This is a genomic window from Solibacillus sp. FSL W7-1464, assembly GCF_038004425.1.
GTDB lineage: Bacteria > Bacillota > Bacilli > Bacillales_A > Planococcaceae > Solibacillus.
Genome location: NZ_JBBORC010000001.1, coordinates 513,357 through 628,699 on the forward strand (window position 1 = coordinate 513,357; position 115,343 = coordinate 628,699).

Here is a 115,343-nt window from a genome sequence, read left to right on the forward strand (position 1 = left end):
ATTTGTAGTGCTTTAAGTGAGTTTTTGACATCGTCGCTGCGCATTAACGCTTCGCCGACTAAAATTCCTTTTGCGCCAGCATTCGCCACAAACTGTGCATCTTCCGGACCTAAAATTCCGCTTTCACTAATAAATGCAATCGGTGATGGGGGAAGAAGCTGTGCAATTTCAAGTGTTGCCGACAGTGAAACATCGAATGTTTTCAAATTCCGGTTATTCACTCCGATAATATTTGCTCCAATGGCAAGGGCACGCTTTAATTCATCGGCATCATGTACTTCAACGAGCACTTCCAGCTGTTGTTCTGTTGCATAGGCGTAAAGTGATTTCAGCTGGTCATCTGTTAATGCTGCGACAATCAACAGGACAACCGATGCGCCGGCAGCCTTCGCATAGTCGATCTGCACTTCATGAATGATGAAGTCTTTACATAAAACCGGTATGTCCACAGCATTTGCGACTGCATTTAAATCCGCATAGCTTCCTTTGAAAAATGCGCGCTCTGTCAATACGGAAATACAGGCAGCACCCGCTTCTTCATATTGTAAAGCTTGCTCGACAGGGTCGACTTGTGTCGCAATATCGCCTTTGGAAGGGGAGGCACGTTTCATTTCCGAAATGACTTGCAATGAATTGGCTGATATCAGTGTTTCATATAGAGAAGGGCGAACCTTATCGATTGTTAAAAACACAGGCTTTGTCGAAAGCAATTGTGGCAGCTCAGTCTTTTTCTGGTCAATAATACGGTCTAAAATCGTCATTTTACGGGTTCCTCCTGCATCTGTTTTTCGCTGTAAGCAACAATATTCTCTAATTTTTCATAAGCGCGACCAGACATTATACTGTCCTTCGCCATGTCGATACCTTCTTTCATCGTTTCGGCAAGCCCGTATGCAAAGAAGCCAATGCCGGCATTTAAAAGAACTGTATCAAAATACACGCTTTGTTTTCCTTTTAATAAGTCACGCATAATATCCGCATTTTCTGCAGGAGTACCGCCGCGAATTGCAGAAAGTGGCTGTGCGGCTAAGCCGACATCTTCAGCACGCAGTTTAAATGGAATCATGTCTCCGCGGTCTAACAATACAAAAGTGTTTTCGCCATCCAGTGATGCTTCATCCATTCCTTGTGCACCCGATACGACGATTGCCCGTTCACGTCCCAGCATATGGAGAACTTCCGCATAATCGGTCGTGAAGCTCGGTCGGTTAATACCGACAAACTGTGTCTTTAACGGGACAGGGTTTGTCAGGGGACCAACTAAATTGAAAATCGTCGGTTTGCCGATTGCCTGTCGAACTTCACCAATCCGTTTTAACTTCGGATGCATGTTCGGAGCATGTAAAAAGGCGATACCGTGCTGTTTGAGCAATTCTGATGTTTGCTCGATATTCGGCAGCAGCGTAATGCCAAGTGCCTCCAATACATCCGAACTTCCTGAAGCACTCGATACTTTCCGGTTGCCATGCTTTGCTACTGAAATGCCGCCACCTGCCAATACAAATGCGGAAGTCGTACTTATATTGAAGCTTTGAAGTCCATCGCCGCCTGTGCCGCAGTTATCAATATAAATGCCTTCGGGTACGTCAACAGCAACTGCATGTGATTTCATAACAGAAGCTAAGCCTGCAACTTCATGTGCCGTTTCTCCTTTTGCGCTCATCGCTGTTAAAAATGAGGCGATCTGTTCTTTCGGTGTTTGTTCATTAAAAATAAGCTGTGCTGCCTGCTGCATTTCCTCAAAAACTAAGTGCTCTTTTCGCTCAATCTGTTCAATGTATGGAAGTAAAGACATGTTCATCATCCTTTCAGTAAAGAGTGGAATGGCGCTTCTTCGTCTGTTTCCGAGTGAAGCTGTGCGACATTTCCTTGAATTATTATCGTTTGTTCGGGTGTTGTGAAATCGACCTGGCCATTAAAGCCGATATAGCCGATCAAGCCTTGTGCTGGTAATAGCCCTTTCACGACATCGATGGCATGAAGGGTAGGGCTTAACGTACTTGTTGTAACATTGGCAAGCTGTTGCACCGAATTTTCCGTACTAAAGCGTTCAATTGACGGTGCGTCATTTGTAACGGAAATATTCCCGTTCCTTACTTGCACATAGTTTGATTTTGATGTACCGATTACTGTGCAATCATCAAATTCGACATAGTACATATATGGTGCCGCGTGCTCAACGCGCATTTTTCGATAAAGGGAAAGGGCCTCTCCGGTAAATTGTGCACGATAACGTCCATTTTCCTCTTTTTCGACACGTTGTAATGTATAGGATGACTGTTCAGGTGTCGGTGTTGTAAACAGCTGTTCAATCAATTGATCAATGTTTGGTTCTACTTGTTCTGCTTCAATATTTGTATGGAAAACAGCGATTTCATCTGTTAAATGATCAAAAATAACGAGTGTGTCGTAAACATGAAACTGCAGTTCAGGCAAGGGCTTTTGCAATGCGTGAATATAGCCGATTCCGCCACCTGTAAAGGGATATTCCGTATGGGATGAAACACGCGGCATCACTTGCTTCAACAGTTGGATCAGCTCGCCTTCATATGTGTAGGCTTTATTGGAATGATGCGTATGGTCTAAAAGCTGATCATCTGCCCCAATATACGTTTTGCGCGGATTGACACCGATGAACGAATAGCGTCCATTGCCATCATATTTAGAGGAACTTTCCAATAAAAATTTCCGTTCACCTTGCAGTCGCTGGAAAATAGAAATCGGTGTCAGTAAATCCCCATTTACTTTTTTCATTGATGTACGAAAATGTTGCTGAACTACCATTTGAAACACTCCTTTTTTGAAATAAACTACGCCTTTACGATTCAGATCATTTAGCATTCTTGTAATTAATTTAAGTTTTGCTGAATAAAAAAATCGCCCTCAGCAAAAGAATTAACTTTTGCGAAAGGACGATTTTCACCGCGTTGCCACCTCGTTTGAAGCAAACCAAAAAAGCTTGCTTCCACTTAAACCTGATAACGGCAGGGTACCGTCCGCCGACTAACGCCAGCAGCTTTCATAAGGCCCATTCACATTTACCTTTTGGCGTATTTTCACCAGCCATACGCTCTCTGGACAAAACGATAAATGCTACTCTTCTTATTCAACAATTTACTCAACTAAGCTCTACTAAAAGAAAACGGTGGTCACGCTCCCGTAACCTGCTACCGTAAATAACATTTGAATTATGCTTTATTCTAACACTGAAAAACGAAATGTCAAACAATTCTAAAATATTTTTGCTAAATAAAAAACCAGCTGATGTTTAAAAATCAGCTGGTGAAACAATCGAAATTAGATTAATTTTTTGAAATCCAATCGTTTATTTAAAGTGTACATAATCGGTGCTCCAACCGCCAATACAACAAATTCGCCAAATGCTACAAACAGCCAAGTTTCCCAGAACGGGAAGCCAAGCACGATGTTCAGCTGTGCTGCAATGATAAACATTGTAAACGTAAAGAGCGTTGTATTGATAATCAGACGAGCCCAAATATTTTTCACAAACTTACAAATGAATATGAAAATTCCCAGTGTAATAATCGTATGTCCGACACCGAATACTAAATCGATTGGACCGATCGAAGACATCAGGAAATTGGAAATAAATACACCTAAAACAACACCTAGCATATAGCGCGGGTTAAATGCGACTAAATGGTTAAAAATTTCGGCAATACGGAACTGTACTTGCCCAAAGCTAATTGGCGCAACAAGCATTGTGACAGCAATATATAATGCTGCAATAATGGCGCTCGCTGCAATAAACTTTACCTTCATATGAAATTCCTCCTAGTTTTTTAACGTGGGATGGTTACGAACCACGCAAAGCAACTGCAATCATAGCAATATTGAAAATAAAAGTAAAGATTTATAGGACTTTTTTTCAATAAATAATCAAAAAATTTACCAAGAGCTAAAACTTCATTAAACCGCGTTGCTTAGCGGTTTGAAGTGTATCAGCTAAACCCCAAAATGAGGCACATTACCTAGAATAAATTCAGAACATTCTAAATGTTATTGACTATCTAAATATGACGCGGTAATATTATTTAAACACTTCATCCAAATGAAGTTCGGCGCTTTAAACCGATAAAGTTAACTAGGGGGAAATAAGATGAGAAAAAATTTAATGAAGCTGTCCTTTTTATTATTCGGGCTTCTTTTATTATTAGCTGCGTGTGGCGGGGAAGAGAGCGAGACATCTTCGAACGAGACGTCAAATGGCGAGGCTGTAGATACAGCTAAAGCAGATAGCGAAAAAACTTTTAAAATCGGAACAACACAAATTGTTGAGCATCCATCATTAGATGCCGCAAAAGAAGGATTTAAAAAGGCAATTGAAGATGCAGGTATTAAAGCAGAATACGTAGACAAATCTGCAAACAATGATAACAGTGCGAACATGACAATCGCTCAGCAGTTAGTCGGGGAAAATGTAGATCTGATTTTCGCGAACTCAACACCTTCAGCACAGGCTGCAAAAAGCGCAACTTCTGATATTCCGGTTATCTTTACATCTGTAACGGATGCAGTAGGTGCGGAATTGATCGATTCAATGGCAACACCTGGCGCTAACGTAACAGGTACGATTGATTTACATCCGGAAACAATGCCGAAAACAGTTGCTTTCCTTAAAGAATTAGGGGCAACAAATGTAGGAATGGTATATAACGCTGGTGAGCAAAACTCTGTTGCACAAATCGCGGCAATAAAAGAAATTGCAGCAAAAGAAGGCGTAACAATCGTAGAAGCAGCAGTATCTGCTTCATCTGAAGTTCGTCAGGCAGCAGAATCATTAGTCGGTAAAGTAGATGCATTCTATATTATTACTGATAATACGGTCGTATCGGCACTTGAATCTGTAATCGAAGTAGCAGATGCAAACAAATTACCGCTTATTGTCGGTGAGCTTGATTCAGTAGAGCGCGGCGGTTTAGCGGCATACGGTTTCGAATACTACGATATCGGCTATGAAGCAGGGCAAATGGCAGCACAAATTTTATTGGAAGGCAAAACACCTTCAGAAGTTCCGGCTGCATATCCGGCTAATTTAAAACTAGTAATCAATAAAGCTACTGCAGAAAACTTAGGCTTGGAAATTAAGCCTGAATGGGAAGCAGAAGTACAATAATTCACTTTTATACAAAAAGCAAGTCAGCCTAAACAGGTATAAAATGTTTAGGCTGACTTGCTTAAAACTTTTAAAAAAGTCAGGAGATGATTCGAGATGTTTACAGCTATGTTTGGGTCAGTGGAGCAAGGGATCATCTATGCAATTATGGCACTTGGGGTTTATTTAACATTCCGTGTGCTGGATTTTCCGGATTTAACGGTTGATGGAAGCTTTGTAACGGGGGCAAGTACGGCAGCGATGATGATTGTGCTTGGCTATAACCCGATCCTTGCCACATTGGTCGCAACAGTTGCTGGATTTATTGCTGGATGTATGACAGGAATTTTACACACGAAAGGGAAGATCAATCCGCTGCTTGCAGGGATTTTAATGATGATCGCCCTCTATTCGATTAATCTACGAATTATGGGATTAAGCTCAGATACCGGTGTAACACGACCAAATATTCCACTATTAAATTCAGAAACAGTTTTTTCGACGTTCGGTTCTTTCTGGGGGAATTTAGGCATTGATTCAGCGATTACAAATGTACTGAAATCAATGGGCTTAGTTTCTGTTCCAACAACTTGGGGTGTTTTAATTTTAATGCTTGTTGTGACGACAATTATTAAACTAGTTGTAGACTGGTTCTTAAAAACAGAAATCGGTCTTGCAATCCGTGCAACAGGCGACAATAAACGAATGATTCGCAGCTTTTCGGCAAATACCGATTCACTGGTCATTTTAGGACTCGGAATTTCAAACGGTATGGTGGCATTATCAGGTGCACTAATTGCCCAGTATACAAAGTTTGCCGATGTCGGATTGGGTATTGGTATGATTGTTGTCGGTCTGGCATCTGTAATTATCGGTGAAGCCATTTTCGGAACAAAGTCGATTGTTCGTGTCACATTTGCAGTTATTGCCGGGGCAATAATTTACCGAATGATTTACGCATTGGCATTACGTGTAAAATGGCTGGACTCAGGGGATATGAAATTAATTACGGCTGTTATCGTTATTTTAGCGCTGGTAATCCCGCAAATCGTAGGGAAATATAAAGAGAAAAAGAGAAAAGCAAAACGTTTGGAAGAACGTCTCGCATTACAGCAGGCAAAAGTGGATATGGAGCAGGGAGGGAAGAGCCTTGCTTAAATTAGATGGCATTAACAAAGTATTTAACGAAGGAACACCCGATGAGAAAATTGCGCTGGACAATATTAACCTGCATTTGGCACCTGGTGATTTCGTTACAATTATCGGAAGTAATGGTGCCGGAAAATCGACAATGATGAATATGATTTCCGGAGCATTAACACCGGATTTCGGCTCTGTCGAAATTAACGGCAATGATTTAACCCGCTTGCCGGAATATAAGCGTGCAGTCCATATCGGCCGTGTTTTCCAAGATCCGATGGCAGGTACAGCACCAACAATGACAATTGAAGAAAACTTGGCGATTGCCTATTCACGTAACACGAAACGTTCATTGCGCTTCGGTGTCGATAAAAAGCGTCGCGAGTTTTTCAAAACGTCATTGGAAAAACTGCATTTGAATTTGGAAAACCGTCTATCGGCAAAAGTCGGATTATTATCGGGCGGGGAACGCCAGGCATTAAGTTTATTAATGGCGACATTTACGAAGCCTTCGATTTTACTGCTTGATGAACATACAGCTGCACTTGACCCATCACGTGCTGAACTTATTACAAAGCTGACAAAAGAGCTTGTTGAGGAAAGTCGGCTGACGACACTGATGGTCACGCATAATATGCAGCAGGCGCTTGATTTGGGGAACCGTCTCATTATGATGGATAAAGGGCAAATCATTCTGGAAGTCGGGGAAGACCGTAAACAGGACTTGACAATTCCGGATTTAATGCACGAGTTCGAACAAATCCGCGGCGAAAAAATGAATTCAGACCGCGCGCTGTTAGGGTAAATAAAGTTCCGGACAGATAAAAAAACTCGATTTTCTCTGAGAGAATCGAGTTTTTTTATTTTGGCTCTTCACCAAAAGTTGGGGATGATTAAAAATTTTCTTTGTAAGCCGTTCTGCTCCGTTTCGGCGGACGCTTTCCGCGGGCATGGCTCCAACTAAATGACCGGTGCCTAAACGGCGGCACCGGTCATTGGATTTTCCGCGCATGCTATTCCTGCAGGAGTCTGCCGCCTGCACTTCGCGCCACTACTGTCTTTTTAACCAAAATGGAGCCGTTTTGCCTTTCGTACAGTTCCTATGTCGACCTTTGAAAGCAATGCATAATGGCTAAATTATTTTACACAAGCAATGCAAACAGTGTACTGTCGTTATTCACTTCTTTATACTCAAAACCGTTTGCGCACATACGTTCAATTAATCCAGCGTGGTCTTCGCGATGTGCAAGCTCAATGCCGACCAGTGCCGGACCACTTTCCTTATTGTTCTTCTTCGTATATTCAAATGTTGTAATATCATCATTCGGACCAAGCACTTCCGTTAAAAATTGACGTAATGCTCCTGAACGCTGCGGGAAACTTACGATGAAGTAGTGCAGCAGCCCTTCATAAATCAGCGAACGCTCTTTAATTTCCTGCATGCGTCCGATATCGTTGTTTCCTCCCGAAATAATGATGACAACCGATTTCCCGCGAATCTGCTCAGCGTAAAAATCGAGTGCAGCAACCGACAATGCTCCAGCAGGCTCGGCGATAATCGCATGCTTATTATAAAGATCTAAAATAGTCGTACATACTTTACCTTCCGGAACAGCGATAATATCATCCAAATAGTGACGGCATACTTCATACGTATCATGCCCCACACATTTAACAGCAGCGCCATCAACAAATTTATCGATCGAATCCAGTGAAACCACTGCTCCGTTTTGGAAAGCTGACTTCATGCTAGCTGCACCTGCAGGCTCAACACCGATAACTTTACTCGAAGGAGATAAGTTTTTAATGTATGAAGAGACACCTGACATTAAGCCGCCACCGCCGATACTGCCAAATACATAATCGATCGGTTCTTCGATATCATTCATAATTTCGACCGCCACTGTACCTTGGCCAGCCATCACATCTGCATCATCGAACGGATGGATAAAAATGCGGTTTTCCTGTTCACAATAGGCAAGTGCGCTTTCCGCAGAGTCATCAAAAGTATCTCCTGCCAACACAATTTCCACAAAGCTTCTGCCGAACATCCGCACCTGATCGATCTTTTGTTTCGGTGTTGTTTTCGGCATAAAGATTGTCGCTTTAATTTCCAGCTTTGCGCACGCATAGGCAACACCTTGTGCATGGTTACCAGCACTTGCACAGACGACACCTGATGCACGGGCCTCTGTTTCGATTTTTTTGATTTTATAATAGGCACCACGTAATTTAAATGAACGAACATGCTGCAAATCTTCACGCTTAAAGTAAATTTTTGCCCCATACTTTTCTGATAAATAGTCGTTTAATTGCAGGGGTGTATGTACAACAACATCTTTTAAAAAATGATGTGCGATTAATACGTTTTCGACTGCAATCGTATTCGGTTGAGTAACTCCCATTTCCATGTAACCTCCGTCATCTGATTAAAGATTATATTATTCTATCATAAATTTATGTCGTAATGGCGTAAAAATTCTGTAAATTATGAAAATTCATCAATATGCCATAATGAAAGCGGTTTAATAGAGAAATTGAGCATTGATTCAGACAAGATTTCCTTTAAATTGAAACGCGGCTCTAAATCTCGTTGAAGTGCATATCCCTGATCGGAACAGGAAAAGCTTATGTATGAAACAAGTCTTAAATCACCTGCCAATGTTTATTTGAAAAACAAAGGGGAAAAATGAATTATTGCGGCAAGGCAATTTTTCGTATAAAGAAAAATTATCGGCAACATCCAAAAACTTATTTCAGGAGGTAACACGATGACTAAAACAGCGATTATTACAGGTGGAGGCAGCGGATTAGGACAGGCAACAGCTATCCGTATGGCTCAGGAAGGTATTAATATTGCGGTAGTGGATGTCAGTGAAAAAGGCGGAAATGAAACGGTTGAACAAGTAAAAGCACATGGTGTAGACGCTATTTTCATTAAAGCGGACGTATCAAAAGCGGAAGAAGTAAAAAACTATGTTGATGAAACAATGAAGCATTTCGGGTCGATTGATTACTTCTTTAACAATGCAGGGATTTCCGGCAGCGGTAAATTCTATTTAGATACTACGATTGAGGAAATCGAACAAATTGTTGGGATTAACTTGCTTGGGGCACTTTATGGTGTACGCTATGTGGCTGAAGTAATGCTGAAAAACGGTGGCGGTTCCATCGTGAATACGGCATCAAGTGCCGGTGTAATTGGACAGGATTCCGTTGTTACATATTCGGCAACGAAACACGGAATTGTCGGGTTAACAAGAAGTATGGTAGCAGAATACGCGAAAGACGGGCTGCGCGTGAATGCAATCGCTCCAGGTCCTACTGAAACACCAATGGTAAAAGCCTTTTATGAAGCAAACCCGCAAATGAAGGAAAATGCTACAGGCGGAATCCCGCAAAAACGTTTAGGTACACCAGAAGAAGTAGCAGAGCTTGTAACCTTCCTGCTGACTTCAAAAGCAGAGTATATAAACGGGGAAGTCATCCGTATTGACGGCGGCTTCACGAGCACGAAGTAAACAGTAAAAAGGGCTGCCCGGATAGTCAGAAGAAAATCTGACTTTCCGGCAGCCCTTTATTGTCTAATTAAAATAATAAATGTGCAATTGCTGCGATAATCGGAATCGAGATAATAGTACGAATTAAGAAAATCATGAACAGATCCCAAAGTTTTAATGGAAGCTTCGTACCTAAAATCAGTCCGCCGACTTCCGACATGTAGATTAACTGTGTAACCGATACTGTCGCGATAAAGAAGCGTGTCATTTCAGATTCGATGCCTGCACCTAAAACGGAAGGTAACAGCATATCCGCAAAACCGACAATCATCGTTTGTGCAGCTTCACCGGCTTCAGGAATTTGCAGAAGCGCTAAAATCGGCTCAAAAGGCATCCCTAAAATACGGAAGAAACTTGTAAACTCGGCTAACACTAATGCGATTGTTGCGAATGCCATAATAATTGGTGTAACCGCAAACCACATTTCCAGAACATTAATAAATCCGTTTTTGATCATTTTCCCTAAGTTACGGTTAGAATCGGCTTTCGATAAAGCATTGTGCAAACCAAAAGAAAATACATTATACCCATCTTGTACATCTTCACGGTTTGCAGGTACTTGTGAGCCATCAATTAATGTATCTGCTTTTTGTTTCAACGGATAAATACGAGGCATAATGAATGCTAAAATTAACCCGCAAATAATAACAGAAGCATAAAACTCGATGAAGTAATCACCAATGCCGATTGTTTCAACTACGACTAAACAGAAAGTAATCGATACGACCGAGAAAGTTGTTGCGATTGTTGCAGCTTCACGGCCTGTATAGTTTTTTTCTTCATATTGCTTGCTTGTAAGCAATACGCCGATTGTGCCATCACCAACCCAAGAAGCAAGACAGTCAATAGCAGAACGTCCTGGAATCTTGAATAGGGGACGCATAATTTTCACCATCATCGAACCGAAAAATTCAAGTAAACCGAAGTCTGTTAATAAAGGCAACAATAAACCGGCAAATAAAAACAGTACAAACATGAAAGTTACGAGACCGGATGCCGGATCAAGCAACACGCCAGTTGTAACGTCACTTGTTAAACTCTCAGGCCCGATTTGGAAAACATACATACTTGCAAATACAACTGCAAATACACGCATGATTGTCCAGAACCAGTTTACACGGAATAATGCATCAACGAGGGTACGTTGTTCTGTTTTCTTCGGAACAAACTGCATTACGACTGATCCTACAGCCGCAACAATAAACACAATGAATGCGAACCAATGAATGAATGGCTCCACTTTGCCTGCCAAAAAGTTTGCCAGGATTGCAATCGGTACTTTTATGCCGTCTTCTGTATTAATTGGTGTAATAAACAGAAATACACCAAGAGCAGAAAGGGCAATAAACAGGAACCAAGTATAGGAAGAAAATTTTGTTTTCATATATGATAACCTCTTTGATTGTTAGTTTGAATATTTATACACTATAAAACGTGAATATTCATTTGTCTACTGTTTTACATAAAGATTAATATTTCTGAAAACTATAGTGATTAAAAAATGAATATAATTAGGGTTTAGACGTAATAAACATCATATTTCCGAAGAAGTAAGCGAAAATTGAACCGAATAAAAATACAAGAGATGAATAAGAAAAAAAGGACGCCTGCAAATTTAAAAATATGCAAACATCCTCGGAATTATAAATATACATTAATCATTAAAAGTTACAGTATAAAACTGTTCGTGATTTAACCAGTTATCTAATGAGACATCACCGGTATCTACCCGTTTTTCTGCGTCTTGAATCATCCAGGCAGTTTGAGAAGCATGCGCTTTTAAAGCTTTTAACTTATCTGCTTTAACAGACTGGATGTCAATTGTAACATCAGGCTCACCGTTTTTCTCGACCGTGTCATTCGCAAATGCACAAGCTAAAATACGTGGGCGATACTGTTTATCGATACGACGTACCGCTTCGAGAACAGCGCGTCCGGTTGCTTCATGATCGGGGTGGACAGCGAAGCCAGGTAAAAAAGTGAAGATTAGGGATGGATTCAGCTCGACAATCAAATCGTTAACGAGCTTGATCATTTTTTCGTCATCTTCAAATTCAACTGTTTTATCACGTAAGCCCATCATACGCAAATCACCGATACCCATTGCTTCACATGCTTCCATCAGCTCTTTTCGGCGGATTTCCGGCAATGACTCGCGTGTTGCGAATGGAGGATTTCCTAAGTTTCGTCCCATCTCGCCCAACGTTAAACAAGCATATGTAACGGGAACTCCCATGTTGTTGAATAAGCGTAATGTACCTGCAACTGAAAAGGCTTCATCATCCGGGTGCGGGTAAACGACTAAAACGTGACGTTCTTCTTGTAATGTCATATAAGCGACCTCCTTAATAAGCAAATGGCGTTTCGCTAATTTCTAATGCAACCGCCAGCTTTCCAGTATTGTCCAGACCAGCCATTAATAATCGGCCCTGATCGTCCAGTTCAAAATGTGTAATTCCTTGTGCATAAACCCAGCCATGGGGCATTTTAAGCCCGACACGATGCGGTGCGTCTCCTACAACTTTTCCTAACTCATAGCGTATTTGTACATTTCGGATAAATGCGCCCGCATTGAAAAAGCTTTCATTGTAATGTGTTGCATAAGAGCCGTTTGTAGTTTCTAGATGAATAAAAACGTCTTTGTTCGCAAAAGAATTAATTAACTCCTGGAGCTCGTTAGTATTTACTTCCTTCATCACTCTTATTAACTCCTTTCGAATCTTTCTATTAATAGTATAGTCAAATATATTCGACTGGGAAACGAAAAAGTCACACAAGAATTGAGTTCTTGTGTGACGCAGCTATATCAAGTACGCCTCAGCGAAATTGCGTCCGGATTCGGCTTTGCGCTGACGCAAAGATCTTATTACCGAATCTGTGACATCCGCCGGAAGCAAAACTTCTATTTGTAGAAGTTTTTATGCATGTAGATAGTTTGGAATTGTCGTAACAGTAACTTCAGGTGCACCGAATCGTGGTTTTGCACCGTGCATTACTGGTCCAACATGTTCATTTAAAGCCCAACCGTGTTTAATCGCCGCTGAAACGAATTCTTTCGCTTCAATCACCGACTCCTCAACAGAAAGACCATTTGCTAAGTTTGCACAAATACTCGCTGCAAAAGTACAGCCTGCCCCATGATTATAAGTAGAAGAAACTTTTTCTGTCTCTAATAATTTAAATTCTACTCCATTATAGAACAAATCAACGGCTTTATCATGTACTAAGGCTTTTCCACCTTTAATTACAACATTTTTTGCGCCAAGCTCATGGATTTTCACAGCGGCAGCTTGCATTTGCTCAATTGTTTTCGGTGTTGTTGTGCCTGCCAGCTGTCCCGCTTCGAAAAGGTTAGGTGTGACAACAGTGGCATAGGGTAATAAATATTTAATCATTGCTGTTGTGTTGCCAGGGTTCAATACTTCATCTTCACCTTTGCAGACCATTACAGGATCGATGACAATTTTATCTGTACCGGAAGCCTGAATCGCTTTTGAAGCCATTTGAATAATTTCTTCAGTTGAAAGCATGCCTGTCTTAATGGCATCGACACCTGTTGAAAGGGCTGTATCAATTTGCTTTTGCAATAATTCTGTCGGTAGTGGTGTCACTGTGTGGCTCCAAGTTTTCGGATCCATTGTCACAACAACTGTCAATGCGACCATTCCGTATGTGCCATGTTCCTGAAAGGCTTTTAGATCGGCCTGCATTCCTGCACCTGCAGAAGTATCAGAACCGGCAATCGTTAAAGTTTTTTTTAGTGTCATATAGCATATCTCCTTAAAGTGAAAATTCGAATTATAATTAGGTTAAGTATAACGTCTGGCTGACTATATAAAAATAGTCAGAAAACGAAAAAACTATAATGCCAGAGAAACAGCTTGAATTTCAGCAGAAAATTCAATAGCGTAAAAAACGAGGTGGAAATTATGATGGAACAGTTGACGAATAGTTGGAAAGAATTATTGGCTCGTGAAAAAGAGCAGCCGTATTATAAGCTTCTTAAAACATTTCTAGAAAGACAATACATCGAAGAAACCGTGTATCCGAAGAAGGAGAATATTTTCAATGCACTTCAGTTAACGGATTACGATCATGTAAAAGTAGTCATATTAGGTCAAGATCCATATCATGGTCCGAATCAGGCACATGGCTTAAGTTTTTCGGTTGAAAAAGGGCAAAAATTACCCCCGAGTCTAAAAAATATGATGAAGGAACTACAGCAGGACATAGGCTGCGAAATTCCGGAGCATGGGGACTTAACACCGTGGGCAAAGCAGGGCGTATTATTACTGAACACCGTTTTAACTGTACAAGCAGGCAAGGCCAATTCCCACAAGGGGCAAGGTTGGGAACAGTTTACGAATGCTATTATTGAACAGCTCGCGAAACGTGAGCAGCCGATTGTATTTTTATTATGGGGAAAACCGGCCCAAAGTAAACGGATATTAATTGAACGAATTTCAAATAACCATATCATTCTGCAATCACCTCATCCGAGTCCGTTAAGCGCACACCGAGGCTTTTTCGGAAGCAGCCCGTATTCAAAAACAAACGAAGCACTATTGTCTGTAGGTCACCAGCCGATTGACTGGTGCTTAGCGAAGAAATAGGGGAACAAGCTAAACTTTTGCCCGAAAGCGTGGTAAAGTATTGTTAGAAAGAGAGGGAACGGCAAATGAAAGTAGATTGCTTTAAATGCCAGCATTTTCGTGTGACATGGGATCAGTATAATCCGCGGGGTTGCACAGCATATGGCTTTAAAACGAAACAGCTGCCATCTCTCGTTGTAAAACAGTCATCGGGAATGGATTGTTTAAAATTTGTACCGAAAAATAGAGAAGGTGGGCAAGCGCGATGATTACGTATGAAACGATTGTTAAGCAAATTGAAAAGTTGACAACAGAAGCAGCACATGCGGCAACAGAACAACAAGCCCGTGAAAAGCTTACGGCAATTCGTGCGTTATGTGATGTTGTTTTAGACGAAAAAGTCAGTTCGCCAACACCTGCTTCGATAAATAGCATGAGTACAATGACTTCATCCCCCGTATATACGCAACCGGTCGCAATTCCAGCACAAAAGCTCGAAGAAGACGATGCAAACGGCGATTCATTGTTTGATTTTTAACACAGAGGTACGCCTGGTTGGCAGGGATCAACCCCTTATCTGAGGGATTGTGTATAAGAAAAAGAAAGAGGTAAAGAGATGAAAGGTTCAATTATATCGGGCGCGATCCACGGCTTTTTAGCAGTTGCATTGGGCGCCTTTGCAGCACATGCACTTGAAGATTTGCTAGATGATTACAGTGCAGGCATTTGGGATACAGCCATCCAGTATCAAATGTTCCATGCGACAGCACTTATTTTGGTCGGTATTTTAATGTCGAAAGCCATTTTCGGTGAAGTGAGACAGTTGAAAATTGCAATGTACTGCTTTAATGCAGGGATTGTATTCTTTGCAGGGAGCTTAATGGTATTAGCATTAACAGGAATCGGTGTACTAGGGGCTATTACTCCTATTGGCGGCGTATTCTTTTTAGTGGGCTGGATTATGGTTATTATAACAGTAGTAAAAAAGACTCAGTAAAATTTATAGCATATACTTCATGAAATGGAAGTATATGCTTTTTTTATTATTTTCTTAGGAAAATCAAAACTTTTATCTAAATTATTTGAATTTATTGTATAGTTATAAAGTAGAGGACAAAGGGGTAAGGAAAATGGACCAATTATTATTGAAGTTAGAAGAAAATTTTGAAGAGATGGTAATTGTTCGACGCTATTTACATGAGCATCCCGAACTATCCCATCACGAAGTACATACACCTGCGTACATCGCCAATTTCTACCGTGAGTTAGGTTTGGAAGTTTGCGAATATGTTGGAGGGCGTGGGGTGGTAGCCACATTAAAAGGGGCAAAACGAGGAAAAACAGTAGCTTTACGTGCAGATTTCGATGCATTGGCCATTCAGGAACTAAATGATTTCCCATATAAATCAAAGAATGATGGAGTTATGCATGCGTGTGGACATGATGGTCATACGGCAACAATACTTATTTTGGCGAAAGTTTTGACAGAAATGCGGGAACAGCTATCCGGCAATGTTGTGTTTATCCATCAGCATGCAGAAGAGCTTGCTCCAGGTGGGGCAAAGGCGATGATTGAAGATGGCTGTTTGGAAGGTGTGGACGTAATTTTCGGGACACATTTATGGGCACCGACTCCTTTAGGAGAAGTGCTTGTACGAGAAGGAGCCATTATGGCAGCGGCAGACCGGTTTGAAATTGTGATCCAAGGAAAGGGCGGACACGGTGCAGAACCGCAGCACTCGGTTGATGCGATCGTTGTTGGTGCGCACTTTGTCACACAATTGCAGACGATAATCTCGCGTCGTATTGCACCACTTGAATCGGGTGTAGTGACGATCGGGCAGTTTGAAGCGATCAATCCGTTCAATGTCATTGCGGATACAGTGAAAATTCAAGGGACTGTACGTGCATTTGATGAACAAGTGCGAAGACAAATGAAAGAGGAAATCGAATTATTATTGAAAGCGACATGTTTAGGAATGCATGCTGACTACCAGTTTGAATATTTCGACGGGTACCCGCCTGTAATCAATCATATAGCCGAAACAAAATTTGTTGCACAAATAGCAAACGAAACAACAGGAGTAGAAAAGGTTTCGGTTTGTCCTCCGTTTATGATCGGAGAAGATTACGGCTACTATATGCAGCATGTTCCAGGAACCTTCTTCTTTACAGGAGCAAAGAATCCAGAGTGGGAAACAGTATATCCGCATCACCATGCCCGGTTTGATTTTGATGAACGGGCAATGCTCATCGCTGCAAAAGTTTTAGGACGGGCAACATTGGAATTTCTATTAAATGAACAACGAGAAGAGGAATCAACATGAGTGTAGGAAAAAGGTTAAATGCCGTACTAATTTTAATGATATTGTTAATTATGATCATAGTCACACTTAACTATAGTAGTCTAAAAAAAATACAGGGCCATATGGAAGAAGCGCTCGACTACCGTGTTGAGCAGATTCGTTCCGTAGATGAAATCCGATTCAATGTCGCGATGCAAGGAATGTATGTGCGTGCATTTGTTTTTGATGGAAAAGAGGAATCTGCCGAAAGTTTTAAGCAGTACAACGAACTACTGGATCAGGAGATTGATAATTTAAGTAAACTAATATCAAGCGGAACAATGAGAGAACTGATGGAACAAATCATTAAGTACCGGGATGACTTTAATTACGGTTATCTTGATATGATGGATGCTTACGAGCGTGGAGATCAAATACGCGCAAACGGGTTTATTAATACAAAGCTGCGCACGGCAAGTGACGGAATGTTCGAGGTAACAGCTCAAATGGTTGAGTACCAGGAAAATAAGCTCGATGAGATTAATAAGAAAACAGATGATTCGATCGCCTTGTCTGTTTTAATAGCCGGTATTGCTTTAGCTATCAGTGTTCTTATTGGCATACTTGTTATGTTGTATATTCGAAAAACAATCATTTCTCCATTAACAGGAATTGTACATGAAGCAAATACTATTGCAGCAGGGGATTTATCGCAGCAAGATATTCATGTGAAGTCAAAGGATGAAATTGGCCAGTTAGGCAATGCGTTCAATGCGATGAAAAATAATTTATCGAGCTTGATTAAAAATATTCAAGTCAATTCGGAGCAAGTAAGCGGGGCAGCACAGGAGCTTTCGGCAAGTACCGAAGAAATAACAGCTACGACAGAAGATGTAACGATGCGGGTAAATGATACGGCTGAAAGAGCACAAATTTCTGCACAAGCTTCAAATGAAAGTGCCCGAGCAATGGAAGAAACAGCAGCAGGCGTACAACGAATTGCGGAATCTACACAAAAATTGCTTGGAAATTCGGTTGATGCGACACAGACAGCAAGAAACGGTGGAGAAATTATCCAAGATGCCCAACAGCAAATGAACATTATCAGTTCATCGACAAACTCTGTAAATGCCTTAGTGCAAAAACTTGCACAACAGACAGAAGAAATTAACAACATTTCTCAATTGATCACATCGATTACGGATCAGACAAATCTATTGGCATTGAATGCGGCGATTGAAGCCGCGCGCGCCGGAGAACATGGGAAAGGGTTCGCTGTAGTAGCAGATGAAGTGCGGAAGCTGGCCGAGCAATCGAAATCATCCGCCAATTCTATCGTTAACTTAACACTTGAAATTAAAGCGGATACGGAAAACGTTGAACGTGCCGTATCGGAATCGTTAGTTTCTGTGGAAGATGGCGTGAAGATTATTTCGCACGCCGGTGAATCATTTACAACAATCGTAGATGCAGTAACGCAAATGTCGATGCAGATTCAGGAAATTTCAGCTACTTCCGAAGAGCTTTCTGCAAGCGCTGAGCAGGTGACAGCATCGGTAAATGAAATTGCCTATAGCTCAAATGAATCAAGCGGCAACTTGGAAATGATTGCGGCAGCAGTAGAGGAGCAAACCGCTACAATGCAGCAGGTAAATGCAGTAGCAGTAACATTAAGCGACAATGCGCAAACACTCCAACAGGAAATTCAGCAGTTTAAAGTATGATTCTTCAAAACGGTACCTTATACAGGTGCCGTTTTTCTTGTTACACGGTTTTCTGCAATGAAAAAAGGGATGGGGAGGGGGCGAATTGCCGGGGGGGTTCTAATAAAGGCTAGTGAAGGCTGTTTTGTTCTAATAATAGGGTATTTCTTCTAATAAAAATTTTTTTCTTCTAATATAAACTGATTTGTTCTAATAAAATTGCAATTTTCTAATATATCGTGCTGTTGTTCTAATATCACTTTGAGATGTTCGAATATCGGTGTTCAATCTTCTAATATCCCACCATCTTGTTCTAATAAGTTGTTCATTTGTTCTAATAAAATCCACGCAGGACTTATTCGCGCCTCAATTTTGGGCAATCCCTGCACCAGTTCAATGCCATTTCCGCCATCTTCTAATATCCGCTTCAGTTCTTCTAATAACACACTAATTTCTTCTAATATCACGCTCGAATATTCTAATAAACCAATCAATTGTTCCAATAAAATCAAGGCAAGAAATTTTACTCCACCATAGGGCAACCTCTTTTAGCAATAGGTCTCATCCGTTTTTCGACAACAAAAAAAGGCGCTGGAAAAATGCGCCTTACTCTTTTACGGTTGTTGTGTAAAATAGCTTAATTCCTCATCGAACTCCGCATAGTCGAAGTAAATCATCGGGAACAGGAAGCGGTGGTTATTTTTTAAATCACGTAAAATAACATGGTCACGACCGGCTGCTTCCACTACCCCACGAACCGCCCGTGTATTACTGCCAGCTACCGCATTATCAAATGAAAAATAAAACGTACCTGGTTTACCTCTGTTTAATCGTAAAATATTCTCGATATAGGATTCCTCACGTGGCATGCCTACTCCTTGCATACCTTGCATTGTTGTAGGCATCGGAACCGTTGCAGGATTCATCTGTTGCATTGGAGACGTCCAATAATAAGTCAATTTTGCATCCTTTCATAAAGAAATTTAATATACTGCAGTCATCGGCGCGAGAAACAGTGAACGAAGAAATGGCTGCTGTTTCTCTTTCTTACACTAAGCAGGACACTTGCATCACCTTCTGCCGCACTGTAACCGAGAAAGAAGGGCGGCATGTAAACCTTTTATTTGAAGTTTAGGCGTTCGATGTGACCTCCTTTTTCGATTTAGTATATGCATAAATAAAAAAAATGAACACCAAAACAGTGTTGTTTTTTGACCATGTGACATACTATAGAATAATAAGATCAGCTATATGTAATAAATTTCAAGGAAATGGGTAAAGATATAGTAAATAAACGAGAGATTGTTGCCGGTGTTGACGAAAAGCGCGGGAGTGGAACATCATGAAAATAGGGGTTTGGTTAGGCATAATAATTAGCGCATTATTGTCCTTTGCGGTTGCAATTTTTTACGAACAGCCGATTCATTGGTACTTATTAGTTCTTCTAATCGTCATCGGTTTATTCATTAACACAATTATTATCATTTTAAAATTACAGGATGATCAAACGTGAAAGATGAGTCGGGATGAATCGACTCATCTTTTTACGTTTTAGAAGAAAAAGAAACCCGTTCAGCACCTTGGCCGTTTGGATAATCCACTCAGCAAGGGGAACGGGTGTATAAGTGATTAAATCGCTAATAGTTTTTCCAGTTTTTCATTGTCCAGCAAGTTTCCTACAAGGAACTCGCCGAATTCGCCGTAACGTGCAGAAACTTCGTCAAAGCGCATTTCGTAAACGATTTTTTTGAATTGTAGCATATCGTCTGAGAATAATGTAACGCCCCACTCATGATCATCTAAACCGACAGAACCTGTAATGATCTGTTTGATCTTACCTGCATAGCTGCGGCCGATTAGCCCGTGGTCATACATCAACTTTTTACGATCTTCCATTGAAAGCATATACCAGTTGTCATTGCCTTCACGTTTCTTGTCCATTGGGTAGAAACATACGTACTTTGATTTTGGCAGCTCAGGATATAAACGCGCACGAACATGCGGGTTTTGATATGGATCTTCATCTGATTTACCTGCTAAATAGTTCGATAATTCCACTACAGAAACGTAAGAATACGTTGGAATTGTGAAATCGGCAATCGCTAATTTCGCAAATTTTGTTTCGATTTCATTAAGTTCTTCAGGTGTTTCACGTAAAGTCATTATCATGAAATCCGCTTTTTGACCAATAATTGAGTAAAAAGCATTCGAACCTGTATCTTTATTTAAGTCTTCTAAAAATGCGATAAATTCTTTTGTAGCGGCTTCGCGTTCTTCAGCCGAAACTAATTTCCATGATACCCAGTCCATTGAGCGGAAATCATGTAGGGCGTACCAGCCGTCTAATGTAATTGCTGCTTCATTCATCTGTTTAAACACTCCTTGTAAATGAAAATGATTCACAATTAGTGTAGCATAGTTTCAGGAAAAAATATCATTTCAACACCGTAAATTCCGTCAATTCACCAATTTGACATCACTTTAAAATACGGTATGCTAAAGTGAGGAAAAATTAGGCTAGGAGTATAAAACATGAATGATATTTTGCAGCAAACAAAGTGGCGTTTCATCGATCAGTCGATCAGCGCGAATAAACGTTCACCATTAGAGTCCTTTGCAATGGATGATACACTTTGTCATCTTGTCGGTCAAAAACTGACGAATTCGACAATACGTACATGGGTCCATCATGACGCTGTAGTTCTCGGAATCCAAGATCACCGACTGCCTTATATTGAGCAGGGGATGGAAACATTGAAGAACAGTGGCTATGATCCGATTGTCCGCAATTCTGGAGGATTAGCCGTCGTATTGGATGCAGGGGTTTTAAACATTTCGATTGTTATTAATGAGGATAAGCCGTTAAGTATTAATAATGCATTTGACATGATGGTTGCTTTGGTTCGCCAGCTCTTCCCTGAGATTGCAACGAAAATAGAAGCATATGAAATTGTCGGTTCCTATTGTCCAGGTTCATATGATTTGAGTATGGATGGTCGGAAGTTTGCCGGTATTTCACAGCGCCGCATGAAAAACGGGATTGCTGTTCAGATTTATTTATGTGTGGAAGGCAATGGCAGTGAGCGTGCGGAACTGATTAAGCGTTTTTATGAAAATGGTCTGCAAGGCGAGAAAACGAAATTCGAGTATCCGGATATCAAGCCGGAAGTCATGGTTTCACTTCAACAACTGACAGAACAAAAACTGACAGTATTCGAAGTAAATGAAAGACTTCGCAATCTATTGAAGCAATGGAACGGACAGCTGTTCGAGCTGCCATTGCAGCAAGAGGAAATGGAATTGTACGACTATTATCTAGATCGAGTTTTCAAGCGCAATGAATCGATGCTGAATAAATAAAATAAATAGAATAAAAAGAAGGCGAGGTGCTAATATAGCGCTTCGCCTGAATCATTTATCGATGATTGGGATATCAAGTTTCCGTTACGCTCCATTTTGAATGTTGGCGTAGCCTCGGTATCTGTTTCTAGTGCTACAAGTCGTCTTGCGCGGTTCATAATAGAAACAAACTGCTCGTAATCTTCTTTAATCGCTTTATTCTCTTTTTGCAGTGCTGCGAGCTGCTGCTCAAGCTGGTTTTTCTGTTCCGTTAAAAGTGATGTCAATTTACGCCATTTCAATAAATCCTGCTCATTTGAATTCGTATGCTGCAGTTGTACTAAGTATGCAATGACGATATCGAGTGATAATGCCGATAATGGAATCGATGTTGGCTGATTTTCATTTGACGGCAGTAAGTATACTGGTGTTGTTCTGCGTTTTGTAGCCGTATTCATCATGCGCATACGTTCTTTGCGTTCCTTTTTCGCTTGTGCCAGATCTTCTTCATAAATACGTCGGACTACAGCATTCCAGCGAAAACCGCAGGCTGCAGCTGTTCGGTTCAGTAGATCACCGGCTTCCTCAAATGCATTTAATTGTGTACTTCCTTCTTTGACATGGCGTAAAACAGCCTCTGCTAACAGCTCATCATTCTCTTTCACCCATGCATCTTGTCTTGTTTTTGTCATTTTAAAACTCCCCCTGAATTTATAATAGTTTTGTTGTTGTAAATCTATCATGTCCAATGGGGAAAACATTTATTCAATATATCGTAAATTGTTGCTAGAATGACGAGAAATATGTTCCTAGCAGAACTTTGAGCGGAATTGCTAGGATAATGCTTGAATGAAATAAGTAAAATAAGATACAATAACAAATAGGTTAAAACAGCGAAAATAGCTTAAAGAGAGGTGTTGGCACTATGGCAAACTTATTCCATGTTTGCGATGAATGTCAGGCCGTTAATTTAAAGACGTTAATTCCAAAATTAAAGGAAATTGATCCAGAAGCAACGATTGAAATTGGCTGTCATTCATACTGTGGCCCGGGCCGCAAAAAAACATTTACATTTGTAAATAACCGTCCAGTCGCCGCATTAACTGAAGAGGAGTTAATGGTAAAGGTACTCGACAAACTGAAAAAGTAACAGCGTAAAAAGGACGCGTTCTGAAATATATTCGGAACACGTCCTTTTTGCGTATTTGGCGGATTCATTTCTATTTCAATGACAACTCACTTATAATGATGGTAAGAGATAAGGAGGTGGGCTATGTGATGACATATGCAAAAACAAAACTGCAAGAGGAAAAAGTTTTTAAAGACCCTGTCCATCGCTATATTCACGTTCGGGATCAGGTCATCTGGGATTTGGTCAAAACAAGAGAATTTCAAAGACTGCGCCGTATCAAACAGCTTGGTACGACGTATTTAGTGTTCCACGGAGCTGAACATAGCCGGTTCAATCATTCATTAGGAGTTTATGAAATTGTCCGTCGTATTGTGGATGATGTATTTAAAGGAAGAAAAGAATGGGATGAATCCGAGCGTTTACTCGTATTATGTGCTGCATTACTGCATGATTTGGGGCACGGTCCGTTCTCCCATGCATTTGAAAATGTATTTGAAACAGATCATGAATATTTTACGCGTCAAATTCTGCTGGGGGATACAGAGGTAAATGCCGTGCTCCGTCGAGTGGCAGATGATTTTCCTGAAAAAGTGGCGCAAGTAATTGAAAAAACGTATCCAAATGAATTGGTTGTCAGCCTGATTTCCAGTCAGATCGATGCTGACCGTATGGATTACCTGCAGCGCGATGCGTATTATACAGGTGTCAGCTACGGCCATTTTGATATGGAGCGCATCATGCGGGTTATGCGTCCGCGCGATAATGGAGTTGTAATAAAAGAAAGCGGAATGCATGCGGTCGAGCACTATATCATGAGCCGCTACCAAATGTATCTGCAAATATATTTCCACCCTGTATCGAGAAGTGCGGAAGTTGTGCTGAACCATATTTTAAAACGGGTGAAAGTGCTGTGCACAAACAATTATCCATTTAAATATGAGCCGACGCCCTTTGTATCTTTTTTCAGAGGAAGTGTTACTTTGGAAGACTATATTGCCCTCGATGAAAATATTATGATGGCCTATTTCCAGTTTTGGATGGAAGAAGACGATGAGATATTACGGGATTTATGCAGAAGATTCGTCAACCGGAAACTGTTTCAGTATACGAACCTGAATCCGTACAAGCAACCGGAAGTATATGCACAGCTGCAACGGCTATTTATACAGGCAGGCATTGATCCGGATTATTATTTAGTGCACGATTCCACATCGGATTTACCGTATGATTTTTACCGCCCGGGTATTGAAGGGACGAAAAAGCCGATTTATCTGCTTATGCAGAATGGGAAACAGCGTGAACTATCGGAGGAAAGCCAGATCGTTGAAGCGATCGCCGGCCGCATCAAGGTCGATCATAAAGTGTATTATCCGGAAGAGCTTTTTACAGACGAACGGATCCCGGCCGCATTGCGTAACGAAATTAAGCAGCTCATTGAAGAAGTTTAATGGATGCAGGAGGCCCGACTTGGCGAATAGACGGGAAAATTCCGCTAAGTTACAGAGATAAATACCTGGCAAATAAAAAACACCTCAATTTTCTCTGGAGAAGATTGGGGTGTTTCATATTTATTAATTAACTGAAATTCAGCGCTATTCAACCATTACTGGTCGCTGTAGCGTACGCCGGCTTTTGCAAAGTGGTTTTTAGACATTTCTTCAATAATGATCGATACATTTTCTACTGGTGCGTCAACTGTTTTTGAAACAGCTTGTGTAACTTCTTCAACGAGCGCGCGTTTTTGTTCATCTGTACGGCCCTCAATCATTTTAATTGTAACGATTGGCATAAAGTCGCCTCCTAGTTAAAATATAGTGTATAGTATTTATATTAGCGTATTTGGAGGGATTTACAATGGCAAATGAAGAAAAATCGAAACCGAAAATGGGTTTTACGATAATAAAAAATGATCCAACCGATGGGCATAAAGGATTCGGGATTGGTTCACTTTCTTTGGAAAACGTTTCGCCCGTCATTGTCGATGTCGCAGAAGGAACAGCAATTGTTGACATTGGAGCAATGCATGCGAAAAGCGAAGTAGAGCGCGGCATTAAATTTACGGTGAACCGTGAGGACTCGGCAGGCGGAAAAGATTACTGGCTTGTATGGGTAACAATTGACCATAAAGAATCCGGTGCATATTTTGCCGGTGTAACGGCTTGTGAAATGGTCGTAAACCGCGAAAAACGCCGTGGCTACAAAATTTTGGCAGACCATGTGAACAAAATGGATAAATCGATGAAGCGCCACATTATTGTCGACCATATGGACGATCCTTCAAAGAAAATTCTGTCCGACTTCCTGAAGAGCCACAATGAAGAAATGTGGAATAACAGTGAAGAAAAATTAAGACAGGATTTAGCATAATACTGTATTCTTTAATGGAATCTATATTTTATAAGAAATATTACACAATTCAGTGAACAATATGTGACATTTCAAAAACTACAAAAATCCGTGGTTGAAACTGGTTCTAAAAGAAAGTAAACTGAATTTAAAGCTTGCGAAATAGTAGGCTAGGACATGTGGGAAATGAAACAGGTTGAGCAGTATGCGGCATTTGAACCTTCCCAAGCCGAATGCCCCATGATTCTCAACCTTTCATTAACCACAATAGAAAAGCTCTTTCGTGTCACGGACTAGAACCGGATACGAAAGAGCTTTTTTAATTATATTTATTCCCAAAAGTTGCGCAATGCTTCAAAAGGCAATGATTCAAAGAAATTACCCCATGAATCCTGATTGAACAGATCAAATGATGCACATGATTCTGTCGGAACATCTTCAGTCTTCATGTAAACAACGCGCTGGCTAGAGCATGACTCGTGCGCCAGTTTACCTGTACGAATATCGACCGTTACAGGCTCTACCCCACTTGGCATTGTAAATGTTTCATTTGCTCTTCCATCTAGCGCTGTTTCCATAAAATCAATCCATACTTGCTTGGATGCGGCCATATCTGCCTGGACAGATAATGTTTTTCCTTGGTCATAGCCATTCCATACACCTGCCGTTAAGCTTGGTGTAAAGCCAATCATCCATTGATCACTGTTTGTCGTTCCTGATTTGGCTGCATATGTGTGGTTCATACGTGAACGTAATGATAAACCGGTTGCCGGAGAATAATCACTGAATACAGGGTCGAACATACCTGTCATCATTTGAGTTAAAATAAATGCATCCTGTTTGGAAATTACTTGTTCTTTTTCGGGTTTTTTATATTTGTAAACGACTTTTCCTTTTGCATCGGTAATCGACAATACAGTAGTCGGTTGGCGTTTTTCTCCGCCCGCAGCAATGATATTATAGGCATTTGTTAAATCATACAGCGAATTTTCGGCAGTACCAAGTGCAATGGATGGTACGTCTTTTTCGGAATAGTTGAGCCCGAAACGTTTTTGAACATCGCGGAATGATCGGTAGCCGATGTTTTCCAGTGCTTTCACCGCATAAATATTGTCGGAAATTGCCAATGCCTGTGCCATGGAAAGCTCATGGTCAGCATACTTCTTATTGACGTTTTGCGGTGTATAAGTTGCTCGTCCGCTATCATACGTGAAGGTCGTTTCACTCACATCCATGAAAGACATCGGAGTGAAGTCCTTTTCGAGTGCAGCTGCATACAAAATCGGCTTAATGGCAGATCCCGGCTGACGGTTACCTAACGCAACGCGGTTAAATGAACTTACACTGTAATCCCGGCCGCCGACAAGAGCTGTTACAAATCCGGTATCTGCTTCCATGCTCACAAATCCAACCTGCAACTCGCTGTTTGGCATATTTGTTTTAATTGCATTTTCCGCAGCGCGTTGATGTGCCTGGTTGAGCGTTGTTTGAATCGTCCAGCCGCCTTCACTGATACTCAAATTTTTCTCTTCTAAAATATCGCTTGCTTCTTCCCATACAACATCTAAAAAGTAGGGAGCAATTGATTTTGTCGCTATCCACTCATCGCTTTTTAGTGCTACATGCTCAGATGTGGCACGAGTTTTTTCATCGTCTGTAATTTTCCCTTGATCATTCATCAACCGCAAAATTACTTGCTGACGATTTGTCGCTTTTTCCAAGTTATTAAGCGGTGAATAATACGTCGGTCCTTTTGGCACACCCGCAAGCATTGAAGCTTCGGCCAATGTCAGATCCTTTGCAGATTTGCCGTAGAAGTAACGGCTTGCAGCTTCAGCACCGTACATCCCATGTCCATAATATACCGTATTTAAATAGCCTTCTAAAATTTCTTCTTTTGAGTAAAATAACTCCAACCGATAAGCAAAGAGTGCTTCGTTTAATTTTCGGTTCCATGTTTTTTCATGGGTTAAATAAAGGTTTCGTGCATATTGCTGTGTCAGTGTACTGGCACCTTGCACTTTACTCCCGGCTTTTATATCCGCCAAAACGGCGCCTGCAATCCGGGAAAAGTCAAAACCGCTATGCTCGAAGAAATCTTTATCTTCTACCGCAACAGTGGCATCAATTAAATAAGGCGAAATTTCATCAAGGTCTGTCCAGTAGCGGCGCTCCTTCGTAAAATAATCACCAATCTGATTATGGTCGCTATCTAAAAAGATTGAAGCTTTCGGAACGGTAAGCGGCGGTGCTCCGGCAACTTGTGCATATATACGTAAGGAGAGGAACATAACAGCGAAAAAACATAAAAGGGCAATCATAAAGAGTCCGATTTTTTTTGCGAAACTTTTCCGCTTTTTTCGTTTTTTATATTGCTGTCTTTTCAAGTTTTTCCACCTCATTTCTTATTTAATATAGAGCAAAATAAATTTAGCCAATTACAAAAAGTAATGAAAATTCTATTGCACTTTTAATGAAAACAACTATACTTTTTCGTAGCGCATCTTACGGATTTAGTCGTATATGCAGCTATTACTAAAGCAATCCATAATGTCGAATTATGTCAGTTGCACTTAATTATACGAAAATAGCGAAACAAAAGTTTCATATGTTAGATTTAGTATGAGCAATTACTTCTATCGCTATGCATTCTAAATTAAGAAATCGATTTATAATACGGAATTTAAAATAGAGAAAGGTATAGGTGACTGTAAATGAGATTTGATGAAACTTACGCAGGAAATATGTTTATTAAAAGCCACCAAAATTATGAAGAAAGTAAAGCTGTTTTATACGGCATGCCAATGGACTGGACAGTAAGTTACCGTCCGGGCCAACGTTTTGGTCCTGCCCGAATCCGTGAAGTATCGGTTGGTCTGGAGGAATACAGTTTTTATTTGGACCGTGAGCTTGCAGATGTGCCGTTTTTTGATGCTGGGGATATTCCACTGCCATTCGGTAATCCTGAAAAATCGTTGGCAGAAATCAAAACATTTGTCCGTCAAGTACTGGCAGATGATAAAATTCCAGTAGGGATGGGCGGGGAGCATTTAGTATCACTGCCGGTTATGGAAGCTGTCTATGAAAAGTACGAAGATTTAGCAATCATCCATTTTGATGCACATACCGATCTACGTACGGATTACGAAGGGGAGCAATACTCACACGCAACACCGATCCGTAAAATTGCCGATACAATCGGACCGGAAAATGTGTATTCATTCGGAATTCGATCAGGCTTAAAAGAAGAGCTGCAATGGGCAAAAGAAAACGGCATGCACATTTCATTATTTGAAGTATTCGAGCCTTTAAAGCAAGTGCTGCCTACTTTAAAAGGGCGAAATGTTTATGTAACAATCGACATTGACGTATTGGACCCTGCACATGCACCTGGGACAGGCACTGTTGATGCGGGTGGTATTACACCGAAGGAACTATTAGCATCAATTCATGAAATCGCACGCTCTGAAGTAAATGTTGTCGGATTTGACCTAGTAGAAGTTGCACCAATTTATGACCACTCAGAAATTACAGTAAATACTGCTGCAAAACTGATCCGTGAAATGATTTTAGGCTGGGTGAAATAGCAGACAATAAAATATAGATATAGCAGGATATTGCGGTGTTAACTGCTAATATTAATTTGAAGGTACTCGAGCTTAATCGGGTACCTTTTTTCTTGAATTTCGGAGGGAGCTGATGTATGCAGCTTTGTTAAGTACCACAGTCAAGTTTGCTTAAAAGGAAGACGAACAATTGGCCAAATACTTAAGCATACACCATGTTACAGTTGCAATCTAACAGGGTAAAGAATGATATGCTGCTGCCATGATAATTGAAATCGGTTGATTCGAGTATGTGGGGGACACCCGCTTATAAGAAAGTAAATACCACTTCGGTAAGTCCCAGAATAATACATAGTGCATTATCATAATTCAGGAGTCAACTGCTTGAAAAATGGTCTGTGGGAAGTATGGGCAATGAGGCGTTCAAACAGTGCACGGCGAACGCCTTATTTTGTTCAATACTCAGGGGAAATAGCATCTCAGAAAGTTAGAAAATGGAGTGTTTATGTTGGAAAAGGGTTATATTATATTAATTATTTCATTGTTACTAAATATACTGTTGTTGGGAACAGGAAGTTATGTGGTGAAGAATATCGGTGGATTGGATTTTATTAAAACAAAAATGCAGTCAACACCTTCGCCCAAAAAGGATTCCGCCTATTACTTTACGAAAAAAAGCGTCTTTGGAAATTCGTCAATCAGTAATGTAGATAAAGTGTTCATCGGGGACAGTATTTCCGATTACGGAGAATTCCAGGAATACTTTCCCGGTGAAGTTGTGCTGAATCGTGGAATCCGGAATGATTGGACTGGAGGAGTATTAAACCGTATACAGGAAGTAGTGGACCGAAATCCGAAAGAGGCGTATTTAATGATCGGTGTAAATGATCTCCGTTACAAAACAGAAGGCGAAGTTTATAAACGTAATGTCGAAAAAATAGTGGATTCGTTTAGAGGGAAAGATACAAAACTCGCTATTCAATCAATCCTACCTGTGAATAACGGGTTATTCGGAAATGAAGTAACAAATGATCAAGTGAAGCGATTCAATGTTATTTTGCAACAGATTGCGAATGATAAGGGAATTGAGTATATTGATCTGTACACAAGCTTTATCGATAAAAACGGGCAACTCGACAAGCAATTCACAGTTGATGGGCTTCATTTAAATGGCAAAGGATATAAGGTTTGGGTCGATAGGCTTCATTCAAAATAAAATAAATTATTTAAAAAAGCTGGACCTCGGGAGATGAGGTTCAGCTTTTTTTACGTAGGTATAGGGGTCTTTTCTTTCTTGATTGAAAAACCGCCAAGTAGAATTGTCCCGTACGGCAGCCATGTTTTTATTGAAATTGAAACAATGATAGGAATGAATATCCCGATCAATGTGTAACCGATAAGCCCATATGTGAAATAATCATTTAATATAATATCCGCAAATATATGCAGATACATGATAGTAAGCGAGTGATTTTCTATTTTCAGCAGCCAGTTGAGCGACAGTTTTTCTGCGAGCAACTGGAAGGATCCTACTAATACGATTGTAAATGATATGGGAATGACCAAATCCAATATAATATGGTCATACCGTAAGAACTTCATGCTTAGTCGATAATCGATGATATTGAAGTTTTCGAGCATTATCGCCGTTGCACTCAGGAATATGGCCGTACCCATCCACCGTTTTGAAATATTCATCCATAATTCTTTAAAATAATACCCGACTGCAAAATAGACGATTGCCATCAGTGCCACATCGATGTTCCAAACCATTGGAATCGATTGTGCTGCTTCAGATGGCTTGCCGCTAAAGAAGTTCATAGCGATGATACTCTCAAAATGTGCGATAACATAAAAGAGTCCGAGAATGATAAATTGTTTCATCCGATTGAAGTAGGTCGTCAACCATATGAATAATAAGTATGTGAAGAATAAGGTTGTCACAAACCAGAAAACACCATATGCTCCGCGAATAAAACGTCCCCCTACGGCAAGTGTCCATAAGTCATTAAGATACCATTTTAAATCCAAATTGCCTGAAAACATCTCCATTCCATAACGGACGAATGTAATACTCGCAAGGAAAAATAGGTAAGGAAAGATTAATTGCATGAAACGCTTGTAAACCGTAAGCTTTATCTCCTTTTTATCTAAAATCGGCTTAAAGAACAAACCGCTTAATATGAAAAATGCAGGCATATGAAACCAGTAAATATATTTCGCGAGTGGAAATTCAAGCTCTCCTGGATAATGCCCGATGACGACAAGGATCATTAAGAAGCCCTTCGTAATATCCACCCACGTTATCCGTTTTTTGTTCATCAATAACACCTCTAAAAAAATATGCTGTTATTATATACCCTTTATTAGTGTGAATAGCGGAATGTAACAGTAAAGATATGTAATTGTTAAATAAACGGAAAATCACGGATATAAAGGATTCTTGTGGTGTCAAAAATCATAGCAGAAATTCAATTCATTCTATAAAGTGGAAATCATAGGAAGGGGTAAATAAGAAAAAAGGTGTGTTAAAGTTTCTTCGACTTTTAACACACCTTTTTAATATCGCTGTTTAATTTGGTTATAATGGCAGATCTGAATAGTTGCCTGTTGCTTTGCTTTTAACAAGGCTTCATTTGAAAAGCGGTAAAGCTCTTTGACAGTCTGTCCATTTTGCGGAAATGAGCAGATGCCAATTGCAAGAGTAAGCTCGCTGGACGGATAATTTTCAAAAGTAAGCTGCTGCACAGATTTATTAATTGAATAGGCTAAAGTTATCGCTTCTGCAGGTGCCATCTGTGGCAGCACAACATAAAACTCATCACTATCAATTCGTCCGATAAGCGCTTTTTCCGGAAGCTGGTCTTTTATTAGTTGTGAGATTTGTACAAGTATTTCATCGCCGGCTTTATAGTGATACATATAATTCAATTCGCGAAAATGGCGAATATCGATATGAAGCAGTTCAAAAGGTATTTTTGCATTCACATAAGACAATAACTTCTGTTCAATCGCTATATTATTCGGCAGCTGTGTAAGCAAATCCGTTTTCTTTAGCGCATAGATTTGTTTGATTTGTTTATTTTTATGTTCAAGCTGCATTAATATTTTTCTGACCGCGTAAAAAGTGAAGGTTGAAACAACAAAGTAAAGTATTAAATAGAACAGAGTATTTATTTCAAATCGGTCATAAATAAGCAGGATAATAATGTGTTCGATTGTTATGATGAAAAAATAGATTGGTAAATTTTGAAACGTAATGGGGCGTTTTAATGCGAAATAGCATGCAATGACGGTCACTACTAAAGTATTCAGCATGATAATGAAAGACAATATTGATGTGTACAATAAAACATACCGACTAATTACAATCATAAAACCTGTAATAAACATTGAAACAGGTCCCCCAAGCAAACCACTGAAAAGCACAAAAATAATCCGATTATTTATCAGCATCCCGTGAGCATAAGGAGTGGCCAATGCAGTCAATATAAATGCGGCACAACCGAAAGTCACACCGACGATGATGGACTTATATTTATGGATGAAAGGGTTATCTTCATATTGAATGAAGGGCCAGAAAATTAAAATTGTAAAGCAAAACAGAATTGAAAAGTTGATTGTCAGCTCAAAAAACATGGCATCACCCACCTTGGTAATATATCGTTACCCGTTATTTTAAATTATTTATATGGAAATAAGAAGATAGTTTTGTTTTTGCCTGCTGTTTTGCTACCACTAAATTTTCAAGTAGCTCCAAAGATGTTTGTCCATTATCAGGATAGGAACTAATTCCTACCGATACGGAAATATGAAAAGATAAATCTGCGGATATTTCGAACGGCTGTTGGGCAATCATATTAATTAGATTATTGGCCTCTACAACTGCAATAGCAGGAGGCACATCCCTTAAAATCAGAAGAAACTCCTCACCGCCCAATCGGCCGACATAAGCGCCATTTTTTTTGGCATATTCCATCAGTTGTTGGGCAAGTTCTTTAATAACAAGATCACCTGTGGAAAAACCATACTGCAAATTGAGCAATTTAAAATCTCGAATATCCACGAGCAATAAATTGAATGGGGATTTCTTTTTAAGCAGGTTTTGAATTTGTTTTTCATTTTCTTTATTGTTCGGTAATTGTGTTAAAAAATCGATCTTTTTCAGATGAGTCGTCTGTTTTACCGTATCATTGGCAAGTTTAATTTGGCGAATGACAATGTATATGAAATAAAATGAAAAAATCGTAAAAATGCCATAGAGCAGTAAGTATTCAAAGCTTTTAGTATGGAAGCAAAGCCCGAGAAATAATGCGATAAATGTTTCTATAAAGCAAACCCAAAAAAATAAAAAAATATTTTTAGTCGTCATTTTATATTTCCTTGTGACAAAGAATAACGTCACAACAAGAACGATAAAATTAATATTCAGGATCATCGGTACCAATGCCAAATATGGCAGGAAAAACAGTCCGGTTCCTATAATCAGACCACTGATCAGAATAGCAAATGGCCCGCCTAATAGCCCACTGTATAACACCGGAATATACTGAATGTTCATCATGAAATCATTCGTAAGGTGGACAGCCGAGAAAGTCAGAACAAGACCCGTTACACCAAATTTCACTCCTACTACATAGGGAAGCGTCCGGTTGATGAATGGCGTTTGTTTAAAATGGTTGATAAATGGCCAGTAAATTAAAAGTGTAAACGTAAATAATATACAGAAGTAAGATAATATTTCAATTAACATAATAAGCTCCTTTATACTTTAATCATTACAGTTTTGAACGAAAATTACTATAAAAATAGTGGAATTAAATAAAAACCGTTCAAATCAAGTTGATTGAAGGAGTAAGCGCAAAGTTAAGTTCATTGTTGCTTAAAGATAGATACTTATCCTATAATAAAAAGGTTATAGAAATATATGTATAGGAGCTGACTGCTATGGCGAACGAGAGCGGGAAAACAGTCAAAATCAAACTAGTTTCCTCCATCATTCCAACCGAGGGCGAGCTTGAACAATATGAAATGTGGCTTGAAGGCAGTTGTGTAGAAAAAGGCAACAGCCATTATCTGCGCTATGAGGAAGTTCAGGAGGATCTGCAGATTCAGACGACGATCAAACTAAATGAAACGAATTCGTTTATTATGCGAAAAGGCGGTGTGAACATGCGTTTGCCTTTAAATCCGGACTTACGCGAGAATGGTCATTATGAAAGTCCATTTGGTTCATTACCTCTTGTTACCGATACACATCAGTTAGCCATTGAAGTAGTACAAAACGAAAAAGTGTCAGGGCAATTTAAAACGCATTATGACCTTATCATAGGTGGCAATTCAGTTGGCCATTACAAATTAGACATTCAATTTACGGAGGTATAACTATGAACGCAGTAGAACAATTACAGCAATCGATTAAAGCGGCATTAAAAGCGGCAATCGATCAAGCAGGCCTGGTAGAAACGGGCACAGAAATCAACATTCATTTAGAAACACCAAAGGATAAAGCAAACGGTGACTTTGCAACAAATATTGCAATGCAATTAACTAAGCTTGCTAAAAAGCCGCCACGTGCAATTGCAGAAGCGATTTTAGAACATTTAACGACTGAAGGCACAGACATCGAGAAGGTCGAAATTGCCGGACCGGGTTTCATGAATATTACAGTTCGTAAAGACTTCCTGGCAAGTGTTGTGACAGCAGCATTTGAACAAGGCGAAAACTATGGCCGTTCAACTGCAGGCGCAGGAGAAAAAGTACAGGTCGAGTTCGTATCGGCTAACCCGACTGGCGACTTGCATTTAGGCCATGCGCGCGGTGCTTCTGTAGGGGATTCATTATGTAATGTATTGGATTTTGCCGGTTTTGACGTATCACGTGAATATTATATAAATGATGCAGGTAACCAAATTAATAACCTGGCGTATTCTTTGGAAGCACGTTATAAGCAAGCATTAGGAATGGATGCGGAAATGCCGGAAGACGGTTACCACGGTCCTGATATTATCGGAATTGCCGGTAAGCTTGCTGAAGAATTCGGTGCAACAATTCTGGACAAGTCTGATGAAGAACGCTTTAAATTTTTCCGTGAGCACGGCTTGAAACTGGAATTGGCGAAACTGCAAACCGACCTTAAAAACTTCCGTGTTGAATTTGATGTTTGGTATTCAGAAACATCTTTATATGAAAACGGAAAAATCGATGTAGCGTTAGACAAACTAAAAGCAAATGGCCATGTATTTGATGAAGAAGGCGCGACTTGGTTCCGTTCAACAACATTCGGTGATGACAAAGACCGTGTATTAATTAAAAACGATGGTTCTTACACATATTTAACACCGGATATTGCTTACCATGAAGATAAATTGCACCGCGGATTTAATAAGCTGATCAATATTTGGGGCGCTGACCACCACGGCTATATTCCACGTATGAAAGCGGCGATCGAAGCACTTGGCTATGACCGCGGTACATTGGAAGTAGATATTATCCAAATGGTTCAGCTGTACAAAAACGGCGAGAAATTCAAGATGAGTAAACGTACAGGGAATGCTGTAACGATGCGTGAATTAGTGGAAGAAGTAGGCTTGGATGCTGTACGTTATTTCTTCGTTAAAACAGCAGGGGATTCACATATGGACTTCGATTTGGACTTAGCGGTATCGCAGTCGAACGAAAATCCGGTATATTACGCACAGTATGCACATGCTCGTATCTCATCAATTTTACGTGCAGCAAACGAGCAAGGTTTCGAGGCATCATTGGAAAACCTGAACTTGCTAACAGCAGAAAAAGAAGAAGATGTGCTTAAAAAAGTCGGCGCATTCCCGCAAATCGTGGCAGATGCAGCGAAACACCGCACACCACACCGAATCGCAAACTATATTCAGGACTTGGCAGCTGCATTCCATAGTTTCTACAATGCAGAAAAAGTATTGAACCAAGATAACAAAGAGCTGACAGAAGCACGTTTAGCATTAATTACAGCAGTAAAAACTACATTGGCGAATGCACTGAAACTAATCGGCGTAAGCGCACCGGAAAAAATGTAATTCGTAATTTAAAAGGCATCCTATTTTCTAAATAAAAATGGGGTGTCTTTTTTAGTGTTTCGTTACAACCTATAATCCCTATAAAAAAACTTGGTAATGCCTATTGACTTCTTAAAATTCAGAAAGTATGATTAATTCCAATAGAGTAACTATGCATTAGGACACATATGAGGTGGTGCTTTTCATGAGCAAAGATTTATTTATTCAAACAGACGAGCAACGACAATGGTTGAAAAAGCTCGAAACAATAGCAGATAGTGTGAAAAAACATGCACAGCAGACAGATGAAGAAGCTGTCTTCCCGTTTGAAAATTTCAAAAAGCTGCGAGATATAGGTTACACGAAAATGACGTTGCCAAAAAAATATGGTGGTGATGGTTTTACAGTATACGATGCAGTGTTATTACACGAAACATTATCGAGCTATTGCGGCAGTACTGGTTTAGCCGCATCTTGGACGGTGCAAAACGTTGGTGAAATATTTGAAAACCGATACTGGGATGAACAAAAGCTGGTTTGGTTCGGGAAACAAATTGCAAAAGGTGCTACGGTCAATCGTGCAGTAAGTGAGTTTGCGATGGGTAGTCCCGTACGAGGCGGGCGACCAGGAACAACAGCAAAACGTGATGGTGATTCATACATTATAAACGGACGCAAAAATTACACGAGCGGTGCACCGGATTTAGACTATTTTTTAGTTTCAGCTTGGGTAGAGGAAGACAATCATTTAGGATTCTTTTTAATACCTAAAACGGCTGCTGGTGTATCGGTTGAAAACACATGGGATGTTGCATCAATGCGAGGTACAGGAAGCGATGATTTAGTTCTGGAAAATGTACGTGTAGATGTTTCTGATTTAGTTGAAATCCCTGGTTATTCTACAGGTTTTAAGTTAAATGGCTGGCTGTTATTAATTCCTGCTACTTATTTAGGAATCGCACAGGCAGCACGCGATTATGCAGTTGACTTTGCCAATAGCCACTCTCCGAACAGTATTCAAGGGACAATTGCTCAATTGCCGAATGTCCAGACGTTGATTGGAGAGATGGATTTAGCTCTGACAAAAGCTCGTTTTACGATTTACGGAGTGGCTCAACTTTATAATAATCCGGCGAAAAAGGCTGCCATCATCAATGAAGTGAATATCGCAAAACATGTCGTGACAAATACCGCCATTGAAGTTGTTGATAAGGCGATGCGACTGGTAGGGGCTAAAAGTTTGCAACGCTCGAATCCGTTACAGCGATATTACCGTGATGTGCGAGCTGGCCTGCACAATCCGCCAATGGATGATATTACGATTAAACGCTTGGCCGAAACGGCAATTGAAAATAATTTAAAAACGAAAGAGGTAAACTAATGAAAATCCAAAAATTTATTAAGCTGGCATCTTTAGGCGTTGCGGCTGTAACAATTTTAGCAGCTTGCGGAAATGAACCGGATTCAAGCTCAGCTACTACAACTTCGAATAAAGATGGCGTAACTGTTGTAAAAGTAGCGTACGACCAAGCAGGAAAACCGATGACGTTTTTAGATGAAAGCGGCAATGCGACAGGGTATGACGTGGAAGTAATGAAGCTTGTCGACGAAGCATTACCTGAGTATGAGTTCGAATTCGTTGGTACGACGAATGACGATTTATTGATCGGTGTCGAGCAAGGGAAATATCATGCAGGTGTAAAAAATGCATTCTGGACCGAAGAACGTACACAGAAATACATTTTCCCGCAAGAGTTTTTAGGATTAAGTAGTGCAGGATTAGTACTTAAAAAAGAAAACGAGAACATTAAAAATTTAAGTGATTTTGCTTCAGCCGGCTATACGTTAGCACCTATCGCAGCAAACAATGCCCAGTATACAGTTATTGCGGAATACAATGAAGCAAACCCAGACAACCCGGTAAAATTACAAGCGGGTGAAGAGTTCACGGTGGATGTTGTGCAATGGGTAAACGAAGGTCGTGTAGATGGTGGCGTTCAAATTGAAGGAGCATTCACTGGGCAAGTATTAACTGAAGGCGGACCATATTACCATTTAAAAGATGAAGTTGTATATAACGAATTTGCGGTTATTAAAACATGGCCGTTATTCAATAAAAAACAGCAGGACTTTGCAGATGCGTACGATAAGGCAATTGCAGAAATCAAAGAGACAGATGCTTTACGTGAGCTAAGCAAAGAGTTTTATGGCAAAGACTTATTTGAAGTACTAGAATCAGTAAATCGATAATCCCTTGAAGCTGCTTAAGTTGTTGCTTAAGTAGCTTTTCTTATCAATATTTTAAAAGAAAGGTCGGAGAAATGTGGAAAAATATTTTGATGTGTCGTACATTTGGTCTGCGTTGCCAAGTTTATTACCATATTTGTGGATTACACTTTATATTGCAGCATTTTCTGTTATTGGCGGGTCTATTTTTGGTCTATTACTAGCTGCGGCAAAATTGAGCTCCAATAAAATACTTAGGCTTTTAGCAAATGGCTATACGACCGTGATCCGTTGTACACCATCAATTGTTTTACTATTTCTAGTGTATTACGGCATTCCCGCCTTTGCAGAAGGGGTATTCGGTATTTACTTGCAAAATGTACCGACAGGCGTTTTTGTCGTTATTACGTTTAGTCTGCAATTTGCGGCAATGATGTCCGAAGTTATTCGATCTGCGTATTTGGCGATCGACCGCGGACAATTTGAAGCGGCCGTCAGTGTGGGGCTAACACCGTTTCAGGCTTATCGTCGTATTATTTTCCCGCAAGCGTTTGTGGTTGCGATTCCAAACTTCGGAAATGGCTTGATTTCGGTTTTACAAGAAGGTGCCCTTGCTTACACGATAGGCTTTATCGATATCGTAGGGAAGGCAAACTTAATTATTGCGAACAATTATGGAACACATACTCTTGAGATTTACATCGCATTAGCGGTCATTTACTGGGTTTTATCGATTTCAATTGAGAAAACCTTTGCCTTGCTAGAAAAAGCTTTCAGCAAAGGAAAACAATCTATTAAAACAACGTAGGAGGGGCTTACAATGGGATTAATCAACTGGCAATTTTTATTTGATACATTTTTTGTTGCATTAAGTGGTGTTCCAGTAGCGCTTCTCGTTACGGTTGTTTCACTTTTTGTAGCAGTACCATTAGGTTTTTTACTAGCACTTGCACGTGTTTATGAAATACCGGTCGTCAACTTTTTTGCGAAAATTTACATTTCTTTTGTCCGAGGCACACCCATTATTATTCAAATTTTTGTTCTGTATGCAACAATACCCTTACTGTTAAGTGGCCTGTTTGAGAAATACAATATCGACTATCCAATCTATAATGTGAATCCGTTATGGTATGCATTTATTATTTTCTCATTCAATACGGCAGCAATTTTAATTGAAGTGTTTCGATCCGCCATACAAACAGTTCCGAAAGGTCAGCTGGAAGCAGCACAATCGGTTGGACTCACGTCAGCACAGGCATACCGACGTATTATTATTCCACAAGCTTTAGTTTCTGCGATGCCGAACCTATGTACAGCGACGATCAACTTGATTAAAGCTACTTCGCTCGGTTATGCAATATCGTTACAGGAAATCACGCTCAAGGCTAAAGTAGAGGCGAATTTTGGATACAACTATTTAGAGGCATATATTGATATTTTCATTGTCTATTTAATTATCTGTATGACGGTTGAGTATTTATTTAAATGGTCTGAAAAGCGTTTAAGTCGCTATAAAGCGGTGACAGTTTAAGGAGGAATCGCAATGCTTGAAATTAAAAATGTGCATAAAACATTTGGGGAACTCAAAATATTAAAAGGCGTCGACTTGACGATTGATAAAGGTGATGTCGTAGTCATTTTAGGTCCAAGTGGTTCAGGAAAAACGACATTGCTGCGCTGCATTAACTTTTTAGAACGTGCAGATGAAGGGACAGCAAGCTTCGACAATATTTCAGTCGATCTAAACAAAGCATCGAAAAAGGATATTTTAGAGATTCGTAAAAAAACAGCATTTGTCTTTCAAAACTATAATCTATTTAATAATAAAACCGCGCTTGAAAATGTAGCTGAAGGACTTATCATCGGTCGTGGTATGAAAAAAGATGAAGCATATACAATTTCCAAAAAGGCCCTTGATAAGGTGGGCTTAACAGAGAAATATGATTCTTATCCAAGCCAATTGTCTGGTGGCCAACAACAGCGTGTTGGGATTGCACGTGCTGTAGCCTTAAATCCGGATATTATTTTATTTGATGAGCCAACTTCAGCACTCGATCCTGAACTCGTAGGGGAAGTATTAGGCGTGATGAAAGACATCGCAAAAGAAGGGACGACAATGTTAGTCGTTACACATGAAATGTCATTCGCGCGTGATGTGGCCAACCGTGTCATTTTCATGGACGGCGGAAATGTTATTGAAGAAGGCTCACCACATGAAATTTTCGTGCAGCCAAAAGAAGACCGAACAAAGCAATTCCTGCGTCGTGTACTTCCAGATGACTATACGTACCATATATAAGGGTAACGAGCAATAAATTCATAGCTTACGTCGAATTATCTGACACTTTAATAAATTTGCACACATTCCGTTAATCTTCCGCTATAATAAAGACATTAATTTAATATGGACGATAAAGGTTCTTACTCTATTGATAGAGTAAGGAGTAAAAGGGAAATCGGTTCAAATCCGATGCGGTCCCGCCACTGTAACTGCTAGTTGAGAGCAATATGCCACTGAAAAAAATTCGGGAAGGCGCTCTTCAACGTTTATGCATAAGCCAGGAGACCTGCCTTTATAATGCCCTAAATTAAACCTACGAGGATAGGATGTGGCGGATAAATTCTTTTTGATGAATTTTATTTGCATACGTAAAGCTTCCTTCATTTATAGTAGGGGAGCTTTTTATTTTTGTAGAAAATTATACAACGAGATTTCAGGAGGTTTTTATTTTGAAAAAATGGCAACTGCTCTCTTCCGCAGCATTACTTACATTAACTCTAGCGGCATGTAATTCGGAAAAAGCAACAGATGAACAATCTGCAAAAGACAATAAAGAAGTATCTGACGCAGCACAATTTCCGGTAACTATAAAAGATGCATTGGACAAAGAAATTACGCTTGAAAAAGCACCGGAACGCATTATTACATTGGCTCCATCCAATACGGAAATTTTATTCGGACTAGGGTTAAACGATGAAATTATCGCTGTGAACGACAATGATACATATCCTGAAGAAGCATTATCTAAAGAATCAGTTGGCGGCATGGAGTTCAATTTAGAACAAATAATCGGTCTGCAACCTGATTTAGTCGTAGCGCATGAATCCGGAATGTACAGCTTCAATGAACAGGCAATTGCGCAGCTTGAATCAGTAGGCATTCCCGTATTCGTTGTAAAGGATGCGAAAACATTTGAAGAAACATACGAAACGATCAAACAAATCGGGCAACTGACAAATAAAGAACAAGAAGCCGAAAAAATGATTGCCTCGATCAAAGAGGGAATTGAAGAAATTGAAGTGAAAGTAGCCGACCTGGAAGAAAAGTCCGTGTTTATTGTTGTTGGAACAGATCCGGACCTTTATGCTGCAGGTGAAGAAACATTCATCAGTGAAATGCTGGACGTTCTAAATGCAGAAAATGCTGTTCCGGAACTAGGGTGGCCGATGTACAGCTCTGAGCAATTTGTAAACAGCAATCCGGATGTCATTTTAGTAACGTATGAAAACGACATGGCGGCAATCGAGAAAAACGATGCCTATGCCGAAATGGATGCAGTGAAAAATGGCAATGTGAAATTAGTCGATGGCGATACGACGAGCCGACAAGGTCCGCGTATTGTTGAAGGTATTGAATCAATAGGTGCGGCGATTTACCCAGAGGTATTTAATGAATAAAAAATATTCAATCTCCTATGTACTATCGATTGGATTGCTTTTAAGCAGCGTATGGATCGGCATTTCATTCGGGTCTGTTAATATCCCGTTTTCAACATTATGGGATAAAACGACTGATCCGGTTGCATACAGTATTTTGTGGAAAATCCGAATGCCACGTGTCATTTTAGCGGCACTAATCGGGGCATCTTTAGCAATAGCCGGAGCTGCATTTCAAGGGTTACTTAAAAACCCTTTGGCGGATCCGTATACATTAGGTATTTCATCTGGTGCCTCGGTCGGTGCGGTTATGACCATCTTTTTAGGGATTTCAATACCGGTACTCGGTGTCTTCACATTGCCCGTATTCAGTATGGCCGGTGCCGCATGTACGATGATTATTGTCCTGACATTTGCCCGACTAGTTGACCGTTCGATGAAAATGGAAACACTGATTTTGACGGGGATTATTTTCAGCTCGTTTTTAGGGTCCTGCATTTCCTTAATGGTCGCACTTACAGGTGAACAGCTAAGAGAAATTATCGGCTGGCTTTTAGGAAGTGTGTCGATGCGAGGCTGGCCATATGTTCAGATGGTACTGCCGTTTATGATGTTCGGTACAGCACTTATTTGGCTGACTCGCCGTGAGCTGAATGCGATGATTTATGGGGAAGAGCGTGCCCAGTATTTAGGGGTAAATGTTAAGCGCAGCAAATATATGATTTTGGCGGGCGGTTCCGTTTTAACAGGAGCGGCTGTTGCAGCATCCGGGACAATTGGATTTGTCGGATTAGTAGTGCCGCATATGATACGCCTGCTGATCGGAGCAGACCATCGACATTTATTGACATTGTCGTTTTTGAACGGTGCAAGCCTGCTCGTCATTTGTGACTTAGTATCGCGTACAATTATCGCGCCTATTGAACTGCCGATCGGTGTTATTACTTCCTTTATTGGCGCGCCTGTCTTTGCCTATATTTTCTTCAAGCAACGTAGAAAGGTTGTTGCATAATGTTAATAGTAAATAATTTATCAGGTGGTTACGGCGGGAAAAAGATTATAAAAAATGTGACGTTTCACGTGGAAAAAGGAAGAATTCTCGGGATTCTTGGTCCGAACGGCAGCGGCAAATCGACATTGCTGAAAATGATCAGTGGTGTGCTGAAGCCAGAAACAGGTGAAATTTTCATCGAAGAGAAACCGCTTAAAAGCTATGACAATAAGCAATTGGCAAAAAAGATGGCGGTTCTGCCTCAATTAAATGCAAGTGCGTTTACGAATAGTGTATATGATGCAGTTTCGTTAGGACGTTACCCCCATCAAAGCGGCTTTTTTTCGTCCTGGACCGAAGAAGATGAAGCGACGGTTCAGCGGGCGATGGAAAGTACAGGGGTTTCTCAATATAAACATCAGTACTTGGAGTTTTTATCGGGTGGCGAGCAGCAGCGGGTTTTTATCGCCCAGGCACTTGCACAAAATTCGGAATTGCTTCTATTGGATGAACCGACAAACCATTTGGATATCGCCCATCAAAAGCAGATTCTGGATATGATACGGATGCAAGTTGAGGTGCATGGGCTGACGGTTGTGTCGATTTTCCATGATATCAACTTGGCATCACTTTATTGTGATGAACTCCTTCTGTTGGAAAATGGTGAAGTGAGAGCATTCGGGGAGCCGCATGAAGTCGTATTAGAAGAACAGATTGCTGATGTGTATCAGGCTAGGATTGCGACATATCCTCACCCGGAGCTGCCAAAACCGCAAATTACGATGCTGCCGACGAATGAAATGGAACGAAAAGCTGCAACAATCCAGATGGATCAGTTTCAAATAACAGAAGACTATATTGAATATCGGGCACAGGCACCGCTGAAAGTGATTTCTTCGGCTGTGCATAATGCGGGCATAGGCTGGTATGACACATTGCTCAATCGTTCCATTGCTCCTGAATACGATATTTATAATGTGAAAGAAGAAACGGAGCAATTTTTAAAAGAGCGTCAATTTTCTCCAACGAATACAGTCGTAATGCTGACAGCTGTGGATACAAGCTGTGCAGTCATTCGTCATTTCTCGAAAAATAATGTAGAAATCCTTGTCATGGTAACAGCAGGGGTAGGAAACAGTGTCGACGTTACGAAAACGTATTTGCGGGAAGATGAGCCACATGTCGGTACGATTAATACATGGGTAATCATTCATGGTAAGCTGACAAATGAAGCATTTATTCAGGCAATGATTACAGCAACAGAAGCAAAAACGAAAGCTTTGGCAGATCAGCAAATAAAAGATTCAATGACAAATACGATCGCAACAAGTACCGCAACGGACAGTCTATTGATCGCCGCTACGCAACTAGGGGATGAAATGCCGTATGCCGGACCTATCACCGAAATCGGTAAACTGATCGGCCGGGCTGTTTTCGAAGTTACGATAGAAGCAATTAAAAAATATAAACAGCATTATAATAAGTAAAGTATGCTGGAAAAAAATGTCCGCTTAAAAAAGCGTCATTCTACTTAAAGGAAATTTTTAAAAGGCATAGAAATGATATTAAATCGAAAGGGTGATGACTAATGAAATTATATACAAAGTCAGGCGATACAGGGAAAACGAGCATTATTGGAGGACGTGTCGATAAAGACCATCTGCGCGTTGAAGCGTATGGGACAATTGATGAGCTGAATTCATTTATCGGTAAAGCTGTCAGCGAATTGGACCAGGAAAAATTTAAGGATTTGATTGAAGATTTGACTGCCATTCAACATGAATTGTTTGATGGGGGCGGGGACTTGGCGAATGTCATGAAAGAACGTCATTACAAACTTACAGAAGAACCGATTGCTGTTTTGGAAAACCGTATCGATGCTCTTTCTGAAGAAGCACCGCCATTGAAACGTTTCATCTTACCGGGGGGAGCGCCGGCAGCATCTACACTGCATATCGCCCGCACTGTTGCCCGCCGCGCGGAACGGGAAACTGTATCTTTAATGAAAGAAATTGAAGATGTTTCACCAGTTGTACAGAAGTATTTAAACCGATTATCGGATTATTTATTTGCTGCAGCACGTGTCGTAAACTACCGATTATCAATCCAGGATGTCGAATATATCCGAAGTGGAGATGTATTTAAATAAACGAAAAATGCTAGTTAAGACGATAAAATTGTCTAACTAGCATTTTTTATATTTTGATTTAATTTTCAGAATTAGTGACGAAATCTGTTGACTGAATGCTCATTCATAACTACAATGGGTTTATAGTTTAATATGGAAATATAGTTTATCAAGGTGAAATGGATAAACAAAGGGGTAAAAACTTCGTATTCCAGGGGGGAAAAGGATGAATACATTTTTAATCATTAACTGGATTGCATTTTTCGCCGTGTTACTTTATGCGCTGGGGTTATTCGCATATTTGCTGAAAACACGTTATGAGTACATTCAGCTTGGTCGCAAAGAAGAGTTCAATCACAAAATTTCTGAACGTATGTCGGATATTGTCGAGAAAGTATTCGGCCAGTCAAAACTATTAAAAGATAAGAAGATGGGACTTGTACACGTTCTGTTTTTCTACGGATTTTTAATGGTTCAATTTGGGGCTATCGATTTAATCTGGAAAGGGCTCGCACCGGGATCACATCTTCCGCTGGGGGGGCTGTATCCAGTATTTACATTTACACAGGAGCTTGTTGTATTGACGATCTTAATCGCGGTAGCGGTTGCATTTTACCGTCGTTATATGGAGAAACTTGCACGTTTAAAGCAAGGTTTTAAAAATGGTTTAGTTTATATGTTTTTAGCTATTTTAATGTTTGCTACATTATTTGGCAATGGCTTTTACTTAATTTGGCACGATCACGGTCTAACAGGATCAGAACCAGTAGCGTCTGCAGTTGCCTGGGTATTCCAATGGATGAGTCCGACGATTGCTGCTGTCATGTTCTTCGTTATGTGGTGGGCGCACTTGTTGGCGTTATTAGCATTCCTTGTTTATATCCCGCAAGGCAAGCACTTCCACTTAATTACATCGATTTTCAACGTTTATTACAACCGCCAAGACCGTATTGGGACATTGCGTCCAATCGATTTTGCCGCATTGGAAGAAGCGGAAGATGAGGAAAGTATGCCGCCGCTTGGAGTCGGAAAAATTCACGATTTCACGCAAAAGCAAATGCTTGATCTGTATGCTTGCGTAGAGTGCGGACGTTGTACGAATATGTGTCCGGCAACAGGGACTGGAAAAATGTTGTCACCGATGGACCTGATCGTAAAACTGCGTGATCATCTAACATTTACTGGTGCAGTTGAACTAAAGAAAAAGCCTTGGGTACCATTTTCATTCTTCAATAATACACAAGGTAACCAGTTGGCAATGGCAGCCGGTGCTGAAGGTGCAGTAATTGAGGACATTTACAGCCCGTCATTAATCGGCGATGTCATTACAGAAGAAGAAATCTGGGCTTGTACAACATGCCGTAACTGTGAAGATCAATGTCCGGTAATGAATGAACATGTTGATAAAATTATTGATTTACGCCGTTATTTAACGATGACTGAAGGTAAAGTGAATCCGGATGCCCAGCGTGCAATGACGAACATTGAGCGACAAGGGAATCCATGGGGCTTAAACCGTAAAGAAAAAGAAAACTGGAGAGAGCTTGACGAGACAGTTCATGTTCCAACAGTAAAAGAATTGAAAAAATCAGGCGAAGAAATGGAATATTTATTCTGGGTCGGTTCAATGGGTTCATTTGATAACCGCTCACAAAAAATTGCATTGGCATTTGCTAAACTAATGAACAAAGCTGGCGTGAAGTTTGCCATTTTAGGAAACAAGGAAAAGAACTCAGGGGATACACCACGCCGATTAGGTAATGAATTCCTGTTCCAGGAGCTTGCAACAGCCAACATTGATGAATTTGAGAAAAATGGTGTGACGAAAATTGTGACGATTGACCCGCACGCGTACAATATTTTCAAAAATGAGTATCAGGATTTCGGCTGGAATGGTGAAGTGCTTCACCATACAGAATTGCTGTACGATCTGATTCAGGAAGGCCGTTTAACAATGGATCACCGTGTTGATGAAACGATTGTTTTCCATGACTCATGTTACTTAGGACGCTATAATGACGTATTCGATCCGCCACGCGAAATTTTAAAAGGGATTGCAGGCGTGAAGCTTGTTGAAATGGCACGTAATCGTGAAGACGGTATGTGCTGTGGTGCCGGCGGTGGCTTAATGTGGATGGAAGAGCATGTCGGAAACCGTATTAACGTTGCACGTACAGAACAGGCAATCGCAACACAGGCATCTGTAATTTCTTCAGGCTGTCCTTACTGTTTAACAATGCTTTCAGATGGAACGAAAGCAAAAGAAGTGGAAGATACAGTCGGCACATACGATATTGCGGAAATTTTAGAGCGTGCGGTATTCGGAACACCGGAAAAAGCACAAGTTCAAGAAGTGCAAGAAGAAGTAGCAGAAGAAACGGTTGTAGCACCTGTAGAAACAACTGAAGTGGAGAAACAGGCAACAGCTGCTGAATCTTCAACACTTCCAGAAGAACAGCAAGTTGCAACAGATGAAGTACCAGTTGCAAATGAAAATAATGAACAAAACAAGTAATATACGAATTATCGAGAATAAAATTTATAGTCAGTATATTTGAATAATTGTTGCGAATTCAAAAAGGATTTAATACAATGAAAGTAAGCGAAGAAATGAGAGTAGTAAATACTCTCATTTTTTTCTAAACAATGATTGAGCGAGCGTTCAGTCGAAATACGATTACAGACTGCAACAGGTATTTTTTTAGTGGTGTGTGATGGGGATCGATACTAATAGATTAATAGCCTGCAGCAGAAATTCACAATACGGATGGCGAAGTACAAATTCGGATTAATTCAAACAAAGGGGTGTATGGATTGTCGAGAACAGTCATTTTAGACGGCGCACGAACACCATTCGGAAAATTTGGTGGTGCATTAAGTTCATTAACAGCAAGTGATTTAGGCGGAATAGTAATTAAAGAAGCATTGGCAAAAGCAAATGTAGAAGCAGAGGCAGTAAATGAAGTCATTATTGGAACCGTATTGCAGGCAGGGCAGGGGCAAATTCCTTCTCGGCAAGCTGCAACAAAAGCGGGAATTCCGTGGAATGTAAAAACAGAAACGATCAACAAAGTATGTGCTTCAGGAATGCGCAGTGTAACACTTGCAGATCAGCTTATTCGATTAGGGGACGAAGAAGTGATCGTGGCAGGCGGAATGGAATCGATGTCAAACGCACCGTACTATATACCAAAAGGGAGATTTGGTTTGCGTATGGGAGATGCAAGTTTAGTAGACGGGATGATATATGACGGTTTGTCTTGTGCCTTCCATCCTAAACAAGTGCATATGGGTATCTACGGTAATGACACAGCGAGCAAGTTTGAGGTTTCCCGTGAACAGCAGGATGCATGGGCAGTTCGCAGTCATGAAAAAGCACTTGCAGCAATTGATTCAGGTAAATTTGCAGAAGAAATCGTAGCAGTGGAAATTCCACAGCGAAAAGGCGATCCGCTTCGTATTGAAACGGACGAAGCACCACGAGCAGGAACAACTTTGGAAACGCTAACAAAATTAAAATCGGCGTTCAGCAGTGATGGCACAATTACAGCCGGAAATGCGCCTGGTGTAAACGACGGAGCATGTGCACTAGTTCTAATGAGTGAAGAAAGAGCACAGCAGGAAAACCGTAAGCCGCTCGCAACAATTCTTGCACATGCGGAAGTTGGGGTAGCACCGGAAGATTTCCCGCAAACACCGGGACTCGTAATAAATGAGTTGCTTAAAAAGTCTGGTAAAACATTGGCTGACATTGATTTAATTGAAATTAATGAAGCGTTCGCAGCGGTTGCTCTAGTAAGCAATCAAATTAGCGGACTCGATGAGAGCAAAGTAAATGTAAACGGGGGTGCCGTAGCATTAGGTCATCCGATTGGAGCTAGTGGTGCCCGTATTATTTTAACGCTCGCTTATGAACTGAAGCGTCGTGGGGGCGGTTTAGGAATTGCGGCTATTTGTTCAGGCGGCGGTCAAGGGGACGCGGTATTAATCGAAGTTACAAACTAAGGGGATGAAATAAATGGCGATTCAAAAAGTAATGGTCATCGGAGCAGGACAAATGGGTTCCGGGATCGCGCAAGTTTGTGCACAAGCAGGCTATGATGTCATTTTAAATGATATGAAGGAAGAGTTTTTCGAACGCGGTTTAAATACAATCACGAAAAACTTGGCACGTGATGTTGAAAAGGGCCGTAAAACAGAAGAAGAAAAATCGGCTGTTTTAGCTCGTATTACTAAATCATTGACGATTGAAGACGCGAAAAATGCGGACATTATCATTGAAGCAGCAGTCGAAAACATGGACATTAAACAATCGATTTTCAAGGAGCTTGATGAAATTGCACCTAAGCATGCGATTTTAGCTACGAATACGTCGAGCTTACCGATTACTGAAATTGCGGCAGTGACAAAACGTCCGGAGCAAGTAATTGGCATGCACTTTATGAATCCGGTACCGGTCATGAAGCTTGTGGAAATTATCCGTGGTTTGGCAACATCGGATGAAGTGTATGAAACGGTTGCAGACATGACAAAGCAGCTGGGGAAAACAGGTGTGGAAGTAAATGACTTCCCGGGCTTTATTTCAAATCGTATTTTACTGCCGATGATCAATGAAGCAATTTATGCATTGTATGAAGGGGTAGCGACGAAAGAAGCGATTGACGATGTAATGAAAATGGGGATGAATCATCCGATGGGTCCATTAACACTGGCTGATTTTATCGGATTGGATACATGCTTGTCGATTATGGAAATTTTACACGAAGGACTTGGTGACAGTAAATATCGTCCATGTCCATTATTACGCAAATATGTGGCAGCCGGCTGGTTAGGCAAAAAGAGTGGTCGAGGATTCTACATATACGAAAGCTGAGGGACTTCTATGAATTTACAATTTACTGATGAGCAGTTGATGATGCGTAACATGGTCCGTGATTTTGCCAAAACCGAAATTGAGCCGTTTATCGAGCAGACGGAAGCGGGCCAGTTCCCGAGGAATTTGCTGACGAAAATGGGTGAGCTTGGGCTGATGGGAATTACGGCACCTGCCGAGTACGGCGGGGCAGAAATGGATTTTACTTCTTATATTATCGCAATCCATGAGCTGTCGAAAGTAAGCGCGGTAATGGGCGTTATTTTGTCAGTGCATACTTCTGTCGGCACAAACCCGATTCTATATTTCGGCAATGAAGACCAAAAGAAAAAATATGTACCGAAGCTGGCAAGTGGCGAATCGATCGGAGCATTTTGTTTAACGGAGCCTGGCGCTGGCAGTGATGCAGGTTCACTGAAAACAAAGGCAGTACGAGACGGTGATCACTACGTATTGGACGGCGCAAAAGTGTTCATTACCAACGGCGGGGAAGCTGACGTGTATATCGTATTTGCTTCCACAAATCCGGAAGCCGGTTCACGCGGGATTTCAGCATTTATCGTAGAAAAAAATACACCGGGTCTGATTATCGGAAAAGACGAGCGGAAAATGGGGCTGCACGGCTCACGTACAGTACAGCTAACATTTGAAAATATGAGAGTGCCTGCAGAGAACCTGCTCGGGCAAGAAGGAGACGGCTTTAAAATAGCGATGGCCAACTTGGATGTAGGAAGAATCGGAATCGCCGCTCAAAGTTTAGGAATTGCCGAAGCGGCACTCGAAGCGGCAACTGCCTATGCAAAAGAGCGCATCCAGTTCGGAAAACCAATCGCCAAGCAGCAAGGGGTCGGCTTTAAGCTTGCCGATATGGCTACAGCGGTCGAAGCTTCGAAACTGCTCGTTTACCGGGCAGCAAACATGCGCAGTGAAGGGCTGTCATGCGGAAAAGAGGCATCAATGGCAAAACTGTTCGCATCTCAAACAGCAATGGATACAGCAATCGAAGCCGTACAAATTTTCGGTGGCTACGGCTATACCGAAGACTATCCGGTAGAACGCTATTTCCGCGACGCAAAAGTAACACAAATCTACGAAGGCACAAGCGAAATCCAACGCATCGTCATTAGTAAGCATGTGATTGGATGACGTACTTAAAAATATTGTTGATTGAAGTGGAGGTTCGAGTGTTCGTGCTGACGGTTTTACCTTTCGCACTGCTAAATACCAGCTGACGGCTAGCGCCTTTCGCTACAAGATTTTCTCTGTGACGAAAGCGTAAGCGGCAGTCACAAGCAAAGCTTCCAGCGGGAAAAGCACGACGCCCGAGACTAGGAACAAAAGCTAAGAACGCCACGTCCTGTGGCGACGCTTTTGTGACCAACATCCTGTTGGCCTCGTGCCCGCGGAAAGCGTAACCGTAACGGAAATCAACGGGAAATCTAATTTAAAGGGGACATGGGGAAATGAACTTTCAATTATCAGAAGAACACCAACAATTACGCGAAATGATTCGCGATTTTGCAATCAATGAAGTAGCACCAACAGCAGAGCACCGCGACGAGCACGAAGAATTTGACCGCGGTATTTTCGATAAAATGGCTGAGCTTGGCTTAACAGGGATTCCTTGGCCGGAAGAATACGGTGGGGCAGGGTTCGACTACTTGGCGTACTGTATCGCAGTTGAAGAATTATCACGTGTTTGTGCATCTACAGGGGTAACACTCTCAGCACATACATCACTTGCAGGCTGGCCAATTTTCAAATTCGGCAACGAAGAGCAGAAGCAAAAATACCTTCGTCCAATGGCAGAAGGTAAAAAAATCGGAGCTTACGGCTTAACAGAGCCGGCTTCAGGTTCAGATGCAGGCGGAATGAAAACATATGCAGTAAAAGACGGCGATGACTATATTTTAAACGGTTCGAAAATCTTTATTACAAATGGCGGGGTAGCAGATATTTATGTAGTATTTGCGGTTACCGATCCGGAAGCGAAAAATGGTACGACTGCTTTTATCGTTGAATCGGACTTCCCAGGATTCTCTGTAGGGAAAAAAGAGAGAAAGCTAGGGATCCGTTCATCTCCAACGACAGAAATCATTTTTGACAACTGCCGTGTACCGAAAGAAAACGTACTGGGCGAAGAAGGCCAAGGTTTCATTATCGCGATGAAAACACTGGATGGCGGTCGAAACGGAATTGCAGCTCAAGCGGTAGGTATTGCGCAGGGTGCATTGGATGCAGCAGTTGATTATGCGAAAGAGCGTGTTCAATTCGGTAAGCCGATTACAGCAAACCAGGGTGTATCATTCAAGTTAGCGGATATGGCAACAGAAATTGAAGCTTCTCGTTTATTGACGTACCAGGCAGCATGGTTGGAATCAAACGACCTACCATACGGAAAAGCATCGGCAATGGCAAAACTGCTTGCGGGTGATACAGCGATGAAAGTAACGACAGAAGCTGTTCAAGTATTCGGCGGCTATGGCTATACGAAGGATTACCCGGTAGAGCGTTATATGCGCGATGCAAAAATTACGCAAATTTATGAAGGTACACAAGAAATCCAACGCCTCGTAATTTCGCGTATGATTACGAAATAGCCTATGGCGAAAAATGATAAGCTGCATGTCCAATCGTCAATAAAAGATGAAAATAAAATTATCGCACGCCGTCAGCAAATTATCGATGCAGGTGTGAAGCTGTTCAAAGAAAAAGGATTCCATCGTGCAACGACAAGGGAACTTGCAAAAGCGGCCGGTTTTTCTATCGGGACTTTATATGAATATATTCGGACGAAAGAAGATGTTTTATTTTTAGTGTGTGACAATATTTTCAATGAAGTAACGAAATGCTTAACTGATTTCCCTTCCGATACAGGGACGATCGAAGGCTTGAAACAGGCGATCCGTCAGTATTATTTGCTAATTGATCAAATGCCTGAGGAGTTTACGATTATGTATCAGGAAACGAAGTCATTGCCAAAAGCTGCGATGCATTACATTCTCGATAAGGAACTTGAAATGGTCGCGATTTTCGAGCGCATCTTGAAAGATTGTGTAGCAGCCGGCAATTTATCACTGTCTGAAGATGCAATCTATTTAGCGGCAAACCACATCGTCGTACAGGGGCAAAGTTGGGCATTCCGTAAGTGGGCACTGCAAAAACGATATACGATCGATCAATATATAAACTTGCAAACAACCATGTTTTTACAAGGCATTATGCAGTTTGAAAATTAGGGAAGGAGAATCGCCATGTAGAGCAACTATTTATAGAGTTTGCTTCTCATGGTGATTTTTCATTATTTCAGCATAACAAAGGGGTTATTAAAATGGGGAAAACTGAAGTATACAAACCAAAACATCATATTCGCTTTGTCACAGCATCAAGCCTTTTTGACGGGCATGATGCGTCAATTAATATTATGCGTCGAATTTTACAGTCAAGCGGAGCGGAAGTCATTCACCTAGGACACAATCGTTCTGTAGAGGAAGTGGTGAATGCTGCGATTCAGGAAGATGCACAAGGGGTGGCACTATCTTCATATCAAGGCGGTCATATCGAATATTTCAAATATATGTACGATCTGCTTCGCGAAAAAGGGGCACCGCATATTAAAATTTTCGGTGGCGGTGGTGGTGTCATATTGCCACGCGAAATTAAGGAACTGCATGATTACGGAATTGCCGGTATTTTTTCGCCGGAAGATGGGCGCCAATTAGGTTTACAAGGGATGATTAACAAAAAGCTTGAAGGTGCGGATTTTTCTACACTAAAAGGAAATTACATTGAACTTTTAGAACAGCTTACGACCGATACACCGGAAATTTTGGCGAATTTGATTACAGCTGCCGAAAATGGCGGAGATGCGGAAATTGAAGAAATGCTGCAGCTTGCACGGACTAAAAGTTTAAATACACCGGTTATTGGGATTACCGGGACAGGTGGGGCAGGGAAATCTTCGTTGACAGATGAACTGATCCGCCGATTCCTGCAAGAATTCCCGGATAAAAAACTTGCGATTATTTCAGTTGACCCGACAAAACAAAAAACGGGCGGGGCTTTATTAGGTGACCGTATCCGCATGAATGCCATCTTTAACAACCGCGTCTATATGCGCAGTTTAGCAACACGTGGCTCCCATACAGAATTATCAAGTTCAATTGGGGATGTGCTCGATGTTGTGCGCACAGCAGGATTTGATCTGATCCTTGTTGAAACAAGTGGTATCGGGCAAGGCGATGCCGAAATTACAAAATATACAGACCTATCAATGTATGTAATGACGAGCGAATTCGGTGCCCCGACACAGCTTGAAAAAATCGATATGATCGATTTTGCGGATTTGATTGCGATCAACAAGTTTGAACGAAAAGGCTCCGAAGATGCATTGCGTCAAGTTCAGAAACAATACCAGCGTTCACGTGAGCTATGGGAAGAACCGCTTGATCATATGCCTGTATTCGGAACGATTGCTTCACAGTTCAACGATCTAGGGACGAACTCATTATTTGCTGCACTCGTAGCGAAGATTAACGAGAAGTTCGGCTCGGGCTGGGAAACATCGTATGAGCAATTTGTTAAAACACAAAAGCAAAACATCGTTATTCCGAATGACCGTCGCTATTACTTACGCGAAATCTCGGAAACAATCAGAAACTATCATAGGCATGCGGAACAGCAGGCAGCTCTTGCGACGAAATGGTATCAGCTTGAAGGAACAAAAGCACTGCTTCCGGAAAATGAAACAGCATTAACGGCATCGATTGATTCTTTAATGGAAGGCGTTCAAAATGAATTAACTGCGGAGTCGAAGCGTATACTGAAAAATTGGGATGCATTAAAAGAAGCATATGCTGGCGACGAGCTCATCACAAAAGTGCGTGATAAGGAGATTAAAACAATTTTGCGTACCGAGTCGCTTTCAGGCTTGAAGATTCCGAAAGTCGTGCTGCCGAACTTTAAAGATTACGGGGAAATTTTGCGCTGGGTATATAAAGAAAATGTACCAGGTGAATTTCCGTATACAGCAGGTGTTTTCCCGTTCAAACGAGAAGGGGAAGATCCGAAACGTCAATTTGCGGGCGAAGGAACTCCTGAACGTACGAATAAGCGTTTCCACTACTTATCAAAAGACGATGATGCGAAGCGTTTATCGACGGCATTTGATTCAGTAACTTTATACGGGGAAGATCCGCATACACGTCCGGATATTTACGGAAAAGTCGGGGAGTCTGGTGTAAGCGTCTGTACATTGGATGATATGAAAAAACTTTATGCGGGCTTCGACCTATGTGCACCTTCTACATCGGTATCGATGACGATTAATGGACCTGCGCCGATTATTCTGGCAATGTTTATGAATACAGCAATCGATCAGCAAGTGCAAAAGCGCGAGCAGGAGCTGGGCCGTACTTTAACGGTCGAAGAATTTACAGAAACGCGTGAACAAACAATGCAAGTGGTGCGCGGTACTGTACAGGCGGATATTTTGAAAGAGGATCAAGGACAAAATACATGTATCTTCTCAACTGAATTTGCGCTGCGTATGATGGGCGATATTCAGCAATATTTCATCGATCATAAAGTGCGTAACTATTACTCGGTATCCATTTCGGGCTATCATATTGCGGAAGCCGGAGCAAATCCGATTTCACAGCTTGCATTTACATTGGCAAACGGCTTTACGTATGTTGAGTACTATTTAAGCCGCGGTATGAATATCGATGATTTTGCACCGAACTTGAGTTTCTTCTTCTCGAACGGTCTGGATCCCGAGTATACAGTAATCGGTCGTGTAGCCCGCCGCATCTGGGCTGTTGTCATGCGTGAAAAATACGGCGCAAATGACCGTTCGCAAAAGCTGAAATATCATATTCAAACATCAGGCCGCAGTCTGCACGCACAGGAAATTGACTTCAATGATATTCGTACTACATTGCAGGCATTAATGGCATTGCAGGACAACTGTAACTCGCTGCACACGAATGCATATGATGAGGCAATTACAACACCTACAGAAGAATCGGTACGCCGCGCGATGGCGATTCAGATGATTATTACAAAAGAGCACGGCTTATCGAAAAATGAAAATCCGTTACAAGGGGCATTCATTATCGAGGAACTTACACAGCTTGTGGAAGAGAAAGTGCTGGAAGAGTTCGACCGCATGAATGATCGCGGCGGGGTACTTGGTGCGATGGAAACACAGTATCAGCGCGGGAAAATCCAGGAAGAATCAATGCACTATGAGCATTTAAAACATTCAGGACAGCTTCCGATTATTGGCGTCAACACGTACTTAAACCCGAATCCGCCATCAGAAGAAGCAATCAATAACATGGAAATCGCGCGCGCTTCCAAAGAAGAAAAAGATTTGCAAATTGCCAACTTGGCAAGCTTTAAAGAAGCGAATGCGGGCAATAGTCAAAAAGCGCTTGATAAATTAAAAGAAGTCGCTAAAACGGGCGGCAACATTTTTGAAGAACTAATGGAGACAGTTAAAGTAGCGAGCCTCGGCCAAATTACTCAGGCGCTCTATGAAGTAGGTGGCCAATACCGCCGGAATATGTAAAGCAGGACGGATTAGTTACCTGGAGCATAGCGGAAAACAACTTATTAACTGGCCTTATTTCCTTAGTTATTTGAAAAAAATGCAAAAAAATGAACTTGGAATACCACGAGTGCGGAAATTTTCGTTATACTAGTTAATACATGGACGATCTGATGAAGGAAGGTGCGCAAGTAGTGCAACATTATGTACATTATATTTTAATTTTAGCCTGCCTAATCGCAACCTTCTTTTTATATAACCGACAACTAGCAGCAATCCCTTTGCTGCTTTTATCCTTCATTTTATTTTATGTTGCCTATAAAAAAGTAACAAATTTAAAAAACAAGAAATGAAACTAGCATAGTGATAGCATGTTTGTATATAATGGGTATTATGCTTATATCCATCCAGTTGTTGTACAAGCAACGACAAGAACGGGTATAGGATCTTCGGCAGATGTTAAGGATTTGGAAGACGAATCCAAACGCAATTACTCCGAGTCGTAATTGATAAATAGACATGTAAGAATGGAAAGGACGTGCACGATTTGAACTTTCGTGGTATGACAGATGAACAATTAGCAGAAGAGTCATTAATCGACTTAGCATACGCACTACTAGAAGATAAAAAACAAGCAATGCCGTTAAATGAACTATTAAAAGGAATTCAAGCATTAAATGGTATTTCAGATGAGGAATTAAAATCCCGTTTAGTGCAATTTTATACAGATTTAAACGTAGAAGGCCGTTTCTTATTAAACCATGAAAATGGATGGGGTTTACGTGAGTGGTATAAAGTAGAAACAATCGAAGAAGAAACAGCGCCAACAATTAAGACACGTAAGAAGAAGGCAAAAGCTGTTGACGACGAAGATGAAGATGAAATTATCGACCTTGAAGAAGAGGATGTATTATTCGAGGAAGATTACGATGAGTTCGTAGACGACGAAGAAGAGGAAGAAGTGGACGAGGACATCGACTTCGTTGAAGAAGACATTGAAGAAATCGATACTGACATCGATGAAGAAATAATCGATGAAGATGATACATTTATTATCGAGGATGATGAAGAAATCGATGAAGAGTTAGATGAGGAATTAGAAGAAGACGAAGATTTAAAATAATCAATTTTCACATTGGAAATTGAAAGTGCTTGACTTCTATTTCAGTTCCGTATAATCTTTTACTTGGGCTCCTTTAAAGAGGAGATTGACCGTATAAGTTATACGCTCCCCCTGCAAAATAGTGCAGGAGGAGCGTTTTTTATTTTTTCATGCGTTTTAATTAGAAAAACATTCCCTTGCATTTTAGAAGCAATAGAGTGTTTTTCTAATTTGTTTTAAAAGAAGGAGGAATTTGTATGACAAAGTATATTTTCGTAACTGGTGGGGTAGTTTCATCACTTGGAAAAGGGATTGTAGCAGCATCTTTAGGTCGTCTATTAAAAAATCGTGGATTGGAAGTAACAATTCAAAAATTTGATCCATATTTAAATATTGATCCAGGTACAATGAGCCCATACCAGCACGGTGAAGTTTTCGTTACAGATGATGGTGCAGAAGCGGACTTAGACTTAGGTCACTATGAGCGTTTCATCGATATTAACCTTGGTAAACACTCGACTGTTACTTCAGGTAAAGTATACCAGTCTGTACTGAATAAAGAGCGCCGCGGCGACTACAATGGTGGTACAGTTCAAGTAATTCCTCACGTAACAAATGAAATTAAAGATCGTGTACAGCGTGCTGGCCGTGAAACTTCTGCGGATGTAGTTATTACGGAAATCGGTGGTACAGTAGGTGACTTTGAATCACTTTCTTTCCTTGAAGCGATTCGTCAAATGCGCCGTGATTTAGGTCATGAAAATGTGATGTACATCCACTGTACATTAATGCCTTATATCGCAGCAGCTGGTGAAATGAAAACAAAACCGACACAGCACTCTGTAAAAGAGTTACGTTCATTAGGTATTCAGCCAAATATTATCGTTTTGCGTACGGAACAGCCGGTACCACAAGACATGAAAGAAAAAATCGCGTTATTCTGTGACGTAAAACCTTCTGATATCATTGAATCACGTGATGCAGAACATTTATATGAAGTGCCATTAAACCTTCATGCACAAGGCTTTGACCAAATTGTTCTTGATCATTTCGGCATTACAGCGCCAAAAGCGGATATGACCGATTGGAAAGAGCTTGTACATTTAGTGAAAAACCTGGAGCACAAAACACGTATCGCTTTAGTAGGTAAATACGTAGAATTGCAAGATGCTTATATTTCAGTTGTAGAAGCATTAAAACATGCAGGTTATGTATACAATTCGGACATCGAAATCGACTGGATCAATGCTGAGCACGTTACAGCGGAAAATGTTGATGAACTATTAGGACAAGCAGACGGTATTTTAGTACCAGGCGGTTTCGGCGACCGTGGTGTTGAAGGAAAAATCGAATCCATCCGTTATGCACGTGAAAACGATGTACCGTTCTTCGGTATTTGCCTAGGAATGCAAATGGCGACTGTAGAATTTGCACGTAATGTCATGGGCTTGGAAGGTGCACATTCAACAGAACTGGACAAAAACACGAAGTACCCGATCATCGATTTCCTACCGGATCAAACAGAAGATACAGATTTAGGCGGAACACTACGTCTTGGTCTATATCCATGTAAATTAAAAGAAGGATCTCGTGCACGCGCGGCTTACGATGGTGAAGAGCTAGTATACGAACGTCACCGTCACCGTTACGAGTTCAACAATGAATTCCGTGAAGCGATGGAAGCGGAAGGTATGGTATTCTCAGGGTTATCTCCTAACAATAAATTAGTAGAAATTGTTGAATTACCGGAAAAGAAATTCTTTGTGGCTGGCCAGTTCCACCCAGAGCTAATTTCACGTCCGCAACGTCCACAACCACTATTCCGTGAGTTTGTAGGCGCAGCGTTTAACAATAAAAAGTAATTGATTTTGCACGTCCTGCTTCAAGGGACGTGCTTTTTTCTTAAGAATTGTTTCATTACATAAAAAGACGACTCTTATTCCAACAGGTCATAAGAGTCGTCGAGAAATTATGCGAATGGTGACGGGTGGCTGTCCATTAACCCGTCATCCTCTTCATCGTCGTCCACGAGCATTTCATCGAATTCCATCTTGACCGCTTCATAAATATATAGAGCTGCGAAAAGATGCGGGAAAACGATACGTTCGCCGAGCTTTGTAGGATGCGGTAAAATGCCGCCGCGCACTTTCAATGAAATATACGTATAAGCAAGGTCACTTAACGGATTGTCGTCGCCGGCTGCTTCACTTGCGACAGCCGCAAACGGGACGAACTCTGCATGCAGTTGCTGAGCAAGCTTTAAAGCCTGTTCATCTGTAGCATGACGTGTAAAAATAATGACACGGTCAGCAGGCAGAAGTTCAACATTTTCTGTATAGCGGGCAAACTTGGCAAAATTCCCTTCACCAAGCTCCGCATTGATTGCAACAGCTTCCATTTCACCAAATGCCGCAAAGTAAATGGTTCCTTGTCCAATTGCGGCTTGTGCCAATAATCGTGCAGTTTCCTCAATTGATTCTTCTTCAGTTTGCTGAATACGCTGTAGAAGACCTGTTAATTGCGTAGTTAAAATTTTAGACATATTTACACCTCAAAGTTATTATAAAATTGTGCACATAAAAAAGCAAAAGCACAAACTCTCTTTATAAAAGAAGGGAAAACAACTTAGTAATAGAATGTAACTATATAAATTATTATAATGGGGGATCACATTGAAGGGGATACTTATAGTAGATGATCAGCAGGGGATAAGGATGCTTCTGAATGAAGTATTTAAAAAAGAAGGATTCACAACTTATTTAGCGGCAAACGGATTTGATGCAATAAAAATTGCGCAGGAAAATGCTCTTGATTGCGTTTTGCTGGATATGAAAATTCCGGGAATGGACGGACTGGAGATATTAGCCCGTTTGAAAGAAAATCACCCGGAGCTGCCCGTAATGATGATGACTGCTTATGTGGAGCAGCATATGATGGACAGAGCGAACGAATTGGGTGTAGTGAAATACTTTACGAAACCTTTTAATATTTTTGAAGTACGGGATGAAGTTAATAAACTAGTAGAAAAGACTGAAAAAATATAAATGAAACAGGCGAGCAGGCAGTAGCGCATACTGTCTGTTTTTGTTATGATTAATCTAAATGTTTTTGTCAATTCATGTGATTTTGCATAGAATAGACGATGAAAAAAATACTTAAAAAAGACATTTTGCGCAAACTATGTTTTTCTAGCAGCACACTATTTATGTATCTTCGAGGAGGATTTTAATAATGGCATTAGTTTCAATGAAAGAAATGTTAATTAAAGCAAAAGCGGAAGGTTATGCAGTAGGTCAATTTAATATTAACAACCTAGAATGGACACAAGCCATTTTACAAGCAGCAGAAGAAGAAAAATCACCGGTAATTCTTGGTGTTTCTGAAGGTGCCGGGAAATATATGGGCGGTTTCATAGCTGTCGTAAAAATGGTTGAAGGTTTAATGGAAAGCTACAAAACAACTGTTCCGGTAGCTATTCATCTTGATCATGGTTCAAGCTTCGATAAATGTAAAGAAGCAATCGATGCTGGTTTCTCTTCTGTTATGATTGACGCCTCACACCATCCATTCGAAGAAAATATTGAAACGACTAAACAAGTTGTCGACTATGCACATGCAAAAGGTGTATCTGTCGAAGCGGAACTTGGTACTGTAGGCGGCGAGGAAGACGGTGTCATCGGCGGCATCATGTACGCAAACCCTCAGGAATGTAAAACACTGGTTGAAGCTACAGGTATTGACTGTTTAGCTCCGGCATTAGGTTCTGTTCACGGTCCTTACAAAGGCGAACCAAACTTAGGATTTGCTGAAATGGAAGAAATCTCAACATTAACAGACGTTCCGTTAGTATTACATGGTGGAACTGGTATCCCAACAAAAGATATTCAACGTTCAATTTCTTTAGGTACAGCAAAAATTAATGTCAACACTGAAAACCAAATCTCGGCTACGAAAGTTATCCGTGAATTTTTGGAAATTGATAAGAAAACATATGATCCACGTAAATATTTAGGTCCGGCTCGTGAAGCGATCAAAGCGACAGTAATCGGTAAAATGCGCGAATTCGGCAGCTCTGGAAAAGCCTAATTGATAGAGTGAAACTTCTTTCAAGAGTCACTACGATATCAAAGAAGCCAAATTACGACCTATTAATGCGGAATAATGAATCCACAAAAGAAAAGTGCACAAAATAAGCGTACTTTTCTTTGTGAACACGTGTTTTTCAACATAAGACATCTCGTTCACAAATTGAGCGAGATGTGTTTTTATAATCAATTGTAAATCGGAGGCTATTATAATGAAATTTTTTATCGATACAGCAAACTTTGACGAAATTAAAGAAGCATACTCTTGGGGGATTCTTTCAGGTGTAACGACGAACCCATCATTAGTTGCAAAAGAATCAGGTGTGAACTTCCACGACCGCTTACGTGAAATTGCAGAGTTAGTAAACGGTTCGGTTTCTGGCGAAGTAATTTCTTTAGACGCTGAAGGAATGATTCGTGAAGGGGAAGAATTGGCAGCGATTCACCCGAATATTACTGTAAAACTTCCAATGACTCCGGAAGGATTGAAAGCATGTAAGCACTTCTCTGAAAAAGGGATTAAAACGAACGTGACATTGATTTTCTCTGCAAACCAAGCATTGATGGCAGCACGTGCAGGCGCTACTTATGTATCTCCGTTTTTAGGACGTTTAGATGATATTGGTCAAGATGGCGTTGAGTTAATCCGTGAAATTGCTGAAATGTTTGCTATCCACGAAATTGAAACGGAAATTATTGCCGCATCTATTCGTCACCCGCAACATATTACGCAAGCTGCATTAGCTGGCGCACATATTTCAACAACTCCATATAAAGTTTTACAGCAACTGTTTAATCATCCATTAACAGACAAAGGAATTGAAGGATTTTTAGCGGATTGGGCAAAGCGTGAAGGGAAATAATAAGAATACCTCACAGCAGCAGACTTAACTGTGAAATTTTGTCCAATGTAAGGGAGAACACAAAATGGATGTTTATAAAATTCAAGGTGGAAATCGTCTAAAAGGTAAAATAACCGTTAGCGGTGCAAAAAATAGCGCAGTTGCTTTAATTCCTGCATCAATTTTGGCTGATTCTTCCGTTACTATTGGAGGAATTCCAGAGATTTCAGATGCATGGACGTTAAAAGCACTACTAGAAGAAATTGGCGGCGAAGTAACATTCGAAAATGGCAAGATGACGATTGATCCATCAAAAATGGTTGCCATGCCGCTGCCAAACGGCAATGTAAAAAAATTACGTGCCTCCTATTATATGATGGGTGCCATGCTGGGACGTTTTAAACAAGCGGTTATCGGCATGCCAGGCGGGTGTTTTTTAGGGCCGCGTCCAATTGATCAGCATATTAAAGGTTTTGAAGCTTTAGGAGCAAAAGTAACAAATGAGCACGGGGCAATTTATTTACGTGCAGAAGAACTGATCGGGGCGAAGATTTATCTGGATGTTGCAAGTGTCGGCGCAACAATTAACATTATGCTGGCGGCAGTTCGTGCAAAAGGGAAAACTACTATCGAAAATGCAGCGAAAGAACCTGAAATTATTGATGTTGCGACACTATTAACAAATATGGGTGCCAACATTAAAGGAGCAGGAACGAGCGTTATTCGTATTGAAGGTGTCGATGAGCTAAAAGGTACAAAACATACAATTATACCGGACCGGATTGAAGCAGCTACATTTATGATTATGGCTGCAGCGATTGGTGATGGTGTACTTGTCGATAATGTCATTCCGCTTCATATGGAGGCTGTCACAGCGAAACTTCGCGAAATGGGTGTAAGTGTGGAAGAGAACGAAGAAAGCATCTACATTTCCAAGCAGAAGAAACTGCAGGCAATTGATGTGAAAACACTTGTCTATCCAGGATTCCCGACAGATGTTCAACAGCCTTTATCTGTATTAATGACACAGGCGGAAGGTACTTCGATGATTACGGATACGATTTACTCTGCCCGTTTCAAGCATATAGACGAACTGCGACGTATGAATGCAAAAGCCCGTGTTGAAGGCAATACTGCCATCATTCAAGGACCTGCATCTTTGGAAGGATCCACAGTAACGGCAACAGATTTACGCGCGGGTGCGGCATTAGTATTGGCTGGACTAATCGCAAAAGGTGAAACAGAAATTCACGATATTTACCATATTGAACGCGGCTATAGTTCATTAATCGAAAAGCTGTGTGCAATCGGTGCAAATATTCGTAAAGAGTCCATTGTCATTAATACAAAGAAAAATGCATAAATTTGCTATAATTCGTGAAGAGAACCGCGCAACGATGTGAGTATGATAATATATATTCGGGTAATAAAAATATGTTAGTTCATAATACAATTCAAAAAAGCAGTTAATTTAGGCTGTTAAAATCGGTTTTAACCGATTACAGGAGGCAAACACAAAATGGAACGTAGTTTATCAATGGAAGTAGTACGTGTAACAGAAGCAGCAGCGATTGCATCAGCGAAATGGATGGGACGCGGACTTAAAAATGAAGCGGACGACGCAGCAACAACAGCGATGCGTGTTATGTTTGATACAATCCCAATGCATGCGACAGTTGTAATTGGTGAGGGAGAAATGGATGAAGCACCGATGCTTTATATCGGTGAAGAATTAGGGCTTCGAAATGGCGGACCTGAAGTTGATATTGCAGTAGATCCATTAGAAGGTACCAATATCGTAGCAAAAGGAACAAATGGTGCGATGACAGTACTGGCAATTGCAGACCGTGGCAATCTATTAAATGCGCCTGATATGTATATGGATAAAATAGCAGTAGGACCGGAAGCAGCTGGAAAAGTTGATATTAACGCTTCTGTTACGTACAACTTACTGCAAGTGGCAAAAGCTAAAAATAAAGATATTTCAGATGTTGTAGCAACACTTTTAGACCGTCCGCGTCATCAGCATATTGTCGATGAAATCCGTGAAGCCGGTGCACGTATTAAATTCATCCAAGACGGTGATGTAGGTGCAGCGATCAACACAGCATTCGATGAAACTGGTATCGATATTATGTTCGGTATGGGTGGTGCCCCGGAAGGCGTTATTGCGGCAGTTGCTTTAAAATGTTTAGGCGGCGATTTCCAAGCGAAACTAGTACCTGAAGATGAAGAACAGCTTGCACGTTGCGTTAAAATGGGAGTCGACGTAGATAAAGTATTAATGATGGAGGACCTGGTAAAAGGCGATGATGCGATTTTTGCAGCGACAGCTGTAACGGATTCGGAACTTTTACGCGGTGTTCAATATAAAGGTTCCTACGCGCTTACACATTCAGTTGTCATGCGTGCAAAAACAGGGACAGTACGTTTTATCGAAGGACGCCACAGCATTGAAAAAAAACCAAAGTATGACCAAATTTAACTTCCCGTATAATGTAAGTAGCCTCAAATAGAAAATGCCCATTTTCAAATTACTTGCACTATAATATAATAAATGCCCGGTGTAAAAACTGGGCATCTTTCAAATAAAGTGTAGTATACTTCTCTTACACAAATTCCTAAACAATCTTTCAATAACTTAATTTTTTTCAAATTAAATTTTAATAGACTGGAGAAAACGTATGACAGCATTAACAATTGCTCAATTAGAAAGCATGACATTAAAAGAATTATATGCTTTAGCGAAGCAATATAAATTATCGAATGCTAGTAAGCTAAATAAAAAGGAACTGATTTTTGCAATCTTAAAAACCCGCTCTGAACAAGAAGGCTTCTTCTTCATGGAAGGCGTTTTGGAGATTATTCCTACAGACGGCTTCGGATTCCTGCGCCCGATTAACTACTCACCTTCAAAAGAGGATATTTACATTTCTGCATCCCAAATTCGTCGCTTCGATTTACGAAATGGTGATAAAGTTTCAGGGAAAGTTCGTCCGCCAAAAGAAAATGAACGTTACTATGGCTTATTGCAAGTTGATGCTGTAAACGGCGAGGACCCAGAAGTTGCAAAAGAGCGTGTGCATTTCCCGGCATTAACACCGCTTTACCCGAATCGCCATATAAAATTGGAAACGGTTCCTACAAAACTTTCGACGCGTATTATGGATTTAGTAGCGCCAGTCGGTTTTGGTCAGCGTGGGTTAATCGTTGCACCGCCAAAAGCAGGTAAAACATCGTTATTAAAAGAAATTGCCAACGCGATTACGACAAACCATCCGGAAGCGGAATTGATCGTTCTACTTATTGATGAGCGTCCGGAAGAAGTAACGGATATCGAGCGTTCAGTAAATGCAGACGTAGTATCTTCAACGTTTGATGAAGTGCCCGAAAACCATGTGAAAGTCGCGGAAATCGTATTGGAACGTGCACGACGTCTCGTAGAACAAAAACGCGATGTTATTATCTTAATGGACTCGATTACACGTTTGGCGCGTGCTTATAACTTAGTAATCCCGCCAAGCGGCCGTACACTTTCAGGTGGTATTGACCCTGCTGCATTCCACCGTCCGAAACGGTTCTTCGGTTCAGCCCGCAATATTGAAGAGGGCGGCAGTTTAACAATTTTAGCGACTGCTCTTGTTGATACAGGCAGCCGTATGGACGAAGTAATTTATGAAGAATTTAAAGGAACGGGTAACCTGGAACTGCACTTGGATCGCAGCTTGGCAGAACGCCGTATTTTCCCTGCAATCGATATCCGCCGTTCAGGTACACGTAAAGAGGAACTTCTTATTCCGAAAGACCAGCTTGATAAATTATGGGCAATCCGTAAAACATTCAGCGATTCACATGACTTCGGTGAAAAGTTCTTACGTAAACTACGCACAACAAAAACAAATGAAGAATTCTTCGATAAGCTTGATACGGATATGAAGAAAGCGACGAACGGTAAAGGGTTGTTATAGATTTTAGAAGATTTGCCGAAATGGGCATCAAGTTCTTGATTGAGTGGGAACTACATACATTCAATTTCGTAAAATAATATAAAATAGTTGCAACCTTTTTTAAAACTTGCTATACTTCTTTAAGTATGAAACGTGCACATATATAGCTGGCCTCAACACATTACGTATGTAGTGACATATTCGGGCTATGTAAGGTGCAGTTCGAAAATACTCTGTTCCGGATGGTTCAGGGCGAGAGGAGAAAACGAATATGAAACAAGGTATCCACCCAGATTACAAAGTAGCAACAGTAACTTGCTCTTGTGGTAACACTTTTGAAACAGGTTCAGTTAAAGAAAAGATCTCAATCGAGTTCTGTAACGAATGTCACCCATTCTATACAGGTCGTCAAAAGTTCGCTTCTGCTGACGGACGTGTTGATCGCTTCAACAAAAAATACGGTATTAAGTAATACCTCTGCCCATTTCCACATTGCTGGAAATGGGTTTTTAATTTTTATGGGGCATCCGTATTGTTTAATTAGAAGATATTACGCAGTTATTAGAAAACTATTGCGGGTTATTAGACAATCCGAAACGTTTATTTGAAAATCGCAACCGAATATTAGAAAATGTACATATTATATTAGAAGCTCGGAACTATATTAGAAAAAAATAAAAGTATATTAGAAAAAATTAGAAGATATTAGAAGATATTAGAATCTTTCTCACATGTTTTTCTCAGGAGAAATATTCTAATAAAGAGAGCGCCTTTTGCAATAGACGAATGGGAAAAAACTAGCTAAGATAAAAGAAGTGAAAAGTTGACCTTGAGATTGATGCTCAAGGTTTTTTATTGGGGAAAACGAACTTGTAATTTTAATTAGAAACGAGGAAATAGAAATGGCGCAATTATTTTATAAACATGGGGCGATGAATAGCGGGAAATCGATTGAAATTTTAAAAGTTGCCCACAACTATGAAGAACAAAATAAAGCGGTACTGATCTTTACTTCTGGAATTGACACGCGTGATGAAGTCGGAACGGTTTCTAGCCGAATTGGTTTAAAACGACCGGCAATCGCGGTTTTTGGTGATACAAATATGTATGAAATTGTAGAAAAACACGATGAAAAATTATATTGTGTACTTGTAGACGAAGTACAATTTTTATCTAAAGAACATGTTTTGCAGCTGACTCAGATTGTCGATGAGCTGAACATTCCCGTTATGGGGTTCGGGTTAAAGAATGACTTTCAGAACGAGCTGTTTGAAGGCAGCCGTTATATGACGATTTACGCGGATAAAATTGAGGAAATGAAAACAATTTGCTGGTTCTGCCATAAGAAAGCGACAATGAATTTACGTGTAGATGAAAATAAAAAACCCGTCCGTACTGGTGATCAAATTCAAATTGGGGGTAATGATAGTTATTACCCTGTTTGCCGCAAATGCCATTCCAATCCACCACTATAATTTAATGCAACATTGCAACGAAATTTAATTAAATGAAATGCCAATGTGTAAATGATATGAAGAAAGTTCAACATAGATGTAGCAACAACCGTAAAATTTCTTTATACTAGTAAAGGTGCATTTTAACGTGGATTATAAATATGTCAATACAATATAAAAACAAGTTCATTGAATCCGACCCGAAACGGAGATCAATACTTGATCATGTAAGAAGACAAAAAAACTATTAGAGGTGAAATATAGATGTTTGATCGTTTACAGGCGGTTGAAGACCGTTACGAAAGATTAAATGAATTACTGAGCGACCCGGATGTTGTGAGCGACTCCAATAAGCTACGCGAATATTCGAAAGAGCAATCCGATATTCAGGAAATGGTAGATGTATACCGTGAATACAAATCGGTGAAAGAGCAACTGGCAGATACACGCGAATTAATGGAAATCGAAAAAGATGCAGACATGCTTGAGATGATGAAGGAAGAGTTCAATGATTTAAATAAACAAGTTCCGGTGTTGGAAGACCGTCTACGTATTCTATTAATACCTAAAGACCCGAACGATTCGAAAAACGTAATCATGGAGATTCGCGGAGCTGCCGGCGGTGACGAGGCCAATATTTTTGCTGGTGACCTGTTCCGCATGTACACACGCTATGCGGAAACGCAAGGCTGGAAAGTGGATGTAATGGAAGCCACACCAAACCCGGCAGGTGGTTATAAAGAAGTAATCTTCATGATCAACGGTCAAGGTGCATATTCGAAATTCAAATATGAAAACGGCGCACATCGTGTTCAACGTGTACCGGCTACAGAATCTCAAGGCCGTATCCATACTTCAACTGCAACGGTAGCATGTTTACCGGAAGTACATGTGGAAGATGTGGAGATTCATGAAAAAGATATTCGCGTTGATACATTCGCTTCATCTGGTGCGGGTGGTCAGTCCGTAAATACAACGATGTCAGCTGTTCGTATGACCCACTTACCTACAGGCGTTGTCGTTTCGATGCAGGATGAGCGTTCACAAATTAAAAACCGTGAAAAAGCAATGAAAATTTTAGTGGCGCGTGTAGCAGATAAACACCGTCAGGAAGCACAGGCAGAAATCGATGCAACACGTAAGACAGCAGTAGGAACAGGCGACCGTTCTGAACGTATCCGTACTTACAACTATCCACAAAACCGTGTAACAGATCACCGAATTGGTCTAACGATTCAAAAACTTGACCAAATCGTTGAAGGTAAGCTGGATGAAATCATCGATGCACTTATTTTAGATGAGCAGGCAACACGCTTATCGAATTTAAATGAAGATGTATAAAACTATTTTTGAGGCCCTGAATGGGGCTTCTTCTTTTTTAGAGGAAAATGGTCGCGAAGGAAATGCCGCACGAATTTTACTGCAGCATATTTTACAGACGAACTATTCAGGTTTAATGATGAAGATGCAAGATACTTTAACAGAAGAGCAGCAGAATCAGTTCGACGGTTTTATTCAACAGCATGTCAAAGGGCGCCCTGTACAATATATAACGGGTGTAGAAGAATTTTACGGACGATCATTTGTTGTGGATGAATCGGTACTGATTCCTCGTCCGGAAACGGAAGAACTGATTGTTGGAACGATTGAGCGCATCCGCAAGTTATTTGGAGATAAACAAAATCTGAAATTTGCCGACATTGGAACAGGAAGTGGCGCCATTGCCATCACGATGAAAAAGGAATATCCACAGCTTGATGTAACAGCAACGGATCTTTCAACTGCAGCACTTGCAACGGCGCAAAAAAACGCTGAGCAGCTGCAGGCAGAAATTGCATTTAAGCTTGGCGATTTAACAGAACCGATTGCAAATGAAAAATGGGATGTTGTACTTTCCAATCCGCCTTATATCGCATATGAGGAAATGGAGGAAATGTCCGATGTTGTCGTAGCGCATGAACCTCATCAGGCATTGTTTTCGGAAGAGGATGGACTCTTGCTTTATCGTAAACTAGCAGAAGATTTACCGGCTATTATGAAGAAGCCGGCATTAATCGGTCTGGAAATCGGATATACACAAGGAGAAGCGGTGGCGGAATTTTTCAAAAAAAGCTTCCCGAATGCCCATGTATCAGTCGTGCAGGATATAAATAAAAAAGATCGTATTGTTTTTTGTGAGATTAGTGAATAAAAAATAGATTCCTTGTAAACAATGTTTGCAAGGGGGAATGTTTATGTTACATGATTACGATATTCAAAATGAATCCAATCTATTTTTAGCGATTGCTAAATTACTAATAAGTGTTCTATTTATATATTGTGCTGCTACGTTTATACCTGGTTTCGTAGATGAGGTGCGCATTGTTCAAGGTGAAAGCAATGACCAGTTGAAATTCCGCGTGATTGCCAACAGTTCGACAAATGCCGACCAGCTTATCAAGTATGAAGTTGTGGATACAATTCAAACGTATTTGCAAAATACACCTGAATTCTCGGAAGATATCCACAGTGTGGAAAACATGTATCAGGAAATTCAGAAAACTTACCCACAATTAAAAATTACCTATAAGTTTGGGGATAACTTAATCCCGCCGAAATGGGTGTCGGGTCATTTTTATCCGCAAAAAGAATATTATTCAGTAAATTTCATTATTGGACAAGGTCGGGGTGAAAACTGGTTCTGTGCAGTATTCCCAACGCTTTGTACGAATAATGAGCCACTGGAAAATGAACGACCGAAGTTTTACGTTGCCGAATGGTGGAAAAAATATAAGCAAAAAAATAATCCACAAAAAGCGGAAGAAGACTTACCAAATGATTTAAGTTACTAACACCTTGGGGATAGTTAAACGAAAGATATAGAGAGAGGAGGAAAAAGTAATGCACACATTTCAGTTAAATGTGGATGAATTTGTGGATAATTCAGAAAATTATACACAGGCTGTGGATTTATTAAATAACGGCGAAATAGTCGCTTTTCCGACAGAAACCGTATACGGCTTAGGTGCTGTTGCGACAAATGAACAGGCCGTGAAGAAAATTTTTGCTGCAAAAGGACGACCTTCTGATAATCCGTTGATTGTTCATATCGGAACAGTTGAAGAAGTATCGCTGTATACTACAAATATTTCAGAAGTTGCTCAAAAATGTATGGATGCTTTTTGGCCTGGTCCATTGACGCTTGTTATGCATGCAAAGCCGAATGTTTTAGCAAAGAGTGTTACGGCAGGATTAGACACGGTTGGAATTCGTATGCCAGATCATCCGGTAGCACTGGAACTTCTTCAAACATTAAAGAAACCATTAGCCGCGCCAAGTGCAAATCGCAGCGGAAAACCTAGTCCGACGAAAGCCGAACATGTATTTGAAGATTTGCAAAACATTATTCCATGTATTTTGGATGGTGGAATGACGGGGATTGGACTTGAGTCGACGGTTTTGGATGTCACGCTGGATACTCCTGTTATTTTGCGTCCGGGCGGGGTGACGAAAGAAATGCTGGAAGCGGTAATCGGACCAGTTATTGAGCCGAACCTGGAACAGCAGAAAATTGAATCGACACCAAAAGCACCTGGTATGAAATATACCCACTATGCTCCCGACGCACCTGTCTATTTAATTGAGGCAAATAAAGTAGCAATTGAAACAGTGATTGCGGAATTACAACCGGAACATAAAGTAGCCTTATTGGCACCGGAAAACTTTGAAGAAATCAAGGCAGATTATTATTTTACTTTCGGTAAAGAGCATGACCTGGAACAAATGAGTGCTTCACTCTATGATGCATTGCGTGCGTGCGATAAAACGGATGCTACCATTATTTTAGCTACGGCAACATCAAAAACGGGTGTTGGTGCAGCGATTATGAACCGTCTGGAAAAAGCGGCAGGCGGAAAATGGTACAAACTATAAAAAAATCAACCACATCTTGTAATCGGGATGTGGTTTTTGTGTATAAACAAAAGGATATTTCCCCGCCCAAAAGCATAAATTACAACAGTGCTTAGTGGAAGAGGGGAATAGATGCAAGAAATAGTTGCCGGAATCTTAATGTCGTTCGATGTCGTTGCACTGTATTTAATTGCTACAAATGTTAAGGCAAAATGGTTATTAGCTTTATGGACGGCATTTTTACATATGCTTTTTCCGTTACTTGGTTACCGCTTTGGAGAATGGCTTGCATTCTATTTAACAAACTGGGCGTCAGGACTTTCTACATTGTTATTGTTTTTTGTTGGACTGCAATTACTGCTCTCGAAGAAAGATGAAAGTTTTCCGGCAATGTCTTTACCGATAATTGCGATTTTTGCAAGTATTGACACCTTTTCAGTTAGCCTATCTTTTGGTATGCTAAATTTACAAAAATATGTTTTTGTTATTAGTGCCGGCCTATCAACTTTTATATTGTCATATGCGGCATTAGTGATAGCGCAAAAATCGCCAATTTTTAAGAATAACGCATTGAAGAAAATAGCAGGAATACTCCTGATTATCATGAGTGTAATGCTACTAAAATGGTAAATTAGAGGGTGTGAGGAACATTAATATTTATTTTATTTGTACAGGCAACACATGTAGAAGTCCTATGGCAGCAGCAATTTTAAATGCAAAAAACTGTGAAAATATTACTGTGCGTTCAGCAGGTATATATGCGCATGAAGGCAGTGACATGTCCTTGAACGCCAAGGAAATATTACACAGGAAAAATATTGCACAATCGCACCGTTCATCCCAATTTACGGTTGAAGATGCACAATGGGCGGACTTGATTTTAACGATGACTACCGCTCATAAAGAAATGGTCCTCCGGTTAGTGGGAGAAGCTGCACATAAAACGTTTACGTTAAATGAATATGTAGCAATGGAAACAGTGCTTGATATTCAAGATCCATTTGGCGGAAATCTGCAAGTATATGAACAAACATACGAGCAATTGAACGAAGCAATCAACAAGCTGGAAACTAAATTGAAATTGGAGGATAAAATTTAACATGAACTCACAGAAAAAAATCTTTAGTTTGCGCAGGAAGCTCGTATTATTTGTCGGGATACTGGCGCTGATTACCTACACTTGCAGTTTTGTATTTATTGAATACCTGCATCCAATGTTTTTTGAAAACACAAGCACAAGCGTTTTTCAGATTATTACTTATTTATTGGGAATCTTTTGGTCATGTGCATTAGCAGCTGTATTCGGTTTAGTCATTGTTCGCCCTCTACAGCAATTGGAGCGCAGTGCAAATCATGTGGCAGAGGGTAAAATCGGACAAGATGTCGAGATGCCAAAAACAAATGATGAAATTCGCTCAGTAGCAGAAGCATTCCAGACAATGGTGAATAATTTGCGCAAGATGGTAAACGGTATAGAAGACAACTATAAATCAACCGATGAAACGATTTTGAAACTATCGGAAGAAAGTATATCTGTTACGAATAACGCGGAACAAATTACAAGCAATATCAGTCAGATTTCTTTAGGGGCCGAATCTTCGGCAATTGCAATTCAGGAAACAGTAGAAGCAATTGAAGAAGTTCGCACATTAGCCGCGGAAGTGAACAATAAAGCACTACATACGGCAAGTCGCTCAAAATATCTATTAACAAACTTAACATCTACAACAGACGCAATTCATGGGGTTGTAAACAGTATTAAAAAAATCGCTACAGACAATGAAAGCTCATTAGTCAATATTCGCGAGCTAGAAAAAAATGCCGAGCAGATTGAACGGATTATAGGTTTAGTCGGCGATATTGCAGGACAAACGAACCTGCTTGCATTAAACGCATCGATTGAAGCTGCACGAGCAGGGGAGCATGGAAAAGGCTTCGCGGTTGTGGCAGAGGAAGTCCGTGGATTGGCGGATGAAAGTGCCAGCGCTGTGCAGGGGATTACAACATTGATCCACACAATGCAGCAAAATGTTTCAGTTGTAGTAAAACAGATGAACGAACAAGTGTCATTTGCGGTAAATGAATCATCGCGTGTTTCTGAAACAACGTCGGCAGTTGAAGGTATGACAAGTTCCGTTTATGAAATGGCGGAAGATGTAGTACAAATTTCAGAATTAGTCGCACAACAAATGAAAAATATCGAACATACGTCACACCAATCACAGGAAGTGGCGGCAATTGCCGAGCAAACTTCTGCAAGTGCTCAGGAAGTAACGTCCGCTTCATTGGAACAGGCCGAAGCGATCAAGCAAGTAGAAGAACTGGCAAGCAATCTAAAACAACAGTCTGCAGAGCTTTATCGGATGATCCAGCAATTCGACCGCACACAGTAGATTGGAATATACTTTTAAAATCCCCAATTGATTTATCAGCTGGGGATTTTTTGTTTTAGGAGTGCATTTCAATGAGGTTTTCTAATAAGTGGAGGAGATTAACTTATAAACTAGGTAAAGTTCTAATAAAATGCTGAACTTCTAATATAGCGGGTCGTCGTTCTAAAAAGCTGCTCTAATTGTCTAATAAAAGTTACAGATGTTCAAATAAACGGTGCCGATCTTCTAATATTCGAAGTAAATATTCTAATAAACCTTACCAGGTACCGCAAACCGTTTTAAAAACGAAAGAGCTGGGTATGGTACACTATTGTTTACAATAATTAGTCCTGGGGGGATTTATATTGAACAAAATGAAGTACTGGTTACTAATGGGTGTGCTCGTTACGGGTCTGGCTGCATGTGGAGATGCGGAGGATACGGAGACGACAGATTCAGTTGATTCAACACCATCCGAATCGACAGAATCATCAGGGGGTACGGATTCAGCTGAAACTACAGATGTCTCGGCAGGCGAAAAAGTGGCTAATGCCAGCTGTGTAGGGTGTCATGGCGGAGATTTAACAGGAGCGATGGGACCGGACTTAACGAATACATCTTTATCTAAAGAGGAAATTGTGGATGTACTAGTCAATGGTAAAGGTGCAATGCCAGCGGATACAGCAGATGGTCAAGAAGAAGCGGTAGCCGAATATATTTTATCATTACAATAACTGTTAAGGACCTGCTCAAACTGTGAGCGGTCTTTTTTATTGGAAACTAACGGCGAATAATCCTTTCAAATTAACAAACTCACGTAAAGCTGAACAATGCCAAAATTAACTGTGGAAATATATAAGGATATCACTAAAAAGTTAACAATCAACTGTAATTACACGCATAATATTCGTCTTTATGCATATATTTTGAAAGTAATGCGGAAAAGGCGTGTTATTCTTCCGGAATAAATGGTACACTGATGGTGAATATAATAAGAAACAAAATCAAGGCAGGAGGGATTTTCATGAGAATTGCAATTTCTTCAGATCACGGCGGAAATAATTTACGTAAAGAGATTATGTCACTACTTGATGAAATGTCAATCAGCTATGAAGACTTTGGTCCACAAACGGACGAGTCAGTAGATTATCCGGACTATGCACGTCCAGTAGCTGAGCGGGTAGCTGCTGGGGAATTTGACAGAGGAATTTTAATTTGCGGGACTGGAATTGGGATTTCGATTGCTGCAAACAAATTTAAAGGGATTCGCTGTGCACTTGTACATGACGTGTTCTCGGCAAAAGCGACACGTTGCCACAATGACTCAAACGTTTTAGCAATGGGTGAGCGTGTAATCGGTCCCGGGCTGGCGCGTGAGATTGTTGCAACTTGGCTGGATACACAATTTGAAGGCGGTCGTCATATTCGCCGTGTTGAAAAGATTACTGAAATTGAAGAAGGGTAACAGATGGTGACTCAATGACAAACTTACACGATTTGCAAAAAGATTTAGCGCAAGCATTATCAGAATTTGAGCAACAAGTGAAGTTTTCTGAAGATCAGCTATTTGTCATCGGCTGTTCCACATCGGAAGTGATGGGTGAGAAGATTGGAACAGCCGGTGCACTCGATGTAGCGCAAGTTCTATACAAAGAATTTTCAATATTCGCGCAAAGACATAAAATTCACTTAGTTTTCCAAGGCTGCGAGCATATTAACCGAGCTTTAACACTCGAGGCCGCAGTCGCTAAAATGTACCATTTAGAACCTGTTTCGGTCATTCCGGTCCGTACAGCAGGTGGCTCCATGTCTGCATACGCCTTTACACAGATGAATGAACCTGTAATTGTGGAAACCATCCAGGCACATTACGGGATCGATATCGGACAAACATTAATCGGCATGCATTTAAAAGCAGTTGCTGTACCTTTACGAACATCTGTTAAGCAATTAGGCAATGCAGTCATTACGTTAGCGACAACACGTCCGAAACTTATTGGTGGAGAACGTGCGCAATATACCGTAACACCTTAACGTTACATATATCAATTTGAATTGGAAACTCCGATCGATTCGGAAGTACATTTAGGGGGATTTGAAAATGGCATTTGAAAAATTAGCAGGACAAGACAAGGCAATTTTAGACTCGATTTTATTAGAGAAAAAACGTCAAAACACAAACATCGAACTAATCGCATCAGAAAACTTCGTATCGGAAGCTGTCATGGAAGCACAAGGTTCATACTTAACAAATAAATATGCTGAAGGTTACCCTGGCAAACGCTATTATGGCGGTTGTGAACATGTAGACGTAGTGGAAAACATTGCGCGTGACCGTGCAAAGGAATTATTTGGCGCAGCATATGTTAACGTTCAGCCACACTCAGGTGCACAGGCAAATATGGCGGTTTACCATACAATTTTAAAACCGGGTGATACAGTACTTGGTATGAACTTATCGCACGGTGGTCACTTAACACATGGTTCTCCGGTAAACTTCTCTGGTATTCTTTATAATTTCGTGGAATACGGTGTAACTGAAGATACAAACTTAATCGATTATGAAGATGTTCGCCAAAAAGCATTGGAATCGAAGCCAAAGTTAATCGTTGCTGGTGCATCAGCTTATCCCCGTGCGATCGACTTTACAAAGTTCCGTGAAATCGCTGATGAAGTCGGTGCATATTTCATGGTTGATATGGCGCATATTGCCGGTCTGGTAGCAGCAGGCGAGCATCAAAATCCGGTACCGTACGCAGATTTCGTAACGACAACAACTCATAAAACTTTACGTGGCCCTCGTGGCGGTATGATTTTAACAAAAGACGAAAAATGGGAAAAAGAATTAAATAAATCAGTATTCCCAGGTATTCAAGGCGGTCCTTTAATGCATGTCATCGCTGCCAAAGCAGTATCATTCGGTGAAGCATTACAACCGGAATTCAAAGAGTACGCTAAACAAATTAAAGCTAATGCAGCTGCGCTTGCAAAATCTTTAATGGATGAAGGTGTTGAAATCGTATCAGGCGGTACTGACAACCACTTACTTCTATTAAATGTGAAATCTTTAGGGTTAACGGGTAAAGTGGCGGAGCATGTATTGGATGAAGTGGCAATTACAACTAATAAAAACACAATTCCATTCGACACAGAATCACCATTCGTAACATCCGGTATTCGTGTAGGTACAGCAGCTGTTACTTCTCGCGGTTTCAAAGAAGAAGATGTAATTGAAGTTGGTAAAATCATCGCTTCAGTTCTTAAAAATCATGAAGATGCAGCGGTAAAAGAAGAGGCACGCAAACGTGTCGAAGCTCTTACAGCGAAATATCCTTTATACGCATAATTGAGCATTAACCTTTCTATTTGCAGATTTGTAGATAGAAAGGTTTTTTTAGTATAGTAAATAGCGCATAGATAGACAACTATAAGCGAATGCTAGTGTAGAATACTTTTGTTCTTTAATAACTTTATAAAAAAAAGGGCGATTTTTAAAACATTCCCGTCATAGTTTTCGTTGACTTTATTTTCTGTTATACTAATTTAGATAAACAACAGTTAGGAGATGTCAACGTGAGTAAAGTATACGTATTTGACCACCCATTAATCCAACATAAGTTAACTTATATTCGAGATAAAGAAACGGGAACAAAAGAATTTCGGGAGTTAGTTGATGAAGTAGCTACGTTAATGGCTTTTGAAATTACTCGTGATTTACCGCTGGAAGAAATTGAAGTGCATACACCTGTGACGAAGGCAAAAGCAAAAGTATTATCAGGGAAGAAAATGGCGATCGTCCCAATTTTACGTGCAGGTATCGGAATGGTAGATGGCGTATTAAAATTGATCCCTGCTGCTAAAGTAGGTCATATTGGTCTTTACCGTGATCCGGAAACATTAAAGCCGGTGGAATATTATGCAAAACTTCCTGCAGATGTTGAAGAGCGTGACTTCATTATTGTAGACCCGATGTTAGCAACAGGTGGTTCAGCTGTTGAAGCGATTAATTCACTGAAAAAGCGCGGCGCTAAAAGCATTAAATTTATGTGTCTGATCGCAGCTCCAGAAGGTGTGGAAGAAATCCAAAAAAATCACTCAGACGTAGATATTTACATCGCATCTCTAGATGAAAAATTAAATGATCATGGCTATATCGTACCAGGCTTGGGTGATGCCGGGGATCGTTTATTCGGAACAAAATAATAAATAAACGAGACGCCCGTAAGCAGTTGCGGGCGTTTTCTTTTAAAGCGGCAAGTCCCTAAATGCTTGCAGAAAATAATTGAAATTACAGATTGGACAAGGAGAAGAATGATGACGAAGAAGTTTAAAGTTATGACGATTTTTGGAACACGGCCGGAAGCTATTAAAATGGCGCCGCTAGTGCTGGAACTGGAAAAGCATCCTGAACAAATTGAATCGATTGTTACTGTAACGGCTCAGCACCGTCAAATGCTTGACCAAGTATTGGAAACATTTAAAATTACACCGGATTATGATTTGAATATTATGAAAGACCGTCAAACATTGGTAGATGTAGCGACGAATGCACTTTTAGGGCTTGACCGTGTAATGAAAGAAGCGAAACCTGATATCGTGCTGGTACATGGTGATACGGCGACGACTTTTGTCGGAAGTCTTGCCGCTTTCTACAACCAGATTGCGATCGGTCATGTTGAAGCAGGACTGCGCACAGGTCAAAAATATTCACCTTATCCTGAAGAGATGAACCGTCAGTTAACAGGTGTAATGGCAGATCTGCATTTTTCGCCAACTGAGCAATCACGTGCAAATCTGTTAAAAGAAAACAAACCGGCAGAAGCGATTTTCGTGACGGGTAACACAGCAATAGATGCATTAAAAACAACAGTAAGTGACCATTACACACATCCGGTAATTGAGAAGATGGGCTCTGATCGCATGATTTTATTGACAGCACACCGTCGTGAAAATCTGGGTGAGCCAATGCGTAATATGTTCCGTGCAATTATGCGCTTGTTGAATGAGCATGACGATGTTCAGGTTGTTTACCCGGTGCATATGAATCCGGCTGTTCGCGAAGTAGCAAATGAAATTTTAGGGGACAATCCGCGTGTTCATTTAATTGAACCGTTGGAAGTATTTGATTTCCACAATTTCGCAGCCCGCTCTTACATGATTTTAACGGATTCTGGCGGTGTTCAAGAAGAAGCACCATCTCTAGGAAAGCCGGTGCTCGTATTACGTGATACGACTGAGCGCCCTGAAGGTATTGAAGCAGGCACATTAAAGCTGGCGGGTACCGATGAAGAAGTTATTTACAAAATGGCCAAAGAATTATTGATAAATCAAGAAGCATATGAAGCGATGGCACATGCATCGAATCCATATGGTGATGGGTATGCATCGGAACGTATTGTGGAAGCTTTACTGCAATTTGCTCAAAAAAAAGTAGTAGAGGAAATTATCGATAAAGCAGAAACGCGATAATCCAAAATTTAACTGAAATTCACTTAAAAAAGAGTTTGACAGCTGGAGATAACATTTATCTCCCGTTGTCAAGTATTAAATTCATAATTATTGCCGAAAACTTTTTTCTTGGATATTAAAAAAGAATCGAGATGGAAAAAACGCATTAAATAGCGAATTTTAGCGTTAGTGAAAAAATGCAAAAAATATTTATGCATAACTATACACAAATTTGTCAACAATTTGACAAGGAATGTATCTATGTGAAGTTTTTCACCATTACTAATTGACATCAAAAACCCCCTATTGTATGCTTACAAAGGGTAAGAATGATAAGAGTTTCGCCTAGTCAAAAGACGTTGAAACGCTTGTTATATCAAGTTTCTACTAGATTGACAGTTGAAACGAAACTCGTCAATTTGCAACGTTCTATGCGCCTGGATGAAGTCCGTTAAGATTAAGAGACATTTAGAAGTATGAAATGAATGTTCACTATGGAATTTTCCTGACGTGAAAATTATTTACTACTTGTAACGGCCTCTAATTTTGTAGTGCATTTACTACGTTTTAAATTCATTTAATGGTCGATGAACACTTTCTTTACTCGAAAAAAGTTTCAGGAGATTAACTGCCAATGCTAAATTTGCATCACGTTTTTGCAATGCAGAAGAAAGCGTTCTTTTTTTTGCTTGCTGTTTGTGCGTTAGGCTGGGGATTTTCACCATATGATTCGATGTTTGCTGGTATAGCCCTGGGTGCGTTCTTTGGTACGTATAATTTTTGGATTTTACTTCGACGTATGGAAAAATTTGACCGTTCCATTAGTGAAGGGACAAAAGTAGCATCTATCGGTACAGCGCTTCGCTTTGGATCAGGTGTTGCCGCAGTCGCAATCGCAATATCGTTGCCACAATATTTTCACTTAATAAGCACGGTCATTGGGCTGATGATTCCGTACATCTTTTTAGTAGTAGAAAGAGTAGTACATCATATAAAAAGCCACTAAGGTGCATTTGAAAGAGAGGTGAATGCAAAAATGGATCATACAGCTCCAGAGCTACATTTGGATTTAGGCTTTATGACGCTTACTTTCAACTTATCTACAGTACTAACTCTCTTAGTAGCTGCAGTCATCGTATTTTTAATCGCGTTTGTTTCAACACGTACACTTGCGTTAAAACCGACTGGTATGCAGAACTTCATGGAATGGATTATGGATTTCGTGAAAAATATTATTAAGAGTAACATGGACTGGAAAACTGGTGGACGCTTCCACATTCTGGGGATTACATTAATCATGTTCATTGCAGTGTCCAACTTACTTGGATTACCAATGGGTGGTATTTTGTACGGCAGTGATTTATGGTGGAAATCACCAACAGCCGATCCAGTCGTAACAATGACATTAGCGTCGATGGTTCTAGTATTAACACAGTATTACGGTGTGAAAATGCAAGGTACTGGCGGTTATGCTAAAACATTCTTCCAACCAATGTCATTTATGTTCCCGCTAAAAGTTATTGAAGAGTTTGCAAATACGTTAACTCTAGGTCTACGTCTTTACGGTAACATTTACGCCGGTGAGATTTTACTAACGTTACTAACTGGTTTAGCAGTTTCAAGTGCGTTTGGTTTCTTCGGTGCAATCGTACCAATGATGGCGTGGATGGGATTCTCGATTTTCATCGGGTTTATCCAAGCTTTCATTTTCACAATGTTAACGATGGTATACATGGCTCACAAAGTGAGTACAGACCATTAATTATAAGTTTCCGCATTCAATGTAGTGCGGTAATTTGAACCAAAAAAAATTACAACATCCAAGGAGGATATTATCAAATGGTAGGTTCAGTAGGTTTATTAGCAGCAGCAATCGCAATCGGTTTAGCAGCACTAGGTGCAGGTATTGGTAACGGTTTAATCGTTTCAAAAACAGTAGAAGGTATCGCTCGTCAACCAGAAGCACGTGGCGCACTTCAAACTACAATGTTCATCGGGGTAGCGTTAGTAGAAGCATTACCGATCATCGCAGTAGTAATCGCATTCATCGTAATGAACCAATAGTCTTAATTTTCATTTACATGAAAATTAGCCTCTGGCAGATGTCACAGATTTTTTAAAGGAACAATGAAATCAGCCTAAATACGTCACATCGTGTGACGACGGCTGACTGACCCACGTCCTGTGGGCCTAAAAAATCTGGACACAATTATGCCAAGGCACAATTGATTAAGATTATTAAAATCCAGTGGCGAAGTAGACTTCATTTGAAACCCTTCGCCATTCGTTTTGTGTAAAGAAGAAATACCCTTTTTTATTTAATATTAAATATGAACAAAAAGTATGACAAAATATAGATTTTATTCAAGCTCTTGAAGGGAGTGAAACAATCGTGTTTTTAGACTATCTTGTACTAGGTGCAGGTAACACTGGCATTAACTTAGGTGATGCTATTGCTACATTAGTGATTTTCTTAGGTTTAATGGCACTTCTTAAAAAGTTCGCTTGGGGTCCTTTAATGGGTATCATGCGCGAGCGTGAAGAGTTAGTTGCGAGCGGTATCGATGCAGCTGAAAAAGCTAAAAAAGAAACACAAGCACTATTAGAAGAACAAAAGAGCCTTCTTAAGGAAGCTCGCACAGAAGCGCAATCAATTATTGAGAACGCTAAAAAGCAAGGCGAAGCAACTCGCGAGGAAATCGTGGTAACTGCACGCGCTGAAGCGAACCGTCTAAAAGAATCTGCTGTTCGTGATATCGAAGCAGAAAGAGAAAAAGCAATCGCTGCTGTACGTGAAGAAGTAGTTTCATTATCAGTACTTGCTGCATCTAAAGTTCTTGGGAAAGAAATTTCTGAAGCAGACAATAGCGCACTAATTAAAGAAACGATTGCGAAGGCAGGCGAAGCGAAATGAGTCAATCGACTGTAGCAAATCGCTATGCTCAAGCAATGTATGAACTAGCATTAAGCAAAAACCTTCTTGCTGAAGTAGGTGCAGATTTACGTGAGATCAAAACAGTAGTGGCTACAAACAAAGAGTTTATGGCTTTACTAACTGCTCCGAAAATTTCTACTGACCGTAAGAAAGAGCTTATCGCTCAAATTTTAACGGGTGCACAGCCTATCGTTGTAAATATGATTCAATTCTTAATTGAAAAGAAACGTTTAAGCGAATTAACAGCTGTAGCAGACCAATATCAAGCATTATCAGCTGCCGCTCAAGGTACTGCAGATGCAAAAGTTTACTCGACGCGTGAATTAACAGATGGCGAGCGTGCAGAAATTTCTGCTGCATTCGGCAAGTTAGTCGGCAAAGGGCAACTTAATATTACAAACATTATCGATGCGTCATTAATTGGTGGCGTACGCGTTCAAATCGGCAACTACATTTTCGACAGCACTGTAGCGTCTAAGCTAGAGGACTTAAAACGAGTATTAGTTGGCTAAATCTTAAGAAATGTGAGAGGTGAACATACATGGGCATCAAAGCTGAAGAAATCAGCAGTCTGATTAAACAGCAGATTGAAGGTTATCAATCGGAATTAAAAGTAAGCGAAGTAGGTACAGTTATCACTGTTGGTGACGGTATCGCTCGTGCTCATGGCCTCGACAACGCCATGGCTGGAGAGCTTTTAGAGTTCTCAAACGGTGTTATGGGTATGGCACAAAACCTAGAAGAAGGTAACGTTGGTATCGTAATTTTAGGAGACTACCTAGGCATCAAAGAAGGCGATGAGGTTCGTCGTACAGGTCGTATTATGGAAGTACCAGTTGGTGAAGCACTAATTGGCCGTGTTGTAAACCCACTTGGTATGCCAGTGGATGGATTAGGTCCAATCAACACAACAAAATCTCGTCCAATCGAAAGTCCAGCTTTCGGTGTAATGGCACGTAAATCAGTACATGAGCCATTACAAACAGGTATCAAAGCGATCGACGCTTTAGTACCAATCGGTCGTGGTCAACGTGAGTTAATCATCGGTGACCGTCAAGTTGGTAAAACATCAGTAGCGATCGATACAATCTTAAACCAACAAGGCGAAGATATGATTTGTATCTACGTTGCAATTGGTCAAAAAGAATCAACTGTACGTAACGTAGTTGAAACTTTCCGTAAACACGGTGCATTAGATTACACAATCGTTGTAACAGCTTCTGCATCACAACCAGCTCCATTACTATACCTTGCTCCTTTCGCAGGTGTATCTATGGCAGAAGAATTCATGTTAGATGGTAAGCACGTATTAATCGTGTATGATGACTTAACTAAACAAGCATCAGCATACCGTGAACTTTCACTTCTTCTACGCCGTCCTCCAGGTCGCGAAGCTTATCCTGGTGACGTGTTCTACTTACACAGCCGTCTACTTGAGCGTGCTGCGAAGTTAAACGAAACATACAAAAACGGTTCGATTACAGCGCTTCCATTCGTAGAAACGCAAGCGGGCGATATCTCTGCATATATCCCAACAAACGTAATCTCAATCACAGATGGTCAAATCTTCTTACAATCTGACTTATTCAACTCTGGTGTACGTCCTGCGATCAACGCTGGTTTATCAGTATCACGTGTAGGTGGTTCTGCTCAAATCAAAGCGATGAAAAAAGTAGCTGGTACATTACGTCTTGACTTAGCAGCATTCCGTGAGTTAGAGTCATTCGCTCAGTTCGGATCTGACTTAGACGCAATCACACTTGCTAAATTAGAGCGTGGTAAACGTACTGTTGAAGTTTTAAAACAAGACTTAAACAAACCACTTAAAGTTGAAAAACAAGTTGCGATCCTTTATGCATTAACTAAAGGTCACTTAGATGATATTCCAGTACAAGACATCGTTCGTTTCGAAAACGAATTCTTAAGCTGGTTAGATACAAACCACACAAATGTTTTAGATCATGTTCGTACAACTAAAGAACTTGCTCCAGACGCAGAGTATGTTGAAGCTATTAATGCGTTCAAAAAAACTTTCGCTAAATCTGAGTAAGAATTGAACGGTTTTTCACGCACATTATTGTCGCGTGAAAAACTGGACAACTCTTTTTTAATAAGAGCTTGATAAAAATCTAAAGGTGGTGAAATACCAGTGGTAAACTTACGCGAAATTAAAGGTCGTATTAACTCTACAAAGTCAACGAAACAAATTACGAAAGCGATGCAGATGGTTTCTTCTTCAAAGTTACGTCGTGCAGAGCAAAATGCTAAGTCTTACGTTCCATACATGGAAAAAATCCAGGACGTAGTAGGCGCAATTGCAACAGGTACTAAAGATAGCGGACATCCAATGTTAACTTCTCGTCCTGTTAAGAAAACAGCTTACTTAGTCATCGGTTCTGACCGTGGTTTAGCAGGTGCTTACAACTCAAGCATCTTACGTGAAGTACAAAGCACTATTGATAAACGTCACAAGTCTAAAGATGAGTACGTAGTTTTAGTAGTAGGTCGTGTTGTTCGTGATTACTTTGTAAAGCGTGGACACAATGTTATCGCAGATGTCGTTGCTCTTCCGGACCAACCATCATTTGCTGATATTAAAGAAATCGCTCGTAATGCTGTTGGTATGTTCATTGATGGTACGTATGATGAACTTTATATGTACTACAATCACTTCGTATCTGCAATTCAAAACGAAGTGACTGTGAAAAAAGTTCTTCCTTTAACTGATATTGCACCTTCTTCAAGCAATGCTTCTTATGAGTTTGAGCCATCAGGCGAAGCGATTTTAGAAGTATTACTTCCACAATATGCGGAAAGCTTAATTTACGGCGCTTTATTAGACGGAAAAGCGAGTGAACATTCAGCGCGTATGACAGCAATGAAAAACGCTACAGACAATGCAAACGATCTTATTGCAGACCTTTCTCTACAATATAACCGTGCACGTCAAGCGGCGATTACACAAGAAATTACAGAAATCGTTGGTGGAGCAGCTGCCTTAGAATAGGGCACGCTCACCAATGTCGTATAAGAATACGATAGGAGGGTACAAAGTAATGAACAAAGGACACGTTCTTCAAGTAATGGGTCCAGTAGTAGACGTAAAGTTTGCTAATGGTCAATTACCAGACATTTATAACGCATTAACAGTTACAATTGAACGTCCTAACGAAGCACCGACTACTCTTGCATTAGAAGTAGCGCTTCACTTAGGTGACGATTCTGTTCGTACAATTGCCATGTCATCTACTGATGGTTTACAACGTGGAGCAGAAGTAACAAACTCAGGAGCACCAATCTCGGTACCAGTTGGTGAAGCTACATTAGGTCGCGTATTTAACGTACTTGGTGAAGTTATCGACTTAGGTGAAGAAATTCCTGCTGATGTTCGTCGTGATTCTATTCACCGCGAAGCTCCAACATTCGATCAATTATCAACTACTGTAGAAATCCTTGAAACAGGTATCAAAGTAGTAGACTTATTAGCACCATACATCAAAGGTGGTAAAATCGGTCTATTCGGTGGTGCCGGCGTAGGTAAAACAGTATTAATCCAAGAATTAATCAACAACATCGCACAAGAGCACGCAGGTATTTCTGTATTCGCAGGTGTAGGTGAGCGTACTCGTGAGGGTAACGACCTATTCTTCGAGATGACAGATTCAGGCGTAATCAAACAAACTGCGATGGTATTCGGTCAAATGAACGAGCCACCTGGAGCACGTATGCGCGTAGCTTTAACTGGTTTAACAATGGCTGAGTTCTTCCGTGATGAGCAAGGTGCAGACGTACTTTTATTCATCGACAACATTTTCCGTTTCACACAAGCAGGTTCTGAGGTTTCTGCCCTATTAGGTCGTATGCCTTCAGCGGTAGGTTACCAACCAACACTTGCTACAGAAATGGGTAAATTACAAGAACGTATCACATCTACTACAAAAGGTTCTGTAACTTCGATCCAAGCGATTTACGTACCAGCCGATGACTATACTGACCCGGCTCCGGCTACAACTTTCGCCCACTTAGATGCAACAACTAACCTTGAGCGTAAATTATCTGAGATGGGTATCTATCCAGCGGTAGACCCATTAGCTTCGACTTCTCGTGCATTGTCACCGGAGATCGTTGGACCAGAACACTATGCAATCGCAACTGGTGTTCAACGTACAATCCAACGTTACCGTGAATTACAAGATATCATTGCTATCTTAGGTATGGATGAGTTATCTGATGAAGATAAACAAACTGTAGAACGTGCTCGTCGTATCCAGTTCTTCTTATCTCAAAACTTCCACGTAGCGGAGCAATTCACTGGTCAAAAAGGTTCTTATGTACCTGTTAAAGAAACTGTTCGTTCATTCAAGGAAATCCTTGATGGCAAATGGGATCACTTACCAGAAGATGCTTTCCGTCTAGTTGGTTCTATTGATGAAGTAATAGCGAAAGCTAAAGAAATGGGCGTACAAGTCTAATTAGCTGACGAGGAGGAAAAAATATGAAGACAGTAACAGTCAATATTGTCACTCCCGACGGCTCAGTATACGATTCAGAAGTAACGATGGTAATCGCTAAAACGACTTCAGGTGAAATTGGTGTCTTAGCTGGCCATATTCCTATGGTTGCTCCACTTACAATTGGTTCTGTGAAGCTTAAAAAAGCAGACGGCACTACAGATGTCGCAGCGGTTAGCGGTGGTTTCATTGAAGTTCGCCCTGAAAAAATCTCGATTTTAGCTCCTTCTGCAGAAGTTGCTTCTACGATCGATGTTGCCCGTGCTAAAGAAGCTTTAGCTCGTGCTGAAGGTCGCCTTCAAAAGAAACAAGATGACATCGATTTCAATCGTGCGGAATTATCTTTAAAACGTGCGATGAATCGTATCAATGTTCATGAGGGTAATATCTAATGTTTACAAGCGGGCAGATTCTTTCTGCCCGTTTTTTTTATAGACATGAAAAATTATATGATGATAAATTTTCAAAAAAATGAATCGCAATCACTTTGGTAGTCTGTTAAAAAGGAGAGAGGAAAATGGATTTATATGTCGAGGCTGGCCAACAAGCAATCGTTAATGTGTTAGCATATATTATATTTATAGGAATTGCCCTTTATGCATTACAAGGCTTAAGAATCGAACAATTATTTAAAAAAGGTAAAACTTTTCAAATTCAGCTCTTTTATATTTTGTCGAGTATTGTAATTGGTTCAATTGTTGCGGACTTCTTTTTAAACTTTTTAAACTGGTCGCAAACGATTCCCTATATCTTTAACTAAAACAGGAAATAATTATTGTTTTATTTCTTGTAAAGGGGAATAAACGTTTGTTTTTCACTACAAGAAATAAAATTTCCTAGGAAATATTTGAGGTTTGTAAAGTTACATGATTTGGGTAGTTATTTAAAGAAGATACTTTTATGTGAAAATTTGTCTATTCACACTAAATAGTTGCGCTGCGTATTATAATTTAATAGCCTTTTCAAACAAATTAGCTTAAAATAGTAATTTGGGTGGTTGAATTACCGCTCTAATAAATGTAGTATATTTTTGTGTGTAAATTGAGTCAAATGAAGTTTAAAATAATTTAAGTTTAATTGAACTTATTCCTTTTATTATATGAGAATTGAATTCGGAGGGACGAATTGTGGAGAGAATTATTGTTACTGGGGGTCAGACGCTAAAAGGCACAGTACGCGTTGAAGGCGCAAAAAATGCTGTATTACCGATTTTAGCTGCTTCTCTGTTAGCTTCTAAAGATAAAAATATGATTAAAGATGTACCAAACTTAGCGGATGTCGGTACTATTGGTGAAGTATTAAAAAGTTTAAATGCGATTGTCAAATATGATGTCGAGAAAAACGAAATGATGATTGATGCCTCTATGAAGCTATCAAGTGAAGCACAATTCGAGTTTGTAAGTAAAATGCGTGCATCCATTTTAGTAATGGGTTCACTATTGGCACGTAATGGTTTTGCGCGTGTAGCATTACCAGGCGGCTGTGCAATTGGATCTCGTCCAATCGAACTTCATTTAAAAGGCTTCGAAGCTATGGGTGCAGAGATTTCCTTTGGTCATGGCTATGTCGAAGCAAAAGTAAAAGATGAACTAAAAGGCGCAGAAATCTATTTAGACTTCCCAAGCGTTGGAGCTACTGAAAATATTATGACAGCAGCCTCTTTAGCAAAAGGAACGACAATTATTGAAAATGCAGCGAAAGAACCTGAAATAGTAGATTTGGCAAACTTTATTAACGCAATGGGTGGCCGTGTCATTGGTGCCGGTACTGATACGATTCGTATTGAAGGCGTTAAAGAATTAAAAGGCTGCGAACATTATATTATTCCAGATCGAATTGAAGCTGGTACATTTATGGTAGCTGCTGCAATTACTCGCGGAGATGTATTAATTGAAAACGCTGTACCTGAGCATATGACAGCACTAACTGCAAAAATGCGTGAAATGGGCGTAGAAGTTATCGAAGAAGATGAAGGCATCCGTGTGCGCGCGAATGACCCATTAAAAGCGGTTGATATTAAAACGATGCCACACCCGGGTTTCCCTACAGATATGCAATCACAAATGATGGCATTAATGTTAACGGCAAACGGTACGAGTATTATTACGGAAACTGTTTTTGAAAATCGTTTTATGCATGTTGAAGAATTTCGTCGCATGAATGCAGACGCAAAGATTGAAGGGCGTTCTGTATTTATTGAAGGTGGCAAAAAACTTCAAGGTGCCGAAGTGTCAGCGACAGATTTACGTGCAGCAGCAGCACTAATTTTAACTGGTCTCGTATCGGAAGGCGTAACTCGTGTTACAAAGTTACATCATTTAGATCGTGGCTATGTGGATTTCCACAAAAAACTAGCTTCTTTAGGTGCTCAAATCGAGCGTATCGATTCAGAAGAAGAAGTTTTACAAGAAATCGTTGTAACAGTTTAATAGCCAGATTCATAGAAACATATAAAGCATTCAGGAAGCGAGGTTCGGGCTTTCTGGATGTTTTTTGTTTTGATGGGGGAGAAAGCGGAGGATTAGAAAGTTCCGGCATTAAAGTAGAACAGCTCGGTGAGAAAGTAGAACCGGCAGCTGTAAAATTAAAACAATCCTATCCAAAAGGTGAAAGAAGCACCACTCATACCCTGGAACCCTTCCTCCGCTCTCATTTCTCAAAAGCTAGAGTTTCTCTCTCCAAAATGAACTCATATTCTTCTCATACGTTCATATACTGTTTCATGAAAAAAATTATCCTATACTTTATCATCTGCGTCCTATTGTTTTTAGTCCCGTTCACTTTAATATCTAAGAAACAAACCTCCATGCCTGAACCACCAGAATCTACTTCTTGTCCATTATTTATCAAGATGAATAATACTACAGTTCCAATCGAAGACTATTTAATTGGTGTAATTGCAGGGGAAATGCCTGCAAGTTTTCATATGGAAGCATTAAAAGCCCAGGCAATTGCCTCCCGAACTTATGTATTGAGGCAGACCGATTACGGGAAAAAACCGATTCTTACAACAACAGCCCATCAAGTTTACAATGATCAGGAATTGCGGGAAGAAAAATGGAAGACCACCTTTGCTGAAAATGAAGAAAAAATAACAGACGCCGTCAAACAAACAGCCAACCAAATTCTTACCTATAATGATGAATTGATTACAGCCATGTTTCATGCATCATCCTTTCAATATACCGAGTCAGCTGAAAACTATAGCGGAAATCCGATTCCCTACTTAACAGCAACCACTTCGCCGGAACAGTTAAATCAAGAACAAACAATGTATACATTTGCAGAGTTAAATAAAAAACTCAAACAAAATTTCTCGAAGGCCCAGCTTCAAAATGCAAAGTTACAGCGAAATGACACGGGCCGCATTGAGCAAATTACCATTCATAAAAAAACATGGTCGGGCAGGGAAGTGCGTACACTTTTAAACTTGCGGTCGACGAATTTCACATGGGAACCGACAGCTGCCGGTATTGCAATTAAAACTTATGGATACGGGCATGGGGTAGGGATGAGCCAATATGGGGCAAATACGATGGCACAGGACGGTTTAACGGCGGAAAAGATCCTTGCTCATTACTATCCATCGACAACAATAAAATCGATAAATTATTGTAAAAAATAATGTTTAACTTTCCAATTTCTTGTACACACTTCCATTTGAGGTGATGAATATGAGAGAAGTTAAACAAAAGCCTTCTCAGAAACCAGTTATGCAAAGACGGTGGTTTTGGCCGGCTGTATACGGTGGTATGGCAGTAATGATTGTGGCCGTTATTTTTAGTTTTAATGCATTGTTCGAAAGTCAGAACGAACAGGAACTAATGGAAGAAGTTTCTGCACCATCCGATCAGTCGATTGTTCCAACAACAGCGACTGTTACGGAAAATTTGAAGTACCCGTTCAAAGAAGAATACTTAAATGAAGTAACGATTTTACAGGATTTTTATGACGTCTCAAAAGATGAAGCAACACGTGAAAACTCACTGCTTGTATTTAATCAAGTGTTCACAACATCTACAGGGGTCTCTATCGCAATTAACAGCGAGCCATTTGAAGTTGTTGCAGCAATGAGCGGTGAAGTGACAGAAGTAAAAATGGATGCATTTACAGGCAACAGCATTACAATTACACACCAAAATGGTATGCAAACACGCTATAACTCCGTGGCAGATATTCTTGTAAAACAAGGCGATCAAGTTTCACAAGGAGATCAGCTTGCTACTTCACAGGAAAATGAATGGAATCCAAACATTGGCGTTCATTTACACTTTGAAGTATTGGAAGATGGTGTACTGGTGGATCCGAACAAATATTTATCCTTTTGATTACTTAGCAAAATGGATGAATTCGGATATATTTTTAGTAAGTTAACAACGAATCCTTCACTCTACTTCGAATAATTAAGAGCCTGCTCACATAAGGTGAAATATTAAGAAGCAAGGCAGCAAGGCTCTTTAGATTAGAAGTAGAGAGGGAGAGGACGTGCACGAACATATTCGGCAACGCTGCGTTCGTTTGGGTGAACTGTTGGTAGAGACAGGTGAAACCGTGCGTGCACTCGCGAAAATGACGGGATTCTCTAAAAGTACTGTACACAAAGATTTGACAGAGCGGCTAAAACAAGTGAATGAACCACTTGCGCTACAAGTACAACAAGTTTTAACCTATAACAAATCGATTCGCCATTTACGCGGTGGTGAAGCAACACGTAAAAAGTGGATTACAAAGCAACAGGAAAAAAGCATTTAGTCTGTTTTTATAACAACTAAATGCTTTTTTTAGTGAAAATTAATGTAGGTTTTTACCATTATAATCCATTATAAAGGAAAATCCTTCCCACAATATTGGTGTAATTCAAAACTGTATATGATAAAATAACTAAGATAGACAGATATAGAATCGTATACATGTTCAAATGGGCGGAAGGAGAATTACGAAACATGTTTTCTAAAGATATTGGGATTGATTTAGGTACTGCAAATGTTCTGATTCATTTAAAAGGCAAAGGGATTGTTTTGAATGAGCCATCTGTAGTAGCAATCGATAAAAAGACAAATAAAGTGTTGGCAGTCGGTGAAGAGGCACGTCAAATGGTGGGACGTACTCCGGGAAATATTATCGCGATTCGTCCATTAAAGGATGGTGTGATTGCGGATTTTGATGTAACAGAAGCGATGCTAAAACATTTTATCAATAAATTGGACGTTAAAGGTTTCTTATCAAAGCCCCGTATTTTAATTTGCTGTCCGACGAATATTACTTCGGTAGAGCAAAAAGCAATTCGTGAAGCAGCTGAAAAATCAGGCGGCAAAAAGGTTTATTTGGAAGAGGAGCCTAAAGTAGCAGCAATCGGCGCAGGTATGGATATTTTCCAGCCAAGCGGTAATATGGTCGTTGATATCGGTGGAGGTACAACGGATGTAGCAGTATTATCAATGGGTGATATCGTAACGAGCGAATCGATTAAAGTTGCTGGTGATGTATTCGATAATGATATATTGCAATACATAAAGAAAGAATACAAGCTGCTGATCGGCGAACGTACAGCGGAAAATATTAAAACAACAATCGGTACAGTGTTCCCTGGCGGACGCGACGATACAATGGATATCCGTGGCCGTGATATGGTTACGGGCTTGCCAAGAACAATCGAAATCAATTCGGAAGAGATTGAGCACGCATTGCATGAATCAGTTAGTTTGATTGTACAGGCAGCAAAAGACGTACTGGAAAAAACACCACCTGAATTATCGGCTGACATCATCGATCGAGGCGTTATTTTAACAGGTGGCGGTGCGTTATTGCATGGCATTGATCAGCTGTTAATCGAAGAGCTGAAAGTACCTGTATTCGTGGCGGAAAACCCAATGGATTGTGTGGCAGTTGGGACTGGAATCATGCTGGATAATATCGATCGCGCGATAAATAAATAAATTATATTACTTATAAATATCAGTTTTTTGCCGATAAATGATAAATACGGCACAATTAGAGGTGAATTGAGTGTTTAAAGGTTTTTATACAGTAGCTACAGGAATGGTTGCACAACAACGTAAAACAGAAATTTTAACGAATAATATGGCGAATGCCAATACACCTGGTTTTAAATCAGATCAAACGACAATTCGTTCTTTTCCGGATATGTTGATGTCAGCTGTGAATTCGACAACAATTCCGACACAAAACGGGTTTCAAGTAAAGAATCTTAATCCGGTTGGTGCGGTGAATGCAGGTGTTTATCTACAGGAAACAATGCCAAACCAAGCACAGGGTCAGATTTATTCAACAGGTTTAAATACAGATATCGCATTGATCAACAGTACGATGCCTACTGACGAAACATCTGGAAATTCCGGACAAATTTTCTTCCGCTTAGAAAATGAATCTGGAACAGAAAGCTATACACGTAACGGGAATTTCACGCTGGACGGGCAGGGTAACTTAGTAAACCCTCAAGGACTGTTCGTATTGGATGGGAATGGGGAACGCCTGCAGTTTGATAACGATAATATCCGCATCAGTTCAGATGGGGCGATTTTTGACGGAAATGATGTACAGATCGGCACATTAGGTGTGGCATTTTCCGAAAATCCGGACGTACTTGTAAAGCGTGATAATGGGTTATTTAATACATTGGATGGCATCGATCTTCCATCTGCCTATGGTCAGGAAAATGTACAGTTTTCGATGCAACAGCAATATTTAGAAGGCTCCAATGTTGATGCTTCTAAAGCAATGACAGATCTATTGACTGCATACCGCGCATTTGAAGCAAACCAAAAAGTGCTTCAGGCATACGATAAGAGCATGGAAAAAGCAGTAAATGAAATTGGACGAGTTAATTAATTACTTGCATTAGAATAATAATGGAAATCATTTCTAACCTATAGCGATTATTTTCATTAACTGTCGAATTTTCGTATAATTAAGGAGGTGCGGGAAATGTTACGTACAATGGTGAGTGCGACAAATACATTATCTCAACTACAGCATCAATTAGACACAATCAGTACAAATATCGCAAACAGCAATACAACAGGCTATAAAGCACAGCAGGCAAATTTTACGGAAATGCTGTATCAGCAGTTCAATAATGATGAATTAGACCGCACTGTCCGCGATACACCCGTAGGTATCCGTTATGGTGCAGGTGCACAGATCGGATTAATCCAATCCAATCAGACACAGGGCTCACTGGAAGTAACTAACCGTGATCTGGACTTTGCCTTAACAACAAAGAACCAGTATTTTAACGTGTTAATGCAAAATGGGGAAGGCGACGTACAAACCGCCTACACTCGTAACGGCAGCTTTTATGTATCACAGACCGAACCAGGTATTCTTTCACTCGTAACTAGTGAGGGATATCAAGTGGCCAATGCAGATGGACAGCCAATCACATTCCCGGATGATGTAACAGGCTTTACGATGGATTCAGACGGTTCGTTAGTGGCAAGCTATGAAAATGGTGCACCGCTAAAATTCCAGTTGGGGATTTCTGAACTTCAAAAACCAAACGTAATGGAAAAACTGCAGGGCGGGACATATATCGGCTTACCGGAGAACCTGGATGCACTTGGTTTCACACAAGCGCAAGTACTGACAGATCTGCAAGGGGCCAATCGTCAAGTGGGCATTCAAAAAGGTGCACTTGAAATGTCGAATGTGGATGTATCAAAAGAGATGACAAATTTAATTCAAGCACAGCGTTCATATCAATTTAATACACGTGCGATTACAATTGCAGATCAAATGCTTGGGTTAATTAACGGTATTCGCTAAACGTGCCACATTGTTAAGGGAGAAGTTTTATGACGAAAGAGTTAGAGAGACAGATCGAACAAAAAGAGCCTGCAGCCAAAAAGACGAGACGCAGCCAAAAGAACGTTTCAGAGCCGCCAACGGATCAGACGGTTGGTAAGGTTCGGCTTCGACTGATTCCGATCTGGCTACGTATATTAATCGTAATTCTATTATTTTTAGTAGCGGTAATTGTAGGGCTGGTTGTTGGTTACAGCGTTATTGGAGACGGGGCAGCATCGGATGTTTTAAAGTGGGAAACATGGCAGCATCTTCTCGATATTATAAATGGTAAAGAGTAGAGGGATTGTCGGAGTATTTTCCGAACAATCCCTTTACAGTGAAGAAGCAAAATCTAATTTTTTAACGGATTTGGAGCTAAAAGCCGGCTGATTCCAGGCTCTTTCTCCAATATTTGCATCGCTTTACCAGAACATACATAAAAATAAACGATTATATACATAATATTATAGAGGAAACAAGGGGGATTTTTTCATGTTAAACGCAGAGCAAATTCAAAATATATTACCACATCGCTATCCATTTCTATTAGTTGATCGCATTCTTGAAATCGAAGAAGGAAAGCGCGCACTTGGATTGAAAAATGTATCGATTAACGAAGAATTTTTTAATGGGCATTTTCCTGGCTATCCAGTAATGCCGGGTGTCCTGATTGTCGAGGCACTTGCGCAAGTAGGTGGTGTGGCATTATTAAAAGCATCTGAATACAAAGGACGTCTTGTATTTTTAACAGGGATTGATAATTGCCGTTTCAAGCGTCAAGTCGTACCGGGCGATCAATTGAAGCTTGAAGTGGAATTTTTGAAGTTGCGCGGGCAAATGGGGAAAGGCCGCGGTATTGCGACAGTGGACGGCGAGCTAGTTTGTGAATGCGAGATTTTATTTGCAATTGGACCTGAACAGCCAAAATAATCCGATTTGCATTTATCACTCAAAGATTATAAAATATAAAGGTTGAAGAAAGTTTATTTTTTCGACATAATTCTCCAGAAGCTGTTCCTGTGAGGGAAGTTTCTAGGAAGTCGGCAAGTTAAAAGATTTAAAAGGACGTTTTAAAGGTGTACCAAGCTGAATCAAGATGTCCATTCATGGAATCTTTTATGAATGTTAACAATGAGTGAACTTTGGCTTTAAACGTAGGAGGTTTTAAAATAGATGTATAAACAACTGTCTTCAGGAGTAAAAATTAGTATTACACGTTCGATCTCAACTTCGTTTGAAGCATATTTAGCAAGCATTGGTTGGGATGAAGATAAATTTTCAATGGAAGACTATATGGTCATCTGGCAAAACTATTTCAAGGAAAATGCTGCATGGATAGAAAAAATACCGACAGACATTTTATTGAGCAGTGAATTTCATGAGGAAATTGCTAAAAAAATGGATGAGGTCATTACAAAAATTTTAAATGAGGAGCCAACTGAAAAGCAAAAGACGGAGATTGCCAAATTGCAGAAAAAATTAGGTACAAATTACAAATTCGACTGTAAATCAGAAGCCGCTTATGTTGAACAGCTCTTAAAAGATAAATTGAAATAACCGCACTTTTTTTTAGGATAGATCCTTCTTTTCCCGGGCAATCTATGTACGATCACATGAAGTGATCACATGATTGTAGATGGGAAGGGAGGGAATTTTTTATGCGAAAATCAGCACTGCTTGTCGCACTTTCGCTTGGTTCGCTGTTATTTCTCTCAGCGTGTAACACAAATGACAACGCTGGAGATGACAATTTAGGAAACGATGTCGAAAATGGGGCCAATGATGTAATGGATGACACGCGTGACGTTATTGACGACACAGTAGATACAGTCGATCCAAACGGTCAAAATGGCAACAATGGGCAGACAAATGAGAGTACGATTGATAACAATCAGAACTCAAATGTGCCGAATGGTTCAAGTGGTCCAAATGGCGAAAATGGCGCAACAGCACCTGGTGCACCATCCGTTAACCAGGAAGATATCATTGAAGACCAAGCTGATCGAAAAGATAAAGATCACGTCGATAATCACTAACAGAAAAAATCAGTGTTCATTTATGAGCACTGATTTTTTTGCGTAGTGGAACAGGAATTAGAGAAAAATGAAGGAGAGCGAGGTGGGAAGGGGAATGATAGGAGATGAAAAAATGAGTATTTATTTTGATTAAGCGGGGAATCAGTTGAAAGAAGACAGAGATTTAAGTATTCACCTCACCTCCACTTTGAATATACAACATTTGAAAAGTCGGGACAAACACGGCGGAATTGGAGAATTACGGTGAAACAGTAGATGAAAAACTACTTTTCGCCCGAATGAATAAGCCGAAAAAACAAAGTGACCCTAATTCAAAAAATCTGGCATTCGATTGTTAATTTCGAGTGCCAGACTTTTTATTATTGTTCTTTTAACAGTTTACGGTCTCGCATACCTTTCTCGAATGCTGCAAGAAGCTCTGCATTGCTCAAACCTTCCTCTAATAATTGGGCCAACAATTGCTCAGCATATTTTTTTCGCTGCGATTTTAATCTTCCCTTAATGAGCACTGAAATTTTATCGTCTACTTTTGTAATAGAATGAACGACAACGGCAAATGGTGCAGGTTCATTATCGGGCAATGATATGATGACCCGGGCCTCGAGTAGTTTCTCAGCTTTAATGAACTCATTGAAAAAATCTTCATATTCTGCGGATGTATAAAGCTCTAGCACCCATGTTTGATGACTATTTTCCTGATTAATAATAATGCCATCGATTAAGGGGATTTTTTTAACTCCCCGATCAAGTAATAAATCAAAAGCAAGCATTTTAAAGGTTTTCAACAATCCATCCCCCCTAGTAAACGGTAATAAAAGTATAACATATAAAAATATGCAAAACTGTCATTTTCAACCAAGGGAAAAAATCACGCTAAATTAAGGCATGATAAACTATTTTATAATATTACAGGAAATTATACTATGCCAAATTGACTTTTTAGGTATTGTCTTTTAGGGGAAATCGTCATTTTCTGACTTTGTCAAAAAGTGAGGTATCCGCTATGCTATAGGTAATTTCAAAGAAAGGAGGTCAATGAATGAATCATGTTGGGCTAGTGGGACGCACAACGAAAGATGCGAACATAAGACAACTATCAGAAGGACGCATACAAACGAGTTTTGTATTGGCGGTTAATCGCACATTTAAAAATAGTGAAGGAACAATTGATGCTGATTTTATACAATGCAGCGCATGGGGAAAAACGGCTGAATTGATTGCCAAATATTGCGGAAAAGGATCGCTGATTGGTATTAAAGGGCGACTGCAATCGAGAACATATACAAATCGTGACAATCAAAAAGTATATACGATGGAAGTTTATGTTGAAGATGTGAGATTTTATATATTAAAAGCCCCGAATAAAGCAGAATTAGCCGCAACGGCTCCTCCGATTTCCAAAGATTTTGTACTACCCGAACATGAAACTGAATATGTAAAACAATTCTAACCGTTATATCCAGGCAAAAAGGTATATAGGGGGTGTATAGCTCAAAAACTGCTGTTTTGACCGCACAGTAGTAATTATTCTTTCCCGTAAAATCCTATATTAACTGAATAAAGTAGTGAAGTAAGCATTAAAAGAGTCTACTTCATGGCGTAAAAGTAGACTCTTTCTTTTATTTCAACTGGCTCGTATCCAAAACGAGTAAGTCCATTAGTTCACTATCATCGAGCTCTGTCAGCCATTTACTCGACTGAATCAACTCTTCGGATAGAGTTGATTTCAAGGCAATCATTTTATCGATTTTTTCTTCAACAGTACCAATTGTCACGAACTTATGCACTTGAACAAATCGAGTTTGTCCGATACGGTAAGCACGGTCTGTCGCCTGATTTTCTACAGCAGGGTTCCACCATCGATCGGCATGTAAAACATGTGTTGCCGCTGTTAGATTAAGTCCAGTTCCGCCAGCTTTTAACGATAGTAAAAATACCGGGAACTCTCCTGCCTGAAACCCGTCAACTAAACGATCACGCTGATGCTTTGGCATACTTCCGGTTAAGAATGGGGCATCTACATCATAAAGTTCCGATAAACAGTGTTGAATCAGGTTACCCATACCAATGTATTGCGTGAAAATTAAGCATTGCTCACCACTATCAATGACTTCCTTCGTCATTTCGATAATTCGTTTAAGTTTTACGGAACGATTTATCATCATCTTCGCATCATCAAATGGTTCCTTTAAGTATAGAGCAGGGTGGTTACATAACTGTTTTAATTTATTAAGCATTTTCAGTATGCGTCCTTTTTTTTCAAAACCTGTCAACTGTTCAAGTGTAGCGAGTGTATCCTGAATATAGCCTTCATACAGTGCAGCTTGTTCTGTAGACAATGCACAAAATACATGTGATTCTTGCTTATCCGGCAAGTTTAATTGAAGATCCGGATCTCGTTTGGAGCGACGCAATAAAAAAGGTCTGATTTTTGTTCGCAGTACCCGTTTATGTGCTTCGGATTCATTGCGCTCAATCGGTAGTATAAATTGCTCAGAGAACTTTCCAATGCTACCTAAATAACCTTTATGAATAAAATCAAAAATTGCCCATAGTTCCGAAAGTCGATTTTCAACAGGGGTGCCGGTCAATGCAATATGATGCTCCCCTTTTAATTTTCGAATGGCGCGCGATTGCAGCGTCTGCATGTTTTTTATATTTTGAGCTTCATCTAAAGCTACAGTTGACCATTCAATTAACTGTAATACATCTGCATCCTGAGTGACTGTTCCGTATGTCGATAAAATAACATGAGGACGTTGGTTTGCAACAAAATTTGTTAAATCTTCTTCTTTTAAACGACGTGGGCCATAATGTGTATAGACATGTAAATCAGGTGCAAAACGTGTCAGCTCCTTTTGCCAGTTGCCGACAACCGATGTAGGACACACAATTAATGTCGGCTTATCGATTTGCAACACATTGACTGTATGCAATATATACGTTATGAGCTGAATGGTTTTACCGAGGCCCATATCATCTGCTAAACATGCACCAAATTTCTGATCACGCATGAATACAAGCCATTCGAACCCTTCCTGCTGGTAAGGGCGTAACTCAGCGTGAAGCTTGGCTGGCACAGTTACTTTCGGTAAACCTTTTTTATTTTGCAGCTGTTCCAAATAAGTTTGAAGAGATTGCTGCATTTCAAATGCAAACAATGGATCATCACGTTCAGCATCCTCTTCGTCATTGTCTTCCAGTGGAGCAGTCAATGTTTCAGGGAGCTCACGGAATAATAAGTCACGTACTGTCCAATTTTCTTCCTGTGCTTGTTCCATTAATTCACGCATTTCTTTTAGCCACTCGGCATCAATTCGAAACCATTCTGTACCGATACGAACAAATTCGCGTTTTTCATCGACAAGTTTTTTGAATGCTTCAGCTGAAACTTCTTCTCCATTCATGGAAAACTGCCATTTGAATGTTAAAAGATCATCCAACCCAGCGACACTGCGTGTAGATTGATTATTGGCACTTACACGTACACGCATTTTTGACTGCTTTAACTCTTTCAGCCATGCAGGTAAAATGACTTCAAAACCAATTGCCTGTAATTTGCTTAGCTCTTGACGCAAAAATTCACGAACTTCTAAATCATTGAAGGTCATATGAATAAAGTGGCTGCTTTCTGCATTTAATTGAATTAACTCCACTATTTGCTGTTGAAGCTGCACAATTTCATCTGCCAGGTTGACCCATTTTTTAGGCAATGCTTCAGCGACTGGAAGTTTACGTTTAGATGTAGCAGGTGTCCAATGCTTGGCAGATGTTGGACTGATAAGTACGGTTTCTAAAAGCCAGTGATCCTCATTTTCTTCTGGCTCACTTAATCGTAACGCCATCTTGACTCCATCAAAAATATGTGAGGTTTGCATCGGCCAGCCCCCATTTTGGAAAAATGGAATAAGGGCCAGCGTATCCTCTTTAGAGAGACCTGCATCTGTAAGCTTTTGTTCGACCGCAAATTGCAGCAAGTCATGAGAAAAGGAAAATCCTTGCTCGTTAACCGTTGCTTGCTGCCAAAGAGTCTCATCATTCCATAATGGTAAAGTTTCTTGTAATGTTTTGAAAAAAATATCTGTATCTTCATCAAACGCTACAAAATCTAAAAGCGGATGGCGATAGGAAGGTGAGAGCACATCAAGTAAATGTGAAGCTGAAATGATCAGGTCCCGTTCTTCCAATGATGTGTGTAAACCATAAAAGTTTCGTTCAAACTTAAAAAATAAAGTCGGTACCCAACCTGCAGTCGGTATAATTAAATCGTCTTTTGTATAGGCAGTTAGCCGGAAATAACCCGGACGAATTGGAGATATTTGTATACGGAATACCTTTAAAAAGGGTTGTTTTGATTGAAATAAATAATGCATTGTTTCGTTGCGCATAAATCGCAAGGTCACCTCCTCCTGGCACAATTATGTTTTTGCATAACCATGGTTGGGTTTTTGGGCCACATAAATAGGGGCACTTATATGTTGCCGCAAGTTGCGGTTTTCTTAATTTAAATAAAGTCTAGGGTGTCTTCAATATTCGCTGAACGAGCATATACTAAGTAAGCAAGTTACTTTTATTGATTTCTTCTTGTAATGCACGCAAACGTTTGTATTGTTGCTGCACAGCTTCCATATAATTTATAAAATAATCGAGCTTTCCTGCTTTTTTCGAAGCTGTCTTCATGGCGCGCCAAATACGTACTGCTTGTCTATAGTTTTGACGCGATTTTTGCTGAATTTCTTCCATCGCGTAGAAGTGATAGAGAGGGAGTGCGGTCTCCGGTGCATGGGCAACCACTTCTTTTAAGCCAGCTTGATCTAAATATGGAATGGATGAAGAATAAAGTTGGTGGAGTGCAACCCATTGCTCATATCGTTGCTGGCGCAATAAAAAATTGGAAAATGATTCGAGACCATATCTTCCAAATGACCCATATAACATCAACTCTTCTTCCTCGGTTAGTGTAATTTGTTCATACAATTGATCGAGCTTTCGTGTGAATTTTTGGCGCTGTACAGGTTGAAGAAGTTCTTGCACAACAGGCTGTATAAGAGGTAGGGCCTTTTTTAAAATAAGGGTTGCTTCATCAATAAAACCTTTTTGTAATGCAAATTTGCTAACTTCTATATAGCTTTCAATATTTTGTTCATGCATTTCCTCGACCGCAGCTACTAACTGAGTATCTTTCTTCATTAATATATAGAAAATCGTGTGAACAACTTTTAAATCAATATCTGATTCATGGTTTTCAAGTTGTTCTAGTATGGCCATTTCCGTTGTTATCCTTTTATTTTCCCCGAAAAGCTTAGTCCAAAATTGTAAGTAAAGGTTTAATCGAAAAGTGCTGGCACCTTTTTCTATTAATAATATATCGCGAACTTGTTGTTGGAGCGCATCAAAAAAAGGCTCGGTTGCAAACAGTCGCGTCATTTTACTTAGTGAATCAATCGAACGTTGAATTCGACTCAACGTATTATCTAAAAAGATTTGTGAATAATGATGCTTCATATCTATTTTTGTTTTTACAGCATGTAGTAAGAAACGTTTGATAATCGCCACTTCCACAAACAAACTAAAAAGATCTTGCCATTCTTGCTCATATGGACGATGCCGCTGAACTTTTTGACGTATGCTCTCCTGTAGCGTACCAAGCACATACGGTTCAATTGGTTGTGTTCCTTTGATCGCATACTGGAGCACTTCATCGACCATCCTTTGCCAGTTTTCCGGACTGCGCTCCGTTGCCAAGGAATTCAGGGAAGTCGATTTTTTTGACCGCCAAATCGATACCCACCGCTGCAGTGAAATAAAGTATTGCGATAGTTTTAAAATTACGGCAAGCTTATGGCGGCACACAGCTTTATTTGGGCAGCTGCATGTAATTGTCTTTTGTTCAAAATTAATAGATATTTCCGCCGTAGTTGCATCTTGAATTTGGCAAACTAAAAACTGGCCAAATTTCGAATAATAAGGCGGCTTAATTGCTTGGTTTCGTACCGTGAACATGGCACGGGTCACAAGCTCTGCATCATCCTCATTAGAGGGATGGAGCTGGTCTTCAAACGATGTTAATGTATGTTGAATAAAATCTTTATGAGCATGTGCAATTTCAGAAAACGTTAAACTCAAAGCGTTTTTTTCCTCCTCAGTATTAAAGTCAAAAAAAGTCGTTCCTTTCATTATAATACGAATCAGTTCAAAGCGGTATGGAAAAGAGAATAGATTAAACTTTAACATAATAATTTATCCTTGGGAGTTTGAAATGTCGAAAGTATGGGGAAACTATAAGTAAATATAATTTATTCAAGTGTCAGATTGGATATTGAACGTGTCAGTAATTGAGTAATGGTAAAAAAACAGTAAAGGAGGAATTCCAATGATCCAGGTTGAATTTATGAAACCCTTTTATACAAAAATGACAGGCACGAAATTACGATTAGTGTTTGCCTATCAATATTTTTCGATTACAAAAGAGGAGGAAGTATTTCACTTCATCCCGATTGAAGGTAAGGAAATAATTGTGGACTTAAATTCAATGCAAGTAGAAAACTTATCCGAAGTTTTTGTATTCCAACGAGGCAATCGCTTTGTCCGTCTCCCGCTTTATCAGCTCCTGCTTGTATCGAACGTCCATGAATATTTATTGCCAATCATTGAAAACGTTTCTGATAAAGTAAAACCTTCGCAAAATGAACTTGTGCAAGAAGTTAACGAAGAAGTAGAAAGCATTGTTCGTACGCTTGAAGAGCATAATTTATCCCGTTTAATCGATGATGCTCTCGAGTCGCGTAATGAAGCTTTATTCCATGATCTCATGGCAGAAAAGGCGAAATTAGCTGGAGGCTACGCATCGTGAATCGTCAAGACTTCGATTGAATCCTGTTAGCCCGAACATTGGAGCTATCAGGATTTTTTTATTATTTTCAAGTGAGGAAGAAGGCAAAAAATACGTTCTCATTTGCTTTGAGTAATCTACGCAATCTTGTACAAAAGTAAAAAGCACTGTCTCCCAGTTAAACTGAGAAAACAGCACTTTTAAAGTTCTTATCAGCTACCTTATTTACGGAACGTCTCCAATGCCAACACCGCAGTCTGTTGAGCTGCTGTTTGCAGTCCCTTTATCTGTGTGCGCAACTTGATAGACAGGTCAGCACGGTCAGCGAGCATAGCTGATGCCTGCTTAAACAGCTCCTCGCCATTCCAATCATCCTGCTCCACATGTCCGAGATTTGGCTGCTCTGCAATTTCTGCAAAGGCATCGATTTTCGGATCGTAGGAAAGGGCGATGAATGGTGTTGCTTCGATTGCGGAAAAGATGAGCGAGTGCAGACGCATCCCAATCAATAAATCCGATTTTCCGATAATGGCAACCTTCTCTTCAATCGACAAATTCCCTGGAGCCACAATGCTCTTTTGTTTCATCATTTTTACAAGCTTGTACGATGATTTTTCATCATGGATATCGTGCATCGGCACAAATACAATTGTATGTCCCGCTTCAGCCAGCAAATCCAACCCGTCCGCAACTTTTTGCATAAAGTTAACTTCTGAAGGCCAGTCACGTATACTGACAGAAAGATAACCATCAGCTGCAAAGGCTTGACGCTCCAGCCACTCACTACGAAACGTGGAAGAATCTAAGCCGATAACCGGATCCGGCACAAGGGACATTGCCTGCTTCACACCGATTTCATTAAGCAGCTCTTTTGATGCTTCGTCACGTAATGTTACACGATCTACCCGGTTCAATGTATACTTTGTCAGCTTGCGGCTTAATGGATGACGGATAGGACCCATTCCTTGTGCGTAAATGAATACCGGAGTTTTATGAAACTTAGCCAATCGCATGATTAGGCAATAGTAAGGAATTGTTTTCATTCCTGTCTGATCCTGCAGTAAACTGCCGCCACCGCTAATCAGACCATCCGCAGTTTTTAATACTTTAGAAATCTCTTTGATCTTCCAACGATTGACCGCTGCTACCCCATACGTTTTAGAAGTAGTATCAGGATTGTTGGAAAGCACCGTAATTTCAACATCCGGCTGTTCTTTGCGGAGGGCGGTAATAATAGACAGTAAAATTGCCTCGTCACCAACATTGTCAAATCCGTAATAACCTGAAAGTACGATATGCATTACGACCACCTCGCAATCCATTTTATTATATATTTATAAATTACTTTAAACACATAGATAAAAATAACGCCAATGACAAAGCCAAGTATCACACTATACGCCGTACGTAAAAGTGAGGCAGACAGCGGGATATGAAGATGTGTAAATGTATTCATTACCGATAAGAAACCAATAACTGCCGGTACAAGTAATATATGTCCAAGCTTACGATTTACCGACATCGCATAAAGTGCTACAACGAAAATAGGGAAGCCGATTAAAAATTCTTTCGTACGCGGGCGCACATATAGTGTATCTTCAAGCCACTGACGAATCGAAAGCTCCAAGGCGCTTGCTGTACCAGCGTTACCTGTACGACTAATGTAGAAAAGGCCAATTGCCGCTACAACAACGAATAAAATTAAATGCCAGTAACGCACTTCGGTATTCATTATTTTCACTGAGCGAGAGAGCGCATGCTTGTAGCCGCTAGCGGTAATGCGGTACATGGACATGATTACTAAAACAACGACACCCGCAATCGGAATAATGTATACAAGTTTTACACCACGGAAAGCTTCAAATCCAGTTATGAATCCATTGCCGTTTAATAAGCCAACGACAATAAAAATCCCAACAAAGCTAATCGCGACTGCCTTTAAATAAAGGGCGGCAATTTTAACAAGACTGTTCGAGCCTTTCTTTGAAGACATAACCGCATAAATCGGCGTCAATACAGCGATAACTAATGCAAACGCCTGTACAAACACAAGACGGTCAAGAACAAAATAACCTGCTGCTAATGCCAGCATTACCACAGCTGCTACATACTGCAATGGTCTGCATGAAGTTAAACCAACCATTAAATAGGTGAATACCACACCTGCTAAAAACAGCAGTAATTTCGACCAGGAAGGCACATCAATTTTGTCGAATGGCATAGGAGCACCAGCTGCAAAAGAAGCCGGCATACGCTCATGTACTTCTTGCAAGTAATCAACCGCGAGCTCCAGGTTTTCCGTTGAATCGCCAGTCGTTTTAATATGGTAGAAAATCGATCGAATGTTACGTTCTTTAATTGCACGTACTGAAGCGTCCAGTGACATTTGTAAAGATGCGTACTTCGAATTCTTATTCACATCGATACTAATTAAACGGACCGCATTGTATTGATGCTGACGGGCCATTGGAAGTTCACCCTTCAGCTGGCTTCCTTCTATTAAATAGAAGTAGTAGCCAGCATCGTCCAGCTTTTGTACAAATTTGGGCTGTGATACTTGCCCAAAGCCCAATGCCTCTGTTCCTAAACCTAGCAGACCTGCTGTTGAATCGGTTTTAAGGTCGACAAGTTGATTGACAAGCGCACCATTTACCTCATCCATTACTGCATTTGTTACACGGAATACATGCGATAACTCATGACGATTAATGGCAGCAAGCGTTTGTTCATCATAGCCAAGCGGTGTTTGATCATCATAAAATTCATCCGAACTCGGGAGGAAATAAAACGGCTGATCACCGAATGTCACTTCCTCTACATCGATTATGTCCGTAATAAAACGCTGGTAATAAGCATCTTCCGGCACAGAAATATAGTAGCCTTTATTTTTCACATCCACACTATTACGGTAAGGTGTAAAGTACAGCTGCGCTGCTAGTTCATTTTCCTCAAAAATTGTTACAATGCTCTGTTTTTCTAAATCAGTTAATGTAACTGGACTTATACTGACAGTCGATAAACCGGCCTCTTTCAATTGTCCGAGTACCTCATCAACGGAGAGACCACTTTCATTTGATGTAATTAATATTTCCTCATAGGGAATAATGACTTCATAGACATTGTTGCCTTGTTCTACATTCCAGCGGTTGATTACGCCGATAGAAGCCGCTAGTAAAAGAAGAACAATTAATGTCCAAAGCCAGGACTGCTTAATTTTCATAGAGTTTTTCGACTCCCTCTTTTTAATGTGTAGTTTTTTCCCGATGACAGGGATTCGTTTGACATCGTCCGGATGAAGCGCACCGAGACCCCATAACAGCGCCGCATAAATAATGCCGCCGACACCAATTGCGAGCAGGGCATAACCTAGTGCGAACAATCGCCCCCAGCTTGCAACATCGAGCCACAGCGTAGGAAGACCAACTGCCAATGCCATTATAATAGAAGAAAGTATAATCTTTACGGTCATTCCGTTTAACGCAGAGAATCGCATTTTACGTAGAATGACAAGAGTATTCACGATAAACACAACGGCATAGACGATTAATGTCGACCAAGCTGCACCCTCAAGCCCAAATTGTGAGATGAGTACGATGTTGAGCACGATTTTTAACAGTACCCCACCTATAATGATAATGGCAGCAACTCTTGCCGCGCTCATCCCTTGGAGCACACCAGTACTCACAAGTGTCAGAGAGGTAAAAGCGGCACTTGCACTGATGATTGCCAGCATCATACTCCCTTCTAAGTTGGTATAAAGGGCTAAATTCAGTGGCAATGTAAGTGCAACTAATCCTAACGCTGCAGGCCATGTAATCAAGTGTGTCATGCGGTATGTTTGCTCAATGACGTTACGTGTACCTTCTAAATCATTTTGTACAAGCTTTGTCGTTATTAACGGCACGAGCGGTAAAATTATTGAGGACGCAAACACTGTGGTAATTTGCACGAGCGTCATGCCTCGTCCATAAAGACCGTACAAATAGTTGATTTCCTGTTGTGCGGTAACACCCATTTGTTTTAAAGCATACGTTGCGGTAAACGAGTCGACAAAGTTAAACAATGCCATCGTCACCGAACCAATCGCAATCGGAATCGAGATTTTTAAAATCGTACGGCCCCAGTCAGGGAAGTCACGGCCTGGTTCATATTTCTCAGTTGCTACCACCTTGTAAGGGGAACGACGGTATTTTATGCGTAAATAAAGCAGTGAAGCAAGTGCTCCTATAACCGAACCGATCATCACACCACCTGCGATGACTTCTGTTGACAGGTCCATTTTTACAAGTACATATGCGGCAACGATAATAAGCACAGCACGGATCAGCTGCTCGACAACCTGGGATACTGCAGTAGGGCGCATATCTCCGTAACCTTGGAAAAAGCCACGGTATACCGCCATATACGGAGCAACCAATAGTGTCAATGCGACGATAATCAATGCAAAGCGCGTCGATGGACCGCCAAGCGCATCTGCCAAAACATGCGAGAAGCTAAAAATGACGGTAAAGCTGAATAGTCCAAAGCACAGCGCTAAAATACTCGCTGTAATATAAATTTTATGAATTTGCTGTGGCGTATTTTTTGAATTCGCCTCAGCAATCAGTTTTGAAATCGCCAGAGGAATCCCTGCGACCGATAAATACAAGGCTACCATATAGACAGGATACACAAGGCTGAAAATCCCGAGTACTTCATCACCGGCAATATTTTGCAGCGGCACACGGAAAATGCTGCCTAAGATTTTGGACAGCAATGTGGCAACCGTTAAAATAAGCGTACTTTTTACTAACGTTGATTGGCTCATAGGCTTATCGTTGTCCTTTACGCTTTAGAGTAAGCACTTTTAAGGCAAACTGAGGCAGCACGAGCATACGCTTCCAACGGCTCGGCTGGTTCAGTAGGCGGTAGAGCCATTCAATATTCAGCTTTTGCCAAATGACCGGCGCACGCTTCACCGTTCCTGCAATAACATCAAATGACCCGCCGATGCCCATGAACACCCCATGTGAGAACTTGTCCATGTTTTCGGAAATCCATTTTTCCTGACGCGGTACACCTAACGCGATAAAGATGAAATCAGGCTCAAGCGCGGCTGCTTCTTCAGCAATCGTATTATTTTCCCAATCAAAGAAACCGTCGTGATAACCAACAATTTCAACATTCGGGTAATCCCGCTCAATATTTGCGACTGTTTTTTCAAGAGTTTCCGGTTGCGCCCCGAGTAAATACACTTTGTAACGCTTTTCCTGACCGATTTTTAAGAGTTCGACCATTGTATCATAACCGGTTACACGTCCAGGCAAATCCTCGCCCAGCAATGAAGCCGCTTTTACAACGCCAATCCCATCGGCACAAATATAATTCGCTTCCTTTATATAAGTCATTAATTGCGGTTCTTCATTTGCCCGCATGACAATTTCAGGATTAGCCGTAATAACAAAGGTTTTTTCCTTTTGTGCAGCCCGATCCACGAGCAGCTTTACGAAATTAGTTTGATTTATATGTAAAAAGGGTACCCCCATAATTTCTACATGTTTCATATTGTATTGACAACCTTTCTATAAGAAGTGCTTTTACTGCCAATTCACAGACAAACATTTACCTGTACCGAGAGCAAATCCTCAGGGACAGGACTAAACGAGAAGCCCGACTTGCCAGTAAAGTTTCGAGTGGTGAAAGCCAACAAGCAGTAGGGGAGTCCACTGATTGAAGTTTCACTTTATCATACCACAAAAATATTGGAGAAAGTGACCCCTATTAGGCAACAAATGATCTGTAATAACCGTTAGGACGAAACCCGAAGAGAAAGGTTCTACTATTTAAATAGTAGAAATGAAAAAAAGAACGCGAATAAGCAGGAAGAAAAAACATTCGCAAAGCAATATTACAATCAAATTACATTATTAACAATTTGATTACTGGATGAGGTAAAATGTGGGTAAATAATGGTGTTATTTCCAACGGAGGAAATCGATTTAGGAAAATCAGTTATAAATAAAAAAAACAGTTGGAAAATTAAAAGACTATTTTAATGTCATATTTTTGATATATAACCATTATAAATGTAATAAAAGGATTGAAATATATCAAATTTGCTAGAAGATTTACAAAATTAATATCTTGAAAATTTCGATAAATAATTACTTTTGTAATGGATTTGTTAAATAATTTTACAAATTTTGGACATTCTCTAGTCAAAGCAATTGGTTGAGTTGGATAATTCAAGAATATTAACCTTGTTTTCCAATTTAATAGATGATATATTATTGAAGTAATTAAATGTGTAAATTGATACATTACGTACCAATTTATGAACATTTAGTAAAAAAGCCTGTTACCCCAATTCTTGCATAGTGAAAATGCATTTTTACATAGAACATGGCATCAAACTATGAAAAGACCGGGTAATAAAGGTAATTTAGGAGGAAAAAATTAAATGGCTAAAACAAACAAAGGTCGTAAATTTTTCGCGACAACTGCAACTGCTGCATTAGTAGCATCTGCAATCGTACCTGTAGCTTCTGCTGCACAAGTTAATGACTATAATTCAATCGCATCATATGCTCAAGAAGCAGTACAAGATTTAGTAGATCGTGGAGTAGTTCAAGGTGACGCGAACGGTAACTTCCAACCACGTAAATCAGTTTCTCGTGCAGAAGCTGCTACAATCTTAACAGGTGCTTTAGGTTTAACAACTTCTGATAATGTATACTTCACAGACGTTAAATCTGGTGCTTGGTACTACGATGCAATCAACGCTGCTGTAAACAATGGCGTATTTGCTGGTAAAGGCGCTGGTATCTTCGAGCCAAACGGTAACTTAACTCGTGGCGAAGCTGCTATTATCCTAGTAAATGCTTTCAACTTAGAAGGCCGCGCTAGCTTAGCTCAATTCTCAGATGAAAAATCTGTAAAAGCATGGGCTGTTGAATCTTTAGAAATCGCTGTAGGTAACGGCGTAATTAAAGGCGACAACGGTAAAATCGGAGCAAACAATGCAATCACGAAGCAAGACTTCGCTGTAATGTTCTCTCGTGCAGAAGCTGCTGCTGAAGCATTAAAAGCTAACACTGTTAAAGTAATCAACGCTACTACTGTAGAAGTTACTTTCCCAGAAGCAGTTAAAGATGTAGCAAAATTAGATATCGCTATCGAAGGATTAACAATTTCAAACAAAGTTGTTAAACAAACTGATGCAAAAACAGTTGTATTAACTACATCTGCTCACCAAGCTGGTAAAGAGTACACTGTAACTGTTGACGGTTCTGCTGTTGGTAAATTCGTTGGTGTTGCAGAAGTAATCCCAACTAAAATCGATGTTACAACTACTTCAGTTCAAGGTGTAATTGGTGAAGAGGTTACATTAACTGCTAAAGTTACTGTTCCACAAGGTCAATCAGTTGAAAATGTTCCTGTAACATTCAACATTGTTAACAACGAGCGTACAAATGACAAAATCGAAGCTGAAGTATTAACTAAAGCTGATGGTACTGCTACGTACAAATATACTCGTTATTATAGCTCTGAAGATACATTCACTGCTTATGCAACTAAAAAATCTTCAGTATTCTCAACTGGTAAAGTTTACTGGGCTAACAAAATTCAATTAGCAGTAAGTGATATCACTACAGCTACAGAATTAGCAAATGGTGCGAAGAAGTCATACAAAGTAAACGGTGCTCCAAACACAACTTACTATATTGCTATTCAAGAAAACTTAGATGTAAATCCGGATGAAGTTAAAGATGTAGACGTTCAAACTATTGGTGGCACATTCGTAAAACCACGTGCAATTAAAGGTTCAAATAACCCAGTCGTGGCAGAAGTTCGTACTAACGCTAATGGTGAAGGTGCATTTGTAGTAACGGGTTCAGAAGTATCGGCTACTCCTATTGTATTTGCTACTACAAACGGTAAAGTATATGATAACAAAACTTTACAAGCAGTGGGATCAACAGTTAAATTCTCAATCGTTGATACTTTAGTAGTGAATGTTGCTGGTGAAGGTTTAGTTGACTCAGCTGAATTTACTACTAATCCAAATGGCAAACCACAAAATACATCTTCAATTGGTGGACGTACTTATACAGTCACAGCAACTGGTAAAGATGGAAAAGTGGCTCCTGCTGGTTCAGTAGTTTACGTAACATTTGCTCATGCTGGCGAAGTATACTATGCGACAACAGGTAACTTCACACCTGTAGTTAAAGGTCAGATTGTACCATTAACAGTAGGTAAAGATGGTAAAGTTCAATTCCGTGTAGCTGGTAAAGGTTCGGATGCTTATGTAAAACCAACAGTATTCATGAATACTTATAACCAATCAGAATTGAAGTTTGAAACTAAGGATGTTCACCACGTTGGTGAAACGACATACTTCAAAGCTCCTGTAGTTGCAAATGCAACGTTAAAAGCATTAGACTCTTTAGGACGTCAAGTTTCAACTGCAACAACGGAATCAACTGTTAAATTTGTATATCAATCAGTTGATCAAAATGGTTTCGATTACAAACCAAAAAATGTAGTTATCTCTGGTACTCAAGTTGTGTATGAGCAACAGTTCGTTGGTAACGATCCAGAAACTGGTAACCCACAATATCGTTGGGTAGAAAAGACAATTAATAATACGATTGTTGAAAACTACACATTAACATTTGATGTAAAAACTTCATTCAATGGGGCAACTGTAATTGCTGGAGGTAACACTTACAATTTAGGAAGCTCTGAAACAAAAACTATTAAATTAACATCTAATCCAGACGGTCGCGCTGAAATTAGTGTGAATTCTCCTTTAGCTAATACAATTACAGTTAATGCTACGGGTGTAGGTAATATCTTACCAACAATTTCTGCTTCTGTTGATTTTGTAGGCAATTCAGTGTTACCAAACTTCTACACTGGTGCAGTAGAAGCTGTAAATGTTCAAGCGGGAACATTAAAATACCAAGGTAACTATGAAGTTGTATCTATTGTCGGTGACAATGTAACATACAAAGTGGGCCAACGTTATTTATCAAGCTATACTGAATTCATCAATGCTTTAGGTGGCCCAGGTGCTATCTTAACTCGTGAAGTTAAAGACGGTATTGTAACTTACACAATCGTACAAGCAGGTAATGTAACACTTGACACTCAATTATCAAACTTAGTAGCTCAAGCTTCTGCTTTAAATTCAGCTAACTATAGTGCGGCATCATTCAAAGCAGTAACTGATGCAGTAAGTGCAGCAAACGCTTTACCAACTACAGCAACTAATGCTCAAAAACAAGAAGCAATTAATGCAATTAATGCAGCAATTAATTCTTTACAAAAATTAGTGAATGTAACGGTTACTGAAGCAGTAGCAACAGGTGATTTCTTTAACGGTACAGAAAAATTAGGTGCAATTGGTGCAGCAGCGGCAAGTACAGAAGCTGTAATCACTTTAGATGCAGGCAAATCTTTCCCAACTACTAACTTTGTAGCTAAAATTGGAGATAAAGAGTACACTGCAACATTAACAAATGGTACTTGGACTTTAGCTCCAAAAGACGTAGAGGGTGAAGAACCTGTGGTAACTGTTGATACATTTGGTGGAAATATTACATTAGGAGCTTACCAAGAAGCACTAGGTAGTACAGAATTAATTCTAAATACTAATGGCTTAGCAGAAGAATTAGTAGGCACAGAATATGTATTAAAATTAGAGACTGGTGATGTTAAACTAGTAAAAAATATCTTTGTTGAAGGTGAATATTCGGTATTATTACCAGGTAATTTAACTCTTCAAGATGTAAAAGGGTACAAAGTAGAAGTTAAGTAATAGAACTTGTTCTCATATGGAGGTACAAAAGTACCTCCATATAAACTCTGAAATAAAGGTGGAATAGTTGTGAAGAAATCAGTTAAAGTAATGTCAAAAACGGCTATGGTAGCAGTATTAGCTACTTCGGCTTTGACACCAGTAATTGCTTCAGCAGCAGAAAGTACAGTAGAATTAAAATTAGATAAAGTTGTAATTAAATCTGGTGACAATTTAGTCTCTTTAGATGCAACTACTTTCAGTCAAGCAATACGTGCAGGGAAAATTACAGCTAATCAATTAGCATACGTTCAAGATAACCAAGGCAATATTTATGATAAAGATCAATATGCACAAGCATTACGTTATGCTTCATTAAATCAATCTGAAGCATTTAAGGCTTTATTAGATAACGATGCCAAACAAGATGTAACTCCTGTGGAAGGTACTATTAATGTAGATGGTACGATTGAATTAGACCCAACTCCTGAAGAAAACCTAAACGAAACGTTTTTCAATAACTTAGCAGCCTAACCGCTAAGGAAATGAAAGGGAGCAAATAAATTGCTTCTAACTATTATCTAGATATGCTCAGTGAAATTCTGAGTCATGGTCAACAGCTAAAGATCATGTGTCTAATCCTCCTGCATCCAGGATGTGTCTAACAACACAGAGGGGTGAAGTCAGGTGAAGTCGTACTCGAAGGTCGGAAAAGAAGTCGAGGCGGGGCTCCATAATATAACTATGGCTAGGTTGACGAATCCATGTTGAAGCATTATAAGAGAATAAATATCGCGTATTGCTAGGAGTTCGGTATTTATCGTTTAATCCAAAATGATTAAATTGCTCATTGTATAATTGGCTGTTAAACAATGTGTCCTTATAGTGGAGAGTGGAAGCCTAAGGTTATGTATGTAAGGATATAGATAATGGAACGTTTGAAGTTTTTACCGAAGAGGCATGTTAGGGCCAGTGAAGCGGTAAAAATGGCAGCAGATCCGTAGTAGTGTGGAAGGACTGCCGTTTGTATTGTTGTAGAAATGCAGCAAGAGGTTAAAACAGTCCCGAGCGAAGGGATCTAGTCAGTAATAATTATTTATTTCCCCAAAATAAGTTATTAAAGCTGATGGCACGCCGTATGCGGTGAAAGTCGCACGTACGGTGTAGGCTCCAAGTGAAATTTACATGGCTTTAGTTCAGAATGAAAAAGTAAAATGATAATTAGACTGATTTAAAAGTTAATAAATGGATTACTTATTTAAGGAGAAATAACACTTTTCTATTAGAGAGGCATTTTTTAACCCTTAAAATTCAGATTATTCAGTGATACAAGGACTAAAGAACGGTAATATAAACAGAGAATAGCGATCCAGAGGTAGAGAAAGCAAAAGCTGATTTAAAAGCTCTATTAGAAGCAATTTCAAAACAAATTGAAGCTTTAAATAAAGTGGTAGATGAAGCGCAAGAATTATTAGATAGTAAGGATGCTACAGTAGAAGATTTGAATAAAGCAGTTGAAGATATTAAAGCTGAATTAGTAAAAATTGATGATGTAGATCCAACAATCGTAACTGACCCAGCTCCAACAATTACTTCTGCAACAGGTGTAACTGTAACGAGTGTTTTTGATGGCACTACTATTAACTTTGCAGTAGACCAAGACGCAACATATACTAAAGGTACAATTGAAGTGAGTGAAGAGAACGTAAGTGCAATAATTACTTACGGAGAAAATGGTCCATTAACATTAGATACTATTTCTGAAGATGCATTATTAGAATTATTCGCTATTCAAGGTGGAAAAGGTAATGATGTTCTAGGACAAACATTAATTGATAATTCTGGTGTAACTGTTACATTAGTAGACTTAGCGGGTAATGAAACTACTTACACAGTTAACTTTATAAAAGCGGCTCTTGAAGAAGAAGAAGAAGTAGAAGAAGTAGAAGAAGTAGAAGAAGCATAATCAAAATAAACTGCACCACAATTGTTAGACGCAAACTTACAATTGGAGGTGTAGTTTTTTGGTTCTATAATATTGGTTCTATAATATTTGT

Annotated in this window: 110 protein-coding genes, 2 riboswitches and 1 other annotated feature (1 of these 113 only partly in view); of the genes, 85 read left to right on the top strand and 25 right to left on the bottom strand. The window is 40.1% G+C overall.

The genetic code is table 11. The annotated features are described in order from the left end of the window. From trpC to MKZ25_RS02575, 4 genes are all read right to left on the bottom strand, one after another. A protein-coding gene (gene trpC, locus MKZ25_RS02560) for an indole-3-glycerol phosphate synthase TrpC (RefSeq protein ID WP_340800002.1) crosses the window boundary here: on the bottom strand, positions 1 to 761 show its 5' portion. It extends 34 nt beyond the left edge of the window; only the first 761 of its 795 coding nucleotides appear in the window; it begins with the start codon at positions 759 to 761; its stop codon lies off the left edge, out of view. Further along, positions 758 to 1,795 (bottom strand): anthranilate phosphoribosyltransferase, encoded by a 1,038-nt coding sequence (trpD, locus tag MKZ25_RS02565; protein WP_340800003.1) that lies wholly within the window; start codon positions 1,793 to 1,795, stop codon positions 758 to 760. The genes trpC and trpD overlap by 4 nt, the downstream gene beginning before the upstream one ends. Before the next feature lie 5 nt (positions 1,796 to 1,800). Further along, positions 1,801 to 2,784: a metal ABC transporter ATP-binding protein gene (locus MKZ25_RS02570; RefSeq protein ID WP_340800004.1), complete on the bottom strand. Its 984-nt coding sequence runs from the start codon at positions 2,782 to 2,784 to the stop codon at positions 1,801 to 1,803. A 121-nt stretch (positions 2,785 to 2,905) separates the two neighbouring features. Continuing rightward, positions 2,906 to 3,119 (bottom strand) — a binding site (T-box leader). A gap of 178 nt (positions 3,120 to 3,297) precedes the next feature. Further along, complete coding sequence (locus tag MKZ25_RS02575) at positions 3,298 to 3,783, bottom strand: QueT transporter family protein (protein ID WP_339175063.1); 486 nt, start codon at positions 3,781 to 3,783, stop codon at positions 3,298 to 3,300. 6 nt (positions 3,784 to 3,789) lie between these two features. Then, positions 3,790 to 3,834, bottom strand: a riboswitch (PreQ1 riboswitch). A gap of 286 nt (positions 3,835 to 4,120) precedes the next feature. Here MKZ25_RS02575 and MKZ25_RS02580 point away from each other — a divergent pair. From MKZ25_RS02580 to MKZ25_RS02590, 3 genes are all read left to right on the top strand, one after another. Beyond that, the gene (locus MKZ25_RS02580; protein WP_340800005.1) at positions 4,121 to 5,137 is read left to right on the top strand and encodes an ABC transporter substrate-binding protein; all 1,017 of its coding nucleotides are present in this window, start codon (positions 4,121 to 4,123) and stop codon (positions 5,135 to 5,137) included. Positions 5,138 to 5,233: 96 nt separating this feature from the next. Further along, entirely contained in the window at positions 5,234 to 6,274 is a 1,041-nt protein-coding gene (locus MKZ25_RS02585) for an ABC transporter permease (RefSeq protein WP_340800006.1), read from the top strand. Continuing rightward, positions 6,267 to 7,061, top strand: a complete 795-nt coding sequence (locus MKZ25_RS02590; RefSeq protein ID WP_079524586.1) for an ABC transporter ATP-binding protein — start codon at positions 6,267 to 6,269, stop codon at positions 7,059 to 7,061. Before MKZ25_RS02585 ends, MKZ25_RS02590 begins: the two co-directional genes overlap by 8 nt. A 337-nt stretch (positions 7,062 to 7,398) precedes the next feature. Here MKZ25_RS02590 and ilvA read toward each other — a convergent pair whose 3' ends face one another. Beyond that, positions 7,399 to 8,667 (bottom strand): threonine ammonia-lyase IlvA, encoded by a 1,269-nt coding sequence (gene ilvA / locus MKZ25_RS02595; protein WP_340800007.1) that lies wholly within the window; start codon positions 8,665 to 8,667, stop codon positions 7,399 to 7,401. Positions 8,668 to 9,027: 360 nt separating this feature from the next. On the opposite strand from ilvA, the gene MKZ25_RS02600 reads away from it, so the two are divergent. After that, positions 9,028 to 9,777, top strand: coding sequence for an SDR family NAD(P)-dependent oxidoreductase (locus tag MKZ25_RS02600; protein ID WP_340800008.1), 750 nt, complete (start codon positions 9,028 to 9,030; stop codon positions 9,775 to 9,777). 67 nt (positions 9,778 to 9,844) lie between these two features. Here MKZ25_RS02600 and MKZ25_RS02605 read toward each other — a convergent pair whose 3' ends face one another. From MKZ25_RS02605 to thiD, 4 genes are all read right to left on the bottom strand, one after another. Continuing rightward, the gene (locus tag MKZ25_RS02605) at positions 9,845 to 11,200 is read right to left on the bottom strand and encodes a YjiH family protein (RefSeq protein ID WP_340800009.1); all 1,356 of its coding nucleotides are present in this window, start codon (positions 11,198 to 11,200) and stop codon (positions 9,845 to 9,847) included. 270 nt (positions 11,201 to 11,470) lie between these two features. Further along, complete coding sequence (gene bshB2, locus MKZ25_RS02610) at positions 11,471 to 12,148, bottom strand: bacillithiol biosynthesis deacetylase BshB2 (RefSeq protein ID WP_340800010.1); 678 nt, start codon at positions 12,146 to 12,148, stop codon at positions 11,471 to 11,473. A gap of 13 nt (positions 12,149 to 12,161) precedes the next feature. After that, positions 12,162 to 12,512 (bottom strand): YojF family protein, encoded by a 351-nt coding sequence (locus MKZ25_RS02615; protein ID WP_340718880.1) that lies wholly within the window; start codon positions 12,510 to 12,512, stop codon positions 12,162 to 12,164. Positions 12,513 to 12,734: 222 nt separating this feature from the next. Further along, a complete protein-coding gene (gene thiD, locus MKZ25_RS02620) occupies positions 12,735 to 13,583 on the bottom strand; it encodes a bifunctional hydroxymethylpyrimidine kinase/phosphomethylpyrimidine kinase (protein WP_340800011.1) in 849 nt (282 codons plus the stop codon). 162 nt (positions 13,584 to 13,745) lie between these two features. On the opposite strand from thiD, the gene MKZ25_RS02625 reads away from it, so the two are divergent. From MKZ25_RS02625 to MKZ25_RS02650, 6 genes are all read left to right on the top strand, one after another. Next, positions 13,746 to 14,429 carry a uracil-DNA glycosylase gene (locus MKZ25_RS02625; RefSeq protein WP_340800012.1) on the top strand — a complete coding sequence of 228 codons (684 nt, stop codon included), beginning with the start codon at positions 13,746 to 13,748 and terminating at the stop codon, positions 14,427 to 14,429. Positions 14,430 to 14,494: 65 nt separating this feature from the next. After that, positions 14,495 to 14,677 (top strand): uracil-DNA glycosylase, encoded by a 183-nt coding sequence (locus tag MKZ25_RS02630; protein WP_340800013.1) that lies wholly within the window; start codon positions 14,495 to 14,497, stop codon positions 14,675 to 14,677. After that, entirely contained in the window at positions 14,674 to 14,946 is a 273-nt protein-coding gene (locus tag MKZ25_RS02635; protein WP_340800014.1) for a YwdI family protein, read from the top strand. Before MKZ25_RS02630 ends, MKZ25_RS02635 begins: the two co-directional genes overlap by 4 nt. A 78-nt stretch (positions 14,947 to 15,024) precedes the next feature. Next, positions 15,025 to 15,405 (top strand): DUF423 domain-containing protein, encoded by a 381-nt coding sequence (locus MKZ25_RS02640; RefSeq protein ID WP_340800015.1) that lies wholly within the window; start codon positions 15,025 to 15,027, stop codon positions 15,403 to 15,405. A 133-nt stretch (positions 15,406 to 15,538) separates the two neighbouring features. Then, complete coding sequence (locus MKZ25_RS02645) at positions 15,539 to 16,735, top strand: M20 family metallopeptidase (protein WP_340800016.1); 1,197 nt, start codon at positions 15,539 to 15,541, stop codon at positions 16,733 to 16,735. Then, positions 16,732 to 18,417: a methyl-accepting chemotaxis protein gene (locus MKZ25_RS02650; protein ID WP_340800017.1), complete on the top strand. Its 1,686-nt coding sequence runs from the start codon at positions 16,732 to 16,734 to the stop codon at positions 18,415 to 18,417. Before MKZ25_RS02645 ends, MKZ25_RS02650 begins: the two co-directional genes overlap by 4 nt. Positions 18,418 to 18,680: 263 nt before the next feature. Here the strand turns inward: MKZ25_RS02650 and MKZ25_RS02655 are convergent, their stop codons facing one another. Together MKZ25_RS02655 and gerQ are read right to left on the bottom strand one after the other, a co-directional pair. Then, positions 18,681 to 18,908 carry a hypothetical protein gene (locus MKZ25_RS02655; RefSeq protein WP_340800018.1) on the bottom strand — a complete coding sequence of 76 codons (228 nt, stop codon included), beginning with the start codon at positions 18,906 to 18,908 and terminating at the stop codon, positions 18,681 to 18,683. Positions 18,909 to 19,010: 102 nt separating this feature from the next. Then, the gene (gene gerQ, locus MKZ25_RS02660) at positions 19,011 to 19,331 is read right to left on the bottom strand and encodes a spore coat protein GerQ (protein ID WP_339175082.1); all 321 of its coding nucleotides are present in this window, start codon (positions 19,329 to 19,331) and stop codon (positions 19,011 to 19,013) included. A gap of 407 nt (positions 19,332 to 19,738) precedes the next feature. Here gerQ and MKZ25_RS02665 point away from each other — a divergent pair, with 407 nt between their 5' ends. Further along, entirely contained in the window at positions 19,739 to 19,909 is a 171-nt protein-coding gene (locus tag MKZ25_RS02665; protein ID WP_340800019.1) for a hypothetical protein, read from the top strand. Positions 19,910 to 20,025: 116 nt separating this feature from the next. Here the strand turns inward: MKZ25_RS02665 and hemQ are convergent, their stop codons facing one another. After that, positions 20,026 to 20,763, bottom strand: coding sequence for a hydrogen peroxide-dependent heme synthase (gene hemQ / locus MKZ25_RS02670; RefSeq protein WP_008404556.1), 738 nt, complete (start codon positions 20,761 to 20,763; stop codon positions 20,026 to 20,028). 165 nt (positions 20,764 to 20,928) lie between these two features. Here hemQ and MKZ25_RS02675 point away from each other — a divergent pair, with 165 nt between their 5' ends. After that, complete coding sequence (locus MKZ25_RS02675) at positions 20,929 to 21,756, top strand: lipoate--protein ligase family protein (protein WP_340800020.1); 828 nt, start codon at positions 20,929 to 20,931, stop codon at positions 21,754 to 21,756. A 29-nt stretch (positions 21,757 to 21,785) separates the two neighbouring features. Here the strand turns inward: MKZ25_RS02675 and MKZ25_RS02680 are convergent, their stop codons facing one another. After that, positions 21,786 to 22,427: an RsfA family transcriptional regulator gene (locus MKZ25_RS02680; RefSeq protein WP_340800021.1), complete on the bottom strand. Its 642-nt coding sequence runs from the start codon at positions 22,425 to 22,427 to the stop codon at positions 21,786 to 21,788. 233 nt (positions 22,428 to 22,660) lie between these two features. Between MKZ25_RS02680 and MKZ25_RS02685 the strand changes: the two genes are divergently transcribed. Together MKZ25_RS02685 and MKZ25_RS02690 are read left to right on the top strand one after the other, a co-directional pair. After that, positions 22,661 to 22,885: a DUF1450 domain-containing protein gene (locus tag MKZ25_RS02685; RefSeq protein ID WP_008404549.1), complete on the top strand. Its 225-nt coding sequence runs from the start codon at positions 22,661 to 22,663 to the stop codon at positions 22,883 to 22,885. Positions 22,886 to 23,013: 128 nt separating this feature from the next. Further along, positions 23,014 to 24,315, top strand: coding sequence for an HD domain-containing protein (locus MKZ25_RS02690; protein WP_340802957.1), 1,302 nt, complete (start codon positions 23,014 to 23,016; stop codon positions 24,313 to 24,315). 155 nt (positions 24,316 to 24,470) lie between these two features. Here MKZ25_RS02690 and MKZ25_RS02695 read toward each other — a convergent pair whose 3' ends face one another. Further along, entirely contained in the window at positions 24,471 to 24,656 is a 186-nt protein-coding gene (locus MKZ25_RS02695) for a 2-hydroxymuconate tautomerase (RefSeq protein ID WP_340800022.1), read from the bottom strand. Positions 24,657 to 24,721: 65 nt separating this feature from the next. Between MKZ25_RS02695 and MKZ25_RS02700 the strand changes: the two genes are divergently transcribed. Continuing rightward, positions 24,722 to 25,234 carry a YwhD family protein gene (locus MKZ25_RS02700; protein ID WP_340800023.1) on the top strand — a complete coding sequence of 171 codons (513 nt, stop codon included), beginning with the start codon at positions 24,722 to 24,724 and terminating at the stop codon, positions 25,232 to 25,234. Between the two features lie 308 nt (positions 25,235 to 25,542). Here the strand turns inward: MKZ25_RS02700 and MKZ25_RS02705 are convergent, their stop codons facing one another. Further along, the gene (locus MKZ25_RS02705) at positions 25,543 to 27,600 is read right to left on the bottom strand and encodes a transglycosylase domain-containing protein (protein ID WP_340800024.1); all 2,058 of its coding nucleotides are present in this window, start codon (positions 27,598 to 27,600) and stop codon (positions 25,543 to 25,545) included. Positions 27,601 to 27,927: 327 nt separating this feature from the next. On the opposite strand from MKZ25_RS02705, the gene speB reads away from it, so the two are divergent. Both speB and MKZ25_RS02715 read left to right on the top strand, forming a co-directional pair. Further along, entirely contained in the window at positions 27,928 to 28,800 is an 873-nt protein-coding gene (gene speB, locus MKZ25_RS02710; protein WP_340717263.1) for an agmatinase, read from the top strand. 562 nt (positions 28,801 to 29,362) lie between these two features. Continuing rightward, positions 29,363 to 29,995, top strand: a complete 633-nt coding sequence (locus MKZ25_RS02715) for a GDSL-type esterase/lipase family protein (RefSeq protein ID WP_340800025.1) — start codon at positions 29,363 to 29,365, stop codon at positions 29,993 to 29,995. Between the two features lie 50 nt (positions 29,996 to 30,045). Here MKZ25_RS02715 and MKZ25_RS02720 read toward each other — a convergent pair whose 3' ends face one another. The 3 genes from MKZ25_RS02720 to MKZ25_RS02730 all read right to left on the bottom strand — a co-directional run bounded on the left by MKZ25_RS02720 (position 30,046) and on the right by MKZ25_RS02730 (position 33,532). Continuing rightward, positions 30,046 to 31,101 carry an acyltransferase family protein gene (locus MKZ25_RS02720; protein ID WP_340800026.1) on the bottom strand — a complete coding sequence of 352 codons (1,056 nt, stop codon included), beginning with the start codon at positions 31,099 to 31,101 and terminating at the stop codon, positions 30,046 to 30,048. Positions 31,102 to 31,338: 237 nt separating this feature from the next. After that, entirely contained in the window at positions 31,339 to 32,418 is a 1,080-nt protein-coding gene (locus MKZ25_RS02725; protein WP_340800027.1) for a diguanylate cyclase, read from the bottom strand. Positions 32,419 to 32,452: 34 nt separating this feature from the next. Continuing rightward, entirely contained in the window at positions 32,453 to 33,532 is a 1,080-nt protein-coding gene (locus MKZ25_RS02730) for a GGDEF domain-containing protein (protein WP_340800028.1), read from the bottom strand. A gap of 194 nt (positions 33,533 to 33,726) precedes the next feature. Here MKZ25_RS02730 and MKZ25_RS02735 point away from each other — a divergent pair, with 194 nt between their 5' ends. From MKZ25_RS02735 to MKZ25_RS02835, 21 genes are all read left to right on the top strand, one after another. Further along, complete coding sequence (locus MKZ25_RS02735; protein ID WP_340800029.1) at positions 33,727 to 34,164, top strand: DUF1934 domain-containing protein; 438 nt, start codon at positions 33,727 to 33,729, stop codon at positions 34,162 to 34,164. 2 nt (positions 34,165 to 34,166) lie between these two features. Further along, positions 34,167 to 35,834 (top strand): arginine--tRNA ligase, encoded by a 1,668-nt coding sequence (argS, locus tag MKZ25_RS02740; RefSeq protein ID WP_340800030.1) that lies wholly within the window; start codon positions 34,167 to 34,169, stop codon positions 35,832 to 35,834. Between the two features lie 184 nt (positions 35,835 to 36,018). Next, the gene (locus MKZ25_RS02745; RefSeq protein WP_340800031.1) at positions 36,019 to 37,194 is read left to right on the top strand and encodes an acyl-CoA dehydrogenase family protein; all 1,176 of its coding nucleotides are present in this window, start codon (positions 36,019 to 36,021) and stop codon (positions 37,192 to 37,194) included. Continuing rightward, positions 37,194 to 38,063, top strand: a complete 870-nt coding sequence (locus tag MKZ25_RS02750) for a transporter substrate-binding domain-containing protein (protein WP_340800032.1) — start codon at positions 37,194 to 37,196, stop codon at positions 38,061 to 38,063. The genes MKZ25_RS02745 and MKZ25_RS02750 overlap by 1 nt, the downstream gene beginning before the upstream one ends. A gap of 73 nt (positions 38,064 to 38,136) precedes the next feature. Next, positions 38,137 to 38,847 carry an amino acid ABC transporter permease gene (locus MKZ25_RS02755; protein WP_340800033.1) on the top strand — a complete coding sequence of 237 codons (711 nt, stop codon included), beginning with the start codon at positions 38,137 to 38,139 and terminating at the stop codon, positions 38,845 to 38,847. 12 nt (positions 38,848 to 38,859) lie between these two features. Beyond that, positions 38,860 to 39,570, top strand: coding sequence for an amino acid ABC transporter permease (locus MKZ25_RS02760; protein ID WP_340800034.1), 711 nt, complete (start codon positions 38,860 to 38,862; stop codon positions 39,568 to 39,570). 12 nt (positions 39,571 to 39,582) lie between these two features. Next, the gene (locus tag MKZ25_RS02765) at positions 39,583 to 40,338 is read left to right on the top strand and encodes an amino acid ABC transporter ATP-binding protein (RefSeq protein WP_340800035.1); all 756 of its coding nucleotides are present in this window, start codon (positions 39,583 to 39,585) and stop codon (positions 40,336 to 40,338) included. A 99-nt stretch (positions 40,339 to 40,437) separates the two neighbouring features. Next, a riboswitch (cobalamin riboswitch) is annotated at positions 40,438 to 40,628 on the top strand. Between the two features lie 141 nt (positions 40,629 to 40,769). After that, the gene (locus MKZ25_RS02770) at positions 40,770 to 41,717 is read left to right on the top strand and encodes an ABC transporter substrate-binding protein (protein ID WP_340800036.1); all 948 of its coding nucleotides are present in this window, start codon (positions 40,770 to 40,772) and stop codon (positions 41,715 to 41,717) included. Then, the gene (locus tag MKZ25_RS02775; RefSeq protein WP_340800037.1) at positions 41,710 to 42,708 is read left to right on the top strand and encodes a FecCD family ABC transporter permease; all 999 of its coding nucleotides are present in this window, start codon (positions 41,710 to 41,712) and stop codon (positions 42,706 to 42,708) included. The genes MKZ25_RS02770 and MKZ25_RS02775 overlap by 8 nt, the downstream gene beginning before the upstream one ends. Further along, entirely contained in the window at positions 42,708 to 44,174 is a 1,467-nt protein-coding gene (locus MKZ25_RS02780) for an adenosylcobinamide amidohydrolase (protein WP_340800038.1), read from the top strand. Before MKZ25_RS02775 ends, MKZ25_RS02780 begins: the two co-directional genes overlap by 1 nt. Positions 44,175 to 44,275: 101 nt before the next feature. Beyond that, a complete protein-coding gene (locus tag MKZ25_RS02785) occupies positions 44,276 to 44,836 on the top strand; it encodes a cob(I)yrinic acid a,c-diamide adenosyltransferase (protein WP_340800039.1) in 561 nt (186 codons plus the stop codon). 205 nt (positions 44,837 to 45,041) lie between these two features. After that, a complete protein-coding gene (locus MKZ25_RS02790) occupies positions 45,042 to 47,330 on the top strand; it encodes a (Fe-S)-binding protein (protein ID WP_340800040.1) in 2,289 nt (762 codons plus the stop codon). Between the two features lie 299 nt (positions 47,331 to 47,629). Continuing rightward, a complete protein-coding gene (locus MKZ25_RS02795) occupies positions 47,630 to 48,820 on the top strand; it encodes an acetyl-CoA C-acetyltransferase (RefSeq protein ID WP_340800041.1) in 1,191 nt (396 codons plus the stop codon). Between the two features lie 13 nt (positions 48,821 to 48,833). After that, entirely contained in the window at positions 48,834 to 49,688 is an 855-nt protein-coding gene (locus MKZ25_RS02800; protein ID WP_340800042.1) for a 3-hydroxybutyryl-CoA dehydrogenase, read from the top strand. Between the two features lie 9 nt (positions 49,689 to 49,697). Beyond that, positions 49,698 to 50,834 (top strand): acyl-CoA dehydrogenase, encoded by a 1,137-nt coding sequence (locus MKZ25_RS02805; RefSeq protein WP_340800043.1) that lies wholly within the window; start codon positions 49,698 to 49,700, stop codon positions 50,832 to 50,834. A gap of 317 nt (positions 50,835 to 51,151) precedes the next feature. After that, entirely contained in the window at positions 51,152 to 52,288 is a 1,137-nt protein-coding gene (locus tag MKZ25_RS02810; protein WP_340800044.1) for an acyl-CoA dehydrogenase, read from the top strand. Between the two features lie 3 nt (positions 52,289 to 52,291). Next, the gene (locus MKZ25_RS02815) at positions 52,292 to 52,927 is read left to right on the top strand and encodes a TetR/AcrR family transcriptional regulator (RefSeq protein ID WP_339197493.1); all 636 of its coding nucleotides are present in this window, start codon (positions 52,292 to 52,294) and stop codon (positions 52,925 to 52,927) included. Positions 52,928 to 53,019: 92 nt separating this feature from the next. Further along, positions 53,020 to 56,262 (top strand): fused isobutyryl-CoA mutase/GTPase IcmF, encoded by a 3,243-nt coding sequence (icmF, locus tag MKZ25_RS02820; protein WP_340800045.1) that lies wholly within the window; start codon positions 53,020 to 53,022, stop codon positions 56,260 to 56,262. Between the two features lie 350 nt (positions 56,263 to 56,612). Then, positions 56,613 to 56,747, top strand: a complete 135-nt coding sequence (locus tag MKZ25_RS02825) for a hypothetical protein (RefSeq protein WP_340800046.1) — start codon at positions 56,613 to 56,615, stop codon at positions 56,745 to 56,747. A gap of 32 nt (positions 56,748 to 56,779) precedes the next feature. Beyond that, positions 56,780 to 57,364, top strand: a complete 585-nt coding sequence (gene rpoE / locus MKZ25_RS02830) for a DNA-directed RNA polymerase subunit delta (protein ID WP_340800047.1) — start codon at positions 56,780 to 56,782, stop codon at positions 57,362 to 57,364. A 236-nt stretch (positions 57,365 to 57,600) separates the two neighbouring features. Beyond that, entirely contained in the window at positions 57,601 to 59,205 is a 1,605-nt protein-coding gene (locus tag MKZ25_RS02835) for a CTP synthase (protein WP_340800048.1), read from the top strand. Positions 59,206 to 59,312: 107 nt separating this feature from the next. On the opposite strand, the gene MKZ25_RS02840 is transcribed toward MKZ25_RS02835, so the two are convergent. Beyond that, complete coding sequence (locus MKZ25_RS02840) at positions 59,313 to 59,885, bottom strand: DUF2529 domain-containing protein (protein WP_340800049.1); 573 nt, start codon at positions 59,883 to 59,885, stop codon at positions 59,313 to 59,315. A 130-nt stretch (positions 59,886 to 60,015) separates the two neighbouring features. Between MKZ25_RS02840 and MKZ25_RS02845 the strand changes: the two genes are divergently transcribed. The 42 genes from MKZ25_RS02845 to MKZ25_RS03050 all read left to right on the top strand — a co-directional run bounded on the left by MKZ25_RS02845 (position 60,016) and on the right by MKZ25_RS03050 (position 96,670). After that, the gene (locus MKZ25_RS02845; protein WP_340800050.1) at positions 60,016 to 60,387 is read left to right on the top strand and encodes a response regulator; all 372 of its coding nucleotides are present in this window, start codon (positions 60,016 to 60,018) and stop codon (positions 60,385 to 60,387) included. 187 nt (positions 60,388 to 60,574) lie between these two features. Continuing rightward, positions 60,575 to 61,429, top strand: coding sequence for a class II fructose-bisphosphate aldolase (locus MKZ25_RS02850; protein ID WP_340800051.1), 855 nt, complete (start codon positions 60,575 to 60,577; stop codon positions 61,427 to 61,429). Positions 61,430 to 61,640: 211 nt separating this feature from the next. After that, a complete protein-coding gene (fsa, locus tag MKZ25_RS02855) occupies positions 61,641 to 62,291 on the top strand; it encodes a fructose-6-phosphate aldolase (RefSeq protein ID WP_340800052.1) in 651 nt (216 codons plus the stop codon). A 64-nt stretch (positions 62,292 to 62,355) separates the two neighbouring features. After that, complete coding sequence (locus tag MKZ25_RS02860; RefSeq protein WP_340800053.1) at positions 62,356 to 63,633, top strand: UDP-N-acetylglucosamine 1-carboxyvinyltransferase; 1,278 nt, start codon at positions 62,356 to 62,358, stop codon at positions 63,631 to 63,633. Positions 63,634 to 63,789: 156 nt separating this feature from the next. Next, entirely contained in the window at positions 63,790 to 64,755 is a 966-nt protein-coding gene (gene glpX, locus MKZ25_RS02865; protein WP_079524630.1) for a class II fructose-bisphosphatase, read from the top strand. A 199-nt stretch (positions 64,756 to 64,954) separates the two neighbouring features. Beyond that, the gene (gene rho / locus MKZ25_RS02870; protein ID WP_340800054.1) at positions 64,955 to 66,238 is read left to right on the top strand and encodes a transcription termination factor Rho; all 1,284 of its coding nucleotides are present in this window, start codon (positions 64,955 to 64,957) and stop codon (positions 66,236 to 66,238) included. 250 nt (positions 66,239 to 66,488) lie between these two features. After that, complete coding sequence (gene rpmE, locus MKZ25_RS02875; RefSeq protein ID WP_079524632.1) at positions 66,489 to 66,689, top strand: 50S ribosomal protein L31; 201 nt, start codon at positions 66,489 to 66,491, stop codon at positions 66,687 to 66,689. Positions 66,690 to 67,119: 430 nt separating this feature from the next. Then, on the top strand, positions 67,120 to 67,692 hold the full coding sequence (locus tag MKZ25_RS02880; RefSeq protein ID WP_340800055.1) for a thymidine kinase: 573 nt from the start codon (positions 67,120 to 67,122) through the stop codon (positions 67,690 to 67,692). A 243-nt stretch (positions 67,693 to 67,935) separates the two neighbouring features. Then, positions 67,936 to 69,012 carry a peptide chain release factor 1 gene (gene prfA / locus MKZ25_RS02885; RefSeq protein ID WP_340800056.1) on the top strand — a complete coding sequence of 359 codons (1,077 nt, stop codon included), beginning with the start codon at positions 67,936 to 67,938 and terminating at the stop codon, positions 69,010 to 69,012. Then, entirely contained in the window at positions 68,999 to 69,862 is an 864-nt protein-coding gene (prmC, locus tag MKZ25_RS02890) for a peptide chain release factor N(5)-glutamine methyltransferase (protein ID WP_340800057.1), read from the top strand. Before prfA ends, prmC begins: the two co-directional genes overlap by 14 nt. A gap of 43 nt (positions 69,863 to 69,905) precedes the next feature. Next, positions 69,906 to 70,502, top strand: coding sequence for a stage II sporulation protein R (locus MKZ25_RS02895; RefSeq protein ID WP_340800058.1), 597 nt, complete (start codon positions 69,906 to 69,908; stop codon positions 70,500 to 70,502). 49 nt (positions 70,503 to 70,551) lie between these two features. Next, positions 70,552 to 71,583 carry an L-threonylcarbamoyladenylate synthase gene (locus tag MKZ25_RS02900; protein ID WP_340800059.1) on the top strand — a complete coding sequence of 344 codons (1,032 nt, stop codon included), beginning with the start codon at positions 70,552 to 70,554 and terminating at the stop codon, positions 71,581 to 71,583. 111 nt (positions 71,584 to 71,694) lie between these two features. After that, positions 71,695 to 72,192 carry a manganese efflux pump gene (locus tag MKZ25_RS02905; RefSeq protein ID WP_340800060.1) on the top strand — a complete coding sequence of 166 codons (498 nt, stop codon included), beginning with the start codon at positions 71,695 to 71,697 and terminating at the stop codon, positions 72,190 to 72,192. A gap of 19 nt (positions 72,193 to 72,211) precedes the next feature. Beyond that, positions 72,212 to 72,661 (top strand): low molecular weight protein arginine phosphatase, encoded by a 450-nt coding sequence (locus MKZ25_RS02910; protein WP_340802960.1) that lies wholly within the window; start codon positions 72,212 to 72,214, stop codon positions 72,659 to 72,661. A 1-nt stretch (position 72,662) separates the two neighbouring features. After that, entirely contained in the window at positions 72,663 to 73,955 is a 1,293-nt protein-coding gene (locus MKZ25_RS02915) for a methyl-accepting chemotaxis protein (protein WP_340800061.1), read from the top strand. 353 nt (positions 73,956 to 74,308) lie between these two features. Beyond that, positions 74,309 to 74,668 (top strand): c-type cytochrome, encoded by a 360-nt coding sequence (locus MKZ25_RS02920; protein ID WP_340802961.1) that lies wholly within the window; start codon positions 74,309 to 74,311, stop codon positions 74,666 to 74,668. Between the two features lie 290 nt (positions 74,669 to 74,958). Then, positions 74,959 to 75,399 (top strand): ribose 5-phosphate isomerase B, encoded by a 441-nt coding sequence (rpiB, locus tag MKZ25_RS02925; RefSeq protein WP_008404461.1) that lies wholly within the window; start codon positions 74,959 to 74,961, stop codon positions 75,397 to 75,399. 14 nt (positions 75,400 to 75,413) lie between these two features. Then, the gene (locus tag MKZ25_RS02930) at positions 75,414 to 75,968 is read left to right on the top strand and encodes a TIGR01440 family protein (protein WP_340800062.1); all 555 of its coding nucleotides are present in this window, start codon (positions 75,414 to 75,416) and stop codon (positions 75,966 to 75,968) included. 67 nt (positions 75,969 to 76,035) lie between these two features. Then, positions 76,036 to 77,280, top strand: a complete 1,245-nt coding sequence (gene glyA, locus MKZ25_RS02935) for a serine hydroxymethyltransferase (RefSeq protein WP_340800063.1) — start codon at positions 76,036 to 76,038, stop codon at positions 77,278 to 77,280. A 227-nt stretch (positions 77,281 to 77,507) separates the two neighbouring features. Continuing rightward, positions 77,508 to 78,137 carry a uracil phosphoribosyltransferase gene (gene upp / locus MKZ25_RS02940; protein ID WP_340800064.1) on the top strand — a complete coding sequence of 210 codons (630 nt, stop codon included), beginning with the start codon at positions 77,508 to 77,510 and terminating at the stop codon, positions 78,135 to 78,137. A 111-nt stretch (positions 78,138 to 78,248) separates the two neighbouring features. Continuing rightward, complete coding sequence (wecB, locus tag MKZ25_RS02945) at positions 78,249 to 79,403, top strand: non-hydrolyzing UDP-N-acetylglucosamine 2-epimerase (protein WP_340800065.1); 1,155 nt, start codon at positions 78,249 to 78,251, stop codon at positions 79,401 to 79,403. Positions 79,404 to 80,016: 613 nt separating this feature from the next. Next, positions 80,017 to 80,388: an ATP synthase subunit I gene (locus MKZ25_RS02950; protein WP_340800066.1), complete on the top strand. Its 372-nt coding sequence runs from the start codon at positions 80,017 to 80,019 to the stop codon at positions 80,386 to 80,388. A 30-nt stretch (positions 80,389 to 80,418) separates the two neighbouring features. Continuing rightward, complete coding sequence (atpB, locus tag MKZ25_RS02955) at positions 80,419 to 81,144, top strand: F0F1 ATP synthase subunit A (protein ID WP_340717298.1); 726 nt, start codon at positions 80,419 to 80,421, stop codon at positions 81,142 to 81,144. Between the two features lie 77 nt (positions 81,145 to 81,221). Further along, entirely contained in the window at positions 81,222 to 81,446 is a 225-nt protein-coding gene (gene atpE / locus MKZ25_RS02960) for a F0F1 ATP synthase subunit C (RefSeq protein WP_008404451.1), read from the top strand. Positions 81,447 to 81,774: 328 nt separating this feature from the next. Continuing rightward, a complete protein-coding gene (gene atpF / locus MKZ25_RS02965; protein ID WP_340800067.1) occupies positions 81,775 to 82,296 on the top strand; it encodes a F0F1 ATP synthase subunit B in 522 nt (173 codons plus the stop codon). Beyond that, positions 82,293 to 82,829: a F0F1 ATP synthase subunit delta gene (locus MKZ25_RS02970; protein WP_340800068.1), complete on the top strand. Its 537-nt coding sequence runs from the start codon at positions 82,293 to 82,295 to the stop codon at positions 82,827 to 82,829. Before atpF ends, MKZ25_RS02970 begins: the two co-directional genes overlap by 4 nt. 29 nt (positions 82,830 to 82,858) lie before the next feature. Beyond that, positions 82,859 to 84,367, top strand: a complete 1,509-nt coding sequence (gene atpA, locus MKZ25_RS02975) for a F0F1 ATP synthase subunit alpha (protein ID WP_008404448.1) — start codon at positions 82,859 to 82,861, stop codon at positions 84,365 to 84,367. Positions 84,368 to 84,466: 99 nt separating this feature from the next. Further along, entirely contained in the window at positions 84,467 to 85,324 is an 858-nt protein-coding gene (atpG, locus tag MKZ25_RS02980; protein ID WP_340800069.1) for an ATP synthase F1 subunit gamma, read from the top strand. Positions 85,325 to 85,373: 49 nt separating this feature from the next. Then, positions 85,374 to 86,789, top strand: a complete 1,416-nt coding sequence (gene atpD, locus MKZ25_RS02985; protein WP_340800070.1) for a F0F1 ATP synthase subunit beta — start codon at positions 85,374 to 85,376, stop codon at positions 86,787 to 86,789. Between the two features lie 23 nt (positions 86,790 to 86,812). Beyond that, a complete protein-coding gene (locus MKZ25_RS02990) occupies positions 86,813 to 87,220 on the top strand; it encodes a F0F1 ATP synthase subunit epsilon (protein ID WP_340800071.1) in 408 nt (135 codons plus the stop codon). A gap of 125 nt (positions 87,221 to 87,345) precedes the next feature. Beyond that, positions 87,346 to 87,588 (top strand): DUF1146 family protein, encoded by a 243-nt coding sequence (locus MKZ25_RS02995; protein WP_340800072.1) that lies wholly within the window; start codon positions 87,346 to 87,348, stop codon positions 87,586 to 87,588. A gap of 367 nt (positions 87,589 to 87,955) precedes the next feature. Next, positions 87,956 to 89,257 (top strand): UDP-N-acetylglucosamine 1-carboxyvinyltransferase, encoded by a 1,302-nt coding sequence (gene murA, locus MKZ25_RS03000; protein ID WP_340800073.1) that lies wholly within the window; start codon positions 87,956 to 87,958, stop codon positions 89,255 to 89,257. A gap of 377 nt (positions 89,258 to 89,634) precedes the next feature. Then, positions 89,635 to 90,453, top strand: a complete 819-nt coding sequence (gene spoIID, locus MKZ25_RS03005) for a stage II sporulation protein D (protein WP_340800074.1) — start codon at positions 89,635 to 89,637, stop codon at positions 90,451 to 90,453. 49 nt (positions 90,454 to 90,502) lie between these two features. Next, positions 90,503 to 91,156: a M23 family metallopeptidase gene (locus MKZ25_RS03010; protein WP_340800075.1), complete on the top strand. Its 654-nt coding sequence runs from the start codon at positions 90,503 to 90,505 to the stop codon at positions 91,154 to 91,156. 157 nt (positions 91,157 to 91,313) lie between these two features. Beyond that, positions 91,314 to 91,580, top strand: coding sequence for a sporulation transcriptional regulator SpoIIID (locus tag MKZ25_RS03015; RefSeq protein WP_008404436.1), 267 nt, complete (start codon positions 91,314 to 91,316; stop codon positions 91,578 to 91,580). A gap of 191 nt (positions 91,581 to 91,771) precedes the next feature. Continuing rightward, positions 91,772 to 92,764 carry a rod shape-determining protein gene (locus MKZ25_RS03020; protein ID WP_340800076.1) on the top strand — a complete coding sequence of 331 codons (993 nt, stop codon included), beginning with the start codon at positions 91,772 to 91,774 and terminating at the stop codon, positions 92,762 to 92,764. 70 nt (positions 92,765 to 92,834) lie between these two features. Beyond that, positions 92,835 to 93,677: a flagellar hook-basal body protein gene (locus MKZ25_RS03025; protein WP_340800077.1), complete on the top strand. Its 843-nt coding sequence runs from the start codon at positions 92,835 to 92,837 to the stop codon at positions 93,675 to 93,677. A gap of 96 nt (positions 93,678 to 93,773) precedes the next feature. Next, the gene (locus MKZ25_RS03030) at positions 93,774 to 94,613 is read left to right on the top strand and encodes a flagellar hook-basal body protein (protein WP_340800078.1); all 840 of its coding nucleotides are present in this window, start codon (positions 93,774 to 93,776) and stop codon (positions 94,611 to 94,613) included. A gap of 29 nt (positions 94,614 to 94,642) precedes the next feature. Continuing rightward, a complete protein-coding gene (locus MKZ25_RS03035) occupies positions 94,643 to 94,933 on the top strand; it encodes a DNA-directed RNA polymerase subunit beta (protein ID WP_340800079.1) in 291 nt (96 codons plus the stop codon). Positions 94,934 to 95,126: 193 nt separating this feature from the next. Beyond that, positions 95,127 to 95,564: a 3-hydroxyacyl-ACP dehydratase FabZ gene (gene fabZ / locus MKZ25_RS03040; RefSeq protein WP_340800080.1), complete on the top strand. Its 438-nt coding sequence runs from the start codon at positions 95,127 to 95,129 to the stop codon at positions 95,562 to 95,564. Between the two features lie 243 nt (positions 95,565 to 95,807). Next, complete coding sequence (locus MKZ25_RS03045; protein ID WP_340800081.1) at positions 95,808 to 96,191, top strand: hypothetical protein; 384 nt, start codon at positions 95,808 to 95,810, stop codon at positions 96,189 to 96,191. A gap of 101 nt (positions 96,192 to 96,292) precedes the next feature. Then, a complete protein-coding gene (locus MKZ25_RS03050; protein WP_340800082.1) occupies positions 96,293 to 96,670 on the top strand; it encodes a hypothetical protein in 378 nt (125 codons plus the stop codon). Between the two features lie 359 nt (positions 96,671 to 97,029). Here MKZ25_RS03050 and MKZ25_RS03055 read toward each other — a convergent pair whose 3' ends face one another. Continuing rightward, positions 97,030 to 97,455, bottom strand: a complete 426-nt coding sequence (locus MKZ25_RS03055) for a YwpF-like family protein (protein WP_340800083.1) — start codon at positions 97,453 to 97,455, stop codon at positions 97,030 to 97,032. A gap of 254 nt (positions 97,456 to 97,709) precedes the next feature. Between MKZ25_RS03055 and MKZ25_RS03060 the strand changes: the two genes are divergently transcribed. Next, the gene (locus MKZ25_RS03060; protein WP_340800084.1) at positions 97,710 to 98,120 is read left to right on the top strand and encodes a single-stranded DNA-binding protein; all 411 of its coding nucleotides are present in this window, start codon (positions 97,710 to 97,712) and stop codon (positions 98,118 to 98,120) included. A 169-nt stretch (positions 98,121 to 98,289) separates the two neighbouring features. Here the strand turns inward: MKZ25_RS03060 and MKZ25_RS03065 are convergent, their stop codons facing one another. Next, complete coding sequence (locus tag MKZ25_RS03065; RefSeq protein ID WP_340802962.1) at positions 98,290 to 101,058, bottom strand: DEAD/DEAH box helicase; 2,769 nt, start codon at positions 101,056 to 101,058, stop codon at positions 98,290 to 98,292. 163 nt (positions 101,059 to 101,221) lie between these two features. Further along, positions 101,222 to 102,796 carry an SWIM zinc finger family protein gene (locus MKZ25_RS03070; protein WP_340800085.1) on the bottom strand — a complete coding sequence of 525 codons (1,575 nt, stop codon included), beginning with the start codon at positions 102,794 to 102,796 and terminating at the stop codon, positions 101,222 to 101,224. A 247-nt stretch (positions 102,797 to 103,043) separates the two neighbouring features. On the opposite strand from MKZ25_RS03070, the gene MKZ25_RS03075 reads away from it, so the two are divergent. Next, on the top strand, positions 103,044 to 103,523 hold the full coding sequence (locus MKZ25_RS03075; RefSeq protein ID WP_340800086.1) for an IDEAL domain-containing protein: 480 nt from the start codon (positions 103,044 to 103,046) through the stop codon (positions 103,521 to 103,523). Positions 103,524 to 103,723: 200 nt separating this feature from the next. Here MKZ25_RS03075 and csaB read toward each other — a convergent pair whose 3' ends face one another. Genes csaB through MKZ25_RS03090 form a run of 3 tightly spaced genes read right to left on the bottom strand, consistent with a single transcriptional unit; the run spans position 103,724 to position 109,045 of the window. Continuing rightward, a complete protein-coding gene (gene csaB / locus MKZ25_RS03080; protein ID WP_340800087.1) occupies positions 103,724 to 104,803 on the bottom strand; it encodes a polysaccharide pyruvyl transferase CsaB in 1,080 nt (359 codons plus the stop codon). Beyond that, a complete protein-coding gene (locus tag MKZ25_RS03085) occupies positions 104,803 to 108,309 on the bottom strand; it encodes a DUF5693 family protein (protein WP_340800088.1) in 3,507 nt (1,168 codons plus the stop codon). The genes csaB and MKZ25_RS03085 overlap by 1 nt, the downstream gene beginning before the upstream one ends. Before the next feature lie 4 nt (positions 108,310 to 108,313). Further along, complete coding sequence (locus MKZ25_RS03090; RefSeq protein ID WP_340800089.1) at positions 108,314 to 109,045, bottom strand: WecB/TagA/CpsF family glycosyltransferase; 732 nt, start codon at positions 109,043 to 109,045, stop codon at positions 108,314 to 108,316. Between the two features lie 896 nt (positions 109,046 to 109,941). Between MKZ25_RS03090 and MKZ25_RS03095 the strand changes: the two genes are divergently transcribed. From MKZ25_RS03095 to MKZ25_RS03105, 3 genes are all read left to right on the top strand, one after another. Continuing rightward, positions 109,942 to 113,307: an S-layer homology domain-containing protein gene (locus MKZ25_RS03095; protein ID WP_340800090.1), complete on the top strand. Its 3,366-nt coding sequence runs from the start codon at positions 109,942 to 109,944 to the stop codon at positions 113,305 to 113,307. A 69-nt stretch (positions 113,308 to 113,376) separates the two neighbouring features. Further along, the gene (locus MKZ25_RS03100; RefSeq protein ID WP_340800091.1) at positions 113,377 to 113,820 is read left to right on the top strand and encodes a hypothetical protein; all 444 of its coding nucleotides are present in this window, start codon (positions 113,377 to 113,379) and stop codon (positions 113,818 to 113,820) included. Between the two features lie 913 nt (positions 113,821 to 114,733). Continuing rightward, the gene (locus tag MKZ25_RS03105; RefSeq protein ID WP_340800092.1) at positions 114,734 to 115,252 is read left to right on the top strand and encodes a hypothetical protein; all 519 of its coding nucleotides are present in this window, start codon (positions 114,734 to 114,736) and stop codon (positions 115,250 to 115,252) included. Positions 115,253 to 115,343 lie beyond the last annotated feature (91 nt).

Bases quoted from the DNA above. Each gene is read 5' to 3' on its own strand.
- trpD (WP_340800003.1), bottom strand. From the start codon at position 1,795: ATGTCTTTACTTCCATACATTGAACAGATTGAGCGAAAAGAGCACTTA.
- MKZ25_RS02570 (WP_340800004.1), bottom strand. From the start codon at position 2,784: ATGGTAGTTCAGCAACATTTTCGTACATCAATGAAAAAAGTAAATGGG.
- MKZ25_RS02575 (WP_339175063.1), bottom strand. From the start codon at position 3,783: ATGAAGGTAAAGTTTATTGCAGCGAGCGCCATTATTGCAGCATTATAT.
- MKZ25_RS02580 (WP_340800005.1), top strand. From the start codon at position 4,121: ATGAGAAAAAATTTAATGAAGCTGTCCTTTTTATTATTCGGGCTTCTT.
- MKZ25_RS02585 (WP_340800006.1), top strand. From the start codon at position 5,234: ATGTTTACAGCTATGTTTGGGTCAGTGGAGCAAGGGATCATCTATGCA.
- ilvA (WP_340800007.1), bottom strand. From the start codon at position 8,667: ATGGAAATGGGAGTTACTCAACCGAATACGATTGCAGTCGAAAACGTA.
- MKZ25_RS02600 (WP_340800008.1), top strand. From the start codon at position 9,028: ATGACTAAAACAGCGATTATTACAGGTGGAGGCAGCGGATTAGGACAG.
- MKZ25_RS02605 (WP_340800009.1), bottom strand. From the start codon at position 11,200: ATGAAAACAAAATTTTCTTCCTATACTTGGTTCCTGTTTATTGCCCTT.
- bshB2 (WP_340800010.1), bottom strand. From the start codon at position 12,148: ATGACATTACAAGAAGAACGTCACGTTTTAGTCGTTTACCCGCACCCG.
- MKZ25_RS02615 (WP_340718880.1), bottom strand. From the start codon at position 12,512: ATGAAGGAAGTAAATACTAACGAGCTCCAGGAGTTAATTAATTCTTTT.
- thiD (WP_340800011.1), bottom strand. From the start codon at position 13,583: ATGACACTAAAAAAAACTTTAACGATTGCCGGTTCTGATACTTCTGCA.
- MKZ25_RS02625 (WP_340800012.1), top strand. From the start codon at position 13,746: ATGATGGAACAGTTGACGAATAGTTGGAAAGAATTATTGGCTCGTGAA.
- MKZ25_RS02630 (WP_340800013.1), top strand. From the start codon at position 14,495: ATGAAAGTAGATTGCTTTAAATGCCAGCATTTTCGTGTGACATGGGAT.
- MKZ25_RS02635 (WP_340800014.1), top strand. From the start codon at position 14,674: ATGATTACGTATGAAACGATTGTTAAGCAAATTGAAAAGTTGACAACA.
- MKZ25_RS02640 (WP_340800015.1), top strand. From the start codon at position 15,025: ATGAAAGGTTCAATTATATCGGGCGCGATCCACGGCTTTTTAGCAGTT.
- MKZ25_RS02645 (WP_340800016.1), top strand. From the start codon at position 15,539: ATGGACCAATTATTATTGAAGTTAGAAGAAAATTTTGAAGAGATGGTA.
- MKZ25_RS02650 (WP_340800017.1), top strand. From the start codon at position 16,732: ATGAGTGTAGGAAAAAGGTTAAATGCCGTACTAATTTTAATGATATTG.
- gerQ (WP_339175082.1), bottom strand. From the start codon at position 19,331: ATGCAACAGATGAATCCTGCAACGGTTCCGATGCCTACAACAATGCAA.
- MKZ25_RS02665 (WP_340800019.1), top strand. From the start codon at position 19,739: ATGAAAATAGGGGTTTGGTTAGGCATAATAATTAGCGCATTATTGTCC.
- hemQ (WP_008404556.1), bottom strand. From the start codon at position 20,763: ATGAATGAAGCAGCAATTACATTAGACGGCTGGTACGCCCTACATGAT.
- MKZ25_RS02675 (WP_340800020.1), top strand. From the start codon at position 20,929: ATGAATGATATTTTGCAGCAAACAAAGTGGCGTTTCATCGATCAGTCG.
- MKZ25_RS02680 (WP_340800021.1), bottom strand. From the start codon at position 22,427: ATGACAAAAACAAGACAAGATGCATGGGTGAAAGAGAATGATGAGCTG.
- MKZ25_RS02685 (WP_008404549.1), top strand. From the start codon at position 22,661: ATGGCAAACTTATTCCATGTTTGCGATGAATGTCAGGCCGTTAATTTA.
- MKZ25_RS02690 (WP_340802957.1), top strand. From the start codon at position 23,014: ATGACATATGCAAAAACAAAACTGCAAGAGGAAAAAGTTTTTAAAGAC.
- MKZ25_RS02695 (WP_340800022.1), bottom strand. From the start codon at position 24,656: ATGCCAATCGTTACAATTAAAATGATTGAGGGCCGTACAGATGAACAA.
- MKZ25_RS02700 (WP_340800023.1), top strand. From the start codon at position 24,722: ATGGCAAATGAAGAAAAATCGAAACCGAAAATGGGTTTTACGATAATA.
- speB (WP_340717263.1), top strand. From the start codon at position 27,928: ATGAGATTTGATGAAACTTACGCAGGAAATATGTTTATTAAAAGCCAC.
- MKZ25_RS02720 (WP_340800026.1), bottom strand. From the start codon at position 31,101: ATGAACAAAAAACGGATAACGTGGGTGGATATTACGAAGGGCTTCTTA.
- MKZ25_RS02725 (WP_340800027.1), bottom strand. From the start codon at position 32,418: ATGTTTTTTGAGCTGACAATCAACTTTTCAATTCTGTTTTGCTTTACA.
- MKZ25_RS02730 (WP_340800028.1), bottom strand. From the start codon at position 33,532: ATGTTAATTGAAATATTATCTTACTTCTGTATATTATTTACGTTTACA.
- MKZ25_RS02735 (WP_340800029.1), top strand. From the start codon at position 33,727: ATGGCGAACGAGAGCGGGAAAACAGTCAAAATCAAACTAGTTTCCTCC.
- argS (WP_340800030.1), top strand. From the start codon at position 34,167: ATGAACGCAGTAGAACAATTACAGCAATCGATTAAAGCGGCATTAAAA.
- MKZ25_RS02745 (WP_340800031.1), top strand. From the start codon at position 36,019: ATGAGCAAAGATTTATTTATTCAAACAGACGAGCAACGACAATGGTTG.
- MKZ25_RS02750 (WP_340800032.1), top strand. From the start codon at position 37,194: ATGAAAATCCAAAAATTTATTAAGCTGGCATCTTTAGGCGTTGCGGCT.
- MKZ25_RS02760 (WP_340800034.1), top strand. From the start codon at position 38,860: ATGGGATTAATCAACTGGCAATTTTTATTTGATACATTTTTTGTTGCA.
- MKZ25_RS02765 (WP_340800035.1), top strand. From the start codon at position 39,583: ATGCTTGAAATTAAAAATGTGCATAAAACATTTGGGGAACTCAAAATA.
- MKZ25_RS02775 (WP_340800037.1), top strand. From the start codon at position 41,710: ATGAATAAAAAATATTCAATCTCCTATGTACTATCGATTGGATTGCTT.
- MKZ25_RS02780 (WP_340800038.1), top strand. From the start codon at position 42,708: ATGTTAATAGTAAATAATTTATCAGGTGGTTACGGCGGGAAAAAGATT.
- MKZ25_RS02785 (WP_340800039.1), top strand. From the start codon at position 44,276: ATGAAATTATATACAAAGTCAGGCGATACAGGGAAAACGAGCATTATT.
- MKZ25_RS02790 (WP_340800040.1), top strand. From the start codon at position 45,042: ATGAATACATTTTTAATCATTAACTGGATTGCATTTTTCGCCGTGTTA.
- MKZ25_RS02800 (WP_340800042.1), top strand. From the start codon at position 48,834: ATGGCGATTCAAAAAGTAATGGTCATCGGAGCAGGACAAATGGGTTCC.
- MKZ25_RS02805 (WP_340800043.1), top strand. From the start codon at position 49,698: ATGAATTTACAATTTACTGATGAGCAGTTGATGATGCGTAACATGGTC.
- MKZ25_RS02810 (WP_340800044.1), top strand. From the start codon at position 51,152: ATGAACTTTCAATTATCAGAAGAACACCAACAATTACGCGAAATGATT.
- MKZ25_RS02815 (WP_339197493.1), top strand. From the start codon at position 52,292: ATGGCGAAAAATGATAAGCTGCATGTCCAATCGTCAATAAAAGATGAA.
- icmF (WP_340800045.1), top strand. From the start codon at position 53,020: ATGGGGAAAACTGAAGTATACAAACCAAAACATCATATTCGCTTTGTC.
- MKZ25_RS02825 (WP_340800046.1), top strand. From the start codon at position 56,613: ATGTTTGTATATAATGGGTATTATGCTTATATCCATCCAGTTGTTGTA.
- MKZ25_RS02835 (WP_340800048.1), top strand. From the start codon at position 57,601: ATGACAAAGTATATTTTCGTAACTGGTGGGGTAGTTTCATCACTTGGA.
- MKZ25_RS02840 (WP_340800049.1), bottom strand. From the start codon at position 59,885: ATGTCTAAAATTTTAACTACGCAATTAACAGGTCTTCTACAGCGTATT.
- MKZ25_RS02850 (WP_340800051.1), top strand. From the start codon at position 60,575: ATGGCATTAGTTTCAATGAAAGAAATGTTAATTAAAGCAAAAGCGGAA.
- fsa (WP_340800052.1), top strand. From the start codon at position 61,641: ATGAAATTTTTTATCGATACAGCAAACTTTGACGAAATTAAAGAAGCA.
- MKZ25_RS02860 (WP_340800053.1), top strand. From the start codon at position 62,356: ATGGATGTTTATAAAATTCAAGGTGGAAATCGTCTAAAAGGTAAAATA.
- glpX (WP_079524630.1), top strand. From the start codon at position 63,790: ATGGAACGTAGTTTATCAATGGAAGTAGTACGTGTAACAGAAGCAGCA.
- rho (WP_340800054.1), top strand. From the start codon at position 64,955: ATGACAGCATTAACAATTGCTCAATTAGAAAGCATGACATTAAAAGAA.
- rpmE (WP_079524632.1), top strand. From the start codon at position 66,489: ATGAAACAAGGTATCCACCCAGATTACAAAGTAGCAACAGTAACTTGC.
- MKZ25_RS02880 (WP_340800055.1), top strand. From the start codon at position 67,120: ATGGCGCAATTATTTTATAAACATGGGGCGATGAATAGCGGGAAATCG.
- prfA (WP_340800056.1), top strand. From the start codon at position 67,936: ATGTTTGATCGTTTACAGGCGGTTGAAGACCGTTACGAAAGATTAAAT.
- prmC (WP_340800057.1), top strand. From the start codon at position 68,999: ATGAAGATGTATAAAACTATTTTTGAGGCCCTGAATGGGGCTTCTTCT.
- MKZ25_RS02895 (WP_340800058.1), top strand. From the start codon at position 69,906: ATGTTACATGATTACGATATTCAAAATGAATCCAATCTATTTTTAGCG.
- MKZ25_RS02900 (WP_340800059.1), top strand. From the start codon at position 70,552: ATGCACACATTTCAGTTAAATGTGGATGAATTTGTGGATAATTCAGAA.
- MKZ25_RS02905 (WP_340800060.1), top strand. From the start codon at position 71,695: ATGCAAGAAATAGTTGCCGGAATCTTAATGTCGTTCGATGTCGTTGCA.
- MKZ25_RS02915 (WP_340800061.1), top strand. From the start codon at position 72,663: ATGAACTCACAGAAAAAAATCTTTAGTTTGCGCAGGAAGCTCGTATTA.
- MKZ25_RS02920 (WP_340802961.1), top strand. From the start codon at position 74,309: ATGAAGTACTGGTTACTAATGGGTGTGCTCGTTACGGGTCTGGCTGCA.
- rpiB (WP_008404461.1), top strand. From the start codon at position 74,959: ATGAGAATTGCAATTTCTTCAGATCACGGCGGAAATAATTTACGTAAA.
- MKZ25_RS02930 (WP_340800062.1), top strand. From the start codon at position 75,414: ATGACAAACTTACACGATTTGCAAAAAGATTTAGCGCAAGCATTATCA.
- glyA (WP_340800063.1), top strand. From the start codon at position 76,036: ATGGCATTTGAAAAATTAGCAGGACAAGACAAGGCAATTTTAGACTCG.
- wecB (WP_340800065.1), top strand. From the start codon at position 78,249: ATGACGAAGAAGTTTAAAGTTATGACGATTTTTGGAACACGGCCGGAA.
- MKZ25_RS02950 (WP_340800066.1), top strand. From the start codon at position 80,017: ATGCTAAATTTGCATCACGTTTTTGCAATGCAGAAGAAAGCGTTCTTT.
- atpB (WP_340717298.1), top strand. From the start codon at position 80,419: ATGGATCATACAGCTCCAGAGCTACATTTGGATTTAGGCTTTATGACG.
- atpE (WP_008404451.1), top strand. From the start codon at position 81,222: ATGGTAGGTTCAGTAGGTTTATTAGCAGCAGCAATCGCAATCGGTTTA.
- MKZ25_RS02970 (WP_340800068.1), top strand. From the start codon at position 82,293: ATGAGTCAATCGACTGTAGCAAATCGCTATGCTCAAGCAATGTATGAA.
- atpA (WP_008404448.1), top strand. From the start codon at position 82,859: ATGGGCATCAAAGCTGAAGAAATCAGCAGTCTGATTAAACAGCAGATT.
- atpD (WP_340800070.1), top strand. From the start codon at position 85,374: ATGAACAAAGGACACGTTCTTCAAGTAATGGGTCCAGTAGTAGACGTA.
- MKZ25_RS02990 (WP_340800071.1), top strand. From the start codon at position 86,813: ATGAAGACAGTAACAGTCAATATTGTCACTCCCGACGGCTCAGTATAC.
- MKZ25_RS02995 (WP_340800072.1), top strand. From the start codon at position 87,346: ATGGATTTATATGTCGAGGCTGGCCAACAAGCAATCGTTAATGTGTTA.
- spoIID (WP_340800074.1), top strand. From the start codon at position 89,635: ATGCCTGAACCACCAGAATCTACTTCTTGTCCATTATTTATCAAGATG.
- MKZ25_RS03010 (WP_340800075.1), top strand. From the start codon at position 90,503: ATGAGAGAAGTTAAACAAAAGCCTTCTCAGAAACCAGTTATGCAAAGA.
- MKZ25_RS03020 (WP_340800076.1), top strand. From the start codon at position 91,772: ATGTTTTCTAAAGATATTGGGATTGATTTAGGTACTGCAAATGTTCTG.
- MKZ25_RS03030 (WP_340800078.1), top strand. From the start codon at position 93,774: ATGTTACGTACAATGGTGAGTGCGACAAATACATTATCTCAACTACAG.
- MKZ25_RS03035 (WP_340800079.1), top strand. From the start codon at position 94,643: ATGACGAAAGAGTTAGAGAGACAGATCGAACAAAAAGAGCCTGCAGCC.
- fabZ (WP_340800080.1), top strand. From the start codon at position 95,127: ATGTTAAACGCAGAGCAAATTCAAAATATATTACCACATCGCTATCCA.
- MKZ25_RS03045 (WP_340800081.1), top strand. From the start codon at position 95,808: ATGTATAAACAACTGTCTTCAGGAGTAAAAATTAGTATTACACGTTCG.
- MKZ25_RS03050 (WP_340800082.1), top strand. From the start codon at position 96,293: ATGCGAAAATCAGCACTGCTTGTCGCACTTTCGCTTGGTTCGCTGTTA.
- MKZ25_RS03060 (WP_340800084.1), top strand. From the start codon at position 97,710: ATGAATCATGTTGGGCTAGTGGGACGCACAACGAAAGATGCGAACATA.
- MKZ25_RS03065 (WP_340802962.1), bottom strand. From the start codon at position 101,058: ATGCGCAACGAAACAATGCATTATTTATTTCAATCAAAACAACCCTTT.
- MKZ25_RS03075 (WP_340800086.1), top strand. From the start codon at position 103,044: ATGATCCAGGTTGAATTTATGAAACCCTTTTATACAAAAATGACAGGC.
- csaB (WP_340800087.1), bottom strand. From the start codon at position 104,803: ATGCATATCGTACTTTCAGGTTATTACGGATTTGACAATGTTGGTGAC.
- MKZ25_RS03085 (WP_340800088.1), bottom strand. From the start codon at position 108,309: ATGAGCCAATCAACGTTAGTAAAAAGTACGCTTATTTTAACGGTTGCC.
- MKZ25_RS03090 (WP_340800089.1), bottom strand. From the start codon at position 109,045: ATGAAACATGTAGAAATTATGGGGGTACCCTTTTTACATATAAATCAA.
- MKZ25_RS03095 (WP_340800090.1), top strand. From the start codon at position 109,942: ATGGCTAAAACAAACAAAGGTCGTAAATTTTTCGCGACAACTGCAACT.